The 115343-nt window shown below is 63.8% G+C and carries 89 protein-coding genes, 2 tRNA genes and 1 pseudogene (2 of these 92 running past the window's edge); 24 read left to right on the top strand and 68 right to left on the bottom strand.

Features of this window, described 5'->3' with window-relative positions:
* The 3 genes from pstS to BL8807_RS06000 form a co-directional block, all read right to left on the bottom strand.
* Window positions 1-510, bottom strand: partial view of a phosphate ABC transporter substrate-binding protein PstS gene (gene pstS / locus BL8807_RS06010; RefSeq protein WP_072724748.1) — the 5' end (the start) only. Its footprint begins 612 nt before the window's first position; only the first 510 of its 1122 coding nucleotides appear in the window; it begins with the start codon at window positions 508-510; the stop codon falls past the left edge of the window.
* Between the two features lie 103 nt (window positions 511-613).
* Window positions 614-1327 carry a response regulator transcription factor gene (locus tag BL8807_RS06005; protein WP_072724746.1) on the bottom strand — a complete coding sequence of 238 codons (714 nt, stop codon included), beginning with the start codon at window positions 1325-1327 and terminating at the stop codon, window positions 614-616.
* Window positions 1324-2787, bottom strand: coding sequence for a sensor histidine kinase (locus BL8807_RS06000; protein WP_072725082.1), 1464 nt, complete (start codon window positions 2785-2787; stop codon window positions 1324-1326). Before BL8807_RS06000 ends, BL8807_RS06005 begins: the two co-directional genes overlap by 4 nt.
* Before the next feature lie 213 nt (window positions 2788-3000).
* Here BL8807_RS06000 and BL8807_RS05995 point away from each other — a divergent pair, with 213 nt between their 5' ends.
* The 3 genes from BL8807_RS05995 to BL8807_RS05985 are packed head-to-tail and all read left to right on the top strand — an operon-like array spanning window position 3001 to window position 5405.
* Window positions 3001-3507 (top strand): hypothetical protein, encoded by a 507-nt coding sequence (locus tag BL8807_RS05995; RefSeq protein ID WP_143147966.1) that lies wholly within the window; start codon window positions 3001-3003, stop codon window positions 3505-3507.
* A gap of 39 nt (window positions 3508-3546) precedes the next feature.
* A complete protein-coding gene (locus tag BL8807_RS05990) occupies window positions 3547-4782 on the top strand; it encodes a sensor histidine kinase (RefSeq protein WP_072724742.1) in 1236 nt (411 codons plus the stop codon).
* Window positions 4783-4784: 2 nt separating this feature from the next.
* Window positions 4785-5405, top strand: coding sequence for a response regulator transcription factor (locus BL8807_RS05985; protein WP_072724739.1), 621 nt, complete (start codon window positions 4785-4787; stop codon window positions 5403-5405).
* 509 nt (window positions 5406-5914) lie between these two features.
* On the opposite strand, the gene mtnN is transcribed toward BL8807_RS05985, so the two are convergent.
* The 9 genes from mtnN to BL8807_RS05940 all read right to left on the bottom strand — a co-directional run bounded on the left by mtnN (window position 5915) and on the right by BL8807_RS05940 (window position 17472).
* Entirely contained in the window at window positions 5915-6622 is a 708-nt protein-coding gene (mtnN, locus tag BL8807_RS05980; protein WP_072724737.1) for a 5'-methylthioadenosine/S-adenosylhomocysteine nucleosidase, read from the bottom strand.
* 31 nt (window positions 6623-6653) lie between these two features.
* Window positions 6654-7847, bottom strand: a complete 1194-nt coding sequence (locus tag BL8807_RS05975) for a 3-deoxy-7-phosphoheptulonate synthase (RefSeq protein ID WP_072724735.1) — start codon at window positions 7845-7847, stop codon at window positions 6654-6656.
* A gap of 184 nt (window positions 7848-8031) precedes the next feature.
* Complete coding sequence (locus tag BL8807_RS05970) at window positions 8032-9162, bottom strand: 3-deoxy-7-phosphoheptulonate synthase (RefSeq protein ID WP_072724734.1); 1131 nt, start codon at window positions 9160-9162, stop codon at window positions 8032-8034.
* A gap of 624 nt (window positions 9163-9786) precedes the next feature.
* Window positions 9787-11124, bottom strand: a complete 1338-nt coding sequence (locus BL8807_RS05965; RefSeq protein ID WP_072724733.1) for a C1 family peptidase — start codon at window positions 11122-11124, stop codon at window positions 9787-9789.
* A gap of 143 nt (window positions 11125-11267) precedes the next feature.
* Entirely contained in the window at window positions 11268-12713 is a 1446-nt protein-coding gene (locus BL8807_RS05960; RefSeq protein ID WP_072724732.1) for a cell division protein, read from the bottom strand.
* 200 nt (window positions 12714-12913) lie between these two features.
* Window positions 12914-13588, bottom strand: a complete 675-nt coding sequence (locus BL8807_RS05955; RefSeq protein ID WP_072724731.1) for a pyroglutamyl-peptidase I — start codon at window positions 13586-13588, stop codon at window positions 12914-12916.
* A gap of 36 nt (window positions 13589-13624) precedes the next feature.
* On the bottom strand, window positions 13625-14464 hold the full coding sequence (locus BL8807_RS05950) for an IspD/TarI family cytidylyltransferase (RefSeq protein WP_072724730.1): 840 nt from the start codon (window positions 14462-14464) through the stop codon (window positions 13625-13627).
* A 70-nt stretch (window positions 14465-14534) separates the two neighbouring features.
* Window positions 14535-15518 carry a purine nucleoside phosphorylase YfiH/LACC1 family protein gene (locus BL8807_RS05945; protein ID WP_072724729.1) on the bottom strand — a complete coding sequence of 328 codons (984 nt, stop codon included), beginning with the start codon at window positions 15516-15518 and terminating at the stop codon, window positions 14535-14537.
* 178 nt (window positions 15519-15696) lie between these two features.
* Window positions 15697-17472: a peptidase U32 family protein gene (locus BL8807_RS05940; RefSeq protein WP_072725080.1), complete on the bottom strand. Its 1776-nt coding sequence runs from the start codon at window positions 17470-17472 to the stop codon at window positions 15697-15699.
* Between the two features lie 49 nt (window positions 17473-17521).
* Here BL8807_RS05940 and BL8807_RS05935 point away from each other — a divergent pair, with 49 nt between their 5' ends.
* Window positions 17522-18589 carry a tRNA (guanine(37)-N(1))-methyltransferase gene (locus BL8807_RS05935; protein ID WP_072724721.1) on the top strand — a complete coding sequence of 356 codons (1068 nt, stop codon included), beginning with the start codon at window positions 17522-17524 and terminating at the stop codon, window positions 18587-18589.
* Window positions 18590-18693: 104 nt separating this feature from the next.
* On the opposite strand, the gene rsmD is transcribed toward BL8807_RS05935, so the two are convergent.
* From rsmD to rpmB, 3 genes are all read right to left on the bottom strand, one after another.
* The gene (rsmD, locus tag BL8807_RS05930; RefSeq protein ID WP_072724719.1) at window positions 18694-19269 is read right to left on the bottom strand and encodes a 16S rRNA (guanine(966)-N(2))-methyltransferase RsmD; all 576 of its coding nucleotides are present in this window, start codon (window positions 19267-19269) and stop codon (window positions 18694-18696) included.
* A 196-nt stretch (window positions 19270-19465) separates the two neighbouring features.
* Window positions 19466-22198 carry an ATP-dependent DNA helicase RecG gene (locus tag BL8807_RS05925; RefSeq protein WP_072724717.1) on the bottom strand — a complete coding sequence of 911 codons (2733 nt, stop codon included), beginning with the start codon at window positions 22196-22198 and terminating at the stop codon, window positions 19466-19468.
* Window positions 22199-22466: 268 nt separating this feature from the next.
* Window positions 22467-22661 (bottom strand): 50S ribosomal protein L28, encoded by a 195-nt coding sequence (gene rpmB, locus BL8807_RS05920; protein ID WP_072724715.1) that lies wholly within the window; start codon window positions 22659-22661, stop codon window positions 22467-22469.
* 554 nt (window positions 22662-23215) lie between these two features.
* Here rpmB and BL8807_RS05915 point away from each other — a divergent pair.
* Both BL8807_RS05915 and BL8807_RS05910 read left to right on the top strand, forming a co-directional pair.
* Window positions 23216-24529, top strand: coding sequence for a PfkB family carbohydrate kinase (locus BL8807_RS05915; RefSeq protein ID WP_226847277.1), 1314 nt, complete (start codon window positions 23216-23218; stop codon window positions 24527-24529).
* A gap of 371 nt (window positions 24530-24900) precedes the next feature.
* Window positions 24901-26166, top strand: a complete 1266-nt coding sequence (locus BL8807_RS05910) for an MFS transporter (protein WP_072725076.1) — start codon at window positions 24901-24903, stop codon at window positions 26164-26166.
* A 143-nt stretch (window positions 26167-26309) separates the two neighbouring features.
* Here BL8807_RS05910 and BL8807_RS05905 read toward each other — a convergent pair whose 3' ends face one another.
* Entirely contained in the window at window positions 26310-27923 is a 1614-nt protein-coding gene (locus BL8807_RS05905; RefSeq protein WP_162493609.1) for an MFS transporter, read from the bottom strand.
* Window positions 27924-28533: 610 nt separating this feature from the next.
* Between BL8807_RS05905 and BL8807_RS05900 the strand changes: the two genes are divergently transcribed.
* From BL8807_RS05900 to BL8807_RS05885, 4 genes are all read left to right on the top strand, one after another.
* The gene (locus BL8807_RS05900) at window positions 28534-30006 is read left to right on the top strand and encodes an MFS transporter (protein WP_226847275.1); all 1473 of its coding nucleotides are present in this window, start codon (window positions 28534-28536) and stop codon (window positions 30004-30006) included.
* A 141-nt stretch (window positions 30007-30147) separates the two neighbouring features.
* Entirely contained in the window at window positions 30148-31353 is a 1206-nt protein-coding gene (locus BL8807_RS05895) for a DUF2974 domain-containing protein (protein WP_072724713.1), read from the top strand.
* A gap of 92 nt (window positions 31354-31445) precedes the next feature.
* A complete protein-coding gene (locus BL8807_RS05890; RefSeq protein WP_072724712.1) occupies window positions 31446-32120 on the top strand; it encodes a TetR/AcrR family transcriptional regulator in 675 nt (224 codons plus the stop codon).
* A 31-nt stretch (window positions 32121-32151) separates the two neighbouring features.
* Window positions 32152-32925, top strand: coding sequence for a mechanosensitive ion channel family protein (locus BL8807_RS05885; protein WP_083570146.1), 774 nt, complete (start codon window positions 32152-32154; stop codon window positions 32923-32925).
* A gap of 29 nt (window positions 32926-32954) precedes the next feature.
* On the opposite strand, the gene BL8807_RS05880 is transcribed toward BL8807_RS05885, so the two are convergent.
* The 12 genes from BL8807_RS05880 to BL8807_RS05825 form a co-directional block, all read right to left on the bottom strand.
* On the bottom strand, window positions 32955-33950 hold the full coding sequence (locus BL8807_RS05880) for a CPBP family intramembrane glutamic endopeptidase (RefSeq protein ID WP_226847273.1): 996 nt from the start codon (window positions 33948-33950) through the stop codon (window positions 32955-32957).
* Between the two features lie 198 nt (window positions 33951-34148).
* Complete coding sequence (locus BL8807_RS05875) at window positions 34149-35342, bottom strand: ABC transporter ATP-binding protein (protein WP_072724710.1); 1194 nt, start codon at window positions 35340-35342, stop codon at window positions 34149-34151.
* An 18-nt stretch (window positions 35343-35360) separates the two neighbouring features.
* On the bottom strand, window positions 35361-36299 hold the full coding sequence (locus BL8807_RS05870) for an ABC transporter permease (RefSeq protein WP_226847271.1): 939 nt from the start codon (window positions 36297-36299) through the stop codon (window positions 35361-35363).
* The gene (locus BL8807_RS05865) at window positions 36290-37231 is read right to left on the bottom strand and encodes an ABC transporter permease (RefSeq protein ID WP_083570145.1); all 942 of its coding nucleotides are present in this window, start codon (window positions 37229-37231) and stop codon (window positions 36290-36292) included. Before BL8807_RS05865 ends, BL8807_RS05870 begins: the two co-directional genes overlap by 10 nt.
* Before the next feature lie 364 nt (window positions 37232-37595).
* Window positions 37596-38744 (bottom strand): ABC transporter substrate-binding protein, encoded by a 1149-nt coding sequence (locus BL8807_RS05860; RefSeq protein ID WP_072724709.1) that lies wholly within the window; start codon window positions 38742-38744, stop codon window positions 37596-37598.
* Window positions 38745-39052: 308 nt separating this feature from the next.
* Window positions 39053-40141: a D-alanine--D-alanine ligase family protein gene (locus BL8807_RS05855; RefSeq protein WP_072724708.1), complete on the bottom strand. Its 1089-nt coding sequence runs from the start codon at window positions 40139-40141 to the stop codon at window positions 39053-39055.
* A 200-nt stretch (window positions 40142-40341) separates the two neighbouring features.
* Window positions 40342-41340, bottom strand: coding sequence for an NAD(P)H-dependent glycerol-3-phosphate dehydrogenase (locus BL8807_RS05850; protein ID WP_072724706.1), 999 nt, complete (start codon window positions 41338-41340; stop codon window positions 40342-40344).
* Between the two features lie 320 nt (window positions 41341-41660).
* Window positions 41661-42542: a lysophospholipid acyltransferase family protein gene (locus BL8807_RS05845; protein WP_072724704.1), complete on the bottom strand. Its 882-nt coding sequence runs from the start codon at window positions 42540-42542 to the stop codon at window positions 41661-41663.
* 119 nt (window positions 42543-42661) lie between these two features.
* Window positions 42662-43051 (bottom strand): Rid family detoxifying hydrolase, encoded by a 390-nt coding sequence (locus BL8807_RS05840; RefSeq protein WP_072724702.1) that lies wholly within the window; start codon window positions 43049-43051, stop codon window positions 42662-42664.
* 115 nt (window positions 43052-43166) lie between these two features.
* Window positions 43167-43823: an ECF transporter S component gene (locus BL8807_RS05835; protein WP_072724701.1), complete on the bottom strand. Its 657-nt coding sequence runs from the start codon at window positions 43821-43823 to the stop codon at window positions 43167-43169.
* A gap of 292 nt (window positions 43824-44115) precedes the next feature.
* The gene (locus tag BL8807_RS05830) at window positions 44116-44547 is read right to left on the bottom strand and encodes a hypothetical protein (RefSeq protein ID WP_226847269.1); all 432 of its coding nucleotides are present in this window, start codon (window positions 44545-44547) and stop codon (window positions 44116-44118) included.
* 196 nt (window positions 44548-44743) lie between these two features.
* Window positions 44744-44819 (bottom strand) — tRNA-Arg (locus tag BL8807_RS05825).
* Window positions 44820-45061: 242 nt separating this feature from the next.
* Here BL8807_RS05825 and BL8807_RS05820 point away from each other — a divergent pair.
* Entirely contained in the window at window positions 45062-45688 is a 627-nt protein-coding gene (locus BL8807_RS05820; RefSeq protein ID WP_072724699.1) for a CYTH domain-containing protein, read from the top strand.
* Between the two features lie 155 nt (window positions 45689-45843).
* Here BL8807_RS05820 and BL8807_RS05815 read toward each other — a convergent pair whose 3' ends face one another.
* The 3 genes from BL8807_RS05815 to BL8807_RS05805 form a co-directional block, all read right to left on the bottom strand.
* Window positions 45844-46815: a tetratricopeptide repeat protein gene (locus tag BL8807_RS05815; RefSeq protein ID WP_072724698.1), complete on the bottom strand. Its 972-nt coding sequence runs from the start codon at window positions 46813-46815 to the stop codon at window positions 45844-45846.
* A gap of 75 nt (window positions 46816-46890) precedes the next feature.
* Window positions 46891-47844, bottom strand: coding sequence for a DUF8094 domain-containing protein (locus BL8807_RS05810; RefSeq protein WP_072725063.1), 954 nt, complete (start codon window positions 47842-47844; stop codon window positions 46891-46893).
* A gap of 50 nt (window positions 47845-47894) precedes the next feature.
* On the bottom strand, window positions 47895-49067 hold the full coding sequence (locus BL8807_RS05805) for a hypothetical protein (RefSeq protein WP_072724697.1): 1173 nt from the start codon (window positions 49065-49067) through the stop codon (window positions 47895-47897).
* Between the two features lie 81 nt (window positions 49068-49148).
* Between BL8807_RS05805 and BL8807_RS05800 the strand changes: the two genes are divergently transcribed.
* On the top strand, window positions 49149-50117 hold the full coding sequence (locus BL8807_RS05800) for an FKBP-type peptidyl-prolyl cis-trans isomerase (RefSeq protein ID WP_072724696.1): 969 nt from the start codon (window positions 49149-49151) through the stop codon (window positions 50115-50117).
* A gap of 99 nt (window positions 50118-50216) precedes the next feature.
* Here BL8807_RS05800 and nucS read toward each other — a convergent pair whose 3' ends face one another.
* The 10 genes from nucS to BL8807_RS05750 form a co-directional block, all read right to left on the bottom strand.
* Window positions 50217-50921, bottom strand: a complete 705-nt coding sequence (gene nucS / locus BL8807_RS05795; RefSeq protein WP_072725062.1) for an endonuclease NucS — start codon at window positions 50919-50921, stop codon at window positions 50217-50219.
* Between the two features lie 113 nt (window positions 50922-51034).
* Window positions 51035-51346, bottom strand: coding sequence for a F0F1 ATP synthase subunit epsilon (locus BL8807_RS05790; RefSeq protein ID WP_072724695.1), 312 nt, complete (start codon window positions 51344-51346; stop codon window positions 51035-51037).
* Entirely contained in the window at window positions 51346-52827 is a 1482-nt protein-coding gene (gene atpD / locus BL8807_RS05785; RefSeq protein ID WP_072724694.1) for a F0F1 ATP synthase subunit beta, read from the bottom strand. The genes BL8807_RS05790 and atpD overlap by 1 nt, the downstream gene beginning before the upstream one ends.
* Window positions 52828-52835: 8 nt before the next feature.
* Window positions 52836-53756, bottom strand: coding sequence for a F0F1 ATP synthase subunit gamma (locus BL8807_RS05780; protein WP_072724692.1), 921 nt, complete (start codon window positions 53754-53756; stop codon window positions 52836-52838).
* A 3-nt stretch (window positions 53757-53759) separates the two neighbouring features.
* A complete protein-coding gene (gene atpA / locus BL8807_RS05775; protein ID WP_072724690.1) occupies window positions 53760-55388 on the bottom strand; it encodes a F0F1 ATP synthase subunit alpha in 1629 nt (542 codons plus the stop codon).
* Window positions 55389-55436: 48 nt separating this feature from the next.
* Window positions 55437-56258, bottom strand: coding sequence for a F0F1 ATP synthase subunit delta (locus tag BL8807_RS05770; RefSeq protein ID WP_072724689.1), 822 nt, complete (start codon window positions 56256-56258; stop codon window positions 55437-55439).
* A gap of 41 nt (window positions 56259-56299) precedes the next feature.
* Window positions 56300-56818 carry a F0F1 ATP synthase subunit B gene (locus BL8807_RS05765; RefSeq protein ID WP_072724688.1) on the bottom strand — a complete coding sequence of 173 codons (519 nt, stop codon included), beginning with the start codon at window positions 56816-56818 and terminating at the stop codon, window positions 56300-56302.
* 89 nt (window positions 56819-56907) lie between these two features.
* Complete coding sequence (gene atpE / locus BL8807_RS05760; RefSeq protein WP_072724687.1) at window positions 56908-57138, bottom strand: ATP synthase F0 subunit C; 231 nt, start codon at window positions 57136-57138, stop codon at window positions 56908-56910.
* Between the two features lie 70 nt (window positions 57139-57208).
* On the bottom strand, window positions 57209-58018 hold the full coding sequence (gene atpB, locus BL8807_RS05755) for a F0F1 ATP synthase subunit A (RefSeq protein ID WP_072724686.1): 810 nt from the start codon (window positions 58016-58018) through the stop codon (window positions 57209-57211).
* Between the two features lie 642 nt (window positions 58019-58660).
* Window positions 58661-59704, bottom strand: a complete 1044-nt coding sequence (locus BL8807_RS05750) for a homoserine O-succinyltransferase (protein WP_072724685.1) — start codon at window positions 59702-59704, stop codon at window positions 58661-58663.
* A gap of 232 nt (window positions 59705-59936) precedes the next feature.
* Between BL8807_RS05750 and BL8807_RS05745 the strand changes: the two genes are divergently transcribed.
* A tRNA-Met gene (locus BL8807_RS05745) sits at window positions 59937-60010 on the top strand.
* A gap of 207 nt (window positions 60011-60217) precedes the next feature.
* Here BL8807_RS05745 and BL8807_RS12150 read toward each other — a convergent pair.
* The 3 genes from BL8807_RS12150 to BL8807_RS05730 all read right to left on the bottom strand — a co-directional run bounded on the left by BL8807_RS12150 (window position 60218) and on the right by BL8807_RS05730 (window position 70657).
* On the bottom strand, window positions 60218-61474 hold the full coding sequence (locus BL8807_RS12150) for a sortase (protein WP_072724683.1): 1257 nt from the start codon (window positions 61472-61474) through the stop codon (window positions 60218-60220).
* A complete protein-coding gene (locus tag BL8807_RS05735; RefSeq protein ID WP_072724681.1) occupies window positions 61471-68583 on the bottom strand; it encodes an SdrD B-like domain-containing protein in 7113 nt (2370 codons plus the stop codon). The genes BL8807_RS12150 and BL8807_RS05735 overlap by 4 nt, the downstream gene beginning before the upstream one ends.
* Window positions 68584-68737: 154 nt before the next feature.
* Window positions 68738-70657, bottom strand: a complete 1920-nt coding sequence (locus BL8807_RS05730; RefSeq protein ID WP_072724680.1) for a hypothetical protein — start codon at window positions 70655-70657, stop codon at window positions 68738-68740.
* A 268-nt stretch (window positions 70658-70925) separates the two neighbouring features.
* Here BL8807_RS05730 and BL8807_RS05725 point away from each other — a divergent pair, with 268 nt between their 5' ends.
* From BL8807_RS05725 to BL8807_RS05715, 3 genes are all read left to right on the top strand, one after another.
* On the top strand, window positions 70926-73169 hold the full coding sequence (locus tag BL8807_RS05725) for an alpha-1,4-glucan--maltose-1-phosphate maltosyltransferase (protein ID WP_072724678.1): 2244 nt from the start codon (window positions 70926-70928) through the stop codon (window positions 73167-73169).
* An 853-nt stretch (window positions 73170-74022) separates the two neighbouring features.
* Window positions 74023-75471, top strand: a complete 1449-nt coding sequence (locus BL8807_RS05720; RefSeq protein ID WP_072724676.1) for an ATP-binding protein — start codon at window positions 74023-74025, stop codon at window positions 75469-75471.
* 280 nt (window positions 75472-75751) lie between these two features.
* The gene (locus BL8807_RS05715; RefSeq protein WP_072724674.1) at window positions 75752-76246 is read left to right on the top strand and encodes an inorganic diphosphatase; all 495 of its coding nucleotides are present in this window, start codon (window positions 75752-75754) and stop codon (window positions 76244-76246) included.
* A 237-nt stretch (window positions 76247-76483) separates the two neighbouring features.
* Here BL8807_RS05715 and BL8807_RS05710 read toward each other — a convergent pair whose 3' ends face one another.
* Window positions 76484-77074 (bottom strand): sugar O-acetyltransferase, encoded by a 591-nt coding sequence (locus BL8807_RS05710; RefSeq protein ID WP_072724672.1) that lies wholly within the window; start codon window positions 77072-77074, stop codon window positions 76484-76486.
* Window positions 77075-77093: 19 nt separating this feature from the next.
* Window positions 77094-77552, bottom strand: a complete 459-nt coding sequence (locus tag BL8807_RS05705; RefSeq protein WP_083570144.1) for a MerR family transcriptional regulator — start codon at window positions 77550-77552, stop codon at window positions 77094-77096.
* Between the two features lie 307 nt (window positions 77553-77859).
* Between BL8807_RS05705 and BL8807_RS05700 the strand changes: the two genes are divergently transcribed.
* Entirely contained in the window at window positions 77860-78426 is a 567-nt protein-coding gene (locus BL8807_RS05700; protein WP_072724670.1) for a manganese efflux pump MntP, read from the top strand.
* A gap of 226 nt (window positions 78427-78652) precedes the next feature.
* Here the strand turns inward: BL8807_RS05700 and BL8807_RS05695 are convergent, their stop codons facing one another.
* A complete protein-coding gene (locus tag BL8807_RS05695) occupies window positions 78653-79369 on the bottom strand; it encodes a hypothetical protein (protein WP_072724668.1) in 717 nt (238 codons plus the stop codon).
* Between the two features lie 299 nt (window positions 79370-79668).
* Here BL8807_RS05695 and BL8807_RS05690 point away from each other — a divergent pair, with 299 nt between their 5' ends.
* The 4 genes from BL8807_RS05690 to valS all read left to right on the top strand — a co-directional run bounded on the left by BL8807_RS05690 (window position 79669) and on the right by valS (window position 85612).
* On the top strand, window positions 79669-80403 hold the full coding sequence (locus tag BL8807_RS05690; RefSeq protein WP_072725060.1) for a winged helix-turn-helix transcriptional regulator: 735 nt from the start codon (window positions 79669-79671) through the stop codon (window positions 80401-80403).
* 141 nt (window positions 80404-80544) lie between these two features.
* Entirely contained in the window at window positions 80545-81168 is a 624-nt protein-coding gene (nth, locus tag BL8807_RS05685; RefSeq protein WP_072725058.1) for an endonuclease III, read from the top strand.
* Between the two features lie 74 nt (window positions 81169-81242).
* Window positions 81243-82778 (top strand): ABC transporter substrate-binding protein, encoded by a 1536-nt coding sequence (locus tag BL8807_RS05680; protein ID WP_072724665.1) that lies wholly within the window; start codon window positions 81243-81245, stop codon window positions 82776-82778.
* A gap of 62 nt (window positions 82779-82840) precedes the next feature.
* Complete coding sequence (valS, locus tag BL8807_RS05675) at window positions 82841-85612, top strand: valine--tRNA ligase (protein ID WP_072724662.1); 2772 nt, start codon at window positions 82841-82843, stop codon at window positions 85610-85612.
* Window positions 85613-86015: 403 nt separating this feature from the next.
* On the opposite strand, the gene BL8807_RS05670 is transcribed toward valS, so the two are convergent.
* The 8 genes from BL8807_RS05670 to BL8807_RS05635 form a co-directional block, all read right to left on the bottom strand.
* Window positions 86016-86981 (bottom strand): class C sortase, encoded by a 966-nt coding sequence (locus tag BL8807_RS05670; protein ID WP_072724660.1) that lies wholly within the window; start codon window positions 86979-86981, stop codon window positions 86016-86018.
* A complete protein-coding gene (locus tag BL8807_RS05665; protein ID WP_143249031.1) occupies window positions 86978-87445 on the bottom strand; it encodes an HTH domain-containing protein in 468 nt (155 codons plus the stop codon). Before BL8807_RS05665 ends, BL8807_RS05670 begins: the two co-directional genes overlap by 4 nt.
* 85 nt (window positions 87446-87530) lie before the next feature.
* The gene (locus BL8807_RS05660; protein WP_072724654.1) at window positions 87531-89354 is read right to left on the bottom strand and encodes an isopeptide-forming domain-containing fimbrial protein; all 1824 of its coding nucleotides are present in this window, start codon (window positions 89352-89354) and stop codon (window positions 87531-87533) included.
* A 152-nt stretch (window positions 89355-89506) separates the two neighbouring features.
* Complete coding sequence (locus tag BL8807_RS05655; protein ID WP_193057459.1) at window positions 89507-93397, bottom strand: Spy0128 family protein; 3891 nt, start codon at window positions 93395-93397, stop codon at window positions 89507-89509.
* Between the two features lie 397 nt (window positions 93398-93794).
* Entirely contained in the window at window positions 93795-94184 is a 390-nt protein-coding gene (locus tag BL8807_RS05650) for a chorismate mutase (RefSeq protein WP_072724650.1), read from the bottom strand.
* A gap of 118 nt (window positions 94185-94302) precedes the next feature.
* Window positions 94303-95310 (bottom strand): LacI family DNA-binding transcriptional regulator, encoded by a 1008-nt coding sequence (locus BL8807_RS05645; protein ID WP_235815981.1) that lies wholly within the window; start codon window positions 95308-95310, stop codon window positions 94303-94305.
* Between the two features lie 82 nt (window positions 95311-95392).
* Window positions 95393-96658 (bottom strand): MFS transporter, encoded by a 1266-nt coding sequence (locus BL8807_RS05640; protein WP_072724646.1) that lies wholly within the window; start codon window positions 96656-96658, stop codon window positions 95393-95395.
* A gap of 86 nt (window positions 96659-96744) precedes the next feature.
* Window positions 96745-98166 (bottom strand): glycoside hydrolase family protein, encoded by a 1422-nt coding sequence (locus BL8807_RS05635; protein ID WP_072724645.1) that lies wholly within the window; start codon window positions 98164-98166, stop codon window positions 96745-96747.
* Window positions 98167-98333: 167 nt separating this feature from the next.
* On the opposite strand from BL8807_RS05635, the gene BL8807_RS05630 reads away from it, so the two are divergent.
* Together BL8807_RS05630 and BL8807_RS05625 are read left to right on the top strand one after the other, a co-directional pair.
* Complete coding sequence (locus tag BL8807_RS05630; RefSeq protein WP_306345540.1) at window positions 98334-98549, top strand: type II toxin-antitoxin system RelE/ParE family toxin; 216 nt, start codon at window positions 98334-98336, stop codon at window positions 98547-98549.
* A 1-nt stretch (window position 98550) separates the two neighbouring features.
* A complete protein-coding gene (locus BL8807_RS05625) occupies window positions 98551-98859 on the top strand; it encodes a helix-turn-helix domain-containing protein (protein ID WP_072724643.1) in 309 nt (102 codons plus the stop codon).
* Window positions 98860-99235: 376 nt separating this feature from the next.
* Here BL8807_RS05625 and rho read toward each other — a convergent pair whose 3' ends face one another.
* The 10 genes and pseudogenes from rho to BL8807_RS05575 form a co-directional block, all read right to left on the bottom strand.
* On the bottom strand, window positions 99236-101263 hold the full coding sequence (rho, locus tag BL8807_RS05620) for a transcription termination factor Rho (RefSeq protein ID WP_072724641.1): 2028 nt from the start codon (window positions 101261-101263) through the stop codon (window positions 99236-99238).
* A 312-nt stretch (window positions 101264-101575) separates the two neighbouring features.
* Window positions 101576-103186 carry an NAD(P)/FAD-dependent oxidoreductase gene (locus BL8807_RS05615; RefSeq protein WP_072724639.1) on the bottom strand — a complete coding sequence of 537 codons (1611 nt, stop codon included), beginning with the start codon at window positions 103184-103186 and terminating at the stop codon, window positions 101576-101578.
* Window positions 103187-103375: 189 nt separating this feature from the next.
* Window positions 103376-103690, bottom strand: a complete 315-nt coding sequence (locus BL8807_RS05610) for a DUF2469 domain-containing protein (RefSeq protein ID WP_003828150.1) — start codon at window positions 103688-103690, stop codon at window positions 103376-103378.
* Window positions 103691-103700: 10 nt separating this feature from the next.
* Window positions 103701-104765, bottom strand: coding sequence for a GNAT family N-acetyltransferase (locus BL8807_RS05605; RefSeq protein WP_072724637.1), 1065 nt, complete (start codon window positions 104763-104765; stop codon window positions 103701-103703).
* A gap of 353 nt (window positions 104766-105118) precedes the next feature.
* The gene (gene gatB / locus BL8807_RS05600; protein ID WP_072724635.1) at window positions 105119-106615 is read right to left on the bottom strand and encodes an Asp-tRNA(Asn)/Glu-tRNA(Gln) amidotransferase subunit GatB; all 1497 of its coding nucleotides are present in this window, start codon (window positions 106613-106615) and stop codon (window positions 105119-105121) included.
* A gap of 35 nt (window positions 106616-106650) precedes the next feature.
* A complete protein-coding gene (gene gatA / locus BL8807_RS05595) occupies window positions 106651-108183 on the bottom strand; it encodes an Asp-tRNA(Asn)/Glu-tRNA(Gln) amidotransferase subunit GatA (protein ID WP_072724633.1) in 1533 nt (510 codons plus the stop codon).
* 1 nt (window position 108184) lies between these two features.
* Entirely contained in the window at window positions 108185-108481 is a 297-nt protein-coding gene (gene gatC, locus BL8807_RS05590) for an Asp-tRNA(Asn)/Glu-tRNA(Gln) amidotransferase subunit GatC (protein ID WP_072724631.1), read from the bottom strand.
* Between the two features lie 54 nt (window positions 108482-108535).
* On the bottom strand, window positions 108536-109468 hold the full coding sequence (locus BL8807_RS05585) for a permease of ABC transporter system (protein ID WP_143147964.1): 933 nt from the start codon (window positions 109466-109468) through the stop codon (window positions 108536-108538).
* Window positions 109469-109710: 242 nt separating this feature from the next.
* Window positions 109711-110661, bottom strand: a pseudogene (locus BL8807_RS05580) (ATP-binding cassette domain-containing protein); the annotation flags it as partial.
* A 116-nt stretch (window positions 110662-110777) separates the two neighbouring features.
* Window positions 110778-111071: a hypothetical protein gene (locus tag BL8807_RS05575; RefSeq protein WP_143249042.1), complete on the bottom strand. Its 294-nt coding sequence runs from the start codon at window positions 111069-111071 to the stop codon at window positions 110778-110780.
* 129 nt (window positions 111072-111200) lie between these two features.
* On the opposite strand from BL8807_RS05575, the gene BL8807_RS05570 reads away from it, so the two are divergent.
* Entirely contained in the window at window positions 111201-112475 is a 1275-nt protein-coding gene (locus BL8807_RS05570; protein WP_072724627.1) for an ATP-binding protein, read from the top strand.
* Between the two features lie 73 nt (window positions 112476-112548).
* On the opposite strand, the gene BL8807_RS05565 is transcribed toward BL8807_RS05570, so the two are convergent.
* The 3 genes from BL8807_RS05565 to BL8807_RS05555 form a co-directional block, all read right to left on the bottom strand.
* A complete protein-coding gene (locus BL8807_RS05565) occupies window positions 112549-113400 on the bottom strand; it encodes a TrmH family RNA methyltransferase (RefSeq protein ID WP_072724625.1) in 852 nt (283 codons plus the stop codon).
* 194 nt (window positions 113401-113594) lie between these two features.
* The gene (locus BL8807_RS05560; RefSeq protein WP_072724623.1) at window positions 113595-114266 is read right to left on the bottom strand and encodes a type I phosphoribosyltransferase; all 672 of its coding nucleotides are present in this window, start codon (window positions 114264-114266) and stop codon (window positions 113595-113597) included.
* A gap of 140 nt (window positions 114267-114406) precedes the next feature.
* Window positions 114407-115343, bottom strand: partial view of a DNA recombination protein RmuC gene (locus BL8807_RS05555; protein ID WP_072724622.1) — the 3' portion only. The gene runs 455 nt beyond the window's last position; only the last 937 of its 1392 coding nucleotides appear in the window; the start codon falls outside the window, past its right edge — the gene reads right to left on this strand; it ends in the stop codon at window positions 114407-114409.

Below are 115343 nucleotides of genomic sequence, written 5' to 3'. Positions count from 1 at the left end.
GATGGCCGGATCGTTCCAGCTGGTGATCTTGCCGTCGAAGATCTTGGCGATGGTGGAGGCGTCCATGTTGATGTGCTCGCCCTCGTCGGAGACGCCCTTCAAGTTGAACACCACGGCGATCGGGGAGATGTAGACGGGCACGTCGAAGGCGGTGGTGCCGTCGGCGCAGGCCGCGTCCTTGGACTGTTCGACCTCGTCGTCGGAGAGGGCCTTGTCGGAGCCGGCCCAGGCGATCGCGCCGGTCAGGAAGGAGCTCACGCCGGCGCCGGATCCGGTCGGATTGTAGGCGACGGTCACGCCGGAGTGGGCGGAGGTGAAGCCGGAGATCCACGCGTCGACGGCGGCCTGCTGGGAGGAGGCGCCGGCGCCGGCGAATTCGCCGGACAGGGTGGAGGAGCCGGAATTCGAGCCGTCGTCGATGGCGACGTTGTCGCCGCAGGCGGCGACGGAGGCGAGCATGGCGATGCCGGACAGCGCGGCAAGGGAGCGCACGAGAGCATTCTTACGCATGATTTCTTATTTCCCTCTATCAATGTTTTTCGCGGCCTGGGCCGCCGTGTCATTGCTTGACACATACCAGCCTATGGGATTTCGGCGAGGGTCCGCGCCGAAATCAGTGAACGGAAGATGAACAATCATCAATCTTATATCCCAAACCGCGCACGGTGGTCAGATATTGCGGATGCGCGGGATCCTCCTCGATTTTGGCGCGCACGCGTTTGACGTGCACGTCGAGGGTTTTAGTGTCGCCCACATAGTCCGAGCCCCAGATGCGGTCGATGAGCTGGTGCCGGGTGAGCACGCGTCCCTTGTGCTGCATCAGATATTCGAGCAGTTCGAACTCCTTGAGCGGGAAGAACACGTTCTCGCCGCGCACGGTGACCTCATGCTGCCCGACCTGCATGGCGATGTCGCCGCACACGAGCGGCAGGTCGGCGTCCGCGCCGCCCGAGGCTTGCGCGACGTCCTGGTTGCGGCGCAGCACGGCCCGGATGCGCGCGAGCAGCTCGCGGAAGGAGTACGGCTTGGTCACGTAATCATCCGCCCCGATCTCCAGCCCGACGACCTTGTCGATCTCCGCGCTTTTGGCGGTGAGCATGATGATCGGCACGCGGCTTTGCTCGCGGATGCGCCGGCACAGCGAGGTGCCGTCGATGCCCGGCAGCATCAGGTCGAGCAGCACCAGGTCGACGCCTCCTTGAGTGAACAGCTCCAGTCCCTCCTCGCCACTGGCCGCGGCGGAGACATCGTAGCCCTCGCGGGTGAGCTGGTAGACCAGCGGCTCGCGGTAGGATTCCTCATCCTCGACGATCAGAATGCGTGTCATTTCGCCCTTTCTTGAGTGTCTTGACTGCCCGCCGCCTCGGCTGACGGCAGTTCGATGGTGAATGTGGAGCCCTCGCCTTCGCGCGACCACACGGTGATGGTGCCGCCGCAGTCCTGAACGCAATGCTTGACGATCGCCAGGCCCAGTCCGGTGCCGCCGGTGGCCCGCGAGCGCGCCGGGTCCACGCGGTAGAAGCGTTCGAAGATGCGGCCGAGCGAGGCCTGCGGGATGCCGATGCCCTGGTCGATGACGCGGATGGTCGCCGTGCCGCCTTGTTCGCTGACCGCCACGTTGACGGTGGTGTGTTCGGGCGAGTAGCGAATCGCGTTTTCGATGAGGTTCTTGACCGCGGTGGTGAGGGATTCCTCGTCCGCGTTCACCAGCACGTCCTGCGACGCGTCGGGAGCCGCCATGCCTTGCGCGAGGTCCGTGGAATCGCGCGCGATATCTGCGAGTTCCGCGCCATCCGTGGGTTCCGCGGCACCTGTGGGTTCCGCGCTCCGTAGGTCTTCGCCGGCGATTCCAGCGTCCGTGGACACCGGCTTGCCCGCGCAGGAGAGCCGCACGTCGATATGCTTGGCGGCGGCCTGCACGCGGTTCTCGGCGATGGCCTCGCGAGCCACGGCGAGCACCGACAACCGTTGGGCGGTGGGCAGGGCGGTGTCGTCCTGCGCTTTCTGCAGGTCGATCAGTCGGTGCACCAGTTCGGTGAGCCGTTCGGATTCCTTGGAGATACGGCCGGAGAAGTAGCGCACGGCGTCCGGATCGTCGGCCGCGTCGGCGATGGTTTCGGCGAGCAGGGCGATCGCGCCCGCCGGGGTTTTCAGCTCGTGGGAGACGTTGGTGACGAAGTCGCGGCGCATCGCCTCGAAGCGCCGCTGTTCGCTCATGTCACTTAAGAGAATCGCATAGCGCGCGGGGGCGATCGCACCCACGCGCACGTTGAGATAGCGCGTATGCGAGGGGGCGGATTGTCCGGCCTTCACGCCGCGTCCGCTGCTGGGTTCGGCGGATTCGACGGCGGCATGGTCGATGGGCATGCGCACCTCGCGTTCGCGGGTTTCGCCGTCGCTCACGACTTGGGCGAGGATATCCCCCACCTCCGGCGAGACGAGACGGGACGCCTCGACCAGGCCGAGCGGCATCGCGTCGGCGCTGGCGTAGTGGACGAAGCCGTGGGCGTCCGCGATGATCACGGCGTCCGTCATCACCTGGATGAAGCCCTCTTCGGCGGCGCGCACGGGCAGGTCGCCCCCAAACAGCGATGCGTCGGCGTTCTGCGACGAGCCGGCACCGGTCGAGCCAATCGGCCTAATCAAGCCGGCCGCTCCCCCGCCGGCGTATCGGGAGCGGGCGTCGCGTTCGCCCGCGTCACGACCGCGCATATAGGCGAGCGCGACCGCCACCGCCAATACGGCCACGGCGGCCAGCGCCGGCAATGCGATCTGCCACCATTGCATCATGCGGTCCTTTCGTCCATTCGCCTTCCCAGACTATCGCCGGTCACCCAAAACATGGCCATTGGACCGCAGAAGTTCAACTGGAATTCACTTTGGCGGCGGATACGCAAGGGCCAATGGGCCTGCTCTTCCAAGCGACGGACCCTCACGAAGTTCTATCCGTTCGTATGAGTTCCATCGACATGCGGAATACCTCATCGATGGACAATGAACGTGTCAATCATTCAATTCGTTTCCCTGAAGAAAGGACACATAATGGGAAGGAGCCGTCATCCAGCAAAACACAGAATCTATATAGCGGGTTTTTCCGTCGTCCTGATAGCGATGTTGGCGTTATATGCTGCGGGGAATGTGTTTTTCTCCCCGATTTCCAACATGTCCCGCAACTGGAACGTTACGTTCCCTCATGGAGCGTATGTTACTTTCCACAAAGAAGACATCGGATTCCAAGGCGATGGAACACGCTTCACCACCATCACATTACTGCGGTTTTCCAATGTTGAGAACACTGTTTTAGATACCGATGATTACTCTGCTCCCTCGGAAGAGGATTTCGATACCATCAATTCAGTGGAGAAAGAGCTCCAAATTCCTTCTTCTTTGAATATGGATGCCAGTCATCACTATCAAGCAAAAAGAATCTACAACCACGGCGGAACACTGCTGATCATCGGCGACAGCAACCAGCGTCAATTTTACTGCTACGAATTTTTACAATGAGGTGGAAATGAAGAGGCACAACGTGGTCAGGGTACAGTTATGGTTGTGAGAAACAGCATCCTGTTCAAGGAACGTACTCTATATTGCGCAATCTCATGGCTTTTCGCCATAGGAATCATTGCCGACTGGGCAAACACGCTGGGAGCCACTCCGCTGCTCCATGCAGAGAATCTCGTTGTGGTAATGCTGCTTCTGTTTCTACCGCTGCGTCCGGTCATCTTCGCTTCGATCATCGTAGTCGTTTGTTTTGTTCTCGCATTTGCGCCATTCCCGTCGGCCGGAGTCTACTGGTTGCAGGCATCTCCTGTTTGGCTGGCATCTGCGGTGCTCGGCAAGCATATCGCCAATGTCATTATTCCCTCATGCGCATTCGTTCTGTTTCAATCGCTCATCATCGTTGGCTCAGCCACGCAGTTATGGTGGGTTTCAAGTTTTGCCGCCACCATGCAACCTGTTATCGTCGCTTGGGGCATCGGCGCGCTTATAGGTCAGATGACACGCAACGAGCGAGAACGAGCCGCTGCCGAAATTCAAAATCAACAGCGGGCGCACCAACTTGAGATGCTCCACGTATTGCATGATTCCGTGGCCAATAATCTGGTGTACGCTCTGGCTCGGCTACGTTCTTTTCAGTCGAATACGCCAGCCGGCAATAATCTGAAAGACGTTGGGGAGATAGCGGATGTTCTGGCGCTCAGCCTGCACGAGTTGCGCCAACAAGTCATCATACCAACTCGGCGCAAACTCGATCTCACCGATGCCCGACCGATTTCATCTGTTCAAAGCCCCGGTCCAACTCCGGAGTCCACGGAGCATACGCTGCTTCAAACGATACAAAGCGCCGCACATCGTCTTCACGAACAAGGTTTTATCGGAATGCCACAAGTCATCGGACAGGTTGCGCATCTCGCTCCTTCACGGATTGAGCTGATATCGCATTGCGTGCGGGAGGTCGGCGGCAACATCATCAAGTACGGCATGCCTGGGCCGTATGCTTTGGCTATCGACACGGATGAACAGACCATATCCATACTCTCGTCAAATCGTTGTTCTACGCCACACCCACATGAACAAAGTTCGAAATTCACTGATATCGACGCTGGAACCAGCACCGGCCTCCGTTTAATCACCGAGGAGATCAGTCGCGCCGGAGGAACGGTTTCAACCAGTCAGGAGTCCGGGGAATGGACCATCTTCATTTCGATTCCCTCTGGCTCGCATCCTCCAGTCCCCTCCGAGTCCTTTAATTCCTCCGATAACGGAAGCGAGGCATAACCATGTGCACCGAATCGTTAACCGTAGGTATTGTGGACAATGACCCACTGGTCTCTCAGGCGCTTGTATCGATGTTCGACGATCAACCCTCACCGCTGCACGTATTATGGAATGTTCGCAATGGTCACGATGCGCTGGCCTTGTGCGAGTACACCACCACACAGCCGAACGTCGTGCTCACGGATCTACGAATGCCTGGAATGGACGGCAAACAGCTGGCGACGCACATCACCCGAAAGTACCCGCAGATCACCGTCATCGGTATCACAGCCTTCCCCGTCGAGAACACCGATGAGGAATTGCGCGAGGCAGGGATACATGCCGTGTTATTCAAAGAGGCGGCCATACAAGACTATGTGCATACCATCGGACACACCACCGGCAAAACCTCGCTCATCACTTGGCAACAGCAATCATTGGCATTCCAACGGCTACTGCTTACCGACACGGAAATCTCAGTATTGAGGGAATATCTGAAAGGCCGGACCACCATCGCAGTAGCGTATACCATGCATATGAGCGAGGGAACCGTAAAAACGCATATGAATAACGCTTACAAAAAGCTCGGCGTACATAGCCGAGCCGAAGCGATACGCGTGTGCGTGCGCGAACATATCGTGTAGGAGGGCCTCGCTCAAGCCGGATAGAGACCACAGACGTTTGACGATGGACAGCTAGCGGGCGGCAGTGTCGACTATCGGAAGAGGGCTTCGCATGGCGTGCGGCTTGGCACCCGTTCGAAAGCCCGCCCATAACGCATCGAAGCCATTCGCTTCAGTCTATCTGCGTTACCGGTAGTGGATTCGGCCTCCTGCGGATATCGATCTGCATTACCGGTAGTGCCCTAGAGCCCGCACGCCACTTACGTTCGTTGAAATATGGGGCATATTAGCGGAAGTGAAGCCAAAAGGACACTACCCGTAACGCAGATCGATGTCTGCAGATACGAAAATCCACTACCCGTAACGCAGATAGCCCCGCGCCATGACCGTTATCGGATCATAACGCGGGGCCAACAAGCTCGTTGATGTCACAACGTGTGGTCGTTGTCCTTATTCTCCTTGACCAGAAACAGAGGGAGCAGCGCGATCGGCCATCACGGCATATAACCAACCCATGCCGGCCGCGCCCGCTACAGGCGCTTGACGATGTCGATGGCGAGGCGGGCGGCGGTGTCGGCGTATTCGGAGATGTCGAACTCCTTGAACACCTCGTAGTCGGTGTCGGCGTTGTCGCTCATGGCGCGGATCACCAGCGCGGGAACGTCGTTGCGGTCGGCAACATGGGCCACGGCCGCGCCCTCCATCTCCACGGCGTCGGCGCCGGTGGCGTTCACCACCTCCATCACCTTGGCGGGGCTGTCGACGAAATAGTTGCCGGAGGCGATGATGCCGATGATATGTGTGGTGCCGGCGGCGGTGAGCGCCTCGTCGGCCACGCGCAGCAGCCGCTCGTCGGAATGGAATTCCTCGACCGGCTCGGTGGCGGTGCCGGGCTTCCACTGGCCGACCAGACGCATGTCGGTGTCGAGGTAGCGCAGGGTGCCGCCGAGCACCACGTCGTTGATGTGCAGGTCGCGGTTGAGGTTGCCGGCGATGCCGGTGAAGATCAGCGCGTCCGGACGGTAGACGTCGATGAGATGCTGTGTGGTGGCGGCAGCGTTCACCAGGCCCATGCCGCCGACGGTGGCCGCCACGGCGACGGTTTCGCCCGCGTTCGTGGTTATGGTGCCGCGGGAGACGGTCAGGCTCGCGGCCTTGTCGTATTCGACGTTATCCAGCGCGCCGGCGATCAGCGCCACTTCCTCATCCATCGCGCCGATGATCGCGATCGTCTTCATCTTGTGTGCTCCTTCTATGTAATTGTGTAAATCAGCTCCAGCGGCGGGTGGCGACGGCTTCGGCGAGTTCGCGCAGCAGGCTGGCCGTGTCGGGCCAGCTGATGCATTTGTCGGTGATCGACTTGCCGTATACCAGCTCCTTCAATGGCGCGGCGGGTTGGTTGCCGCCTTCGAGGAAGCTTTCCATCATAATGCCGGTGATGCCGCGCTCCCCGGCTGCGATACGCCCGGCGATGTCGCGCACCACCTCGGCCTGACGATGTTCGTCCTTGCCGGAGTTGCCGTGCGAGCAGTCCACGATCACGCCATGCGAGGCGGCGCAGTCGGCCGGCATCATCGCGCGGATGTCGTCCATCGCGGCGGCCACGGACGCGGCGTCGTAGTTGGGCCCGTGGATGGAGCCGCGCAGCACCACATGGCAGTCGGGGTTGCCGAGCGTCTGGATCGAGCAGGCGCGTCCCTTATGGTCGATGCCGAAGAACGCGTGCCGTTGGGCGGCGCTATAGCAGCCGTTGACCGCGGCCTTGACCGAACCGTCGGTCGCGTTTTTGAATCCCACCGGCATCGACAGGCCGGAGGCGAGCTGGCGATGGATCTGGCTTTCCGTATTACGCGCGCCGATCGCGCCCCAGCTGACCGCGTCGGCGATGAACTGCGGCGAGGTGGGTTCGAGGAATTCCGTGGCGGCGGCCAGTCCGCAGCCGAGCACGTCGAGCAGGATGCGCCGGGCCAAGAGCAGGCCTTTGCGGATGTTGTGGCTGCCGTCGATGTCGGGATCGTTGATCAGGCCCTTCCAGCCGACCGTGGTGCGCGGTTTCTCGAAATACACGCGCATGACGATGAGCAGATGCTCGTCGAGTTCGTCTTTGAGTTTGGCCAGACGACGGGCATAGTCGAGCGCGGCGGCCGGGTCGTGCACGGAGCAGGGGCCGACGATCACCAGCAGACGGTCGTCCATGCCGGTCAGGCAGGCGCGGATCTCGTCACGCGAATACGAGACGATCTGCTGCGCGTGCTCGTCAAGCGGCATGTCGGTGAGCACCTGCGCGGGCGTGGGCAGCGGCTCGAGTTCGATGACGCGGCGGTTGATGATGCGGTTGACGCCTACCATATCCTCCCAGCGGGGCACGTCGGTGGCGACCAGCGGATTCTTGCCCTCGTCCATCGCCTGCTTGATGACGCGAAGGTCCTCGGCGATGTCGCGGGGCTTGTCGTTCGGCTGCATAGTCTGCACTCTCCTTGGTTCTCACCCCAAGAATAACCGACCCCGTTCCGCGCGGGAAACGGGGTCGGTTCATAGCGTTCACGCCGGGCCGCGAATCACCATCCGCAGGCCGGCATAAGGCACAGCGTAGGGCGCGGCGGATGTGTCGGGGCGCTTCCGGCGGAGAGCACGCACGCCATCACAATCAGCGGACGCGGCGGGCGTCGACGGCGTCGGCCAGCTTGCGCAGCAGTTCGGCCGTGCGGTCCCACGGCACGCAGGAATCGGTGACGGACTGGCCGTACACCAGTTGGTCGAGCGGCGCGGGCTTCTGATTGCCGGCGACCAGGAAGCTTTCCATCATCACGCCGAGAACGCCCCGCTCACCGGCGGCGACGCGTTCGGCGATCTCCTCGACCACCTCGGCCTCACGCACCTCGTCCTTGCCGCAGTTGCCGTGCGCGGCGTCGATCACCAAGCCATGCTCGCTGGGGCCGGAAGCCTTCGAAGCCTTAAGAGACTCCAACGCCTCCGCCACGGACGCGGCGTCGTAGTTGGGGCCGTGGCTGGAGCCGCGCAGCACCAAATGGCAGTCGGGATTGCCCTTGGTTTCGGCGGAGATCACACGGCCGTCGAGGTTGATCGACAGGAAATGGTGTTCGAACGCGGCGGCGAAGCAGGAGTCGGCGGCCGCTTTGATGGAGCCGTCGGTGGAGTTCTTGAAGCCCACCGGCATCGACAGGCCGGAGGCGAGCTCGCGGTGCACCTGGCTTTCGGTGTTGCGCGCGCCAATCGCGCCCCAGCTGATCAGATCGCAGATGTACTGCGGGGTGATCGGGTCGAGCCATTCGGTGGCGGTGGGAAGTCCCAGGCTGAGCACGTCGGTGAGCACCTTGCGCGCCATCCACATGCCTTTGCGGATATTGAAGCGGCCGTCGAGGTCGGGATCGTTGATCAGGCCCTTCCAGCCGATGGTGGTGCGCGGCTTCTCGAAATACACGCGCATCACGATGACCAGACGGTCCTCGAGCTCGCGTTTGACGGCGGCGAGCTTCTCGGCGTATTCGTGCGCCGCCTTGGGGTCGTGGATCGAACAGGGGCCGACGATCACCAGAAGACGGTCGTCGCGGCTGTGCAGCACGTCGCGGATCTCCTGGCGCGAATGCAGCACCAGCTCGCTCATCTCGTCGGTGAGCGGCAGCTCCTTCAGAAACGCGCGGGGCGCGGGAATCGGGTCGAGCTGGCGGATGTTGACGTCGACCGTCTCCGGAAAGACGGCCTGCTCCCCCAAGCGACGATCGTCTTCGGAACTGTCCGGACCGCGCAATGCTGCCATGCCGACTCTCCTCTCTGCGTGCGAATGTATGAATATACACGGGCGTTACGAACACCCCACCTTAACGGATGGGGTGCGATACGCGAAACCGGATGACCGTTACGTGGAACGGCCCCAAGCCGCACGCGGCGTCAGGCGGCTTTCTTCCGGCACATCAACAGGTGGTCGGCCACCATCACGGTCTCCCCGCGCTGGTTGATGATGGCGAACCAGCGTACGCGACGAGTTGGCACCCGAAGCCTCCAGTTGGCACCCGGATATTGCGGCCTCGAATCGCGAATGGCGGAATAGCGCCACGACGCGCATGGAGACGACGGAGACGGGTGCCAACTGGAGCCATCAAGTGCCAACTCGATGGCAAGACACCTTGCGATACGCGAAGCCGGATGCACGTTACATGAATATGGATACGTGACGGGCATCCGGCTTTATCAACATGAGTGGCAGGGTTGGGTTGTATGGAGTTCCGCTTGGGACAGCCCACAGGGCTGTTCTCCATACGGCTTGTCCGCTCAGGTGCGCTGGTCTTTCAGGTTGGGTTGTATGGAGCTACATGGAATCGGCCCACCGGGCCGATTCCATTATGCCGCCTCCGCGCTTGTTTTGTAATTGCGCTTTGCGCAATTACGCAAGCGCGCCCATTGGATCCCAGGCGGGGAGCATGGTCGCGGGCTCGTCGAGGGCGGCCTGGTATTCGGCGGGGAGCATGGACTTGGGGACGGCCACCTCGTAGACGTATTCGGTGAACCAGTCGTCGCTCATGGTGAAGTAGCCCTTGTCGGCGATCTTCGCGCCCCAGGAGTTCTCCACGCGCCAACGGCGGGTGGAGGTGCCGTCCTCGGCCACATCCACGCCGGCGAACGCCATCGCATGGTTCATGGCGGAGTCGGCGAAGCGCACGCGCTGCTCCTTGTCCAAGTCGAAGTCCACGTCGTAGACCTTGCCGTATTCGAACAGGTCGGTGGCCCACGCGCCGTTCTCGCGGTCCATGAACGGGTGGCAGTCGGCGCCGAACCACACCGGAATGCCCTGTTCCACAAGGATCCTGCGCACGCAGTCCTTCATGAACTGGTTGGGCACGTTGAGGTATTCGGTCGGGTCGCCGCCGGCCACGTTGCCCAGATGCTCGATGCCGATCTTCTTGCCCTTGGCGTGCTCGGCGCGCGGATCATCCACCAGGCACACGTAGTCCTCAAGGCCGGCGGAACCCACGTACTTGTTCCAGAACTCGACCGGCGTGATCTCGCCGTCGCGGTGGAACTCGCCGTCCTTGTCGGTCCATTCCCAGTCGAAGGAGACGGGCGGCTCACCCAGGTGGATGGTGAGGATGCGGTGGCCGGCGGCGCGGGCGTCGGCGATCGTCTCGTCGATCGCATCCCGATCGGCGTACATGTGGGCCACGGCGGTGTGCAGCAGGCGGCGCAGCTGCGTGTTCATCTCACCGGTGTTGATCGAGGAGGCGGTCTCCGGGTAGAGGTCCTTCGGCACGGCGCCGTACTTCTTGTAGACGTTCATGGCCATGGTCCACTGGCCGCCGTCGCCCATCACGTCGGCGAGCAGATGCTGGATCAGGCGGGAGTCGGCGGGCTCGCCGGCGCGCACGAGGGCGGCCACATCCTGCAGGAAGTAGTTGACGCGCTCGAGCTTGTCGTAGTACATCGCGTAGTTCTGCGAGAACTCGAACTCCTTGAGCCCCATGTTCTTCTTGGCCACGAAGCGGGCCACATTCAGCGAGCTGAACAGCCAGCAGCGGCCGGAACGGTCCTGATGGGTGGCCTCGCCGTTGTCCACCGTGGTCGAGAAGCGACGCTGCAGCAGGCGGGCGCGATCATAGTTGCGGGCCACCTTGTCGATGCCGGCGGCGGTGACGGCGTTCATCGCCAGACGGTTCGTGCCGTCGGCCTGGAACTCGTCGCGCAGCGCGCCCAGCGCCTCGCCGGTCAATGGCGTCAATTCGCTCATATCTACTCCTTTGTTGTTTTCGTGCGCTTGTGGCGCAAACATACGGACGGCATCTGGATGGCTTCATCCAGATGCCGCGCGTTCACCGTTGTGCAAGTCTAATACACTTCCGCCCGCCGGTCGACCGGGCGAAGACCGGCCGACTACTGTTGGGAGGATTCGTTGCCGTCGCCTTCGGAGTCGCCATCCGAAACGAAATCCCATTCTTCGGAGTCGACGGATTCGTCGGACGCCGCTTCGGAAGGCTCGTTTTCAGCGGATTCGGAAGTCTCATCCACCGCGTTCATCACCGGCAGGCCGTCGGCCGGAGCTCCTTCGCCTTCGCCGCCGAACGCGAATCCACTGAACGCGCTGGCGAACATGGCGCGAAGTTCGGAGACGCGCTGGGTGATGGCGGCCTCACGCTGCTGCAGGTCGGCGATATGGCTGGTCAGGCCGTCCAACTCGCCCTGAGCGGCCTGACGGCGCTCCTCGATCTGCAAATCGGCGTCCTCACCGGCCTTCTTGACGATGCTCGCGGCCTGCTCGTCCGCGGACCGACGACGCTCGGACGCATAGGAGTCGGCCTCCTCACGCACGGTTTTGGCCTGCGAGATCAGCTCGTCGGCCTCACGCTTGGCCGCCTCGCGGCGCTCCTCGAGGTTCGCCAGCAGCTCGTTGACCTTCTGCGTGGCACCATCCTGTTGGGCGGCGATGTCGCTGCGAATCTGCTCGACCTCGGCACTTACCTGGCTGACCGTGGACGTGCGGTTCACCTCGGCCTCATCAAGGATCTCCTGGGCCTTGGCTTTGGCAGCATCCACGATTTCGGAGGCCCTGCGCTGGGCGTCGGTGGTCATCTTCGCGACCTGCTCGCGCACGTCGGCGAGACGCCTGTTCGCCTCCGCGAGCGCGGCCTCGATCTGGTCGTTCGCCTCGCTTTTCAGGTCGGCGATCTCCTGATTGGCGGTTTTGCGCTGCTCGGCCACCTGTTGCGTGGCGTCGGCGCGCAGTTCGGACAGTTCACGCTCGTGCGCGGCGCGCTCGGAGGCAAGACGCTTGTCATGCTCCTCACGCAGATTACTCAGTTCCAATTCCACGGTCTGGCGCTGTTCGGTGACGTTCTTGTTGGTTTCCGAACGCAGCTGTTCCATCTCCTCGCGCACGTTGGAGGCGACCGTTTCGGCTTCGCTCTGCGCGGAATCGAGCAGGGTCGCGGCCTTGGCGTTCGCGTCGTCGATGATGTGCTGCGCGTCGAGGCGGGCGTTGTTGATCAGCGTCTCGGCCTGGGCCTGGGCGGCGGTGCGTGTGGCGGAGGCATCCTGCTTGGCGCGTTCGAGCAGTTCCGAACTGGTCTGTTCCGCGGAGGCGAGCATCTTCTGGGCATTGGCGCCAAGGGAGGTGAAGGAGCTGCCCTGCGGCTTGCGGTTCCGCTCCTCCTGCAACTGCGCCTGCAACTGCAGGATGCGGTCGTCCCCGGCCTTGATCTGCTCGCGCATGCGGGCCAACGTCTGCTGGGCCTGCTTGATGGATCCCTGCATCACATCAAAAGCGTCATCGACCTTATCCTTGTCATATCCCCTCAACACGACCGGAAAGCGATCCACCATTATTCGTCCTTTCGCACACGCACCCACGTCTATCGGTGCCACCGCAATGCACTGTAGCGCATGGAGATCGGCACACGCCCAACGAGTTATGAATCCTCACCATGCATGCAAAAGGCACTGTCCTCAAAGGGGTAAAAGGGACCAAAAGGAACACGAGGGTCGAGGAGGCGCAGGGGCGCGTCCGCGGCGCGGCCCCGCGGCTAATCGATGAGGATGTCCGATGAGGACGGCTTGAGATAGTAGCCGATCGTCTCGCGCACCACATCGCGGCCGGCATCGATCTGGCGTTCCAACGGCAGCCCGCGCCGCCCCACGCCGACCACTCCGGTTTCGCTCACCTGCGGGAAGCTGACGAAGCCGCTGAGCACGCGCTCCTGCCCACTGGTCCAGTTGAGCAGGTTATAGAACAGCGAGTTGCACACGAAAGTGCCCGCGTCCGAACTCAAGGTGGCGGGGATGCCGTCGCGGGCGAAATCGCGCATGATCGAACGCAGCGGCAAACGCGTCCAATACGCGGCCGGACCATCCGGGTCGATGGGCTCGCGGGTGGGCGTCATATTGTCGATGTCCGGCTTGGCGGCGTCCATCAGATTGGTGGCGCAACGTTCGAGCATCACCCCGCGGGCGGCGTGCTTCAGACCGGTGGCGATGATGATGTCCGCATGCACGGCCTCGATGGATTCCAACAGCAGGGGCCAGGCGTTGGCGAAACTCACCGGCAGACCCACCGTGTGAATCGCCACATTGACGTCGCCCAACGCGCCGATGTCGCCCAGACCTTGGTCGGCCAGCGCCTTGGGCACCTCATAGGAGGGGTTGACGCTCACGCCGTCGTAGTGGTCGAATCCGCAAATCACGACATTCAGCTGCTTCATAATCCTCCAGTCTAACCGTCGCGCCGGTGACGCCGCTCACTGCTGGTCCGTCAGCAACGCGTCGGCGAGCATCCGGCGCATGCGCGCGTGCGCCCGTTCCTTGGCATCGGCCGCCTCGGCCTGTTCGGCGATGCGTTCCGCCGTGGGCATGTCGGCCAAGGTGGTGATTTTGAGATTGGTTTCGGCACCCGCGACGATGGCCACCGGCTCGTCGGGCAGATAGTCGACCACCACACGCGTGTCGTCGGTGGGGTGGAAGTCCGGATCGGCGGCCGCCAGCTCGTAGGCGCGGCGGATGGTCGCATAGCGGAAGGATTGCGGGGTCTGCGCGCGGAACGTGTCGGGACGGTCGGGCACGTTGCGCACCACCTTGCACCCGTCCAGGTCAGCGGTGAGCAGCACGGTGTCGGTGGAGGGTATCGCCACGGTGGCGGCCGTGAAGCGGTCGAGCGCGTCGATCGAACCGTCGATGGCGGACTGTTCCACGAACGGACGCACCGCATCGTGGATGAGGATCTTCGCCTCGCCGGGAACGCCGGCCCGCGCCAATGTGTCCAAGGCGGCGGCGGTGCTGTCCGCGCGTTCGGCGCCGCCGTCGATCACCATACGCACCTTGCCGTAGCCGGACCGCCCGATCAGCTGCTCCACCGTGGCACGCACCTGCGGATTGACCACCACGATGATGTCGCTGATCCTGCGGTTGCGGTCGAAGGCCTCGATGCTCCAGCAGATGATCGGCTTGCCGCCGACCGACACCAATTGTTTGGGATTGGCCGGGTCGAAGCGCGTGCCGAAGCCCGCCGCCAGCACCACCGCCACCACCGGCGGCTGCGTCCGCGCCGCCGGCGCGTCATGGATCTCATCATTCTCGCTCATAGTTCCCCACCGTAGGTCGTGGCGCGCGCCGCATGGCCGCGGACGCGCGCATTCTGCACGGAATCGCCGCTCACTCCTGCACGATCAACGCGAGCATGCGCCCCTCGTGGCGTTTGTTCGCCAACGAGGCGCGGCGGTGCGAATACCACAGCGGATTCTCCAACGTGCACATGCTGTGGCGGATATTCTTCAGTCGGGCGGGCAGATCGTCGCCCTCGCCGTCACCCGCGCACAATGCGGCCAGTTCCGCGTCCTCGGACAGATATTGGGTCGCGGCGGCGACGCGCGGACGCGAGGCGATCACGCCGTCGCGCGGCACGCCGGCCTTCTCCAGTTCGGCCAACGCGGCGGCGCTTATGTCGATGCCGGGCTTGCCGAAGCGGCTGAGCGTGAAGGTGCCGGGGAATTGCGCGTCGAATTCGTCGGCCGCCTCATCGCCCACCTCATAGCAGTCGCCGCAGATGGCGGGGCCGAGCGTGGCGACGACGCGGCTTGGATCGGCGCCTTTGGCCCGCATCAGGTCGATGGTCGAGCCGATCACGCCCTGCTGCAATCCACGGCGGCCGCAATGGGCAGCGCCGATCACACCGGCCACCGGGTCGGCGAGCAGCACGGGCAGGCAGTCGGCGGCGAACACACCCAAGGCGACGCCGGTGCGGCTGGTCACCTGGGCGTCGGCTTCGATCACCGTGGGATGCAGGTCGGCGCCGCGCGTGCCCGAAGCGTCGAAACCGAACGGCGCGTTGTCCGCGAAGGCCTCGTCGATATCGACCGCACTGCCGGAATGCACCTGGCTGACCAGCGAGAGGCGGGCGCCCAACGATTCGGCGAGCGCGACGCGGTTGGCGAGCACATGGGCCGGGGAGTCCTCGGATTTACCGCCGAGATTGCAGTTGCCGAACCCGCCCGCGCTGACGCCGCCGAGACGGGTGGTGTACACGGCCGTGACGCCGGGTGCGAGGGCGACCGGGATGGTCACGGGGATGGGTTGGCCCTGCTTGTCCACGGGACTGAGGGCCATGCTGTCGAGAATCGCGTCGTCGTATTTCACCATGGCACCCAGTGTAGTGGGTGCCTCGCGGCGCTCCGGCATCCCGCGAGGCGGCACGGCGGGCAGTCGGACAAGACGGGCGGCTCTGGGTGGGCGCGCGCAGGACGGGCAGAACAGGCAGGACGCACGAGAGCAGGGCGGAACGGGCGGGACAGGCGCGGCATCACCCGTCCCGACCATTTCAGGCGGCTTTGAGCGTGGGCTTTTTGGTGCGCGAACGGATGGCCGCGTTCACCGGCACCTCGTGCGGGCAGGGCAGCGAGAACACGTGGGCCGGATTGTTGACGGCCGGCACGGGATCGCCGTTCTCGTCGCGCAGTCCGCTTTCGGGCACGGTGTAGGCCAGCGGCGGCGCGCCGGGCAGCACGAATTCAACCAGTTGGCCGGGTTCGATTTTGTTGCGGCTCATGATGGTCACACGCCCGCCTTCGCTCGCGCTCCACGACAGCACTTCGCCGACGACCAGCCATGCGCGGAAGTATGCGGAACGGTCGGTGTTCTGGGTGACCTTCTGGTCGGGGTAGTAGAAGCCGGTCGAATAATCGCGGTGGGCCACCTTGTCCGGCTCTTCGAGCAGCCAGTCGGGCAGAACCACGGGCGGGGCGGGCGCGGCCAGAGCGTGCCGCCAGCCGTCGGACGCCTCGGACAATCCCGCGATCTCACGCGCGTCGGCCGACGCGGCGTTGGCCTTGCGGCGGGTGCTGCGCGCGGCGGAGTCGGCGGGCCCGGCGATGCCGATGGTGCCGACGGGACCGACGGAATCGGCGGTTCCAGCGGAATCAACGGATCCGGCGGAGTCGGCCGTCCTGGCGGAATCAGCAGTGCCGACGGAATCAGCAGAGGAAGCCGAACCGGCGGAGTCGACGGAACAGGAGCAGGAGCCGGCACCATCGCCATCGCATCGGGCGGCGGCATCGGGCACCCCGGCGAACGCGGCGTCCGACTGGGCCATAATCGCGTCCGGCTCGGCGAGCATCGCGGCGAACCCGCGCTCATCCACGCCCTCGTCGACCAGCCAATCGGGCATCGGCGCGTCGGGGCGGATCACACGGTCGTGGAAGGGCTTGAGCACAGCGCCGTCCGCGTCCTCGAAACCCCGCTGGCGCATATACTCGTTGACGGCGGTTTTGTAGGCGTTGGTCATCGCGGCGATGTAATACGCGCTTTTGGAGCGGCCTTCGATCTTCAGACTGGTCGCGCCCGAATCGATCAGCGCGTCGATATGCGCGAGCATGTTCATATCCTGCGAATTGAACAGGTACGCGCCCTCCTCGGTCTGTTCGATCGGATAGTACTGGCCGGGGCGCTTCTCCTCGACGATCGAATACTTCCAACGGCATGGCTGCGCGCATTCGCCGTGGTTGCCGTCGCGGCCGGTCAGATAGTTGGAGAACAGGCACCGGCCGGAAAAGGCCATGCACATCGCGCCATGCACGAAGCATTCCACATCCATGTCGTCGGGGATGCGCGCGCGGATGTCGCGCACGGCCTGCAGGTCCATCTCGCGGGCGAGCACCACGCGGCGCGCGCCCAGCTCGTACAGGGCGTTGGCGGCCTGGTAGTTCGTCACACCGGCCTGGGTGGAGACGTGGAGTTCAAGATTCGGCGCGATCTGGCGGGCCATCATCAGCACGCCGATGTCGGAGACGATCAGCGCGTCCACGCCGGTGTCCTTGAGCTGGCCGAGATAGGCGCGCAAGGCCTCGACCTCGTCGTTGCGCGGCAGCACGTTGCAGGTCACGTACACGCGAGAGCCGCGTTCGTGGGCATAGCGCGCGCCCTCCTCGAAATCCGCGAGGCTGAGGTTCTTCGGGGCGGACCGCATGCCGAAGGCCTTGCCGCCGCAGTAGACGGCGTCCGCGCCGTAGTCCACCGCGGTTTTCAATCCTCTGAGATTGCCCGCGGGGGCGAGCACTTCGGGCTTGCGTCTCATATGCATGTTGACCGTCGAATTCATCACGCCCAACAGTGTATCGGTGGCAGTGGTCCCGCTACTGTAGTGCCTTATGAAGATCGATATCGTGAGCGTGTTCCCCGAATACTTCGAGGTGCTGAACCTGAGCCTGCTGGGCAAGGCGCAGGCCAAAGGGCTGGTGGAGGTCACGGCGCACAACCTGCGCGACTGGACCTATGACGTGCATCATTCCGTGGACGACACCCCGGTCGGCGGCGGCGCCGGCATGGTGATGAAGCCCGAGGTGTGGGCCGAATGCCTGGACGAACTGCTGGGGTTTGACCCGCAATCGCAGGGCGAGTCGGAGAATTCGGGCGACAGGTCCGGCCCTATTGAGCGGACCGACCAGGCTGACCAAACCGGCCCAACCAACCCGCTCAATCAGGATGGTCCGGCCAATCAGGCCAATCATGCCGACCCAACCAACCAAGGCGGGCCAATTAACCAGACTGATCAGCTCAATGAGAGTGGTCAAACCAATCAGACCGACCTGACCTCACCCGCCAACCAGACCGGCACAATCGAACAAGATGGTCAGACCGAACGGACCGGCCAAGGCGACGCGAGCCGCCCGGTGCTGATTCTGCCGAATCCCTCCGCGCCCCTGTTCACCCAACGCGACGCGACCGAGCTGAGCCATGCGGGGCATCTGCTGTTCGGCTGCGGACGATACGAGGGCTATGACGCGCGCATCCCCGCCTATTATCGCGGGCGGGGCGTGGATGTGCGCGAGTATTCGATTGGCGACTATGTGCTCAACGGCGGCGAAGTGGCGGTGTCGGTGATGCTGGAGGCGATCACCCGCCTGCTGCCCGGATTCATGGGCAATCCCCAATCCATCGTGACGGAGTCGTACACCGGTCAGGACGCGTTGTTGGAGCATCGGCAGTACACCAAGCCGGCGGTGTGGCGCAGCATGGCGGTTCCTGACGTGTTGCTGTCGGGCGACCACGCCAAAGTCGACCGGTTCCGCCGCGACGAGGCGCTGGCGCGTACCAGCGAAATCCGCCCGGATCTGATTGAGGCGTTGGATTGCTCGGCGTTGAGCAAGGCCGACCGCAAAACGTTGATGGCGCTCGGCTGGGAGGTCTCCGGCGAGCGTCCGCGTCGCTTGGCATAGGGCTTGCAACGCTTTAACCATTTGCGTCCCTGTTCGGCCGACAAACCGCGAAATGGCGGTGGCGCGATGCGCTTGGTGGTTAAAGCGTTGTAGTTGACGTGTTGTCAACCAACCCGCTCGATATAGAACACGGCGGTTTCGCCATAATCACGACGTTCGGTGACCTCCCAGCCTTCAGGGGCCGTAGGCTCATCGGAACGGGTGGAGCGCTCAAGCATGATCAGCGCGCCATCGGCGGCGAAGCCATTCGTCGCCAGATCGGCCAGTAAGCGGTCGCAGTCTTCGGTGGCGAAGGCGTACGGCGGGTCGATCATAATCACATCGAACGGCGCGGCGGTTGGAACGGCGGCATATCGCTCCGCCTTGGCCTTGACCACTTTGGCGGCCATGCCGGCATCCCATGAACGGTTGCGTTTCAATTCGCCCAAGGTTTTGGCGATCAGCGCGGCCGCGGGCGCGGCGGCCTCGACCGCCACCAATTCCCGCGCTCCACGGCTGAGCGCTTCGATGCCCAGCGCGCCGGTTCCGGCGAACAGGTCGAGCACACGGGCATCATCGAGCACGCCCCACGCGTCGAGACGGGAGAATATCGCCTCTTTGGTTCGGTCGGTGGTCGGCCTGGTGCCCGGCTTCGGAGTGGCCAGCGCCACACCCTTGAATCGTCCTGAAATCACACGCATATCGACCCACTGTAGGCCATGCGCCGCCTAAAGCACTCCATCCAGTTGGCACTTGACCCCTCCAGTTGGCACCCCGTTTCCGGCACCAGCTCCGACGGAACACCACGAATCACTGGTTTTCCAACGTTTTTGAAATAGCGACATCAGCAGACGGCCAGATCTGGGTGCCAACTGGAGGAGTCAAGTGCCAACTCGTTCACGAACTGGTCAGGAAGGTCTCGTTGCCGCGGGTGAAATCAAGCACCGCGCCGGCCAGCTGCACTTCGCCGGCCAGTTCCGGATCCTCGGCGAGCAGCCGCTCGGCACGGGCGCGCGCGTCGGTGATCAGATCCACGTCCTTGACCACACGCAGCAGCTTCAATCCTGATTTGCCGCCGGATTGCGCGTCTCCCAGCACGTCGCCGGCCCCGCGGAATTCCAGGTCGGCCTGCGCGATTTCGGCACCATCCAAAGTTCCGTGAATGACTTCGAGCCGCTGTTCGGCGGGAGAGGCGGCTTCGGCGCGCGAGATCAGGAACGCCCAGCTCGGTGTGCCGCCACGCCCCACACGGCCTCGCAGCTGGTGCAGCTGGGACAGTCCGTACCGGTCGGCGTCGAAGATCACGATGCAGCTGGCCTGTTTCACATCCACGCCGACCTCGATCACGGTGGTGGCCACCAGCACCGGCGTCGTACCGTCCGCGAACTGGCTCATCACCTGGGTTTTGGTCTCGTCTTTGTCTCGCCCGGTGAGCGTGGCGAAGGAGATTCCTTGGAATTGCGGCAGTTTCGACAGACGGTCGGCGATTTCGGCAACGGTATGCAGCGGCGGCCGGACGGGCGCGTCTTCGGCTTGCGCATCGGGAACGTCATAGGGATCGATCTCCGCGAACGCCTGCCGTTGCGCACGAGCGTCATCGGCGGCGGCGTGCGCTCGCGCACGAGTGCCGCCTGTCGTGGAATCCGATCCGACCGCGCCCGGATCATCGTCCTCCCCATTGTCATCGATGCGCGCGCAGACAACATAGGCCCGTTCCCCCGCATCAAGCCGCGTCCGAATATGCGCGAACATCCGGCCCATGGTGTTCGCGTCGTCCTCGTTGACCACGACGGTGCGAATCGGCTTGCGCCCGCCGGGCAGTTCGGTGAGCCATGAGATGTCGAGGTCGCCGAACCAGGTCATCGCCGCGGTGCGTGGAATCGGCGTGGCCGTCATCACCAGCAGATGCGGTGCCAGATCGGCTTTGGCGTTCAGGCTTTCGCGCTGTTCCACGCCGAATCGATGCTGTTCATCGATCACCACCAACGCCAGATTCGGCGCTTGGAAGGTTTTGGAGAAGGCGGCGTGCGTGGCCACCACGATGCACGGCTCGCCGCTGGCCGTCTGGGCGAGAGCCTTGCGCCGCGCGGCGAGTTTCATTCCGCCGGTGAGCAACGTCACCGGCACACCAAGCCCGTCCACCATGCGTGCGATGGAGTCAGCATGCTGTTCGGCCAACACCTGTGTGGGCGCGACCATCACCGCCTGATATCCGGCACCGACGGCCTGCAACATGGCGGCGAGCGCCACCACTGTTTTGCCGGAGCCCACCTCGCCCTGCAGGAGGCGTTGCATGGGCCAGTCGCGCGTCATATCCTCCGCGATGTCGTCGATCACCTGACGCTGGCCGCCGGTGAGCGTGAACGGCAGCGAGGCGATGAAGCGGTCCCGCAATGGGACTTCCGCATCCGTGGCGTTCCGCGCGACATGCGGCTGCGATGACGACACGTCGTCTGCATGATCGTCTGCGTCCCCTTCCGCGACGAGGGCTTTCGATGGAGGCTGCGCGCTCTGCGGGGCAAACGCGCCTCCCGGAGTCAACGGGCAGGGATGCGCGGCCGATTTGCGGGCGTGGGCGCGCGCTTGCAGCAACGAGGTCTGCGCGACGAAGGCTTCTTCGTACCGCAGTGTGTCGATGCCGGCGCGGAAGGCTTTGGTGGAGTCGGGGTTGTGGATGGCGAGGAAGGCTTCGGCCCGACGCAGCAGCCCGCGTTCGACGCGAATCGCGTCGGGCAGGATGTCGGGAATGGCGTCGGCGAGACGGTCGAGGGAGATGCCCGGCCGCGTCTCGGACGGATCGGCGGCCCCGTCCACGCCACCGGGTCCGACGGAGCCGGTCGCTTCGACGGGCTCGGCCGATTCCGCGCCTCCCCTCGAGCCCGCAGCGCCAACGGCGTCCGGGCCCGCGACTGCGGCGTTCGTGGCGTCGCCTGACTCGGCCAGCATGCGCAGCAGTCCCAGAATCGTCTCATGGATATGCTCGGAGGAGATGCGCGAGCTGGCATGATAGACGGGCCTCGGCCGGGTCAGACGAGGCATCGCCTCGGCGACCGTGGCCGCATCGTATTGCAGGGCGGAGGGTGACGCCGAGGGAAGCGGCGCGGAGAACGCGTCGCCGGCGGTCGACGTCGGAAGCCCATCGCCGGAGGCGGCGCCAAAGGCATCACGGTTCGGCTGGGGCATGACGGTGAGGATTTCGGGATGGGTGAATTGGGCTTGTCCCATATATTCGGTTGGTGCGCCGGCGATCACCAGCGTCTCCCCCGCGCGCAGCCGCATGCCCAGCCAATCCACATAGGATTTCCTATAGGAGAAAAAGGTGAGCCGAGCCACCGAGCCTGCGGCGTTGCGCGTACGCGCGAAGTCGGAATCGTCGACCAACGCCTCCAGACGGTAGCCACGGCGGGTGTTCATCGGCACCACGCGCAACGACCGCACCATAACGGCGCAGGCCATCGGCTGACCGGGAGCTCCTTCGCGGATGGCGCGTTGGGGCACGGGTTCGGTGACGCGGAACGGGTAGTAGGTCAGCGCGTCGCCCACGGTGGTCACACCCAACGATTTGAGCGCGGACACGCGACGCTTGTTCGTCAGCAACGACGAGAGTGCGGTGTCCAAGGTGATGCTCATAACGCTCCATTGTATGGCGTGGCCGTCCGAACGATCCCGCCGACCCGTCCCAACGGCACATACTCTCGTCATTCTGGGCGGAGCCCGAGGGGCGAGGCGCAAGAATCTCACGACCCGGCCGTCAGGATGGGATCCTTGCGCCTCGCTGCGCTCCGCTCAGGATGACGAGAAGGAGGGCGGAAGACGCTCCGCTTGGAATGACAGAGGAAAACGCAAGAAGCCCCGTCGAGCGAACTCGATGGGGCTTCCTTTAAGCGTTATTCGCGACTCAGGCGACCACGCGCTGAACCTTGCCGGCCTTGAGGCACTTGCCGCACACGCGAACGCGGGTGTTCTCGCCGTCGATCGTGGTGCGCACAGGCTGCAGGTTCGGGCGGAAGGTACGCTTGGTACGACGGTGCGAATGGGAAACGGTGAAACCGGTCTGCGGTCCCTTGCCGCACACTGCGCAACGAGCTGCCATGATGAACTCCCTTAAACCTTTGTGTTTTCAAGTCTTCCTGTATCCAGGGCACTGTCCTGAACACACAACTTCCCGAATATACCGCGAAATGCCGACATATGCAACATCAGCGTGTATCATAGCCGCCCATCTTGGAGGATTTCGGCGGCAAACCACCGAAACCGGCGTCTTGCACCGAGCCGGCCGCAGGCGCGGGAAGCATGCCGATCATACCATCCGCACCCGGCCATGCGACACCCGTCACATGTCCGCCCCATCACGCCGGACCGCCGAACCGACGGGGCGGAGCGGCGGACCTTGCGTCCGCACCAGCCACAGCACGCCCTCCTCCAGCACACCGACCACGCAACATCCGTCGCACGACCGGCCGCCACACCGAATCGACGGGCGGATCAGATGGCCTCGCGGCCGCGCAGGATCGCGGCATGTTCGCCGCCAGCTTACCGCCCCGAGAACGACATAATCATCCCCGATGACTATTGCGTCTCCCAGCTGACGTTCATAAACTCGCGGTAAGACTACAACGAAGGGATGTAAGTCAAGGAGGACACAGCATGCTTGGATTGGATATCCCGGAAAACACCTGGCTCGGCAGCCTGCTGACGAAACGCCGCAAGAAGGCCGCCGACACCGCGCAGGAGACGCAGACGACGAATGGCGCGACAACGGACGCAACCGGCGCCGCAAACTCCGGAGGCGGCGCGGGAGCGTCGGCCGACCGCATGGCGCGCCATGACGCCCGGGTGGTAGGCACGGCGGAAACGGAGAACGCCACGGCCAAGGCAGACGCCGCATCCGCCGCCGACAACGCCCACGTTCCTTCCGTGATCTCACTCGGACAGGTCTGGGTCGACATCATGATGGACGTCGACACATTGCCGACCTCCGGTGGGTTCACCGTCGCCGGCGACACCACGCCCACGGTCGGCGGCAGCTATCGCGTGCTACAGGCGGTCGGCGCGATGGGCGTCCCCGCCGCACACGCCGGCATCATCGGCAGCGGAGTCTGGGCCACGACCGTACGGCGCGCCTTCGAGGAGGCCGGCATCCGCCATATCGGCCCGGACCGACTCGACGCCGATTCGGGTTTCCGTCTCGTGTTCCATGACGGCACGGACCGCAAAACCTTCGTCGCCCGCTACGGCGCGGAGGCTCAGGGCAACGAGGCGACCTTCGCCGCGCTCGACCCGGCCGCGGGCGATGTGGTGCACATCAGCGGCAATACGCTGCTCGACCACACCGCCGCCGGCATCGACGAATTCGTCCATCGCGCCGGCACCGACCCGAAGCAACGCCGATACCAGTTGGTGATCAACCCGACCAAAACACTGAGTCTGGTCAACGACCATCTGCTGGAGGACCTCGTGCTCGCCCGCCCCATCTGGTCATGCAACCGTCAGGAGGCGCAGACTTTGGCCGACCGGCTCGGCGTGTTCGTGGACGATTCCGCCACGTTGACCGTCGGCGGCGGATTCGACAAGTCGATGGAGGCGCTGTGCGAGGCGCTTGGTGAGACGCTGCGCGCACCGCTGGTGGTCCGGGCCGGATCACGTGGCGCGTGGGTGCGCGAGCCGGGCGGCGCGACCCGCCACATCGAGGGGTTCCCCACCAAGGCCGTGCACACACGTTCCGCGGGCGGATGCCACACCGGAACGATGTGCGCCATGCTGTCCAGAGGATGGGGACTTGAGGATGCGACCCGCATCGCGAACGCGGCGGCGGCGCTCGCCATCCAGCGCAGCGTCAACGGCGTGCCCGTGGCCCCAGGCTATGATGAGGCGCTCGCGTTGGCCGACGGGAATGAAAACGAGAACGGAAACGGAAACGGGAGCGCCGCTGGGCGGACGACGGGTGTGCCCGCCGAATAGCTCCGCAGATCGGATCAGCCGGAGCAACCGGATTAACCGGGCCGACCAGGCCGACCAGGCCGACCAGGCCGACCGGACCAACCAGACCGACCGGACCAACCGGGCCGACCGGGTTAATCGGGCCGATCTGGCCGTTCCGCCGGCGAGACCCCTCTCCGTCGACCCACCGCGCTGGCCGGCCGTGAAGGTCCACGCGGCGCACATGCCGGTCCGCACTTGTTCATCCGATATTCACCTGCATGCGTCCGCAGCGCTCCGCGGCATCTTCTACGATGGAACCATTGCATAAGGCAGGAGTATCGATGGCCGAACAGACGAACGACGCCGCATCCACCACGGCGGACACCATTGCGGGAACCACGGCGGACACGATGGACGACGCACCGACCGCAGGCATGGGACTGACCGCCCGCGAAAGAAAATGGATCGCCTACGACGTGGGCAATTCCGCGTTCGTGCTGCTGTCCACCGCGGTGGTGCCGATCTACGCGAACTCGCTGCTTGAGGCCGCCGGTCAGAACGACATCGTGTCCACCTGGGGGTACGCGCAGACGGTCGCCTCGCTGGTGATCGCGGTGCTGATGCCGTTGCTCGGCTCGATCGCCGACGTGCAGGGCATGAAGGTGCGGTTCTTCTGCGGCTTCTTCGGCACGGGTGTGGTGACCTGCTGCGCGATGGCGCTGCCGTTGAGCTGGCTGCCGTTTCTCGTGTTCTATGTGCTGGCGACCATCGGTTTGAACGGTTCGCTCACGTTCTACGATTCCATGCTGATCGACACCACCACGAACGAGCGCATGGACCGCGTCTCCTCGCACGGCTACGGCTGGGGCTATGTCGGTTCGACGGTGCCGTTCCTCGTGTGCATCGCCTTGATTTTCGGCGGACCCGCGCTGCTCGGATTGGACACCGCATTCTGCACGCGCATATCGTTCCTCATCACGGCCGTATGGTGGGCGGTGTTCACGATTCCGCTGCTGACCAGCTATCGGCAGAAGCACTACCGCGCCACACGGGACCAGCTCGGCGCGGCGGTGCGCGGCACGTTCCATGAGTTGGGCTCCACCTTCGGCAAAATCGTGAAGAACAAGCCGTTGTGGATGTTCATGCTCGCGTTCTTCTTCTATATCGACGCGGTGAATACGGTGATCACGATGAGCACCTCCTACGGCACGCAGCTGGGACTCGACTCCACGCAACTGGTGATCGCGCTGCTCGTCACGCAGTTCGTCGCCTTCCCCTGCGCGATCCTGTATGGCCGTCTGGCCGGACGATTCGGTGCGAAACCGATGATCGTCATCGCCGTGGTGGCGTATATGTGCATCGTGTTCTTCGCCGCGTTCTTCCTGCGCTCCGAAGTGCAGTTCTGGATTCTGGCGATTCTCGTCGGCATGTTCCAGGGCGGAATCCAGGCGCTGTCGCGTTCCTATTACGGCAAGCTGGTTCCGAAAACCCATGCGAACGAGTATTACGGCTTCTACGATATCTTCGGCAAAACGGCTTCGATCATCGGCACCTTCCTGGTGGCCACCACCACGACGATCACCGGCGACGCCTCGATCGGCGTGCTCTCCATCGCCATCCTGCTGGCGTTGGCGCTCGTGTTCCTGCTGCTGCAGAAGGATCCGACGCGGCGCTGACAGGTCTTCATTTCCTTCGCTTTCACCCTCGCAAGCGTGGACGAAATGATGCCTACCGTTCGTCCACGCTGAGAATCATCCGAACCTGGGCGAACCGATAGTTACTGCCAATTCATCCACGCTGGGCCACTGCGGCATCACTGCTAATGCCGTACGAGCCGATGGCCGCGGCGATAAAGGAAGGCGCGCACCAGCGAACAGGCGACGATCACGACCACGGCGAGCAATACGAGGAACGCGTGGTGCGCGCCCTCGACCGTCGCGGCGCGATAGCCGGCCGAACCGATCTCGCCGACATTCGCCCCCGACTGCGCGATGGCCAGGATCACCGACATCGTGGTGGTTCCGGCGGCGCCGGCGAGCTGCTGGAACGTGCTGAACAGCGCGTTGCCGTCGGCGGTGAGCTCGTCGGGCAAATCGCTCAGACCACTGGTCATGATGTTGGAGAACGCCATCGGGAAGCCCAACATATACACCACGTAGAACACGGCGAGCTGCGGCAGGCTGGACGATCCGTCGACCAGCGTGGCCATCAACGCCACGCCGAGCAACGCCACCGCGGTCGCAACGCAGATCGGCCGTGCGGGCCCGAAGCGGTCGAGCATGGCACCGCCGACCGGAGCGAGAAGCGCGCCGATCAACGCGCCGGGCAGAATCACCAGACCCGCGGCCATCACCGTGGAACCGAAGCCGAGCTGCGCCAGATTCGGCAGCAGATAGCCGAAGCTGATGGTGGTGCCTTGGAACAGCATATAGGCGAGCAGATGCCAGCGGAACGAGACGCTGCGCAGCACTCCAAGCCGGATCATAGGCGAGAACGAACGGCGCGACATCAGCGCGAACGCCACCAGCGCCGCCGCACCCACAACCACCAGCACGATGGCGAGCGCCAGCGAACCGGCCGCGCCCGAACCATCCGCGCCACCGGCCCCATCAGCACCGGACGCGAGCGCCGTGACGGCCGCCCCTCCCCGGTCGAGCGCGATGATCAGCGAAACGAAACCGACCACGATGCACAGCATATGCAGCGGATTGAGATGCGCGTCCTCCAACGGCGCGGACTGGCGGATGCTGACCAATCCGACGACCAGCGAAAGCGCCAGCAGAGGCAGCACGATGACGAACACATAGCGCCATGACAGGAACGTGCTCACGAATCCGCCGAATGTGGGTCCCAGAGCCGGCGCGGTGCCGATCAGAACATTACCCACGCCCATCAGCACGCCGACGCGCGATCTCGGGGACTGTTCGACGATGATGTTGATCATCAGCGGCATGGCCACGCCGGTGCCGATGCCTTGCAGCAGGCGCGCGGCGAGCAGCATCGGGAAGTTCACGGCGAGCAGGGCCACCGCCGCGCCGGCGATGCACAGCACGGACGCGGCGACGAACTGCGAGCGAAGCGTGCATTTGCGTTTGAGATACGAGGACAGCGGCACGGTGAGCGCCACCATCAGCAGATAGCCGGTGGTGAGCCATTGCACGGTGCTGGTGCCGACGTGGAATTCCGCCATGAGTTCGGGGAACAGCACGTTCATCACCGTTTCGGTGAGGATGCCGATGAAGGTGAGCAGTCCTGTGGCGATGATGGAGCCGACCAGTCTCGGTGTGATCGTTTCGGGTCGGGAGAATCCGCCGGACGTTCCGGCGGCCACGGCCGCGTTGGTTGTTTCAGTCGCGTCGGCCGCGTCGGCCATGGCGCGCGCGGCGTTATCGGAAGATACGAGTTGCTCTTTCGTGGTGAGAGTATGTGACATTACCCATAATGCGCCGTCCCCGGCAATACCTTTCCGTGTCCTGTTCGGATCCGCGCGGCATACGAGAATCGACCCGAATCCCCTTCGGGTCGTGTGCGCGGTGAATCGTGCGGAAACAGGCATCCGCACTGGGCCATGGTAGGTCGGATGCCAGACAGACGTCCGCGCATGTCCGCCATACGTACGGCCACGCGCCCGCGCACACGTGCACCTGCGCCCCGCGCAGCCATGCCCGCGCACACGCACCAGCACAGCCGTATTCCCGAGCGGCCGTGTCATCCGTGCCATCCGCGCCGAAACCCCATGCCCGTGCCATCTCCCGTCCATTCCCACGGTGATTACGTCCACACGCGCACCGCCCCATCTTTCGCATTCCTTCTCCCGCAACGCGGCACGCCGACTTACGAAGATGCGAAAAACCGTGTACGGTGAACGCTGTTTCGAAAACCGCATGACTTAGTCGTATCCCCTTGGGAAGCAGGTCATGCGGTTTTTCTTTGCCCCGCACGGCGGCCATACGCCGCGCATTTCGTCTCGCGGGCACAAGTGTGAGGTAACGAATCGGGAGAAGGGCTCCCGCAACGCAAATATATGAGAGAGGTACCACAACGTGACTTCGTCTGAAACCACGTCAATCAACCATGCCGTCAATGGCACCGACACCGTCGGCACCGCCGACGCCACGAACGCCGCCACCGTCGCCTATCCGAAGCATCCGCACCGCGTGATGCTGGGCCTGTACATCGGCGCGTTCCTCGGCATGCTGTCCGAAACGTCCATGAACATCGCCCTGCCCGACCTGATGGATTCCTTCGGGGTCTCCGCCGGCACCGCGCAGTGGATGGTCGTGGGTTATATGCTCGCCATCGGCATCGTGCTGCCGTTCGTCGGTCTGATGCTCAAATGGGTCAACACCCGCACGCTGGCGATTTTCGCGCTCGCCTGCTTCTTCGTGGGCGCGCTGGTCTCCACCTTCGCCGTGAGCTTCCCGATGCTGCTCACCGGCCGCATCATCCAAGGCGTGTGCACGGGCATCGCCCTGCCGACCATGTACGCCGTGATCATGCGCGTGTTCCCGATGAGCCAGATCGGCGCCGCGAACGGCGTGGCCGGTCTGGTCATCATGTTCGCCCCGGTGATCGGCCCGACCGTCGCCGGCATGCTGATCGGCGCGTTCTCGTGGCGCGCGATTTTCGCCATGTTCGCCATCGTCGCCGCGGTCGCGCTGGTCTGCGCCGCAGCCACGCTGACCAATCCGATCGAGGTGACCCGTCCGAAGATCGATCTGCCGTCCGTCCTCTCCTCCGTGATCGGCTTCGGCGGCCTGGTCGCCGGCGTCTCTATGATCAGCGACATGGGATTCTCCCCCACGGTGATCGTGCTGCTGGTCGTCGGCGTCGTTGTGCTCGCGTTCTACGTCTGGCGCCAGCTGCATATGGAGTCCCCGATCCTCGACCTGCGCGCGCTGGGCATCGCCGCGTTCCGCACCCCGGCCATCATGGTCACGCTGTCGTTCACCTGCACGCTGGCGCTGATGTATCTGGTGCCGCAGGAGCTGCAGCGCGGTCTTGGCTTGAGCTCCACGGTCGCGGGTCTGCTGATGCTGCCCGGCGGCATCGTCAACGCCGCCTGCTCGCTGATGGCCGGCCGTCTCTACGACCGTAAGGGCGCGTCCATGCTGGTGCGCGTCGGTGCGGTGGTCGCGATTATCGGCGATGCCCTGCTGCTGGCGATGGGCGTGAACACCTCGACCGCGTTCTTCGTGCTGGCCCATGTGGTGCTGATGATCGGCATCCCGCTGATGCAGCAGCCCGCCCAGTCCGCCGCGCTCAAGGGTCTGCCGCGCGAGCTGGCGACCGACGGCAGCGCGATCCTCAACACGATGCAGCAGGTCGTAGCCGCCATCGGCACCGCCGTCGCCACCTGCCTGCTCGGCTTGGGCGAGTCCAACTACACGGCCGCCGGCGGCACCAACGCCGCTCAGGGCTTCGTGGACGGCTCCCGCTACGGCTACGTGTTCGGCCTCGCGCTGGTCGTGATCGTGCTGGTCATGTCGTTCTTCCTGCGCGAACGCAAAAACTAGTTCGTTCTTCGCGCGATTCCTCTAAAAGCGGCGCTGTCGTCTTGTCAGCGCCGCTTTTTACATGAACGTTTCCACTGCCGGACTCTTATCGAGACTAGGATGGTGGCGAGGCCATTCGAGACGACTGACGGGAGGCGCGCGATGGGCAATATCTGCGACTACGTGCGCGACGAGACGCGCGGATTCGACGAGCTGCCGTTCAATGCGGTGGACGCGCTTGTGCTGTCGCAGCTCTCCTACGAGAGCATCCCCTCACTGGTGCCGCGACTGATCGACGAGGTCGAATGCTTCGGCACATTCGCGCGCCGGGCTCGCAGGTTCTCTTGGAAGAACCCCGCGCAATCCATTCGCGCGCTGGTGCGGGCGCCGTTCTCGCCGGTCACGCTCGAGCAGGTGAACACGGTGCTGCACGGCGACGTCGACGATGTCTGCACGCATCCGGTGCATCTGACCGGCATCGCGGACACCAAGCAGGTGCATGAATTCGTACGCGCCACGGCCGCGAACCCCCGTTTCTCAAGCCTGCCGATGGGCGCTTTCGCCGAACAGTTCGACCGCCGCGAGCAGACGCAGTTCGCGGCCGTGACCTTCCGCCTGCCCGATGGCACGCTGGTGCTGACGTTTCGGGGCACCGACGATTCGCTGGTCGGGTGGAAGGAGGACTTCAACATGGCCTTCCAATACCCCGTTCCGGCGCAGGAGGCCGCCGCCGAGTATCTGCTTGTGGTGGCGGGCATGTGGAAGGGACCGATCATCCTGGCGGGCCATTCGAAGGGCGGGAATGTGGCGGTGTACGCGGCGATGAACGCGCCCGCCAACATCCAGAGCCGCATCACCGCGGTGTATTCGCTGGACGGCCCCGGCTTTCCGAGGGATGTCGTCCAAGGCGACGCCTATGCGAGCATCATGGGCAAGATCCGCAAAATCGTGCCCGACTCGTCGATTATCGGCATGGTGCTGGAGACTCCTGAGCCCTGCACGGTGGTCAAGTCGGATGTGGAGGGCGTGATGCAGCATTTCGCCTTCTCCTGGCAGGTGGAGGGCGACCGTTTCGTCGAGGTCGATGATATGGCCGCCAGCTCGCACACCTTCAACGAGTCGTTCAACCAGTGGATGACCGGCCTGACGCCCGAGGAACGGAAGCATGCGGTGGACGCGCTGTTCCAGGTGTTGCACGCAAGCGGGTCGACCACATTCTCCGGACTGCTGTCGGCCATGCCGATGGCTCTGCCGGGCATGATCGGCACGATCGTGGGGCTCACACCGGACGAACGCAAGCATATCCACGAGGCGATGAAGATGCTGTTCACGGCCGCCATGGCGCGCAACACCGCCGTCACGCGCTAAGCGAAACGGTCTCTTTATTGGTCAGTTTGCCCAATATTTTATTGTACACTGGCCACAATTCGTTCCAGTCGGAGCCATATCAGGGAGGCCGCATGTCACGACCACGACGAGATTCCGAGATCCTGCCGGCCACGACGCGTATGGAAAACGCCTTCTGGGAGCTGTTGCGCGCCCAGGAATACCGCCGGATCACCGTCACCGACATCGTGCGCGAAGCCGGTGTGAACCGCAACTCCTTCTACTACCACTATTCCGGTCTGCCCGAACTGGCCGACGCCGCGATCCTCCACGAGGTGGAGCGCACGCCGCTCGTCGAGGTCCCCGCGCCCCATCAGGAGAACCTCAAACACCAGTGGGGCGCCCGCGCCAAAGAGCTGATCTGCGCCCCCGAGCAGCGCCAGCGCCTCGACCGGCTGGCTCTGGTCGCGGGATCGCACAGCTCGCCGGAACTCTTGGATTCGCTATGCGATTTCGGCCGAATGACGATCAGCTCCATGCTGCAGCTCGACACCGAGCATCTCGACCTCAAAACCGACCTCATGCTCGACTTCGCCGTCGGAGGCCTGCTCTCCGTGCTGCGACGCTGGCCCACGCTGAGTGAGACCATCGCCGTCGAGGATCTGCTCAACGAGGACATCGCCGTGCTGGCCATGGGCATGTACCTGAGCATGTCGAAGGCGGATATGCTCGACTACTGGAACCAGGTGTTCTCCAACACCGTGCTCGCCCAGCATCCGGATTCCGACGATTCGAACGCGGTACGATAGCCTCACCCGAATAGTCGACATAAGGAGCGTCATGAACGATGCGATGACCGCGGTGGGACTCTGGTTCGCCGCCAACGCCGGCAAACTGATCTGGTTGGCGATCGTGGTCGCGGCCGGAGCGGTGTCCACCAGGATCCTCAGCCGTCTGATGCGTCACGCGCTCGACAAAACCGACATTCCCAGCGCCTCGATCTTCATCAATCTCATGCGCGTGCTCATCTGGGTTCTCGCCGCCGCCATGGTGCTGCAACCTGTGTTCGGTATCAACCCCACAACAATCGTCACCGCGCTTGGCGTCGGCGGCGTGGCGCTTTCGCTTGGCCTGAAAGACACCATCGCGAACATCATCGGCGGCTTCGGTCTGATGTTCGGCAAGGTGATCCAACCGGGCGACCTGGTCTCCATCTCCGGCACCACCGGCACGGTCAAGGACATCACCTGGCGTCAGACCGTAATCGCGGAGCGCGGCGGCAACGAGATGGTGATTCCGAACTCCGTGCTCAACACCGCCCAATTGGAACGTCTGACCGAATCCAGCGAAGGCCTCGCGCGCGTGCCGTTCACCGCCAAAGCCGACGTGGACGTCGCCGAGGTGGAACGCGATATCCTCACGCGACTGCAGGGCGTCATCGACGACTGCACATTGCCCGACAATCCGCCGCTGGTCAAATTCTCCGGATTCTCGCCGTACGGCGTCTCCGGCGAGGTGCTGCTTTTCGCCGACGCGGACACGCTTCCCTCCACCGTGGCCGACCGCGCCTCGCGCGCGCTGGCCGGCGCCGACTGGATGGCGACGGCCTTCTGATCCGCCAGACCCATTGCGAGCGGACGGAATCAGACAAGCGCCATTTGCCAGACGGTGAGAACCAAGGCGAAGAGGATGTAGACCACCATGCCGGGGTTGCCGAACGCCGTGCGCGCGCCCAATCCGTCGGGAAGCTGCTCGGGGGTCGTATAGAACTCAAGCTTCCTGCGGTTGGTGACCATCAGCGCCACGCCGACGATCAACAGCGCGAACAGCGCCAGACCATACAGGCCGACGATAAGCAGTCCGGACGACGGGTCGGCGGCCACACGCATCATATCGGCCTCGCTGAGCTCGCCGGTCAGCAGACGCGAATCCACCTGCGAAAGCACCCACGGGCCCAGAATCGAACCGTTGAAATTGACGACCGCATGCATGATCATCGAGTAGCGCACGCGGCTGGTGCGCATGTAGACATACCCGAACACCAGCCCCAGACCGAAGGCGTAAAAGAACTGGTAGAGGTTCAGATGGAACAGCGCGAAGGTCAGCGCGGACAGCAGGATGGCGGTTTTTTCGCCATAGCGGCGTGTGCGGTCGATGATCTGCTTACGGAACAGCCACTCCTCGCAGATCGGCGCCAGCACCACGTAGAACACGAACACGGACACGGGGTCGCTGTCCAGAATCACCTCGGCCACCCGGTTGGTGGACTGTCCGCCGAAGATCAGGTCGGACAGTACGGTGCCGATGATATTGCCCAGATATATCACGGGCAGGCAGATGACCAGCAGCGTGAAGAAGCGCTTCGCGCCGAGGTTGAACCGTTTGGTCTCCAAAGCCGGCACATTGCCCATGGCCAGCACGGCCAGCGGCATCGCGACCGCATACAGCGGGCCCGACGAGGCCAGCAGACTCACCCACGCCGGATAGTCGCCGCTTGGGAACAGCGACACCACGATTCCACCGCACACGATGTTGAGGCCGACCCAGAAGGCGAGCATGACGCACAACGCGACGCCCACCGTCGAAAAGCGCTTGTGCGCGACGAACCATGGATTGATTTGCGGCTGATATTCGCTCATGAGGGCCATTGTAATGTGTGGGGTCGCACGAACGGCCCTGCCCCACCCGTCCGTGCGACCCTATTTTCTCCCCCAACCGCACATTGATTCGTTAAAACGGTGCGATTCCGCCGTTTGTCGCGATGTGAGATTGTGCGTTCGTGTGAGGAAAAGTCGCACGGGCGGATACGGAGGCGAGCTCCGTGCGACCCCAGCCCCTCAGACCGCCAACGCCGCCACCGGCCGCGGCGCGACCACCACCTCGGAGCCGACCGCCAGTCCCGCGGGCAGGTCGTTGGCCGGCAGCTGCACCGTGGCGCGCAGCTGCTCGCCGTCGTTCCACCGCTGGTACTCGCCCGAGGTGATCACCACATCGACGCGGGCCAGCGCCCCGAGGAAATGCACCGCCTCCACACGGCCGCGCTCCCCCACATGCGATCGGCCGCTCAGCGTCAACGATTCGGGGCGCACGAGCACGGTGACGCTGCCACCCTTGCGGGAACCTTCGATCAACGGCACGCGCTGCCCGAACACCACCGCCTCGCCACCGTTCGACACGCCGGGCAGGCGGTTGGTCAAGCCGATGAATGTCGCCACATATTCGGTTTCCGGACGCTGGTACAGCGTTTTCGGCGCGGCGATCTGCTCGATGCGACCATGGTTCATCACGCCGATGCGGTCGGCCACGGCCAGCGCCTCCTCCTGGTCATGGGTCACGAACACGGTGGTGGTGCCGGTTTCGAGTTGGATGCGGCGAATCTCGTCGCGCAGCTGCACGCGCACCTTCGCGTCCAGCGCGCTCAGCGGCTCGTCAAGCAGCAGCACGCGTGGATGGACGGCGAGCGCGCGGGCCAGCGCCACTCGCTGCTGCTGTCCGCCGGACATCTGCTGCGTGTATTTGTTCGCCTGATCGGACAGACCCACCAGTTCCAGCTTCTCGCCGGCGATGCGTCGGCGTTCGGCCTTGGGCACGCCGCGCACCTCAAGCCCGAATTCGACGTTCTGCAGGGCGGTCATATGGGGGAACAGCGAGTAGGACTGGAACACCATGGCCATCTCGCGCTTGTTCACCGGCGTGGCGGTCACATCCTGTCCGCCGACCAGAATGCGACCGGCCTGGATGTCCTCGAGCCCGGCCAGCGAGCGCAGCGCGGTGGATTTGCCGCAGCCGGACCCGCCGAGCAGCACGACCATCTCGCCGGGTTTGATGTCGAGGTTGAACCCGTCGAGCGCTTTGACCGAGGACCCGGGGTAGATTTTGTCGACGTTCATCATCTGGATGCCGCCGCCGCGTTCGCTGGATTCCTTGAGCACGGCTTTGGCGGCTTTGGTCACGATGTCGCCGTCGGCCACGGCCGGCTCGAACACGTCGGCGGTGTGCGCGACGACGGCTTTCTGTTCTGCGAGAGACATGGGTTTACCCTTCATTGTTCATTGTTCTTTGGAACGGCGCATCGCCCCGGAGATAAGGTCGAGCGCCACGAGCAGGATCACGCCGAACACCAGGGCCAGCAACGACATGGCGGTGGAGATCTGCGAGTTGGATTGGCCGAGCTGGTAGAGCGCGACCTGCAGGTTCATGCGTCCGAGCAGCGAGGCGACGGTGTATTCGCCCAGCACGACGGCGATGGAGATGAACGAGGCGGAAAGGATGGACTGCCACAGGTTCGGGATGAGCACGCGCAGGAACACGCGCGGCCATGAGGCGCCGAGCGAGCGTGAGGCTTCGACCAGCGTCTTCACGTCGATGGAGTTGAGTCCCACGGCGAGCGCGCGGAAGGCGAACGGCATGACCAGAATCACGTAGGCGAAGCACAGCCAGATCGGTTTGGTGCTCAACAGGTCCGCGGACAACCAGCGGTAGATGGGGCCGAGTCCGACGACCAGCACGATGGCGGGGATGGTCAGCGGCAGGGTGGCGACCCATTCGATGGCGCGTTCCAGCCGGCGCGAGCGGATATGCACGATGACCATCGTCGGCACCATCAGCGCCAGCATAAGCGCCACGGTCACGGCGCACAGTCCCAGCGATGAGCCGAGTCCCTGCCACAGCACGGTCAGGTCGGCGCCGAGCGAGGAGCCGTCGCCGGTGAAGATCGCGCGCCATGCGTCGAGACTCCACCGCCCGGAGAGCGGGTGGCGTACGGTGAACAGAAACATGGCCGCCAGTGGGATGAACAGGAACAGCATGGTCAGGCTGAGCACGACCGTTTTGATGATGTTCTGCCGGCGGATGCGCGCGGCACGCAGCTGCGGCGGTTTCGGCGCGGCCTGCGCCGTCGCGCTCGTCGAACCGATCACGGCCGCCCCGTCCGCCCCGGAAGATTCGTTCCGCTTGGGCATCGCGGATGATGCGTGCGTCACTGCCATCGTCCGGCCCTCCTTTCCACGGCATGGCTGAGCAGCATCGCGAGGGCCACGACCACGACCATCGCGAACGCCAGCACTTGGGCGAAACCCTGCTGGTTCACGTCCATCTCATTGCGCATCGCGCCTTGGATCATCAGCGGCACGAGGATCGAACGCTGCGAGAACAGCGCGGCCGCGGTCGCATAGGCGGAGAACGCGTTGGCGAACAGCAGCAGGAAGGAGGAGACGAAGCGGGGCGCCAGAATCGGCCCGGCCACGCGCGTCCAATACTGCCAAGTGTCGCCGCCCAACGATTCGGCCGCCTCTCGCCACTGGGGCAGCATGGAATCGACGGCCGGCAGGAAGATGATGATCATCAGCGGAATCTGGAAGTAGCTGTAGATCGTCACCAGCCCGGGCATCGAGCTCAGCCAATTGGGGTTCACGGTCAGGCCGAACAGCTGCTGCAACAGCATGGTGCCCACGCCGTTGATGCCGAGGGTGGCGATGAACGCGAAGGCGAGCATCACGCCGCCGAACTGCGCGAGCACGGATGAGATCGCGCCGATCAGCCGACGCGCCAGTCCGTTCGGCCGCGAGCCGATCACCAACGCGTAGGAGGCGAGCGCGCCCACCATCGAGCCGATCAGGGCGGAGAGCACGGAGACGAGCACCGACGTGCCGAAGGCGGCGAGGGTGTTGGGCTCGGCCAGCCGACGGAAGTTGGCGAGCGTGAAGCCGCCGTCCGCGGACGAGAATGCGCCGAATACGACGATCAGCGTGGGCGCGAGGAGGAAGCAGGCCGTGTAGGCGAAGAACGGAACCGTCACGCCCAGGGTGCCGAGCTCCTTGCGGTGGCGCGACACCACGGCAGGCAGGGCCGACGGCGGTGGGATGGGCGTGCGGCGCGCGACGGCCGCGCCCTGTGTGGAAAATGCGTTGCTACTACTCATATCTGTCCTATCGTTGGGTTCCGTCAAGCGGTCTTTCGGCGGACCGGACCGCCCGTCATCAGGCAAAACAGACCAAACCGTCCGCCATCAGACAAGACGGACCAAACCATCCGCCATCAGGCAAAACGGACCGGACCGTCCATCATCTGGCAAAACGGACCGTCCGCCGCTCCACCGGATGGGCGGTCGTCCGCCGTCCGACGGCGGCGCGACGGTGCTCCGGGCTTCGTCAGGAGCGGGATGTCCTCTGCAAGACCCGCGTCTCGCATCGGACGAAGGTGGAGCCGGACCGTGGGCGGGGCCGAGCGTTCCCGCTCCGGCCCCGTCTTGCGGCGGACGTCGGAGCTTGGGGATGTGTCGCGGCTCAGTTGCCGATGGTGGAGTCCCAGTTGTTCTGCAGCCATTCGGTGATGGTGGAGGCCTGATCGTTGGTGTAGGAGATCGGGTCGCCTTCGACGGTGGTGGAGGAGGCGAGCGCGTCCTGGTCGACCGTGCCGTCCTCCTGCATCTTGTCGATCAGGATCGGGCTGGCGCCGCCGGCGAGCCATTCGTTCTGGGCTTCGGCGGTGTACAGGTATTCCATCCACAGGCGGGCGGCGGCCGGATGCGGCGCGTCTTTGTTGATGGCCTGATTGTAGTAGCTCACGACCTGGGCCTCGGGGAAGGTCTTGTACTCCCAGGTCACGCCCTTCTCCTTGAGGTCGGACTGGTAGGAGGCCTGGTTGTAGGTCCAGTCGAAGACGACGCCGGTCTGGCCGGAGTCGATGGTGCCGTTGGTCACGTCCACTTGGGTGAGGTTGCCGGCGTCCTTGAGCTTCTTGAAGAAGTCGAGGCCGGGCTGGGTGTCGTCGAGGTCGCCGCCGGAAAGGGCGTTGACCATCAGGAAGCCGTTGAACGCGGCACCGGCCTCGGCGGGCTTGCCGTTGAGGGCCACGGTGCCGGCGAACTTCGGGTCGAGCAGGTCGTCGAGGCTGTCGATGTCGCCGTACTTGTCTTTGTTCCAGCCGATCGACATGATGCCGGTGTAGTCGGCGTAGTACAGGCCGTCGGCGTCCTTGGCGGAGTCGGGGATCGAATCCCATGCCTGCACCTTGTAGGCGGCGAAGTTGTCGGTGCTGGTGGCGGCGACGGACTGGCCGAGGTCGAACACATCGGGGGCGGCGTCCGTGCCCTTATTGGTGGTGGCGGCGTCGATCTCCTCCTTGGAGGAGGCGTTCGGGTTGAGCTCGGTGACGGTGATGTTCGGATACTTCTTCTTGAAGTTCTCGATGATGTTGCCGTAGTTGGCCCAGTCGTGCGGCAGGGCGATGACGTTGAGCGCGCCTTCCTCTTCGGCGGCCTTCTCGAGGTCCTCCATCGTGCCGAAGTCGGCGAGCGAGGTGGCGGAGGCGTACTGTTCGTTCACGTTTGCGGTGTTGGCCTCACCGCCGGCGGCGGCCGATCCGCAGGCGCCCATGGCGACGGCGAGCATGGCGGCAAGGGAGCCGACGGCGATCTTACGCAGGGAATTCATTGCTATTCCTATCTCTATCGATTCGGGACCGGCGGCGGATTGCCGCCACGGTCCGCGATAGAGACTAGGGGCGCAGGTTAACGTCACGATGGCGTCATGGTGAATGGAAGGCGGACGTTGATGGAATTCCGGTCGCACGGACGACAACCCGGATGCCGTCCGTGCGACCCTCTAATCGCGCCGAATCGGCGCGAATCGCACATGAAAACGCGCGAAAGACCGTCATTGCGCCAATCCGACCAATGTGCGGGTGTGCGGTTCATGTGCGGAAAAGTCGCACGGAGAGCCGGGGCCGGCGGCTCCGTGCGTCAGCGCGCCACGCCCTCGATCAGCGTGGTGATCAGGTCGGCGTACTTCAGACCGTTCGCCTCCCAGGCCTTGGGATACAGCGAGATCGGCGTGAATCCGGGCAGCGTGTTGATCTCGTTGACCATCACCTCGCCATCGGGGGTCACGAAGGTGTCCACACGGCTCAATCCCGCTGCGTCGACGGCGAGGAACGCCTTGGCCGCCACCTCGCGCACCCGCCGCAGCATGTCCTCGGGCAGATTGGCCGGCACTTCGACGTGGCTCGCGGTGTTGTCCATGTATTTGGAATCGAAATCGTAGAACTGGTCGTTTCCTTCACGGTCGAGCACGATCTCGCCCGGCCAGGAGGTCATCGGCTCGTCGCCCGGCTTGGGGCACAGCACCGCGCATTCGATCTCGCGCGCGTCGATTCCCTGCTCCACCAGCACCTTCCAGTCATGCCGGCCGGCCTCGGCCACGGCGGCGGCCATCGCTTCGGCGTCCGCGGATTCCACCTTGGTCACCCCGAAACTCGAACCCGCACGCGAGGGTTTGACGAACACCGGATAGCGCAGTCCGGCCTCCTCGACCCGGGCGAGCAGCGCGTCGGCATTGGACTCGTCATAGGCGCGGGCGTCCACGGTGATGCCGGGCGCGACGGGAATGCCGGCCGCGGCGAGCAGGATCTTGGTGTAATGCTTGTCCATGCAGGCGGCCGAGGCGAACACGCCGCAACCCACATACGGCACGTCCATCATCTCCAGCAGCCCCTGCAACGTGCCGTCCTCGCCGTACGGACCATGCAGCACGGGGAACACGACATCGACATGTCCGATCGGCATGAAGCCGTCCCGTCCACGCGTCACGTCAAGCGTCACCGGCCGGCAGTCGGGCGTCACCTCGACGGTCGGCAAAACACCGCCGCTCAAATCCCAACCGCGTGGATCCTCGCCGCCGACGATCCACTGCCCGGACTTGGTGATGCCCACCGCGATCGGCTCGAAACGCTCGGTGTCGATCGCCTTCAGCACTCCGGAGGCGGAGATGCAGGAGATCGAATGCTCGTCGGACCTGCCGCCGTACAACACCATCACGCGCTTCTTGGCCATATCGTTTCCCTCGTTTCTACCGGACCATTGTCGACCAGTCTTTATTATGCACATCGTCATGTCCATGGGATTTCCCGCGCGCGGATGCGCACAGAAAAACCGCCGGAACCTTCCTCTCGCGGCGGTTCCGCCCATATGCGACCGCCCCGGCCCAGGCTGGATCACCGTGGGTCGGGGCGGTTGGCGACGCGCGCGGGTGGTTATTCCTCGGTGATGTCGCGTCCGAACAGCAGGGTGAGCATCTGGGAGCAGGAGATGCCCTCGTCCAGCACGCGGCTCATCGCGTAGGCGAGCGGCGTGGGTACGCCAAGCTCCTTGCCCAAGGCGACGACCGCGTCCGTGGTGGGCACGCCCTCGGCCACGCCGTTGCTGGCTTCGGTCGCCTCCTGAACGCTCATCCCCTTGCCGAGGTTCGCGCCGAAGGTGTAGTTGCGGCTGAGCGGGGAGCCGCAGGTGGCGATGAGGTCTCCCACGCCGGCGAGTCCAGCGAAGGTTTTCGGATCGGCGCCGGCCGCCTGGCCCAAAGCGGTCAGTTCGGCGAGCCCTCGCGTCTCGATCATCGCGGCGGTGTTCTCGCCGTAGCCCGCGCCGCGCGCCATGCCGACGGCGAGCGCGATCACGTTCTTCAGGGAGCCGCACATCTCCAAACCGATCACGTCGGTGGTGACGAAGGCCTTGAAATAGTCGGTGGTGCAGGCCTCGGCGACCTTCCTCGCATTGTCGAGGCTCTCGCAGGCCACGACGGTGGCGGCGGGATGCCGCTGCGCGATCTCCTTGCTCAGGTTCGGGCCGGAGACGGCGGCGAAACGGTCGGCGGGCAGGTCGAGCGTCTCGCGCACGACCTCGTCCATGCGCTTGTTGGTGCCGCGTTCGATGCCTTTCATCAGGCTGACGACGATGGCGTCGGCCGGAATGAGTCCTTTGAATTCGGTGAGCGCCACACGCGCGAACTGGGCGGCGATGGCGACGATGATGATCTGCGCGTCGGCCACGGCTTCGGCGCGGTCGCCTGTGGCGGTCATATTGGCGGGCAGCTGCTCGACGACGGGCAGACGCGCCTCGTTACGGCGGCGATCGCGGATGTCCTCCACGATGTCGGGTTCGATGGCCCACATGGTCACGTCATTGCCGGCGTCGGCCAGCACCTGGCCGAAGGAGGTACCCCATGCTCCGGCGCCCAATACCGTAATTTTGCTCATCGCGCCACCTCCGCATGGGGTACTGCCACATTGCCTCGCGACTGCCGCCGCTCAGCGTCGCCTACGGACAGCCCACCGGGCTGTCCGCCCAACGGCGCCGCCCATGCCCCGGCGTCCAATACCGTAATGTTCATATTGCCTCATCGCTCCTTCATAAGACTTCGACTGTCAATGGTGGTGAGATGCTTCGACTTCGCTCAGCATGACGAAGGGAAAACCACCCGTCGCGAGGAAAGCCTCTGCCACCCGTCATCCTGAGCGGAGGGCGAAGCCCGGAGTCGAAGGATCTCCGTCACGCCCTCCATGCCAAAGCATGGCGCCTACTCCTTGATTCGGCTCATCGTGCGGTAGTCCCAGACGCCGTCGGGGGGCTGCTCGCCGCGGATTTCGGCCATGATCTCGGTCATGCGCACGCGGATGCGGCGCGTGAGTTCGTCGGCGAGCTCGACCGGCGGCTCCTCGCCCCAGCCGTCCATGCCTTCCAGCAGATCGGCGTAGTCAAGCGCCGCGTCATAGCACATCACCACGTTCTTGCGGGGCCACGGCCACCAATGGTTGATGCTGGCCGCACCCCACGTCACCGCGCAGAACAGCGGCACCTGATACCCCAGCCGACGCGACGATTCGAGCGCGATCATACCCACGCCGTTCTTCATGCTCATCGGCCATTTCTGTGGATCCCTCGTCACCGTGCCCTCGGGCCATACGGTCAACGGACGGCCCGAAGTGACGATGTCGATCGAGGTGTCGACGATATCCTTGGCCTTGCCGCTGCGCCGCTGCACCGGCTGCATGCCCACAAGCTGGAACCATTTGCCGATCAGCGGCCACTTCGCCATCTCGGCCTTGGCCATATAGCGAGGACGGCGACCTTGGTGGAACAGGCTCATCATCGGCACGAACACGTCGAACATGGTCACATGTGTGGCCGCGGTGATGAACGTGCCAGTTTCGGGCACATGCTCCAGACCCCAGGCCTTGGTTTTGCAGCTCGCGCGGAACACCAGGGAGACGCCCGCCAGCAGGCGTTTGGTGGCTTTGGGATTCTGCGCGTTGATCTCCGCCTCGTTGGGCGTGCGCGGGCCGGTCGGATAGTACGCGGTGGGATCCACCAGACGATGGCTGGCGGCGAGCTTCGCGACCTGGGCGTCGGGAAGCGGCTTCACGGCCGAACGCGGCGACGGTTTTCCTTTCGATACCATGCCCTCCATTGTGCCCTATCCCACCGCCAATCGGGCGGATCCGCACCACGATATGGTTGCGCCGCGGCCAAACGGCATGACGTTCGGCCGCGGCGCGAAACCTCCGTGGGCGTGGACGGTCACAACACGGCGATGGCGTCGATCTCCACAAGCGCGCCTTTGGGGATGTCGTTGCCGCCGAAAGCGCAGCGGGCCGGCTTCACGGAACCGATGAACACCTCGGCGTAGCGGGCGTCCACCTCCTTGAAGTCCTCCACGTTCTTCAAGTAGATGGTGGCGCGGCACACATGCTCGATGCCGGTGCCGGCCGCGTCGAGGATATGCTTGATGTTCTTCAGGGCCTGCGCGGCCTGCTCGCCCGCGGTCTCGCCCGCCAGTTCGCCGGTGGCCGGGTCGATGCCCAGCTGGCCGGACACGAACACGAAGCCGTTCGCCTTGACCGCCTGGCTGTACGCGCCCAGTGCCGCCGGGGCCTCGGAGGTCGCCACCGCTTCCATCTTCTCGCTCATTGATCGCTCCTTAATCTTCCGCCGATTCGTCGGTTTGCCCGCGCGCGAACGCGCCGATTACTGGCGATGATAACGAGCGCATGTCATGCCCGCCCAATCGCTGCCCGCATTGCGGTCAGTCGCGCATGCCGCGGACCGCGCGGCCGGAGGCGAAACGGTCGAGCGCGCCGGTGCGGGCGATGGCGAGGTACAGGAACCAGCTCATCGCGCCGGCGACCACCACGCCGCCGATCATCTCGCAGATGAGGTGCGTGATGCCGCGCGGACTGACGATCGCCACGCCCTGGTAGCGGAAGAACAGCAGGTAGAAGCCGTACTCGACCGCCACCAGCAGGCCGGAGATCAACGAGATGGGCAGGTTGAACACACGGTAGCGCGTCACCGCGAACGGAATCTCCGCGAACAGGCCCTGCAGAATGGCCGAAGCGAACACGAAGCCCATCGAGAACTGGTTGCCGATCAGCATCTCCGCCGCGGAACCGACCACATTGACGAACATCGCCGCGCCGGGCTTGCGGATGATCAGCAGTCCCAAAGGGCCGGAGAAATACCAGAAGGCGTGCAGCAGGCTGGCGACGCCGGGCAGGATCGCTCCCAGGAACGGGGATATGGCCGCATAGGCGAAATTGAAGCCCCAGAACACGATGCCGCAGGCGACGCCGAGCGCCGCGGCGACGGCGATGTCGGCGGGGGTCCAGCGCAGGGGGCGCGTGGATCGAGAAAGATTGGTCTGATTGGTCTGATTGGCCTGATTTGAGGCATGGTTGCCCATGGGAAGCTCCTTATCCCGTTCGGACTGCGCACAGTGTCGGACATGCCGCTGCCGGCACGGGCGTTCCTTGACCTGCGCAGCTCGGGCGGAAACGCCGTTATGCACTTTAGCAGTTGCGCACGGTCCTCATCCGCTTTGCCCACGCATAGGACTTAGACTGCCCGACATGGAATCGGGCACGCCATGCCCACGCGCAGGGCGCAGGACTTTAGGAATCTTGCCCACATACGAAAAGTCCGCCGACATCGTGGGATGTCGGCGGACTGGAAAATCACGCGATGCGGGTCGTGCCTTACTTCAACGAGGCGTTCACCGCGTCGACGGCCTCCTGCAGGCTGTCCAGATGGGACTCGTACCAAGCGGTCGCCTCGTTCAGCGTCTCCGTCACGGCCTCATAGCCGGCGGCGTCGTCGGCGGCGCAGCTCACGTACGTGGGGGTTTCGGCGGAGAGCGCCTCATTGAGGGCATCCAGCGTGGAGGCGTCGGTCACATCGTCTTCGGTGTATTCGGCCGCGGTGGAGGCGTCGCCGTTCACCAGGCCGTTGTACTTGTTCGTCGCCACACGGGCCGCATCGGAAGCCTCCATGCAGGCGGCCTTGGCGCTTTCGACCGAGCCGCCGGACATCGCACGCCACACGAACACGCCGGCCACCGCCAGCACCACCACCACGACGACCGCGATCACCGGGACCAGCCACTTATTGGACTTCTTCTCTTCAGCCATGACACACTCCTGTTTCTTCGTCATCGGGGCCGCAGGTCATCCTATCGGAAAGCCGGGCAAACGCAAATCGTCTCATAATCGCGTCCATATTTGTCAGTCCTCATAACAAATATTGTCCTTCGACACCGGCGCACGGCGGGCGGGATCCGCGGCCCGGGAAAAACAAAAAGGCTGGAATCGTTGAGATTCCAGCCATTGGTGGGCTTGATGGGATTCGAACCCACGGCCTTTTGCTCCGGAGGCAAACGCTCTATCCACTGAGCTACAAGCCCGAGACTTCATCACTGTACACCACGCGACGGTCAAAACGTGCCCATCGACGGCGCACGGCACGAAATCCCAATCGGCCCGTGCGCCCCTTTCCCAACCTCAAAACGAACAAGATGTTCTCGGATTCGGCGATATTCCGCGGATATGACGAATGTGCGATTGTCGCTTTGATGTTCGGAAAGGTCGCACGGGGAAAAGTGGGACGAAGCTTCGTGCGACCCCGCTCCGGCAGTAGACTAGGGTTATGTCCGAGCCTGTCAACGATTTTGAATACGAGCGCCGCTTCTTCTGCCGCGAGTTCCCCGCCGAGATGGATGACGGGGACGCGCCCACGCTGATCGTGCAAAGCTATTACGTGCACGACGGCAACTACGCCCTGCGCGTGCGGCTCCAAGCGCATGGGATCCGTCTCGACATGACGCCCGACCTCAATCCGACGGCCATCGTCGACCAGTACCGCAATCGTTTCTCCGAGGCGTTCGTCACCGTCAAAGGCCCGTCCGTAGGCGGCACCCGCTATGAGGCCGAACGCGAGATCGACACGCGCATCGCCGCCGAGCTCATCAAGCGCGGAGGCGAGGTGATCGCCAAGAACCGTTTCTCCGTCTGGATCGCGGAGGACGGTTGGAGCGTGGACGTGTTCGGCGGGGCCAACGCGCCGCTGATCATCGCGGAGGCGGAACGTTCCGGCCCGGTCACCAATCTGACCATTCCGAAGTTCTGCACCACCGAGATCACCGATCAGGCGCGGTTCAGCAACGACGGCCTGGCCGCGTGGCCGTTCTCCGTCTGGGCGGATGAATTCGAGGCGGAACTCGCGCAGAACGGCCCGCAGTTCCAGCAATTGTTCGGCAAGAACCGCATGGAGTAATCGTCGGGCCGCCGCGCCTTCGGGCGCGGATCGCCGACGGACTCGCCCGCACAACATAAGCCGCCGGCTACGCGTCATCATGCCTTCAACGGACAGAAGCGGCGGGCCAGCCCCGCCGCCCACCACGGACGCAGGCCAGCAGGGACCGACGGGCGTTAGTACATCAGCGTGGCGAGACGGCGGCGAGCCGCGGCAAGACGCGGGTCGTCCGGCTCGGGAATGGCGAAATACTCCAGCAGACGCCGACGCACCGGCTCGATGTCGGCCTTATGCCCATCGGCCAGAAAGTCCAGCAGACGATCGAAGGCATCCTGGATCTGCCCACCAATCATATCGATGTCGGCGACGGCAAGCTGCGTCTCGACATCGTCGGGAGCGGCGGCCGCGGCGGCGCGAACCTCACGCACGTTCGCCGAACCGGAACGCATCAGCAGCAGCGCCTTCGCACGTTCGCGCGCGGCCAGCGAGTCCTTCGGATCGGCTTCCAGCACGCGGGCGTAGGCGTCGGCCGCACCGGCATAGTCGCCCTCGCAGGCCAGACGATACGCCTCCATATGCTCGGGCGGAACGGCGGCGTCCGAGCCTCCGGCGGCGGAATCGACGGAAGCGGCGTCCGCATCGGGATCGCCGGAGTACGGCGCGGTGCCGTCCACACCGGACTGGTGCGCCGCCTGGATGATCTTCGGCACCACCTGCTCGCACAACTGCGCGAGCTCGTCGGCGCTCGGCAACCCCTGCAGCAGCGGCATGGGCCGCCCGCCGATCAGCGCGAACAGCGCGGGCGCGCCCTGCACCTGCAGGGCCTGCGCGATGGAGGGATTGGCGGCGATGTCGATACGGGACAGCTGAATCAGACCGTTCTGCGCGTTCACCGCGTCGCCGAGGGCACGGGCCATGTCGAACAGACGGTCGTCGGTCGGCACCCACAGCAGCAGCAGGATGGGGAAGGTGGCCGAAGTGGTCACCATCGCCTGGAAGGTGTTCTCGGTGGTGTCGATCACGTAGCCGCCCGCCGCCGGCGCGCCTCCCGCCTGCCCCGGCTCGGCTTTGACCTGATGCTTGAGCGCCTCCAAATCGACCGCTCCCGCCAACGACACTCCCGGATTGAATCCCGGCTGACCCGCCATAACACTCACCTTCCACACAAAAACGATGCTGGAACCATCATAGTTCCAGCATCGTATTGTGCGTTGAGCGTATGCCTACAGCGCCTCGACCTTCACGGGGTAGCGCTCGGCACCCACCGCGGTGATCTGCTGGCCGGAGTCCTCACTTGGCACGTACAACGCCACGACGTTCACATACGTCACCTTCATGGTGCTGGTGGCCGTGCCGTCGCCGAACAGCGCGCGCTCCTCGTCGGAGGCCGGCTGGGATTCGCGCCCCTCGCCCGCCTGCCGCGTCCATTCGGAGGCGATGGTCGCCACCACCAGATCGCCGCCCTCGGTGGACCGCATGATCCACATCTGCTGCGGATCGGCGGTGAAGGTCTGCGTTTGGGTGCCGTTGTTGCGCTCCATACCCTCCTGCACGGTGGTCGTCAGCTGGGCGAGCTGCTCGCGGAAGTAGTCGTCCGCGAATTCGGAGGCGTATTCGCTGTTCGAACCGTTCTGCAGCACGTCGGCGTAGCGTTCCACCGCTTCGGTGGGCGTGGCCACGAGGTTCTCGTCCTCCGGGTCGCCCATCTGCGAGCCGATTTCGGCGATGGCGAATTTCGGCAGTTGCGCGCCGGAGAACAGTCGCGCCACCGCGGTGAGCTTGTAGTTCTCCCGCGCGGAGTTCTGGGTCAGCACCAGCAGACGCATGGACTGCTGGTCCTCGGTGGTGGTGGTGATGGTGAACACGGAGCGCGGCCAGCCGTCGTTCGTGGGGATCACGGTCTGGGAGATGTCCGTGGGGATGGTGGCCTCCTTGCGCAGACTGCCGGTTGTCTGCGCGACGAGGATTTCGCTGGTGCGGATCTGCAGTTCAGGCCCGGAAAGGATCTGGTCGAGTCCGTCGGTGCTTCTCGCCTCGTTGGCGGCCTCCAGCGTCTCAAGGATCCGCGTGCGGATCTCCTGCTCCTGCGATTCAGTCAGGTCCGGGGAGACGCTGTCGGAGGATGGGGCGCTGACCGTGGGCACACGGCCTTCGCACGCGCATAACGACGCCGTCATGGCCACGACGATCGTCGCCGCGGCGCATACCTTACTCAATCGTGTTGCGTTCACTGTTCCTCCTGAGATTCGGTGGCGTCCGATTCGCCCGGGAGCGGTTCGGAGATTCCCTCGGCACCGCCCACCTCCTGGGCAAGGCGGGCGAAGTAGTCCTGCAGCTCGTCCGCGCTGATCACCGATGTGGCGGCGTCGTCCGCGGCGATGCTCCCGCCGTCGGACGGCGTCGCGCCTTCGACGGACGGCTCGACGCCGTTCTGCTGGTCGGCGACCAGATTGCGGGCCGAGGGATCGACGATGGTCGGTGCGGCCGGCGTTTCGGTCGCGGCGACGTCGCGGCCACGTCGGGCATGCCGACGGCGGCTTTTCTTTCCGCTGAACATTTTCGATACCGACGCGGCGGATGTGGAAAGGGTTCCCGCGACGGCCGCGCCGATGGTCACTTCCTCGGCCGTCGCAGCGGCGGCCTGGGCGACGGCGTCCTGAGCCGCGTCCACCGCGCCGGAGACGGCGCCGTCGGCGGTTTCGGCGGTCTTCCCCTTCTTACGCCTCTTGCTCGGATCCATCGCGAACACCGAGGCGGAAAGCACGGCGAATATCACGCACAGACCGCCCACGAAATAGAACGGCATGGCGAAGTCGGGCACATTCCGACGGGTCCAGTCCAGCGACACCGTCGCGCTGGACTCCTCGCCCAGATCGACGATGGCGACCTGCGTTTCGGTGGCGTCGCTCGCACGCACGCTCACCGATCCCGTATCGCATGAGACATCGGTCCACATGTCCGAGTCCTCGAAAGCGACGGACGAGTCGGATTCGACGTCCGCGTCCCCCTGGGCCTCGGCCTTCTGCGTCGACAGCTCGGTCCAATCCTCCAGCCCGGTCACCCGCACGTAATCGTTGCCTGAGACCCAGCCGACGACGTCTTTGGCGGATCCCAACGCCACGCATATCTCCTGCGAAGAGTCCGACGTTTCGACGCTCACCCGCGCATCGGAATCCACCAGCGGCAGCACACCCGGGTCGGTGACGATGTATCGGGCGCCCGAAACCCGAGTGGTGGCCTCGATTTGGGTACTCGGCTTCCATGCGGTGGCGTTCATCACTCCCAACGCCACGGCCGCTATCGCAAGCAGACCGAAGATGGGAGTCACCACACCCCGCATGATCATGGCATGACGCGTGGGACGCTTGACGTCCGCGTTTTCTTGTTCTTCAACACTCATAACGGCACCATTCTACAATCTTCACCTGTTGATTACCTAGACGCGGGGCAAAATCAGGGTTTGAGGCTACTGTGGAGGATTATGCGCAATTCTATATTTCGTGGCGCGGCCAAGACGATGGCCGCCATTGCCTCCCTGGCCCTGTGCCTGACCGTGTCCGCATGCTCCGGCAGCTCGGATTCCGACGATTCCAACGATTCCGCCTCATCATCCGAAGCGAACCAGCTCGCGGGCATCACCGCCACCGGCGAACTCGGCGAGAAGCCGACCATCAAGCTGCACACCCCCATGACCGTGGAGAACGGCGCGTACGCCGTACTGCAAAAGGGTAATGGCGAAACCATCGAAGACGGCGATCGCGTCTGCGCCCAAGGCGTGGCCATCAACGTCGAGGACGGTTCCGAACTGATGAGCACCTGGGAGGACGACACCCCGGACTGCTCGATCCTCGTCGATTCCGACTACCTCTCCTCCACCTACTACGACGTGATCAAGGGACAGACGCTCAACACCACCGTGGCGTTCGGCATCAACGACGAATCGTCCAGCTCCTCGAGCTCCACCGTCTCCTCGTACATCATGGCGATGACGCTGGTCTCCAAGTCGCGCGACCTCGAGAAGGCCACCGGCGAGGAAGTCACCGACCTGCCCGCCGATCTGCCGAAGGTGACGCGCGACGAGGACGGCAAGCCCTCCATCGATATGAACGGACAGGGCACGGTCGACGAGCTCATCGCGCAGACGCTGATCAAGGGCGACGGCGAAACCCTGACCGACTCCAGCGTCGCCGTGGTCAAGTACACCGGCTGGCTGACCGACGGCACGCAGTTCGATTCCTCCTGGGACCGCGGCACCAGCTTCAGCGCCGACCTCTCATCCTCCGGCTCGATCATCCAGGGCTGGAAGGACGGCCTGATCGGCCAGACCGTCGGCTCGCAGGTGCTGCTGGTCATCCCCGCCGATCTGGCGTATGGCGACAGCGGCAGCGGCGACACCATCCCCGGCGGCGCCACGATCGTGTTCGTGGTCGATATCGTCGCGGCGTACTGATCCACCCCGCTCCATTCACGCACGAAGGCCCGGTCATCGGCGGTTCATCACCGCTCGGTGGCCGGGCCTTCGTCGTAGTCGGATCCGTTCGGTCTGGTCTCAGAACAGGCGCAGGGAATCGTCCTCGACGCCCTTCATCTCGTCATAGTCGAGCAGCAGGCAGGTGAAGCCGCGGTCTTTGGCCAGCACCTGCGCCTGCGGGGTGATGGTCTGCGCGGCGAAGATGCCGCGCACGGGCGCCAGCAGCGGGTCGCGGTTGAGCAGCTCGCAGTAGCGGGTGAGCTGCTCCACGCCGTCGATGCCGCCGTTGCGTTTGATCTCGATGGCCACATGCTCGCCGTTCGCGTCGATGGCCATGATGTCGACCGGTCCGATCGCGGTGGGATATTCACGGCGCACCAGCCGCGCGCCTTCGCCGATGCGTTCGATCTGCTCGGCCAGATAACGCTGCAGATGGTCCTCCACGCCATCCTTGATCAGGCCGGGATCCTCGCCCAGATCATAGGTCTCGTCGGAATAGATATGCTGCAGGGTCACCTCGAGCACATCGCTGGATTTGTCGGCGCAGACGCGCAGCACCTTCTCGGGGACGGGCGTGTCCACGTCGGCATCGGCGTTGTCCGGCGTGATGTCCTTCAAGGTGCAGGGGGCGCTCATCCAGTTCAGCGGCTTGTAGGAGCCCAATTCGGAGAAGATCAGCAGGCTGTTGTCGGCCTTGATCAATAGAACGCGGCGCGCCAAAGGCAGAGAGGCGTTCAGTCGGCCGGTGTATTCCGCGCAGCAGTCAGCAACAAGTATTCGCACGGCCAACCACTGTACCGCATCCCCTGCCGCACTGCGCGCAAACCGTGAGAAAATACGAAAGCGGGGCCCACTCGGTATGGAGTGAGGCCCCGCTCGGGAGATGAAACGCGGCGCTACTGCTGCTCGGTGGTGGTGTACACCACGTCGTGCCCGCGCTCGACGGCCACGGTGAGTTTGTTCGAGTCGAAGGAGATGAATCCGTCGTTCACATCGAACATATGCAGGTCGTCATCGGGTTCGACCACGGTGACCCGTCCCTGCTTGATCAGCGTCAGTATCGGCTCGTGGTTCGGCAGGATGCCCATGCCGCCCTCGGAGGCGGGAATGGTCACGCTCACCGCCTCGCCGCACCACACGGGATGGTCGGCGGCGACGATGTTCACCCGCATCGTGGTCTTGCCTGCGCTCTGATCCGAACCCGTCATCACGCACCCAGTTCCTTCTGCATGTCATGCCACTTGCGCTCGAGATCCTCGATGCCGCCGATGCCGGAGAAGGCCTGCTCCGGAACGGAGTCGTACACGCCGTCGCAGATGCGAGTGAAGGCCTCGATGGTCTCGTCGGCAGGCACGTAGGAGCCCGGGCGGCCGGTGAACTTCTCGGCCACGTAGAAGTTCTGGCCGAGGAACTGCTCGATGCGGCGGGCGCGGGCGACGGTGGTCTTGTCCTCCTCGCTCAGCTCGTCGATGCCGATCAGGGCGATGATGTCCTGCAGCTCCTTGTTGCGCTGCAGAATCGCCTTGACACGGTTCGCGCAGTCGTAGTGCGCCTGGCCCACGTAGCGCGGGTCGAGGATTCGCGAGGTGGAGCTCAGCGGGTCCACGGCCGGGTAGATGCCCTTGGACGCGATGTCGCGGGACAGCTCGGTGGTGGCGTCGAGGTGGGCGAAGGTCGTGGCCGGGGCCGGATCGGTGTAATCGTCGGCGGGCACGTAGATGGCCTGCAGCGAGGTGATCGAGTGGCCGCGGGTCGAGGTGATGCGCTCCTGCAGGGCGCCCATCTCGTCGGCCAGGGTCGGCTGGTAGCCCACGGCGGAGGGCATGCGGCCCAGCAGCGTGGACACCTCGGAACCGGCCTGCGTGAAGCGGAAGATGTTGTCGATGAACAACAGCACGTCCTGGTTCTGCACGTCGCGGAAGTACTCGGCCATGGTCAGAGCGGTCAGCGGCACGCGCAGACGGGTGCCCGGCTGCTCGTCCATCTGGCCGAAGACCAGGGCGGTCTTCTCCAGAACGCCGGCCTCCTCCATCTCGCCGATCAGGTCGTTGCCCTCACGGGTGCGCTCGCCCACGCCGGCGAACACGGAGACGCCGCCGTGGTTCTGGGCCACGCGCTGGATCATCTCCTGGATCAGCACGGTCTTGCCGACGCCCGCGCCGCCGAACAGGCCGATTTTGCCGCCCTGCACGTACGGGGTCAACAGATCGATCACCTTGATGCCGGTTTCGAACATCTGGGTTTTGGATTCCAGCTGGTCGAAGGCCGGCGGGTTGCGGTGGATGGACCAACGCTCGGTGACGGTGATGGTCTCGCCGTCCTTCTTGTTGAGGATGTTGCCCGCCACGTCGAACACGTGGCCCTTGGTCACGTCGCCGACCGGCACCTGAATCGGGCCGCCGGTGTCGGTGACGACCGCGCCGCGCACCAGGCCGTCGGTGGGCTTCAGGGCGACGGCGCGCACGGTGGAGTCGCCGAGGTGCTGCTCGACCTCAAGGGTGATGCGCGCGGGCGCTTCGCCCTCCTCGCGAACGCCGGTATCGCCGAGCTCCACCGTCAGAGCGTTGTAGATGTCAGGCAGGTGGCCCACGGGGAACTCGACGTCGATCACCGAGCCCTGGACGCGGGTCACGCGGCCGGCGATGGCGACTTCGTTCTCCTGAGGCGCAGTGGTGAGATTCTCAGCCATATGCGTTCCTACTCTTCCTTTGTGTTCAGCGCGTCAGCGCTGCCGATGATTTCGGTAAGTTCCTGGGTGATCGAGGCCTGACGCGAGGCGTTGAGCTTGCGGGTCAGATCGTCGATCAGGTTGCGGGCGTTCTCCGTGGCCGTATGCATGGCGTTCTGCCGGCTCGCGGTCTCGGATGCGGCCGCGGTGAGCAGACATTCGTGGATGCGCGACTGGATGTACTTCGGCAGAATCGCGTCCAGCACCTCGTCGATGCTCGGCTCGAAGGCGTACAGAGGGGAGGCGTTCTCGGCGTCGTCCTCGGTCATGGGGCCGTTGTCCGGCTGGTCGGGACGAATCAGCTCCACCGGCAGCATGCGCAGCACGCGCACCTTCTGCACCACCATGTTGATGAACTCGGTGTAGACGATGTAGAGTTCGGAGACTCCGCCCTGACTCGCCGGCTTCATATACGCTTCCATCAGCGCTTTGGAGATCGTCTCGGCGATTTCCACGCCGGGCTGGTCGGTGTTGCCCTCCCACGTGTCGGCGATCGCGCGGTTGCGGTACTTGTAGTACGTCGATCCGCGGCGACCGTACACGTACAGCTCCGGCTGCTTGCCCTGCTCGTCAAGGCGGGCAAGCAGCGATTCCGTCTCACGGATGATCGAGGAGGTGTACGGGCCGGCCATGCCGCGATCCGAGGTGAGGGCGAGGACGGCGACCCGGGGGTTGTCCTCCTCCTTCTTCACGATCGGATGCGACACATGGGTGTGGGCCACCAGAGCCTGCACGGCATCGAAAATCGCATCGGTGTACGGCTTCGCGTTCAGCGCCACGTCGCGGGCGCGGGCGATATGCGAAGACGCGATCATCTCCTGCGCGTTGAAGATCTTCTCCAACGACGACGTGGAGGCAATGCGGGATTTCAATGCGAGTTGCGAGCCCATAGGTTACTTCTCCCCCGCCACGATCGTCTCCTGGTCGACCGGAGTGTCCTGCCTGACCTCGGGCTTCTTGTCCACCAGCGGCTTGCCGGCGGTGGAGACGAAGGTCTCGCGGTAGGCGTCCACGGCCTTGGCCAGCGCCGCTTCGGTCTCCGCGGTGAAGGCCTCGGTTTCGCGGATGGTCTTGAGGATGTCGGTGTTGTGCTCCAGATAGTCGAGCAGTCCCTGCTCGAAGGGCAGCACGTCGGCCAGATCAAGGTCGTCGAGCTTGCCGTTCGTGCCGGTCCACACCGAAACCACTTCCTGCTCCATGGAGTACGGGCTGAACTGCGGCTGCTTGAGCAGCTCGGTCAGATGCGCGCCACGGGTCAGCTGCGCCTTCGAAGCCGCGTCCAGATCGGAGGCGAACATGGCGAAGGATTCCAGCGAGCGGTACTGCGCCAGCGAGATCTTCAGCGTGCCGGAGACCTTCTTGAGCGCCTTGGTCTGCGCGGCGCCGCCGACTCGGGACACGGAGATGCCCACGTCCACGGCCGGACGCTGGTTCGCGTTGAACAGGTCGGACTGCAGGAAGATCTGGCCGTCGGTGATGGAGATCACGTTGGTCGGGATGTAGGCGGACACGTCGTTCGCCTTGGTCTCGACGATCGGCAGACCGGTCATCGAACCGCCGCCGAGATCGTCGGAGACTTTCGCGCAGCGTTCGAGCAGACGGGAGTGCAGGTAGAACACATCGCCCGGGTAGGCCTCGCGCCCCGGCGGGCGGCGCAGCAGCAGCGAGATCGAACGGTAGGCTTCGGCCTGCTTCGACAGATCGTCGAAGACGATGAGCACGTGCTTGCCGTTGTACATCCAGTGCTGGCCGATGGCCGAGCCGGTGTAGGGGGCGATGTACTTGAAGCCGGCGGAATCGGAGGCTGGGGAGGCCACGATCGTGGTGTATTCCATGGCGCCGGAGTCGATCAGGCTCTGCTTGACCGAGGCGATGGTGGAGCCCTTCTGGCCGACCGCCACGTAGATGCAGCGCACCTGCTTCTTCGGATCGCCGGATTCCCAGTTGGCCTTCTGGTTGATGATGGTGTCGATCGCGATGGCGGTTTTGCCGGTCTGGCGGTCGCCGATGATGAGCTGGCGCTGTCCGCGGCCGATCGGGGTCATCGCGTCGATGGCCTTCAGACCGGTCGACAGCGGCTCGTCCACCGGATGACGGTGCATCACGTCCGGGGCCTGGGCCTCGAGGATGCGGCGGCCCTCGCTTTGGATCTCGCCCAGTCCGTCGATCGGGTTGCCCAGCGGGTCAACGACGCGGCCCAGATAGCCGTCGCCGACGGGCACGGAAAGCACTTCGCCGGTGCGGCGCACTTCCTGGCCCTCTTCGATGCCCGCGTAATCGCCGAGGATAACCACGCCGATCTCACGAGCGTCCAGGTTGAACGCCAGACCAAGCGTGCCGTCCTCGAAGGTCAGCAGCTCGTTGGCCATGCAACCAGGCAGACCCGTCACGTGCGCAATGCCGTCGCCTGCCGTGGCGACATAGCCCACCTCCTGGGTGGGGGTGTCGCTCGGCTTGTACGACTCGACGAACTCGTCGAGCGCCTTGCGTATCGAGGCGGGATCGATGGTCAGTTCTGCCATGATCACTCCTTCTGATTGTTCGTTTCGTAAGTAAGTCTTTGGTTCCGGTCAGGCCGCCACGACCCTGTGCAGGTGCTGCAGCTGCGCGACCACGGTGTTGTCCGTGACCTCGTCGCCCACCTGGACGCGCATGCCGCCGATCACCGTGGGATCCACCACCGAGTTGATGTGCACCGGGTGGCCGGTTTTCTCGGAATAGACGTCGGTCAGCCGCTGGATCTGCTCCTCGTTCAAGGCGACGGCCGTGGTCACGGTGACCATGGACTCGCCCATATGGCGCGAGAACTTGTTGATCAGCCACTGGATCGTCTCCAGATAACGGCGGTTTCGCAGATTGCAGGTGGCATGCTCGGCCAGCCGCATCGTGACCTTGCTGAATCCCTGATCGCCGATCAGGGAGAGCAGCAGCTTGATGCGCGCTTCGGCGGGCACGCTCGCGTCATAGAGCTTGGAACGCACCACGGGCAGGTTGAGCAGCGCCGAATGCAGCTGCGCCAATTCGACCGACACCTGCAAGGTGGCGCCGGTGGCGTCGGCGTAGTACATCATGCCGTCCACGGCGAAATCCTCCACCGCGTTGGCGATGTCGGAGACGCGGCTCCACTTGCGGGCGACCAGATCGTTCATGATCGTCATCGTCATCTCGTGCGCCTGATCGCCCAGAATCGTCCTGAGCACGGCCTCCTTGTCGGCGACCGGCCGGGACGGATCGGTGAGCGCGCGTTCGAGATGGATGTCATGGTCCAGCACGTTCGTGATGGTGAAAAGCTCGTTGCCAATGCGCCACGCGTCCTCACGGGTGTCGCGGAGACGCGGGGCCAGCGAGTCACGCGACTCGCGATCGGCGATACGTGATGCCTCTCCTCGCATGTCTCACCTCCCTTTCTTTGCGTTTGACTTGCGAGCCACTGTCACTTCTTGCTCATGCCGTCGATCATCGAGTCGATCATCGAGCTCTGCACGGCATCGTCCTCCAGCTTGGCGCCGAGGATCTTGCCGGCCAAAGCCGTGGCCAGCACGCCGACCTCGCCTTTGAGCGAGACCAGGGCCTGCTGCTGCTGCGATTCGATGGAGCGCTGGGCGTTGGCCATGATCTGCGCCGCGTCGGTTTCGGCGCGGGCGCGGGCGTCGGCGATGATGTGCGAGGCTTCGGCGCGGGCGTCGTCGCGGATCTTCGAAGCTTCGACGCGAGCGGTGCTCAGCTTGTTCTCGTACTGCTCCTTGGCGGCGTTGGCTTCGATCTGGGCCTGTTCGGCCTTCTCGATGCCGCCCTGGATCTTCTCGGCGCGTTCATCGAACACGGCCTGGAACTTCGGCATGAAGAACTTGTAGAAGAACACCGCGATGATCACCAGAATGATCAGCGACCACACGATGTCGTAGACCTTGGGGATGAACAGCGCGATGCCGCTCTCTTCCGCAATAGTCATGTCGTTCTCCTTTCGTTGGCTTGAAATCTTCCTTGAGCGCGCCGCATGCCGCCCACAACGTGTGGGGACTCACGCACGCGGCGAAAATCTCACTGGAAGATGAAGCCAGCGACCAGACCGAGCAGGGCCAGCACCTCGACGAAGGCGAGGCCGAGGAACATCAGCGTCTGCAGACGGCCGCCGACCTCGGGCTGGCGGGCGGTGCTCTCGATGGTCTTGCCGATGAGGATGCCAAGGCCGATGCCGGGGCCAAGAGTGGCCAGACCGTAGCCGATGACGTTGATGTTACCAGCGACCTCCGCGAGGGTGATGATATCCATGGTTTGTCCTTTCTGGTTTTTCTTCGGTTACGAAGGAAATCTTGATGGTTGTTGTCGGTCCCGCGAAGCGTCACTCGTCTTCGGGGAAGCTCATATTGATGTAGGCGGTGGTCAGCATCGAGAAGATGAAGGCCTGCAGCGCGGCGACCAGCATCTCGAAAAGGGTCATCGCGAAGCCCGCCGCGAAGGTGCCGACGCCGAGGAAGGCGAGCGCCTTGTCGGGCGATTCGATCAGGAACCATTGGGTCGCCGCGAGGCACAGCGCCACGATGATGTGGCCGGAGACCATGTTCGCGAACAGTCGGATGGTCAGCGAGAACGGACGGATGATCAGCAGCTCAAGCAGCTGGATCGGGGCGAGCAGCACGTAGATCGGCGCGGGAACGCCCTTAGGGAACATCTCATCGCGTAGGAAGCGCAGCAGGCCCTTCTCGCGGGCGGCGGCGATCCAGTACTGCACGAAGCACCAGCCGGCGAACACCAGCGGCATGGTGATGGTGGCGGTGGCGGCGATATTCGCGCCGGGGATGATGCCGCACAGGTTGAACACGAGAATCGAGAGGAACATGGCGGTGATCATCGGCACATAGCGCTTGCCGCGTTCCTCGCCCATCACCTGATAGACGATGTTGTAGCGCACGAAATCCAGCACCCACTCGACGGCGGCCTGCCAGCGGCCGGGGATGAGCTTGACCCGCGACGCGGTGATGCCGAGCACCACCAGCAGCAGCACGGTGGCGATGACGCGCACCATGATGATGCGGTCCATGGCGAACGGTGTGCCCTCGAACAGAATCTCCGGCAGCAGGAAATCGCCGATGCCGGGAAGCTCCATCTCCTCCGCGGCCAGAGTGACCCCGGACCCCAAGGTTTCGATCATGCTCACGCCTCCTACTTCACAACCGATGTCAGTTTAGCCCACTTCATGACGCGTATGTGACCCTTTGGTTACAAACCATCCACTTCGGTGAGCCCATGTTCCGGTGCCACTCGGCAAGGGCCGAAGTCCCCACGTGCGCCCCACCGGCGAATGACTGCGGTGTTATTGTTATCCCGTCTCTCGACATCGTTCGCACCGTCGCCCGCCTCCTTACTGCCAAGCGGCCCGCACGGCGTTTCGCTTTGGACTCGCGCCGTTCACAGCCGTTCATCGTTATTGGTCGCATACGCTTCGTTGTGTATGGTTTGCGTCCGGCTCGCATCGCTCACCGATGAGGGATGGTCCGCACAAAACCACAGGATACGGGCTAATCCGACGCGACACAAGCCGCGTCCCAGGCCCGCACGAGTCCCATGGCATCCCGTTATTCCATGTCTCGATATGTGGAACCCGTCTCTCTTATGATGCGGACCGTGGGCATATCCCACGGAACCGTCCGCGGGCGAGGCGGGTCACACGGACGCCGGCCCGCGGGAGCGAACATATGGGAGAGACCGCGCCGCATCCACCTCGCCGTCCGCGTGCGCTGGGAGGCATGGAACACCGGTCGCGCCCACCGTGGACACGGAACGGGAAGGACGGCTATGCCCTCGAATCCGCGACCACGCCGTAGCCGTCGCGTAGGAAGGGCGTGAAACCATCCTTTCGGGGACTTCCCGGCTCATGGCGGATGGAGCGGTCGGTGCCCAGCCGCTTTTCGGCGCGCAGGCCCGGCACTTCGGTCAGATCGTACGGCGTGGTCTGGTAGACCCAGTTCAGCCAGTTGCGCCACAGCAGATTGCCGTGCGCGCGCCACGAGAACAGCGGCTCCAACGTGGGATCGTCGTGTGGGAAGTAGTTTTGGGGGAACGGCACGTTGGTCATGCCCTTGGCCATATCGCGCTCGTATTCCTCGGCGAGCGTGGTTTTGCCGTATTCCCAGTGCCCCAGCGCGAACACCTCGGAAAAGTCGCGCGTGGCGACGAGGCCCGGACCGGACTCGGGACCCCAGGTCAGCACCTGCAGGTCGGGATGGGCGGCGATATCGGCCTCGTCCACGCCGGCGAGACGGGAATGCGGCTGCAGCGCAATCTCGTCGAAGCCGTTGGTCAGGAAGCAGTACTCGTCCTGCAGATATTGCGGGAACACGCCGAACAGCTTCTGAGGCAGGTCGATCTTGCCCACGTTATAGCGATAATGCAGCGCGCCCATCGCGCCCCAGCACAGATACATGGTGGAGAACACGTGGGTCGCGGCCCAATCGAGAATCGTCTCGAACTCGCGCCAATAGTCCACCTCCTCGAAGGCGAGGTGCTCCACCGGCGCTCCGGTGACCACGAAACCGTCGTAATAGTTGTTCTGGAAACGGTCCAGCGTCTCGTAGAAGGTGACGAGATGGTCGGCGGAGACATGGGTGCCCTCATGCGTGGAGGTTTTCATGAAGTCGATCTCGACCTGCAGAGGCGATTTGGAGATCAGACGCAACAGCTGCGTCTCGGTTTCGATCTTCTTGGGCATGAGATTCAGAATCACCAGCTTGAGCGGGCGGACGCGTTGGCGCTCCGCCTCGGGCTTCTCAAGCGCGAAGATGCGCTCCGAGTCGAGAATGTCTCGGGCCGGCAGGCCGCTGGGGATTTTGATAGGCATGCCTCCCATTATGACCCAGCATGGGATATTCGCGATTCCGCAGCGCGACGGCGTCACCGGCCGGGCGGCGAGCAGGCATCCGGGTGACACCCTATGGAGTCAGGCTTTGGGGACCTGTATCCGCCCGGCCTGTCGCAGGCGGCGTCGGGCGGCGGCGCGCGAATGCGACACGCTGGATTGACGGATCGAAAAAACTGAGTAAAGTAGATAGAGTTGCCAAACGGCAAGCCGACGCGGGGTGGAGCAGCTCGGTAGCTCGCTGGGCTCATAACCCAGAGGTCGCAAGTTCAAATCTTGTCCCCGCTACTAGCCCGAAAGCCAGGAACCACGGTTCCTGGCTTTTCTCGTTTTCGCGGATCGCGCCGGGCAACACGACTCCCATCGTGCGGCACATGGTGCGGTGGTGCCCATCGTGCGGCGACCCCATGGTGCGGTGGGTTGGAATTTCAACGTTTTCAAGGCACCGCACCATGGAAAGTACAACACCATGGGCACACCGCACCATGTACCGCATCATGGACCGCGCGGTGCGGCGTGTGGAAGGACGCGCGCGTGGCGGGCGGCGAGCGCGCGGAGCAGTCGGTGTTCTTCGAGGCTGACGACGACCATCGCGGCGCAAAGCGCCAGCCACGCCATGCCGCCGAGCGTGAGGAACACGATGCTGCTAAGACGCGGCATGCCGTCCGCCGCCGATTCCGGCTCCTCTTCGCCGTGGGATGTCTCGCCGCCTTCGGATCGCGCCACACGCGAACCGGACACCACCAGGCGTTTCGTATTGCCCAATCCGACACAGGTGAGCAGGCTGACGCGGTCTTCTCCGGATTCCAATCCGAACAGGTCGGTGCGATTCGGCTCGACCACCGCGATGCCGTCGATGCGGTAGCGCATGGTTTCGCCCGCCACATGCAGGGAGAACTCCTGTCCATAGGTCAGCGTGTCCAGACGGGAGAACATCGTCGCGTCGGCCAATCCGGTGTGCGCACTGAGCACCACATGGCTGCCCGCGCACGCGTCGCCCGCGTCATCCACTGGGCCCGAATCATCCGCGTCATCCGCAACACCCACGTCATCCGCAACACCCGGCTCATCCGCAACACCTGGCTCATCCGCAACGCCCGCGTTATCCGCAGCGTCTGGTTCATCCGATGCGTCCGCGCCACCCTCTGCGTAAGGTCCGCCCGCATCGTCCGCGGGGCACGCGGATCCGACCGGCAGGCTGGAACCATACAGATGGCCAACGCCGCGAAGCAACGTGGCCGAACCCGTCCCGTGATAGATGGGCAGCCGCACGCCGATCGCCCGGATGACGATCGACCCGATGTATCCGGTGCCGTCCATGTCGAGCGCGTTGCGGTACGTGCGGTCCGACACGCTGCGCGCGCTGTCGTCGCCTTGCAGGGGATCGACCGCTTCGGCGCGCATCACCGTGCCGAAGGTCTCCACCGACTGGTTGTACGTTCGGGCCAGCGCGATCTGCTCACGCACCAAGGCATCACCGCGCGTTTCGATATCCGCGTCCGCCGCCCGCACCACCTCGTGCAGACGCGCGCCCTCGCCGACCCGCCACATCAGGGGAACGCCGATCGCCAGCAGGCCCAGCAGCACGGCCGTCAATCCCAGGAACCGCGCCGTCCACGCGCGCGACATGCGCGCGCGCAGACGTCTGCGGGACTCAAGGCCGGCCGCATGGCCGTCGACGGCCGCGCCGCCATCCACGGATCCCGGATCGTCCGCGAGGAATCCATCCCATGCGGCCCGCCCTCTCATCATCGACCGCCGACCTTGCGCGACATGCAGAGGGTCAACGCGCCGCCGCCCGTGATCAGCAGAACCGCGACGACCGACATGATGGTCAGCATGGTGCTGCCCGTCATCGGCAGCTGGGTCATCGATGTGAGATTCACGACATTGACCTGCCTGGTGTTCACGGAATCGATGGAGGCGAGGCCGTCGCCGTCGCGCTTGGTCATGGTCAGGGTGACGCCTTTCGCGCCGGTGGTCACCGACACCCGGAACGTCGGCTTGAACGCGGAGAGATAGCCTTGCGGCGCGCTCGCCTCGACGACCTCGTATTCCCCATCCATACCGTTCAGCGTGGCCTTGCCGGCCGGAATGTCGCTGACCAGACCGGAGCCCTGCTGGTCGGCCGCCAACGTGTATGCGCCCGAACCGGTGTTCGAGAACTTAAGCGCGTTTCCGGAACGCGTGCCGTTCTCCACCTTATATATGTGGAATCGGGCACCCAACGAAGCGTCGATGGCGGCGCCCTGCCCATCGATTTTGTTCAGACTGAACGCCCCGGTGTATGCGGTGACGGTGTTGCCCGGCACCTCGCGCATCACGCCCTTGTCGCGTTGGTCGGCGGTATGGCTGAGTTTGACGCTGTTCGGATTGCCCGCGCCCGCGATCACGCCTTGCGCATTGATGCTCGCGCGGTAGTCGATCTGGATGCTCGCTCCCGGCGCGAACACCGTGCGCAGCGCCTGCGTGGCGAGGATATCGTCGCCCGCACCGCCCATCGTCCATGTGGCGGTCCGTCCCGAAAGCTTCTCCAGGAACTGGTCGGACTGCAGCGCCTTGCCGTTCACCTTGATGCCGACCAGTTCTCCATAGGTCAGCCCCTCGCCCAAGCTGTCCACCACATGCAGCCGATAGCCGTCATAGCCGGTCCAATTCGGCACCTGCTGGGTGATGCGGTAGGTGATGGATTCGCCGATGGCGGCATGCGTCGCGTCCACGGTTTTGGTGGAGTTTCCGTCGGATTCCAGAATCTTCTTCACCGGCGGCGCGACGGCGGAGAGCTTGATCCGCGCCGTGCCCAACGTCATCGTCGCGAAGCTTTTCCCGCCGGCCTTGGTGCTTACGATCATCGGCAGGGACGCAGGCGTGCCCGCGGCGGTGGAGTCGAGGATCAGATACACGCCGGGAGTGAGACCCGAGAATGTGGCCGTGGCGCCGTTTACCGTCGCCTTGCTCGTCGCGGCGGCCGTGACCGTGGCGTCCCGCGCGAGCAGACCGGCCAATTCGCGCAGCTGGCCGGACCATTGCGGCGTCGCGTTCTCGCGCAGATTCGTCGACACCCATTTCATGGGATTCTTCGCATCATAGGCGGGTTTCTGCACACCGGCTTTGGCGGAGTCGGTGTCGATCTGATCCAGCGCGGAGGCGACGGCCGATGTGAGTTTGCCGTTGGTGCTCATATCCACGCCGGTGAGCACGGTGCCGTCGGTTTGGGCGGCAATGTATTCGGCCAGGTTCGCGGCGGTGAAGCTGTGTCCGGCGAGAGCTCCGGTGGAGCTGATGGTGATGCTCTCCTTGCTGGCGAGATCCACGGCGGAATCGGCGGCGAAAGCGCCGGGGGCGACGCCTGCGACGGCGAGTATCGCGATGGCCGCCGCGGCGGCGAGGGAGGCGATGGTGGAGGTGCGGGTCATGATGGTGTCCTTTCCGATAGTGGTGATGGGGTTGCGCCTCGCGCCTACGACGGCAAGGCCGCCGATCAGCGTGAGGAACAGGAGGGGCGCGGCCATGGCGCTGCCGCCCGCGAAGGGCAGCAGGCCGATGGTCGGGCTGGTGACGACCGCGCCGGCGTCGACGTGGTCGTGGGATGAGGAGGCGGCGCGTAACGTCAGCACGCCGGTGCCGCCATAGTCGACGGCGCGGTCGCTGGCATCGGAATCATTGACGCCATTGCCTTGGCCTGGTGCGGTGAAGCCGTATCGCGCGTCTCCCAAAGCGAACCAAATACGGTAATCGCCCATGGCGAGCCGGTCGAAGACGTACCGTCCGTTCTCATCGGTGACGGTTTCGTCGATTTTGGTTTCGCCGCCGGAAGCGTCCAACGACCACAAGGAGACGGTCACCGCCCCGCCGAGCATGCGTTCGCCGGCGTCGCGCAATCCGTTCGCGTTGCCGTCCAGCCAGGCGAGGCCGCCGATCGACCCGGGCACGGGCGCGGTGGAGCCGGCGGGGACCATCGCGCCCACTTGGTCGCAGGAGTCTTCGTTGCCCGCGGCGAAGGAATGTTCAAGTCCGGCCGACGCGTAGTCGCCGCCGCTGCGGCATGTGGCATTGCCCACGACGTCGTGGGTGGCGGCGTTCAGCCGTACGGCGTCGGGAGGTTCCGGTTCGTCCACGCCCGCCGAACGCGCATGGGGAACGCCCGCGTATGGCGTGTCCGGGGAGTCGAACCACGCTTGGTTGACGATGGGCCGACGTTGTTCGGAGCGCGTCACCGAGCCGCTGAAATGGAACACCATCCGTTCGCCGGGCGCGATGGCGGCCGGCAGACGATAGACGCGTTCAACGAGGTCGCCCGTCTGCCCCACGCTGACGGGCGTGACCGGAACGGCGGTGGAATCCGACAGTTCGCCGGCTTCGCGCATATCGACCAACGTGGGGACGGTCACGGCGGTGACGTTTGGACCGAGGCCTAAAGCGCCGCGTTTGCCCACGCCGGTGCTTCTGATGCGGCCATCCACGTCCAGAGCAAGGGTGGCCATGCCGTTCGATATCGCGATATGCGCGCGGTCGTCTCGCACCAGTCGGGGCGTGACGCTGGCGCTGGTGGTTCCGTCGCCGTAGACGCCGTGGGCGTTCGATCCCCACATCCAGATGTGTCCTTGCGCGTCGATGGCGGCTTTCACGTCGCCTCCGGCGATGGCGGTCCATGTCCGCCCCGTCATGATGGCGGTGGGGGTGGCCGCGGACCGCGCGTCGATGCCGAGGTTCCATAATGTCCGTTGCGCCGCGTTTTGCCCCCAGACCCAAAGCTTGCCGGAGGTGTCCAAGGCGAGCACGGTGCAATTGGTGACGCTGCCGGAGACGACCACGTCGCGCCACGTGCGGTTGGACATCACTTTGGCCGGGGAGGTGCGCCCGCCGGTGGTGCCGTCGCCCAACGCGCCGCAGCTGCCTTGCGATCCGAACCGGCAGTCGTCTCCCCAGCTCCACAGACGCCCTTGCGTGTCGATGGCGAACGCCGCGCTGCTGCCGGCCTGCGCCGTGGAGAAGGTCTGGTCGAGGGACAGGCGGGTGGCTTCGATCCATGAGGACGCCACGGATGAGGTGGCGGCGCGTCCCACGCCGAGGCCGTCGCTGAGCGCGCCCCAGCTCCACAGACGCCCTTGGGAGTCGATGGCGAGGGTCAGTCCGTCGGACACGCTCACGCTCGCCCATGCGCGCTCCGGCATCACCGCATGCAGGGTGGAGAAGCCGGTTTTGTCGTTCCAGGCGTAGTTGGCGGCGCTGTCGGCGTCGCCCAGCACATTGCGCTGGTTCTGCCCGGCCGCCCACAGACGCCCTTGCGTGTCAAGGGCGAGCATGCCGTTGGTGGTCGTTTCGACCGTCGCGAACGTGCGGTCGGTAGGCACCATGGTGGGCGCGTGCCGGTCCGTGGTGTCGCCAAGCGCCAACTGCCCGTAGTCGTTGCGGCCCCAGCTCCACAGGTGGCCTTGCGTGTCGATGGCGTAGGCGAAGGTGCCGCCGGAATGCACGGAGGAGAACACGACCTCGCTGTCGGGCGTGTGGGCGATGGTGCCGGCCGTGGCGGCGAGCGCGGTGACGTCGTCGCTGGTGCGGTCCGTCAGCATGCCGTCGGCGTCGACGCTCTGGTCTCCCACATTGTCGACGATCACATCCCAGGCGACCGTGCACGCCTCGGCCGCGTCGTCGGGGCATTCGAGTCTGGTCTGGGTTTTGTCGACGGTGATTTTGGGATCCGGCGCGTCGTATCCGAAGTTCACATGCGCGAGCGTCTCGCCGACGCCCAGCGCGATGCGGTCGCTGACGTCCGTTGCCTGGGTGCCGAAGCGCGCGTTCCATGTGGCGGTGTTGCGCACCGTGTGCGCCCGCCCGTAGTAGTCGTCGCGCTGGCGGGGCACGCCGTATTCGCCGTCGCGGGCGACGGTGACGAGGTAGTCGCCGTGCCGTAGCCGATCGAAACGGTAGCCGCCATCCGCCGCGGTGCGTGTGGTGGCGAGCGCGGTGCCGACGGCCGCTCCTTGCCCGTCCGCCCGCCATAGGCTGACGGTGACGGAGGCGATGCCGGATTCCGCGGCGTCCACACGCCCGTCGCCGTTCTCGTCCCACCACAGACGCCCTGCGATGGAGGCGTCGGATACGCGGATGCGGTCGGGCCAGGGCATGGTGGCGGTTATGGCGCCGGCGCTGAAACGGCTGCGGCCGATCCATAGATGGTAGAGGTCGTCGGTCTGGCTGCCGTCCGCGGTCAGGGTGACCACTCCCTGCGCGCAGGCCATGCGCGTGGAGGTGCGGGTGAACGGTGAGATGATGCGGATGGCGGTGATGCGAGCCCGTTCGCTTTGGGAGAGGTCGTCCCACGCGCGCCACTGGTAGTAGCGGGGATCGTCGGAGTATCTCCCGTCGGTCGCATAGGCCACGGAGGTGCCTTCGCTGGTGTTCTCCCCATCCAATTCCACGGGTCCGGCGAGGGCGGGACGGCCGTGGAAGGCCGACGATCCGAGAGTGTATTCCTTCCATGTGCCGTCGAGGCCGGTGTTGTTCGCGCCGGTCATGGCGGAGTCCTGATTGGAGGGCAGGCGCAGCACCGTGGTGACCGTTCCCTCGCGTGCGACGCCGCGGTCGACGATGTTGAAACGCCAACGCAGCTTGTCCCCCGCCTCCACGCGTTCGTCGAGCGCCGTCACGCGCGCGGCGTGCATATCCGCCCGGCTGACGGCCACCTGCGTGCTGGCGGTGTTCGAGACGGCGGCGGCGCCTGCGGCGAGCGCCCGCATGCCGCAGGCCGAGGCGAGCGTGCCCTGCGCGAGGTTGGAGACGGTGGCGCTCCATCGGATGGCGGGCAGGGAGGCGTCGCCGTCCGCGTCATACGGTGGCGTATGCCCGGCGAGGGTGAAGGTCAACGTGCGTCCGTCGCGGCGCATCGTCCATTGGGGCGTGAGATTCTCCACAGTGGTCAGCCCTTCGGGCAGGCCGGCCGTCACGGTGGCGGTGAGCGGGGTGGACGAGTCGGCGATATTGGCGATATGCGGCGTGATGGTGTAGGTGACGACATCCGATGGGCGCAGATCGAGCGGGTCGGCCTTCAATCCGTCGCTGGACGTGGCTTGCGCGTCCGCCTTCAACGTCGCTTCCGGATTCCCCGGCGCCACCACCCAATAGCCGGAGGCGAGGGGTTTGCTGGTGAGCCGGTCGCCCATGCGCATCCGCGTCTCGCCTTCCACCCGCACGTTGCCGCGGGCCGGATCGGCGATGGCGCGGCTGACGAAACGCATCTCCAGCGTGCCGCCGTCCGACGCGCCGCCGTATCCGATGTCGTCGCGCAGGCGCAGCCGTATGGCCCGGGCCGTGGCGTCCGGGGTTCCCGTATGCCATACGCCGTCATCGCCGGACGCGTCGGGAAGTATGTCCGCGCTCCATTCCACCCACCACAGGCGACTGTCCAACGGCTGCCCGTCGAGCAGCACCCGCAGGTCGCCGTTGTAGCGTTCCTGCGCGCGGTCCCACTGGTAGGAGAGCCGCGCATCGCAGTTTCGCTCGCAATCCGGCATATTGCCGGGCCAGAGCACCAGACGATGCAGCACTTGCGTGTCGCGCGCCACGCCTTGATCGCCGACGGCGCGCGTGGCACCGGATGCGGCGAATTCGCGCCCTTCGCGGTCGAATCGCGTCGATCCGGAGGGAATCGCCGGTGCCAGCGGATCGTATCGGCCGAACATATGGTCGCCTTCGCTTTGCCATCTGGCGGGCCGTTCGATGATCGCGCGGCTGTAGTCGTTGTTGGCGTACGGATAGCCGGCGATCGCCCCGGTGCGCTCGTCTCGGGTGGATTCGTCGCGCGCCATGCCGTCGCCCGGCTGTCCGCCGTCGCCGTTGTTGGCCAGGGCCGTCTCTCCCCGCGCTTGGAAACCGCCCTTGTCGGGCGCGACGTGGATGTCCAGGTCGATGACGCCGCCTTCGGCCATGCCTCGGATCGTCGGATCGACGGCGGGAATCGACCATTCGAGGCGCTGTTCGCCTTTCGCGCGTTCGATACGCAGCCGGCCGTTCGAGGCCGCGACCGGCGTTCCGCCCACCGTCCATGTGGTGGAGGCGGGGAACGCGGAGACGTCGACGGTGGCGCTCCATTCGCCCGCGCCGCTGGCGCCATGGGTGGTCGTATGCCCCGGGTAGGTCAGATGGCGGATGCGCAGGTCGAACCATCCGCTCACCTGGCCGGATTGCGTCCATGCGCTGACACGTTCCGTTTTGTCGCCCGCGTCGCCGAGACCGCCGTTGTCGACCACCAGGTCGGCGCGGGGCGCGCTGACGATGGTCAACGCTTCCGGCCGAACGGTATAGCCGCGCCCTCCCTGCCGGGAGAAGGAGACGGTCGGCCGCACACCGTCGACCGCCACGCCACCGGTGTCCCGCGCGGTCAAGGTGACGACTCGTTCCAGGGATTCGACGGCGCCGGCCGGCACATGGTACAGGCACGCCGATTCGCCGTCTGCCGTCGCCGTGACGATGCGGCCCGCATAGCAGCCGATGTCCAGGGCGGACAGTTGTTCCGGCAGATCCCACTCCACGCGGACGTCCCGCTGCCCCGCCGCGGTGAACCGCAGCCGCAGCAGATAGGCGACGGTGTCCGCGGAGGCGACCACGCCGTCGTCGGCGGACTCGTCGCCCGGGAGGAATCCGTTGGACGAGTTGATGAAGGTCTGCGCGGCCGTGCCGTGGCCCGTGCCGTCCGCCAGCTTTTCGATGGAGACGCTCGCATAGGGTTCCGCCGCGGCCGGTTCCTGAGCCATGACCGGCATCACGCACGCCATGGCGGCCAACACGGTCAGCACGGTCATGGCGGCCAGCGCGATCGCGACCAGCGCTCTGGCACCATCGCCGATTATGTTCCGTACCATCGTCGTACTCCTTCGTTCCTTGCCATGCCTGTTATCGTCATGCCGTTATGACGCTTCGCCTCCGACCGCACCCTCGTGCCCTATGACGAATCGCCGGTCGCGGGCGCGGGTGGGCGAGCACGCCGTTCCCGATGCTCGACCCATACGGGTCGCGCTACAGACTGCGCCGTTTGATGATGGCGAACATCGTCACGCCGACCACGGCCGCGGCGGCCATGACTCCGATGGCGACGGCGACCATCTCACCCACGCCGGTGATGGGCAGTCGCTCTTCGGGCGTCTGCGGCGGCTCCTGCGGCTTTTCAGGCTCCTCAGGCACCCATGGCTCGCCGACCCGCACCGTCTCCCAAGCGTCGTCGTAGCGGCTGGTGTGGGGCATCACCCGGTCGTCGCCGTCGAAACTCCAGACGAACACGTACCAACCATGGTTTTCCGCGGTGATATGCACCGCCTCGCCATGGGCGTCCGGCGCGCCCGCGCCGACTTTGAACGTGCCGTTGACCGCCCGGTACTCCCATGTGCCGATCAGTCGATGATGCTCGTCCTCGACGGGAGGCTCCTTCGAGGATGGGCGGTGGTCGTCGTCCTTCGAGGGATCGTCCATATCGCCCGACCACCACACGCTCACCCGCGCGTATTGACGGTCCGCGCCGATTCCGAGCTCCTCGTCGCCGGCGAACGTGCCGTGATCGTCGGGAAAACCGCTGACGGTGATGGTGTCGCTTAACGAGGCGCCCACATCCGCCGAATGTTCGGTCACGGTGGAGTCGACGGCGACTTTTGCGCGGTTGCTGTTCGTCTCCGAAGCGTCGCCGAACGCGCTGGTCCAATCCTTGAGCACATATTCCTGGGCCTCGAGACTTTGGTCGTCGCGTTCGAACGCCCATACCCATGTGCCGAAACCGCCCGATTCATCGGTCAGATACGGCTCTTTTCCTCCCGGTTCGGTGACGGCCTGCGCGTCGACGCTCTGACCTGAATCGGTGAACGCGGCGGTGCCGTACGCCACGGGTTTCAGGCCGTTCGCGGCCAGTCGCGACAGGAACGCCGCCGTGCCTTCGCCCGCCTTGGGCTCGAACCGCATGTCGAGACGCGCGCTCGACAGTCCCGCGAAATAATAGCCCCGCGCCCGCAGTTCCAATCCCGGAACCCAAACGCTGTCCTCGCCGCTCACCGCGGAGGTCACCCGGTCGACCACCTTCTCGCCGGCGTCCACCACCTTGCGGGATGTGACCGTGGACAGCGCGGGAGTGAAATCCTTGCGCACCGTGAACGTCACCGCTTCGCCTCCGACGTTGTCGGAGAGGCCGTAGGTAAGGAAGTCCTGCTTGCTGTCCATGCGGGTGAGCGTGTGGCGCTGGTATGTGGTGCGCACCGACACCGGACCCGCTCCCGTGGCCCGCCACGCATGCGAGGTCTCCCGCGTTCCGGAGACGCCGGAGACGCTGGACTTGCCGTTGGCGAAGCGCGCGGGCCCCTCCAACGTCACGGTGTAGGGCACTCCCGCGATCGACTTCCCCGAGGAGTTGGCCACGCGGACGCGCACGTTGCCGCCGCGCAGCGCCACCGCGTCCGTACGCTCCACCTTCAGCGAGGCGGGCGCATGCTCGGACGATTCCCTCCACAACGCTTCCGCCCGGGTCACCGCGCCGGGATACTTGGCTTTCACGGCCTCCAAATGACGTTGCCAGTCCTGCGGCTGGGTGCCGAACAGGTTCTGCGTCAATATGCCGAGCGCCGCATGCGTCTGCGTGTCGGCATTGCGGTAGGTGTCGTACAGCCATGCCAGACGCCTCGCGTTGTCGTCGTCGGAAACCTGCGATGTGGGACCGATCTGGTAGTCGGCGAGCATCCCCGCCTGAATGCAGTAATAGTTGTTGCCCGCGGCGTCACGCGCGGCGACGCCCACCGCGCGCTGCCCCTCGGCGACATCGATGAGATAGTAGGTGTCCTCCGGCGCGGGATCGAGCAGTTGCGCCGCCCACGCCGCCGGCGCCGCGCCGACGATCATCGCCAGTCCCACAAGCGCCGACAGCGCCCGTGCCGCCATTCGTTGCCATGCGGTTGCCATCATGACTGCCTCCTTAGGTAGGTCCGAATAAGCCAACGGTTCGCGCGACATCCACGCGATTGGCATGAGCATCGCATAATCGCGCCGGCGAGCGCGGAGTTTTCGACCTATGTGGTTCCAGCCCCATACCCGTCGGCGAGTTGTGGATAACTGCGCGGCGAAGTTATCCACATTCCGGGGTTTTCGGCAGGTCGCGCGTCAAGTTATCCACCATCCCGCCTAGTGGGCCGCATCGGCGTTGCGCCACGATGCCCTCGTACAATAGGGCCTTATGGCAGTAGAAGAGAGCGCGGCACCGCGCAACAACGAAGTAAAGAAGTCCACCGCGTCGAAAGCGGGCAAGACGGCAAAGAAGCCGGCCGCCCGCAAGACCACGACCACGGCGAAGCGTGCCGCGGCATCCCGCGCCGCCGCCCCCGCCAGGAGCATCGCAGGCGATGCCCCGGCCCCGTCCATCGCGATCAACGAGCCGTACGAGTTCGGCCGCGTCAACGTGATGGACATCACCCCCAACGCGGAGCAGGGCGTCTACCCCGCCCGCGTGGAGCTCGGCGAACCCTTCGAAGTCACCGCCCAGGTGTTCATCGAAGGCCGCACCAAAGTGGGCGCCACCGCGGTGGTGCGCAACCCGCGCGGCAAGGAGACCCTGCGCGTGCCCATGACCTGCGTCAACGCCGGTCTGGACCGTTGGGTCGCGACCCTCATGTGCGGCGAGCACAGCGACGCCAAGCCGTGGGAGAAGGAATACGCCGCCGTCAAGCGCCAGCTGGGCGAGTGGACCGTCGTGATCGAAGGCTGGGAGGACGCCTACGTCTCCTGGCTGCATGACGCGCGCATCAAGGTGCAGGTGGGCGACGACGTGGAGAACGCGCTCGCCGCCGGCGCCGCGCTGCTGGAACGTTGGGCCGCAAGCGCCGACGCCAAGCTGGCCGCCCGTGATCGCAAGACGCTCACCCAGGCCGCCGCGGTCATCGCCGACGTCTCGCTCGCGCCCGAGCAGCGTCTGGCCGCCGCCGACAACGCCGACATCGCCGAGCTGCACGCCACGAACCCGTTGCGCGACGGCGTCTCCCCCTCACGCCCGCAGCGGTTCAAGGTGGAGCGTCCGAAGTCGAGCTTCGCCGCATGGTACCAGTTCTTCCCGCGTTCGGAAGGCGCCTATTGGGACGCCGAAACCGGCAAGATCGTGCAGGGCACGCTGAAGACCTCGCTCACAGGTCTGGAGCGTGCGGCCGCGCAGGGATTCGACATCGTCTACCTGCCGCCGATCTTCCCCATCGGCGTGACCAACCGCAAGGGCCGCAACAACGCGCTGGTCGCCGGCCCCGACGATCCGGGTTCGCCCTTCGGCATCGGCTCCGAGCTGGGCGGCCACGACACGGTCGATCCGCTGCTGGGCGATATGGACGATTTCAAGGCGCTCACCGCCCGCGCCCACGAGCTGGGACTGGAGATCGCGCTCGACTTCGCGCTGCAGTGCTCCCCCGACCATCCGTGGGTCAAGCAGCATCCGGAATGGTTCAAGCACAAGGCGGACGGCACCATCGCCTTCGCGGAGAACCCGCCGAAGAAGTATCAGGACATCTACCCGATCGATTTCAACGCCGACATGCCCGGCATCGAGAAGGAGGTCGAGCGCATCCTCAACCTGTGGATCGAAGCGGGCGTGACGATCTTCCGCATCGACAACCCGCACACCAAGCCCGTGCGCTTCTGGCAGGACGTGATCGCCTCCGTCACCAAGAAACATCCCGAAGTGCTGTTCCTGGCCGAGGCGTTCACCCGCCCGGGCATGATGCGCGCGCTGAGCTATGTGGGCTTCACCCAGTCGCACTGCTACTTCCCGTGGCGCAACACCAAGGAGGAGCTGGAGGAGTACCTGCTCACCACCAACGGCGACGCCGGCTACTACCAGCACAACACCTTCTGGCCCACCACGCCGGACATCCTCACCGCCTACGTGCGAGACAACGGCATCGCCGGCCACGCCGTGCGCGCGGTGCTCGCCGCGATGGGCTCGCCCAGCTGGGGCATCTACAACGGCTACGAGCTGATCGAGAACCGCCAGCGCCCCGGCTTCGAGGAGCAGATCGACAACGAGAAGTACGAGGTCAAGATCCGCGATTGGAGCCGTGCCGACGACTTCGGCATCGGCGCGCTGCTCGGCTCGCTCAACCGCATCCGCCGCGAGCATGCGGAGGCGTTCGGCTACCACAACGTGCGTCTGCTGGAGACGAGCGACCCGAACATCCTCGCCTTCGCCCGCCACACGCCCGCCGCGCTCACCTCGACCGGCAAGCCGGAGACGCTGGTCGTGGTGGTCAACCTCGACGGACACAACGCGCATCAGGCCATGGTGCATTTCGAGATGCCCGAGTTCGAAGTCGATCCGCAGTGGGGCGCGCATATGCGCGACGAGCTGACCGGACGCGACTTCGCGTGGAGCTGGGACAACTTCGTCTCGCTGGCTCCGTGGGCCGACGTGGCGCACATCTTCCACGTCGTGCATAACTGACCGGTCGGCGCTCTCGGCGCGCTCGAGAGCACCCTCATCAGGCAACGTCCATGCAGTGGGGCGTGCGGATTACGTATCCGCACGCCCCACTGGCGTTTGGAGGCTCGGGTGCCACCACCAACGGCATCGACCTGAACGACCGCATCAGCCTCTATGGCCTTATTCTCCAACCATCCGGGTGACCCGGTCGGATCTCGACAGTATGGGCTGGCCTTCGGGCGGTTCATCCGGTTCTCGGGCGGTTCCTGGCCCCTCGGGCGGTTTCTGAGGTGTTCGGGCGGTTTCTGGTGTTCGGGCGGTTCCCTGATCCTTCGGGCGGTTTTTCGACCGCTTGGGCGGTTGCCTATATCGGTGGCGTAATACAAGAACATTGAAATTCCAACGTTCTTAGGATGGGTGAACTGTGGAATGACGATGACGCGACCGCCCGAACAGTTTGGGAACCGCCCGAAGGGGCCAGAAAACCGCCCAAGCGATCCGGCAACCACCCGAAGGATCAGAACCACCCGGGGAGCAGGTAACCGCCCGAAGATCACGACGGCCCCAATCAGCCAACATCTCCCTGTGCGCACAGCCATCCACCGATTCTCAGGTTCCACGGACTCCATGTATCGAGCCTCCCCTGTGCATACAGTCATCCGTGGCACCCATATCATCCACCCCAGCGCCTTGTTTTCTTTTGCCCGCCATTTGCCTCATGGCGTGTTTTCTTTTGCCTCGCAAGCGTTTTCGTCCAGCACAATCCCTTCAAAACGGCTTGATTCCAACGAAAAGTTCTTTTGCCTGCCATTTGCCTCTCTTTTGCTTTTAAAATCAAAAGAACCTATGATGACATCATCGTCGAGGAGGAATCATGCCAGAGGATCTTATCGCCCTCATCACCGCATTGGCCGGCCGCTCCAGCGAAAGCGAGTGCCTGGAGTTCAAACGAGGCAACGCAGATCCGGAACGCATCGGCCGTGATATCTGCGCCATGTCCAATTCGGCGGCGCTGCTTGGCCACACCTACGCCTATAAAATCTGGGGTATCGACGACGATTCCCATGAAGTCGCCGGCACCGACTTCGACCCCGGAACCACAACCATCGGACGTCAGGGCTTGGAGATCTGGCTGCGTCAGCATCTCTCCGATAACGTCGAGTTCCAATTCGAAACCGTCGAAATGAACGGCAAACATCTTGTGCTGCTTCGCATCTGGCCAGCGCAATACCGCCCAGCCCTATGGAACGGACTCGCATACATTCGCTCCGGCTCTTCGACTCAGGAGCTCAAACATGGCTCGCGGCGCGAGGAGGAACTGTGGATCCGCACACGCTCCGAGATCTTCGAGCTGCAACTCGCGGCCACAGAACTCACCACGGACGAGGTGTTCAACCTCATCGACGTCGACTGGTATCGACAGGAGTTCGGCATTCCGCCAACCACTTCGCCTCAACAACTCCTGCATATGCTTGCCAGCGAACAACTCATCGTCACGCAGGATTCGGGCCGCCACGCCATCACCAATCTCGGCGCGTTGATGTTCGCACGCAATCTTGAGACTTTCCCCACGGTTTCACGTAAGGCGCTTCGCGTCATCCGCTACGAGGGGACCTCATCGATCGCCCCGTCGCGCAGTCGCACCTTCTCGTCCGGATATTCCCGGCTCGACGACATGCTCGACTACATTGAGACGCTGCTGCCCGAGCGGGAGGTCATCACTGGAGCGCGCCGCACGACGATACGCGCGTTCCCGCACACGGCACTACGCGAACTCACCGCCAACATGCTCATCCACCAGGATCTGTCCATCACCGGAGCCGGCCCGATGGTCTGCATTTTCGATGGACGCATCGAATTCACCAACCCTGGGCGTTCCCTTGTGGACGTCGCACGATTGCTGAACGACCCGCCTCATTCGCGCAACGAGAAGATGGCGGCGCTCTGCCGACGCATGAACCTGTGCGAAGAGGCAGGGTCGGGCTGGGACAAAATCGTCCTGGATTGCGAATCGAACCATATGCCGGCACCCAGCATCGAAGAGCCAGGCGACAACCTGCGGGTGACGCTACTGCAGGCGACGCCGTTCCGCGATCTGACCATGCAGCAGCGCATTGATTCCGCCTACTGGCATGCCTGCATGCAGTACGCGCAGCGTCAACCGATGACCAACGCCAGTCTGCGCGAACGGTTCGATCTGCCAAGCAGCGCGGCCTCGCAGATCTCGCGACTGCTGAAAGTCTGCCTCGATGGCAACATCCTCAAAGTGGCCGATCCCGAAGCGGGCAAGCGATATGTACGATACCTGCCCAGTTGGGCCTAACATCGCCCTCCGCCATGACCCATGTTTTCTTTTGCCCGCCATTTGCCTCACGGGGTGTTTTCTTTTGCCTCGCAAGCGTTTTCGTCCAGCACAATCCCTTCAAAACGGCTTGATTCCAACGAAAAGTTCTTTTGCCTGCCATTTGCTTCTCTTTTGCTTTTAAAATCAAAAGAGAAAACCGCCGCGAGACGAGGAACGATGCCGCGCCGTGGCACCGCCCCCTCGCAAACGCGGTATTGTGGTGTTCGACAACGCAACTGTCGACCTTCAAGGAGATAACATGGCAGAGACCTTCAACGTCGTGGTGGAGATTCCGCGCGGTTCCAAGAACAAGTACGAAGTGGACCACGAGACCGGCCGCGTGTTCCTGGACCGCACGCTGTTCACCTCGATGGGATATCCGGACGACTACGGCTACATCGACGGCACCCTGGGCGAGGACGGCGATCCGCTGGACGCCTTGATCATGCTGCCGAACTCCGTGTTCCCGGGCTGCATCGTGGAATGCCGCGCCGTGGGCCTGTACCACATGGTCGACGAGGCCGGCGGAGACGACAAGGTTCTGTGCGTGCCCGCCGACGTGCGTTTCGACGACATCAAGGACATCGACGACGTCTCTGAGTTCCACAAGGCCGAGATCAAGCACTTCTTCGAGCAGTACAAGGCTCTGGAGCCCGGCAAGGAAGTCATGCCCGGCGATTATTGGACCAACGCTGCCAAGGCCGAGGAAGAAATCGTCGCCGCCAAGGAGCGTCTCGCCAACGAAGGCAAGTGACGAAATCCCCAAGAACGCAAGTGGCCCGCCCTCGACATTCATATCGGGGGCGGGCCACTTTTGTTTATGAGGTAATAACGAGTTTGGTGTGTCGAATTTGCCGTATGGGGCCGATTCACACACCAAACCCGAAAATCAATCGTTTGACGTGAGTAAATCCCAAAGCCCCGACACACCAAACCCACATGCCCGGTTGAGGATCTCTCGGGAGAACGAAAAGCGGTCGGCAGCCGTCCGTTATTCGCGCTGGTCGGCGGGGTCGAGATATCGGATGACCTTAGCCGGAACACCGGCGACGACGGCATAATCGGGCACATCCTTGGTCACGACGGCACCGGCACCGACGACGGCGCACTCGCCGATCGTCACGCTTGGGCAAATGGTCACGTTCATGCCGATCCACGCATTACGTCCAATGGTGACCTTGCCATACGTGTACATAGTGTGCCGCTCGTTCATATCATGGTTGATCGTGGCGATGCGTACGCCCGGAGCGACCATCACGCCGTCGCCGAATTCGATGCCGCCCGACGCCGACAGAATAGCGGAATGGTTGATGAACACGTTCCGACCGAACGTCACGCGGTTGCCGAAATCACAGATGAACGGGGTCAGGATGCGAACGTCATCAAGCTCTCGACCGAACAGTTCCTCAAGATGGCGAATATATGAAGGGTCGTCCGGCAGCATCGCATTCGCTTTGGCGCACAGCGTCCGGGCACGCATCATCTCTTTCGCAGCCTCGGCGAAGTACGGTTCGCGCACATCCGTGGGCCCTCCCTGGTCCATCAGCTCATATACGTATCCTTTGTTGCATTCCGTTGTCATCGCGTGATTCACCTTTCCATCAATCATTGGATTCGTCGGGATCGCTTTGCCCGTCATTGTCTTGGCTTCGCCGTTCCCGCCCGCCATTCTCCGGACTTGCGTCATCCCATACCAAGCGTCCGGTCCGCAAGGCCTGTTCGTAACGGTCGATTTTGTAGGCGAGCCGCTCCATCGTGTCTTCGATGTTCGCCAACTGCGCCCGCAGAACCTCCATCTGCTCGTTCAGCAGACTCAATCTCGCGGGGATGGTCTCGTCGCCCATGCGGAACAGCCGCACGTATTCAATCATCGCCTCCACGGGCATGCCGGCGTTGCGTGTGCAGATGGCCAGCTCCACCCATCTGAGGTCCTCGTCCCCGTAGTCCCGGATACCTCCGGAAGTCCGTGTGACCGGCGGAATCATGCCCACGCGTTCGTAGTAGCGCAACGTGTCCTGACTCACGTGGTACCGTTCCGCCACCTCTTTGATGCTCGCCATACGTCCTCCTTTCGCGGTGAATCCACCATACGATTTGGAGTTGGCTCCAAGTCAAGCCGCGACACGCCAATCGTCGACCCACCGTGCCAGCTACGCCCCACCGCGCCCGAACCACCAGCCCTGCGCCGTGTTACAATCGGTCTGGTAATTCGCGTTGGCTGCTCGAACAGCATTCAACTGGATTCAAAGCCGTGCAACCCGGCAGTTTGAATGTCGACGCTCCCCGAGGCGTAGGCGGGTGGTTAAGGGCACCCGTCGAGGCCCATCCCGAGGGGAGCTTCTCGTCGGGATGAACCCTTGAACCGACATGTTACAGACACTGATCATCGCTATTTCCGTTTCCATGGACGCTTTCGCCGTCGCAGTCGGCAAAGGTCTGACCGTGCGCAGGCTCCGCGCCCAAGACGCGCTGAAAACCGCGCTGTGGTTCGGCGGATTCCAAGCGCTGTTTCCGATTCTGGGCTTTTTCGCCGCATCCACGTTCAGCTCGTATGTGGAGGCCTTCGACCATTGGATCATCTTCGCGCTGCTGCTGCTGATCGGCGGCAATATGGTGCGCGAAGCCTTCGGCGAAGATGAGGGCAACGAGACCGAGACCCCCGATTTCGATTGGCGTCATATGCTGCCGTTGGCCGTGGCCACCTCGATTGACGCCTTCGCCGTGGGGGTGAGCTTCGCCTTCATGGAGGTGAACATCTGGCTGTCCGTCGCCCTCATCGGCGTGACCACAGGCCTGTTCTCAGCCGGCGGACTGTGCATCGGCCGCTTGTTCGGCGCCCGCTGGCAGAAGCCCGCGCAGATCGCCGGCGGCGTCGTGCTGATTGTGATCGGCTTCAAAGTGCTGCTGGAGCATATGGGCATACTCGTCCTGTAAACACACCCTCGCCCGCTTCCTGAGGCGGGACCGTCTTAGGAAGCGGGCCGATCGGGTGGCGCGCCATCCAAAGCCCGGACGTGGCGCACCGCCGCCCGTGACGGCCCGCCACCCAGATGATGATTGCCGATCAGATCCCAGGCGTGACGCGCCACCGACCGTGGAGACCATCCACCCTGCGACCGTGGCGACCGCCGCCCGGCGACCCCGGGGAACCGCCGTGGAACTACAGGCGCGTCAGCACCAGTGTGGCGAGCGCGACGGTCACGCCCATCAGCATCACCGGCAGCATGCCGACGCCGACCCACGGATGGCGGGCGGCGGGATCGGGATCGACCTCACGCAGCCAATACACGGAGGCGAAGGCGAGCGCGAGGGCGAAGACCACGATCACCACAAGCGCGACGACCGCCTCCGTGCTCTCGGGAACGGCGGCCAGCAGCGTGGGCAGGAAGGCCCATCCACCCACGGAGATGGCCGCGGTGCCGGAAGTCACGGAATGCGAAAGCGAGCGGATCAGATGCGAGCGCTCCTCACGCGCCATCTGCCGCCCGAAGGCGAACACCACCAGCAGCACCAGCAGTCCGCCCGCGCCCAACGCCCACGCGTCGCATTGCGCGAATTTCGCGGACCTCTCCAGCAAGCCCATCGTCCACACCAGAGGGGTGACGGCGAACACCACGGACATCACGCCGAAGACCACGGAGGCCACACGATCGGCGAAGGTGGCGCGCAACGGCCAACAGGCCACGAATACCAGCAACACCGCGGCGATGGCGACAAGGCTTGGAATCCGGGCCCACACGCCCGACTCGCCGCCGTCCGTCCAACCGGCGGCGACCGACAGCATGGCGGCCAGCGCCAACAGCAGGTATGCGGTGGCCTGCGCCAGCAGCATGGGCGCGACCTTGCTTCGCGTGCGTTCCTCGGGGGTGCGGGTCATCTCTTGCCTCCTGCCTACCGAAACATTCTCGTCACCATCCTACGACCCGCCTTGGGAAAACCGCACCGACGGCGTGGAGAAACGGCGGTTTTCCACGCCTTTCCATCATGTCGCGCACGTTAACGGCGTGTGAACGGACGATGCGCGATGGTGTCCATGATGGGCGCGTACAATGTGAACAGCCGCGTAAGACGGCTTAAACCCGTGCCCGCGGCCATGTCACACGAGATTCCCGCAGGCGCGACGGCATGGAACGAACCCAACAAGTGGAGGGAGTCATCGTGACGGATCTGACGCTGATGACGTTCGCCAGCGATCCCGCCACTGTGCTGCCGTCGTTGGCCCTGCTCTCCCACCGCGTGCGCGTGCTGCCCATGGACGCGGACAGCCTGATCAAAATGCCGGAGAACACGATTCTGTTTCTCGACGCGCGCGACGATCTGGCCACCGCCAAAACGCTTTGCCGACTGATCCACGCCTCCGGCCTGTCCACGCCGATCGTGCTGGTACTGACCGAGGGTGGATTCACCGTGGTCAACTCCCAGTGGGGCATCGCCGACGTGGTGGTGTCCACCGCCTCCCCGGCCGAGGTCGAGGGACGCTTGCGCCTGGTGTCGGAACGCGGCAACGCTCCCGCCGGCGCGATGACGGGCGGGGTCGGCGAGACGAACACGGCCGTCGAGGACGGCCAACTGCGTTCCGGCGATCTGATCGTGGATACCAACGGATACACCGCCTCCCTGCACGGCCGGCCCATCGATCTGGCCTATAAGGAATTCGAACTGCTCAAATACCTGGTGCAGCATCCCGGCCGCGTGTTCACGCGCGCGCAGCTGCTGCAGGAGGTGTGGGGCTACGACTATTACGGCGGCACCCGCACGGTCGACGTGCATATCCGCCGTCTGCGAGCCAAGCTCGGCGGCGAATACGAGCATCTCATCGGCACCGTGCGCAATGTGGGGTACCGTTTCGACCCTCCCGACGACGAGCAGGAGGACGACGCCGCGAAGGCCGCGGCCGCGCACAACAAGTAGTGGCGGCGGTCGCGCGCCGATGCGGCCATACCGCAACCATCATGAACGACGGCGAGGTGCGCCATGGATACCGAAGAAAACCAACGGCGGGAATCCGCGCGTCCCACCGGCCGCGAAAGCGCCGCCGCGCGTCGGGCCCGCATGCACGAGGAGTACGCCGTGCTGTGCGAGGTGATCCCGGAGCCGCGCTGCGCGTTGGATTTCAACTCCCCGCTGCAGCTGCTCATCGCCACGGTGCTCAGCGCGCAGACCACCGACAAACGCGTCAACACCGTCACCCCGGCCCTGTTCGCCGCCTACCCCACCGCCGCCGCGTTGGCCGCCGCGAATCCGCAGGAAGTGGAGGACATCATCCACCCGCTGGGCTTCTACCGTGCGAAAACCAAGCATCTGCTGGGATTGGCCGCCGCATTGGACGAACGCTTCGACGGCGAGGTGCCGCGCACGATGGAGGAGCTGACCAGTCTGCCGGGCGTGGGCCGCAAAACCGCGAACGTCGTGCTGGGCAACGCGTTCGGTGTGCCCGGCTTCCCCGTGGACACGCATGTGCTGAGGGTGACCGGACGTCTGCGTTGGCGCGCCGACTGGAGACAGACGCAGCCCGACCCGGTGAAGGTCGAGCGGGAGATCACCGCATGCTTCGACCCGTCCGATTGGACGGATCTGAGCCACAGACTGATTCTGTTCGGCCGCGCCACCTGCCACGCGCGCAGGCCCGATTGCGCCGACTGCCCGCTGAACGACACCTGTCCCAGCGCGCCCTGAGACGTGGGCGGAGGCCACGGCGGGCACCGGTCCGTACGAAGCCCAGACGATGGCCATGGCTAGACTGGGGTTCCATGCATAAGCAACGAGACAACGCGTTGATACGTTGGGGAATTTTCGTGGGCGTCGCCGCCGGACTGTTCGCGCTGCTGTGGATCGGATGGTCGCTGGTCACACGTCATTACGAAGGCAGGGGCGATTCCATCCGTTCGGACACGTCGGTCGCGGTCGGGCTGCGCGGCGCGGCCACCTCGCTGGACCTGTTCGACGAGGACTCCGACGCAGCCGAGGCGGCCGGACGCGCGCTGATCGGCAATGTGTACGAGACCCTGGTGACATGCGACCAGAGCAACACGCTGCAGGCCGGACTGGCCAGCGATTGGACCGTCTCGGACGACGGTCTGACCTACACCTTCACCATTCGTTCCGGCGTGGAATTCTCGAACGGGCATACGTTGGACTCCGCGGACGTCGTCTACTCGCTGCAGCGCGCGGTCAACAGCGGGGCAAGCGACGTGGACGAGCTGGGCGCGCTTTCCTCGGTAGAAGCCCCCGACGCCTCCACCGTCGTCATCACGCTATCCTCGCCCAACCCCACGCTGCCGCGCACGCTGTCCGGACGATTGGGCGTGGTGTTCGACGAGCAGGCCTCCATCGATTATGCGGACGAGGCGGTCGGATCCGGCCCCTTCACCGTCGGCCGTTTCCGCGAAGGCGAATCCATCACGCTCGAGCGCAACGAATCCTACTGGGCAGACGCCTCCGTGCCGGCTTCGGTGACGCTCACCTACTATGATGACGACACGTCGATGATCAACGCGCTTCAGGACGGCACCATCGAACTGGCCATCCCCTCCACCGCCTCCGCCGCCGACGCGGTGGCCGCGGATCCCACCATCACCGTCGCCACGGGGGCGAGCACCTCGTCGGTGGTTCTGGTGTTCAACAACAGCACCGATGCGATCACCTCGGACGAGCAGGTGCGCAAAGCCGCCCGCCACGCGCTCGACCTCGACGCCATCGTCGAATCGCAACCGGACGCGGCGCAGGCCTTGGGAGGCCCGCTCACCCCTCTGGAGCCCGGCTATGAGGATCTGACCGGACTCTACCCCTACGATCCGGCGCAAACGCAATCCATGCTCTCGTATTTCGCCTACGGATACCTGGGCACGGTCCATCTGGTGGCGTCGCACGACTATCAGGAGCTGGCGGACACCATCGTCCAACAGCTGCAGGCGGGCGGATTCGACGTGCGGTTGGAGGTGCTGGCCGACGGCGAGGTGAACGACCGCATCGCCGCCGACGACTACGACATGGTCATCATCGAAACCGCCGGAGGCGACAACGCCCGCGGGTTCTCCAGCTCGCAATCCCCCTACCACTATGAGGACGAAGCCGCGCAGCAGGCCTACGCGCAGGCGATGGCCGCCACGAACGACACCGACTTCCAGGAGGGCATGCGCGCCTACGCCCGTGTGCTCGGCGAGGACGCGGCCAGTGGATGGCTGTACGCGCGCCAGTGCACGGTGGTCGCGAAATCCACGGTTTCGGGCTACCCGACCGCCATGGTCGACCGGCGTCTGCCACTCGCCTCGGTGACGACGCAATAGCGCGGCGGCGGCACGGCACCGGCCACGCGGCTATGTCATGCAACGCGCATAAACTCAGGCCTATGACTGAAGGCACTACTATCAACGCGCACCTCACCCCCCTGCCCGACAAAGTCGGCGTGGACGGGCTCGAGGACAAATGGCGCGCCGTCTGGGACGAGGACGGCACCTACCAGTTCCGCAACACCCGCGACCGCAAGGCCGTCTATTCGATCGACACCCCGCCGCCCACCGTCTCCGGTTCGCTGCATGTGGGCCATGTGTTCAGCTACACGCACACGGACGTGATCGCCCGTTTCAAGCGCATGCAGGGCTACGACGTGTTCTACCCGATGGGTTGGGACGACAACGGCCTGCCCACCGAACGCCGCGTGCAGAACTACTACGGCGTGCGCGTGGACACCTCCATGCCCTACGATCCCGATTTCGAGCCGCCGTTCGAAGGCACGGACGGCAAGAAGATCGACGCCAAGGACCAGGTGCCGGTGAGCCGCCAGAACTTCATCGAACTGTGCGAGAAGCTTACCGCGCAGGATGAGAAGCTGTTCGAGGCGCTGTGGCGCCGTCTGGGCCTGTCGGTCGACTGGTCGCAGACCTACCACACCATCGGCGAGCATCCGCGCCGCGTGGCCCAGAAGGCGTTCCTGCGCAATCTCGCGCGTGGCGAGGCCTACCAGCAGGACGCGCCGGGCCTGTGGGACGTGACCTTCCAGACCGCCGTGGCCCAGGCCGAGCTCGAAAGCCGCGAATACCCCGGCTTCTATCACAAGGTGGCCTTCCGTTTCGAGGATGGCACTCCGATCTACATCGAAACCACCCGCCCCGAACTGCTCGCGGCCTGCACCTCGCTGATCGCCCACCCGGACGACGAGCGCTACAAGCCGTACTTCGGACAGGAGGTCTACTCCCCGCTGTTCCGCGTGAAGGTGCCGATCCTCGCGCATCCGGCCGCGGAGATGGACAAGGGCGCAGGCATCGCCATGTGCTGCACCTTCGGCGACGTGACCGACGTGCAGTGGTGGCGCGAGCTGAAGCTGCCCACCCGCTCCATCATCCAGCGCAACGGCCGCATCGTGATGGACATCCCGGAATGGATCGAGAGCGAGGCCGGACGGGCCGTGTTCGCCGAAACCGCCGGCAAGACCACGTTCTCCGCCCGTAAGATCATCGTCGACAAGCTGCGCGAGTCCGGCGACCTGGATGGCGAGCCGACGCCCACCAAGCGTATGACGAACTTCTACGAGAAGGGCGACAAGCCGCTCGAGATCGTCACCTCGCGCCAGTGGTATCTGAAGAACGGCGGCACCGACAAGACGCTGAACGCCGAGCTGATCGCGCGCGGCAAGGAGCTGGAGTTCCACCCCGACTTCATGCGCGTGCGCTACGAGAACTGGGTGAACGGCCTCAACGGCGACTGGCTGATCTCGCGCCAGCGCTTCTTCGGTGTGCCGTTCCCGCTGTGGTATCCGCTGGATGAGGCGGGCGAGCCGGACTACGCGAACCCGATCGTCCCGTCCGAGGATCTGCTGCCCATCGACCCGACCATCGACGTGCCGGCCGGCTACACCGCCGAGCAGCGCGACGTGCCCGGCGGCTTCACCGCCGAGAACGACATCATGGACACGTGGGCCACCTCCTCGCTCACCCCGCAGATCGTGACCCACTGGGCCGAGCCTGACGAGGAGTCGCAGGCGCTGTTCAACGCCACCTTCCCAATGGATCTGCGCCCGCAGGGACAGGACATCATCCGCACCTGGCTGTTCTCGACCGTGGACCGCGCGCATCTGGAGAACGGCTGCCTGCCGTGGGCGCACGCCGCGCTGTCGGGCTGGATTCTGGACCCCGACCATAAGAAGATGTCGAAGTCCAAGGGCAACGTCGTGGTGCCGAACGAGCCGATCGAGAAGTTCGGCGCGGACGCCGTGCGATACTGGTCCGCCAACGCGCGCCTCGGCCTCGACGCCACCTACGACGAGGGCCAGATGAAGATCGGCCGCCGTTTGGCGATCAAGCTGCTCAACGCCACCAAGTTCGCGCTGGCGATTGGCCGCGAGGACGAGAATCATCATGTGGGCGAGTCGGCCGTGGCCTCGTGGAATCCGGCCGATGTGACCGAGCCGCTGGACCGCGCCGCGATGGCCAAGCTGGCGCTTGTGGTCACGCAGGCCACCGAGGCGCTGAACGCCTACGAGCATTCCAAGGCGCTTGAGGTGATTGAGAGCTTCTTCTGGCAGTTCTGCGACGATTACATCGAGCTGGTGAAGAACCGCGCCTACGGCACCGCCGACGAGCAGGGCAAGGCGCCGTCCGAGGCGGCCGTGAAGTCCGCGCGCACCGCGCTGGGACTGGGACTGGACGCCTTCGCGCGTCTGCTCGCCCCGTATCTGCCGTACGCCTCCGAAGAGGTGTGGAGCTGGATGCACGAGGGCGAGGGCTCCGTGCACCGCGCCGCCTGGCCGACCGCCGAACCGTACGCGCAGGCCGCCACGGGTGTCTCCCCCGAGGTGCTCGCGTGGGCCGGCAAGGCCGTGGAGCAGCTGCGCAAGATCAAGTCCGAGGCGAAGGTCTCCATGAAGACCCCGATCCTCTCCGTGGCGCTGTCCGCCGCCCGCGAGGGTGTGGATGCGATCAAGGCTTCGATGGGCGACATCGCCCAGGCCGGCCGTGTGGTCGGCAGGTTCGATCTGGTGGAGAAGCACGCCGAGGAGGCCGCCGCCGCTGATTCGGCCGCCGTGGCCGCCGATGCGGATGCCGCCGGTTCCGCCGCCGAAACGCTGGTCGCCATCGAATCCAGCGAGCTGGGCGAGCCGCCGGCCAAGAAGCCGAAGGCCTGATCGCAACCCCGCGAATCGATAGCGGCTGATTGCAATCGCCAAGTGCCGTGAGTCATGGAATCACCCATGCCTCACGGCACTTTTCATATGAGTCTTGCGAACGGCCGACAACAGCACTACCCACATTCGTTAACTGGCAAAGCTACTTTGCCAGTTTTGGAGAAATTGGCAGTTTTATTTTGCCAGTTGACAACAGGCACCTACGAAATACGGTGGTGGTACCCGAAGGTTTGACACTTTTCGGAATTTCAAACACCCTGTTTTTGACACTTTTCAGAATTTCAAACCCCTTGTTTCTGACACTTTTCGGAATTTCACTCTGCTTATGGGCTGGCGAGGACTCCAAATGCGTTACCCTATGGTGCTGGTTGAATCCGAGTCAGAAAGCCTGTTCGCGGCTATGTCAATCGGCCAGATGCCGGCATGCGCCGAGGGTGTTGCGCTTGGACCGGCGAATGTAGCCCACGATGCGCAGAGCACCCCATCCGACGGCGAGCACGGCCATGCCCACCCACAAAGCGATGGTGCGCGCGTCATACAGATCGGTCGGGTCGGGTGCGGGATTCGGGATGCTCACCCGATGGCCGGAGACCAACAGACGATGCGTGTTCACGCCGTACGGCGTGCACGTCATCAGGGTGAGCCGGTCCTCGCCCGGCACGATGGTCAGCTGTGAATCGTCATCCGGCTCGATCACCGTGATGCGGTCCACCTCGTATCCGAGCGTCTCCCCCATCACCTCGACGTAGATGAAATCCCCCTCGACGAGTTCGTCGATGCGCGTGAACATCAGCGCCTCCACCAGGCCGCGATGCCCGGTGATCACGCTATGCGTCGACTCGCCGCCCACAGGCAGCGACGTGCCATACAAATGCCCTGCGCCACGCGCCAGCACGCTTTCGCTGGTGCCGTGATAGATCGGCAGTTCTATGGAGACTTTGGGCACGCGGATCGTCCCCATCACCCCATCGCCGGCGTCAAGCTGCGACTGGTAGTCCTCGTCGCGCGCGGCCACGGAATCATCCTCATCGGAGGCCTGCGAGCCACCCGCCAGCGAGCTGAAGGGATCGCCCGCCTCGCCCAGAACCGACTGTCCGCGCTCGGCCAGACGCGCGTTGTAGTCGCGCGCGGCGGCCAGCGTCTCCTCGGCTTGGGGATACGGCCATCCCGCCACCTGCTGGGACGCCTGCGCCGACGCGGCGGCCAGCTCACGCGACGAATACCATTGCAATGCGAGCGGATATCCCGTCACGACGACGGCCGCGACCAGCAGCGTGGCGATGATGGCGCGCATCACCGCCACCTGCCGTCGCAGTCGCCGCCGTCGCGCCACGATATCGGCGACGTCCAAAGCCTCTTCGAAGGTCATACCATCGACTCGTGGACGGAACGCAGCCGGGAGATTTCCTGCTCCAACTCATGGATGTGCAGCGACTGCTGGTAGATGATCAGGTCTCGCAGGTCGACTTTTTTGCCGTTCGAATTCGGCAGGGTGACGCGGGAGATATCGTACGGCGACACGCTCTCGTCGAGGCCTGGGTAGGTCGGTCCCGTGTCGTTGCTGATTCTGAGCTGCGCCTCTTCGACGAGGTCCGGGGATTGCTTCCAGCGGGCGAAGCATCGTTCGATGCGTTTGGCACCCACCAGCGACGGGTCGAGGCCGACCTTACGGAAGATGGCCGTCGGTGATTCTCCGGATAGATACGCGCGCAGACAGTCGACTTTGAAATCGTGGGTGTAGCTGATGCGGGAGTGGGTGACATGGCGGACCACCGGCAGCATGCCGAGGTACGCCATCTCCTCTGAAGTGAACATGCGGCGGTTGCGAGACACGACACATCCTTTCTGTTTGCCGCCTACGCATGTGCGGGATGAACGTGCACCATTCATCCCGCACATGTCGAGTTCGGATCGTCCGTCAGACGAGCAGAGCCTTCTTGGTGCTACGCATCTTGGCATACACCGTGAATGCCGCGCCCACCAGCAGCAGGCCGATCACGGAGAACAGAGCGATCCCCGCGCCACCGGTCAACGGCAGTTCGGTGATGTTCTTCACGTTGTCCACAGTCACAGTCGCGGCGTTGCCGCCGGAGACCAATCCCCAAGTATCGGAACCGACGCCGTCAGCGTCAATCGCATAGGTAGCGGAGGCGGTGGCCGACGAGGTATGGGGGTTCGTCACTGTAGCCTGGAGCGTGAAGTTGAAACTTACACCGGGGTTGAAGTATCCCGATGCCGGGGCAAGCTCAGTGATGGTGTACTTCTGTGAGGTCGTATCGCCAATATTGTCAGCCAACGCCAGGAAAGTGATCTCGCCATTAGTATCAGTGGTGAACACGCCGTTCTCCGTACCAGTAGCAGTGGCGGCCGGCGCATCGACTTCACTCCAACCGGAGCTAGGTTCGTAGGCAAGCACCTTACCTTCGGTACCATTCACCTTCTTGATAGTGAACTTCACGCCTGACAGCGGAGCCTGGGTGGTCTTGTCGCGCTTGACCAGCTTGTAGTCGAAGTTGAACACCTTCTCCGGATCGCCCGGAATCGTATCGGACTTAGTGTTATCGGACGGATCGTTCGGATACTTGATGCCAGGCGCGTTGGCCGCGCCAGCTGTACCAGTAGAGCCGGTCACCTTGGCGGAGTACTTGACGATGACCTGCTTACCAGCAAGAGCATCTTTATCGAACTTCGAATCATCTGCGACAGTCTGCCCTGTGAACGCTTGCGTCCTGATATAGGTGCTCATGTCAATGGTGAAGCTCTTCGAATTGGCAGCAAAGCCAGTGACGGTGTAGTCCAAGTCGGACGACAGCACATCCCAATCGTCATTGTCGTCTTCAGGCAGGTTGTCCTCATCCGCGTCGGCGGTCTTCGCAACGTACACCTTCAGAGTGCCCGCCACGTATTCCAACGGCGCATCGTCACCGAACTTATCGGACACGGTGAATTCGTAGCCATTCACGTAATGGCCGATGTAGTTCGGGATGTTGGTGTTGATCGTGTAGTTGGCGTTCTCACCAGCTGCCACGGTCTGATCCGTCACGACCTTCTTCACGGGAAGGATCTGATTCTTCACCGCTATCTCACCTATGGCATAGACCTTCTCTGTGCCAGTTCCAGCGTTGAGGGTAAGCGGGGTGCCCACAAGAATCGGCAACGACTTTGAGGAGGAATCATCCACGGCGTTCTGGTCAAGAATCAGCCACAGACCGGGAGTGTCGAAAGTGATGGTCTTCTTCAAGCCATCGCTGTTCGCAACATCATTCAGCGTGACATTTTGCAGACTATTAGTCAGCGTGGAATCATCACGCAGCGCATCAGCGAACGTACGGGTAGAACCATCACCATTGAAGGGGAAGGTGTCCGACTGATCCAACGTGGCACTATCCAACTGCTGGGCAGCGGCCAGCGGATCAGTCGCGGTCGCAGGAACCTCGTAGCCAGCGGCCTTGAGCGCCTTGGTCACGGCAGTCTTCACCGGGTCTGCCTCAGTGACTAAGGTCAGAGACTGATCCGGTGACGTGCCATACACATCATAGGACGCAATCTTCACCGCTTTGTAGGTATGGCTCGTAAACTGCTGGGCATCTTCAGCGTTCAACGTAACCGTACGATTCGCGGTGTTGGAAGGATCATCATCCGGTCCAACAATTACAGCATTAGCGGTGGTCGCGCCGACTGCGAGGCCGGCGAGCATCGTTGCTGCGGCGGCGATGCTCGCGAATAGTTTCCTCATCTTCATGGGAATCTCTCTTCCTGTTATTGTTTTCCTTTACGGACAGCGTGGAGGATTTCACACTCGAGTTCGAGCCAGGCTCGGTGCGGAACAAACATCGTTCGAGCGCCGAGCGCCTCTGCATATCCGAAATCTTCTGTTATGGGGATTGTGTGGCGTCACACAATCGTGTTGGACAAACCGTTGCGACGACGCCACTCGCGATAAGCCAGCCACGCCAGCACCGAAATGCCGATTAGACTCAAACCCAAAGCCAACCACTGACGGGCGGTTGTCCCACCCGTGAGAGGCAGAGACAAACCCGAATGCCCGAAGGAGTTCGTGAACGTGGCGCTGGGCGTCACATGGTCGGCATCTTCGCTGCCGTACCCCCATGTGGAGGTGTTCACGGTCAAGCCGCTTGCGGAACCGTTATCCGCGGTGTCGCGCGTCATCGTCACATCGGCTTTCAAAGCGTTGCCGCTTGTTACGAGTCGTGACACCGTCACGGAGAGCGTGTAGATGGCCTTCGAATAGGTCATCCCCTCGATCGCATTATCGGCCGATGGCGTGATCTCGCTGATTGTGTAGGTGAAGGTCAACGAATCGGTGCTCCATGCCACACCGGACGGGGAGAACATCCGCAATGTGTAGGTGAGATCGCCGAGCGACACGGTGTTCGTGTTGCCCGATTCCGGTTTCGACACTGTCACCGTGCAGCTCCCGGCCTGCGAGTCGCACACCACACCATCACCCACAGGCAGGGGCACCTCGACTTTCGAGTGAGGACTCTCCCCCGCCTCCAGTTTGAACGTGAACGTCGCGCCTTCCGGCCAGTCGTCACCGGCAACGGTCTTCACCGCCTCAAGCGGCACCGATACGTTCTGATTGTTCGGCCAGTTCCTTATCTGAATGGCAGTAGTACCGGAGAATAGATTGTCCAGATCAAGATCGACGAGATCCTGCTTGAGGTCACTCGAAACGTTGTCGCTATAGTTCTGCGTGATCCTCAGGTTCGACCAGCCAACGTCGACCATCAGCGACACATCCTCGAACGAGGCCCCCGGTCTACCCGCCTCAACGCCGGTTAATCCATACTGCAGCACCGCACCGCCCGAACCATAGGTCAGATTATGCGACTGAACGGGATCGGAATCACTCCAAGTGTACCGCCAACCCAGAGACTGGTCGTACGTGGGCTCCGGGCCCGTCTGCAATGTGGCTGTGATGTCCCGCAACGTGTTGTCGAACTTGTCATCGGACGCGAACTCCGCCAGAGTGCGCACCAACGAGCCCACGCCCTTCCATACGCGCACGTCATCATCGCTCTTGCCGGCGTCAGCGTAGACACCGTCCGATGTCACCACCACCTTGGTGACTTGACTGGTCACCTTGTAACCGTATAGTTCGGACGCACTTGCCGCACCCGTCTCTACAAGGTAATACACGCCCTCCTTGAGCACCTTGTCGCCCGTGGGGAACATCGCGGCGCTATGCATTAGCATCTTGCCGGTGTCGATGCCCGCGTCGCTGGTGAGCAACTCCGGCTCGGTAATCGCCTGATCGTAATAGTCGTCAGGTTCAATCGGCTTATTCTTCTCGACATCGAACTGATCCGCGGAGTACAGCGTGAACTTTACCGTCAGTTTCTCGTCGATGTCGGTCAACGGATTCCACTTCTCATCCGTCTTCTGCACCAACAGCCGGTTCTTGATGTTCGGCACTTTCAGGTTCACGGAAAACTGACGCTGCCACGTCGTGTTCGCGTCTTTGCCCGCGATGTACAGACGGGTGGTGTTGTCGCCGGTCGCATTCTTCAGAGAACTCGCCTTCGTATGATAGTACGCCACCGTGTATTTGAGGTTCTTATAGGCGTCCATATTGTTCGTCGAAGGAGCGCCGTACTTGGATTCGATCAGGTTGAAGTACGTGCTGATGTCGCCCGGAAGTTCATCGATAGTGGCTTGAAGTCCGCCCTTCACCTGCATGACGAAGCGATGTGCGGATTCGGGATGCTGGGCTGCCACTTCGGCAATCTGCTTAATGGTATCCGCATCATAGTACGTGTAGCCGTTCAGAGAATCGCCCACCACGACCTTCCAATTGCCCTGCTCGGACAGATCCGACGGCTCGGTCGGTTCATCACCCTGATACATCAGCACCACGGCGAACAGGCTACCGGAGTACGGGTCGATTGACGCTCCCGCTTCATTAGGATTCTCGGGGTTCTTCAGCGCATGGATTTCATTTGGTGCTTGAATCAGCACGCCCGCGCTTGCGTACGCGCCCGTCTCCCACATGCTCTCCGTATTCGAGGTAACATAGCCGCTGAACTGTTGTGTGTCGCCGTTCGTAGGCTGATGATAGTCCAGTTTCACGTCTCCGGATATTCGGTATCCTTCGGGAGCTTTGACCTCATGCAACACATAATGCTCGTAACCGCCGTTCTGGCCCGGACCGCGGGCGTATATCTCATCGAAGGAGATGGGTTCACCACTTTGGGGATTGGTGAGCACCAGCTGGCCCGCGCTATCGGTGGTGCCTTCGGCGACCAGAGACTTGTCCCCGTAACTGTAATCTTTATCCGCACCGTACAGCTGGAAAACCACGCCGGCGACAGGATTGCCGGACTGGTCGACCTTGACGATCGAGCTCTCCGGGATGTTCACCAGGTTGAAGCTCAGTCGCAGGTTGGACGCCTGGTTGCCGCGTTCCAGATAGAACATCTTGATGGTGTGGTTGCCATCATTCGCGAAGATATTGGTGGTGCCGTCGGCCGACTTTATCCAGTCGACGGTCCCCTCCTTGCCGGCCGCCTTAAACGCCTCATAGATGGTGGTGCTGTATGCGATTTCGGCCAGAGAGCCGTCCTCGTTCATGCTACCGAACGTGATCTTGCCGGTCGCGAAGTTAATCTTCGTGCCGACCGGGTCGTGGATGCCGCCCAGATCGGCCACCAGCACGTCGTCGATGTAGATCCACACGTCGTCGTCACCGGCGAAGTTGTATTCCATATCGTGCTCTTGGCCGTCGTAGCCGGTCACCTTGCCGTTGTTCTGCGTGGTGAAGCGCGTGGACATCGTCAGGCCAAAATAATGGTTCAGCGTGAGCTGCTGGCCCGCTTGAATGCCGTTCGGTTTCAGCGTGCTGTCTTTATCCAGCTCGTTGGCGTCGAACACCTCCTCCGCGGTGTTGAACGGGAAGAACTGCGTGCCGCTGTTCGTCGACGACGTGGTGCCGCCGCCATTGACCGCACCGCTGTCATACAACGTGAATTTTCTGTTCATACTGTCGTAGGAGGCGAAGTTCTTGCTACTGTCGTAGTAGTAATAACCGTTGTCGTCAATCTGCAGCAGATTGCCCACCGCGGCATACGACTCCTTGCCGTCATGGCTCACTGTCGGATCGAATAGATACTGCAACGACTCGGTGAAATCGTCATGGGTGGAACCATCGTACTTCTGTTTGAACATGTTGGGATGCTCGTCGGTATTGCCTGCAAGCTTCGGATAACCGCTCTCGTCCAACGTGTTCTGCACGATGCCGGTACGACGAAGATCCTTCTCACCTCCGGAACTGCTTCGAGCGCCCGTCCAGAAGTTCGCCTCACCACGGTCCTGAATGTTGCAGCTCGCAGCATCGGCACATTTCGCATAGTCGGCGGGATTCGAGTGGGACAGGAACTTCAGTGCATGACCCTTGTTGATCAAGGTCTCATAGCTGTTGCCCTCATTGAGCGGATTGGTCGAATTCACCCAGTAATCGAACAGATTGATTGTGGTATTGCTCGGGGTCACACCTGCGACGGTATGCTCGGAGAAGTCGACCGTGCCCTCCGAATTCGTATCAGCCTGCCCGTCGATGGAGTCGGACTCATCAGATTCATCCGTGCCATCATCACCAGAAACGGCAGTGGCGTCGTCACTGGTGCCGGCATCGGAGGAATCGTTCTCGGTGCTGTCACCGTCAGTCGTGGAGGTGCCGGACTGATCGGTGTCGTCAGTCTGTTCCGGCGACCCGATGATGGTCTGCGTCTGCGCGTCACCACCATCTCCGTCGGGATTATCCAAGGCCACCGCAACGCTTGAACAAAGCGACATGGCGACTACGGCGGCTGCCAGTGCCGTCAAGGCTCGATTACGGAAGCCCCCCCCCCGTGACTGACTCCGTCGTTGACCGTGCTTCATCACGATCCTCCCACCACTTGCTTGCCTTTAGATACGAATACCCCCTACTCTACCCGTTGGCAGCCCACTTGTATCACCCTAAATAATGTATAAAACCCCCGAATTACCATTTCAACCATAATAAAACCTGAGTTTTCCCCGATTACACGCGCCCCCGCCTGTCGGGTGTTTTTCTCAGAAGGGGTTCAACCCCGTACTCCGACCATACCCACCGACTCGTCAGATACCCTCAATCCACAGAATCGCCCCATCGCGGCCGACAGACGGCGCTGCGATGCGATCAGGCGAAGACGTCGAGCACGCCGGGGTCGCCACCGGCGGCGGCGATGCGCGCATGACGCTTCTTGGCTTCGGTGACCACGAATTCGCGGTACATCTCCGCGATATCCGGATCCAATCCCGCATCGACGGCGATGCGGTGCAGACGTTCGATCTGATAATCCTCGCGCTTCATATCCTCGGGGGCGAACCCGGCCTGCGCCTTGAGCACACCCACACGCGACGTGGCCTTGAAACGCTCCGCCAGCAGCGAGATGATCGCGGAATCCACATTATCGATGGTCTGTCGCAACGCGGTGATCGCCGCCACGGCCGTCGCGGTTTCGGGATGCTCCACCGCCTGCGTCTCGTCGATGGTGGAGTTCTGCCAGTCGCTGCTCGTTTCGCTCATGCCCACCAGCCTACTACCAGCCCGTCCCGCGATAACGCATCCCCGTCATGCCGAGCGCAGTCGAGGCATCCCCCACACGCCATCGCACCGCACACTGCAACACGCGACATGCGGAACATCACAGCGTTCGGACCGAGTCCCTACGCACCGTGGGACATTCCACCAAGGTCCTCAACTGGTCGGCTCCTTCTTCGGATGGAATCTCATCCATGGCGAGCAACCGACGCACGCCCAGCACGCCCAGTTCGTAATGCGGCAATCCAACCGTGGTCAACGCGGGATGCAGATGGGCGGAAATCACCTCTTGGTTATCGAACCCGACCACCGACACGTCATCGGGAATCGATACGCCGCGCTCCTTCAAACCGTCGTACAATCCCATCGCCACACGGTCGTTATGGCAGAACACCGCTTCGACACCGCTTTTCACCACCGTCCGCGCGGCTGCATATCCGCCGTCCTGGTCAGGACGCACCGGTACCACCAACGCCTCATCGAACGCGACGCCCCATTCGTCCAGAGCCCGGCGATACCCCTTCAAACGGTCAGTCCGAGCCGGAGAGGGCGAAACGGTGTTCAGGAACATCACACGGCGGTGCCCTGCTTTCAGCAACTCGGAGGTGGCCGCGTAGCCTCCCTGCTCTTCATCGGGAACCACAACCGCATGGCTGTTGTCATCGTCGAAACAATTGACCAGCACCGTGGGTATCCCCTCCAGTCCTTTGGGGAACGCGACCGAGCGATGGTACCACGTCGAATAAATCACCCCCTGCACCTGATGTTCACGCAGCAACGCCAGCGCGGACTCCTCCAGCGCGGTCTCCCCATTGGTGTTGACCACCAATAGCAGCTTGCCATGCGCCCACGCCTCCTCCTGCGCGCCTGCGATCATCTGACCGGCGAACGGGGTGGTCGCCACACCATCCGCGACGAAACCAATCAAGGATGAGGCACCCTGCGCCAACCCCTTGGCCAGCGCGTTAGGACGATACCCCAGGCGATCGGCCACCTTACGCACTTTGACGCGAGTCGCTTCGGGAATACGGACCTTCTTATTGTCATTGATCGCCCACGACGCCGTGGCGATGGACACGCCCGCCGCCTGTGCGACGTCACTCAAAGTCACCTTACCCATTATCCCAACAATACTCCCCCCACACCGTGGTCCCCGAGCGAAGTTCGCCCGAGGACCACGAATAACACCCCCGCTACTTGACCCGCTTGATACCGATCACGGAAAGGGCAGCGACCACAGCGATGGCTATGGCGACCGGGAACACGGGGTTGTACGAGCCGGTCACCGTCACCAACGTGGAGGTGATACCCGAGCCGATGGCTTGACCCGCACAGCTGGCCACGTTCAGGAAACCGAGATCCTTGCCGGCGTTCTTCTTATCCGGGAGCACATCCACATTCAGCGCCTGGTCCACCGCCATGTACATGCCATAGCCGAATCCCGCAATGCCGGCGAACAGATACATGCCCAACGTGTTGGGGATCAGCCAAGGCATTGCGATGCCGATAGCATAGAGTCCGCAGGCGAAAATCACCGGAGGCTTGCGGCGGCCGATAAGGTCCGAGATCGGACCTGAGGTGACCGAGGCGACGAACGCCACCACCATCGTGATGATGGACATCGTGGAGATCACACCGGCGGCCTGCGTTTTGCTTTGGCCCAGATGGTTCTGCAGGATGTACAGCTGATAGGAGGCTATCATCTGATAGGCCACAATCAGGCAGGTGCGGCAGACGAAGGCCTTCCAGAAATCGCCCGCGCCCTTGATCGGCGGGGTGAACGCGCGGACGATAATCTTCCACAGACTCTCCTGCTGTTGCGGCTTGGGGTCGAGGTCGTTGCGGGGTTCGCGCGGCATCAGCAGGAAAGCCATGGCTCCGGCGAAGATGTACATGGCACCGGCGCACACGAAGCCGATGTGGGTCTGCGAGATGAACAGCGAGGCGAGGAAGGTGCCCATGGCCTGGCCCACGGTGATGCCTCCGCCATACGCGGCGGAGATCGTGCCGCGGTTCTTCTCAGGGACGCGGTCGGAGAGCGTGGCCACGATGGGTGCGGTCATCATATTCTGGCCGACGTTGGCGAAGCAGTAGGCCAACAGCACTCCGGTGCCCGTGGTGGGCACGCCGATGGCATAGAACGAGACCGCCGCGATGACGGCGCCGGCGAGATACCAAGGGGTGCGGCGGCCCAGACGGCTGCGCGTGCGGTCCGACATGGCGCCCACGAACACGTTGACGAATAGGGAGATCATGGCGCCCGCACCGTTGATCACGCCGAGCAGCGCATCGGGATTGTCGATGCCGATATCCTTGAGTCGCTGCGGCATGAGCACCGCGGCGATCATATAGAAACCCATGTTCTGCAGGATCGCGTAGATCCCGAATCCAGAGAGGAAACGATAACCGCTGACGCCGAGCTTGGTCTTACCTGTTGGTTGATTGTCTGTCGTTGACATATGCATTCCTTACGATCATATCGTCGCCCACGGCGCGGGCCCGTCACCTAGGCCACGCGCCGCGACGACTTGCGCACCATCATGGCTTATCGAGTGCGCGCTTCCAGCGAGACGATGGCGGCAGCTCCATCGCTCACGAAATATCCCACACGTCCGTCGAGTTTGTCGTACATACGTGTGCTGAGGGAGACCTGACCATCAAGGACGACCACGGCAATGGAGTCCTCCATGATGATTTCCAACGTGTGTTCGCCGGCTGGCAGGTCACAGGGACGCTCCAATTCCACATAGAACGGCACGTCGCCGGAAATTTGCCACTGCTCGCCGCCAGTGGTCTTGCGCGGCCAGCGGTCGAACACCATGCGGGAGCGGTGCGGTTCCAGACGGATCGCATACGACGAATCGCCGTCCTCGGAGGATCGCAGCAACAGTCCGCACTCATGCGTGCCCGGCGCGATGTCGAGCGTGGCCTTGATGTAGGTGGACTCATGCGGGGCATCCTGGTTGGAGACGCTGCACACATAGCTGTCGGGAGCGCTCAACGACGCTTCGGGGATGTCCAGCTCCACGGGATTGACGAAGTCGCCCACCAACGCTTCGGGGAAGCGGAAGCCGAGGGTGCCGTCCTCGTTCTGCACGGCTTCGAGCGTGGACATGGTGCCGGCCCATTGCCATTCGCCGTCGTCGACCTCGCCCTTCTTGGTGGAGATCCAACCGGTGAAATAGCGCTTGCCATTGAGGAAGGCGCTTTTGGCGGCATAGAAGGCGCGACCGTCGATGGTGTCCTTGTCGGGAGCGATCCAGGGGCCTTCCAAGCTCTTGGCCATGCGATATTTGGTGGTGAACGCGTCGGTGAACTCGGAGTAGACGAAGTACCACCAATCGCCCCACTGGAACACCTCGGGGCATTCCATCGCCACGAAACGATTCGGGGCCCAGAACGGATCGGTGGGAGTCCAGTGGTACAGGTCCTCGGAGACGTACTGCATGGTCACACCGCGGCGACGGTCGGCGCCATGGTCCGCCCGCGCGGCGAAGAGCATGCGCCAGATGCCCTTCTCCTCATCGCGGAACACGAAGGGGTCACGCCAATCGTAAGCCTCATAGCCTTCGCAGGGACCGAACGACAGTTCGTCGTGGCGATCCCAGGTGCGCATGCCGTCGTCGCTGGTGGCGTGCATGACCAGCTGGATGGAGCGGCCGGATTCATCGGTGGTTTTGGGATTGTTGCCTGTGTAGAAGAGGTGGTGGCGGCCGTCGGCGTCCTTGAGCACGCTGCCGGTGTAGCAGTTGAAGTCCTTGGCATCCTCGCCGCCCGAAGCGAGAGCCACGCCATGATCCTCATAGTGGGCGTAATCCTTGGTGGTCACCAACGCCCACGGCATGCCGGGCTTCGGCTCGGTGCGCTCGTCAAGTAGGAAGAACAGGTATGCGGTACCGTTCTCCACAAAGGGGATGGCGTCGCCGACGTAAGCGTTCTTGGGACGGTAGAAAACAGGGGTGTTCATTATGCCTCCTTGCATGGCAGACGTTCTGCCCGTTTTGCTTAAACGCTTAAACATTTAAGCGTTTAAGCACTGAGTATAGGGAGGATTCGAATGGCTGTCAACACAGCGACACGCCGAGGAATCCCACGAGAAGAGACACTCCAGCCTCATCGGCTCCGAGGCGGTATATACGAAACGGACACCTCATGAAAGAATTACGTCCCGGCTCTGTAGGTCGGAGCGAGATACGCATTCTATTCGTCTTCGACCCCAAACGACAGGCAATCATGCTGGTCGGCGGCGACAAACAACGCAGATGGAACAAATGGTACAAAACAGCCATCGAGCAGGCTGAGGCACGTTATCTGGCATGGCTTGAAGAACAATACAGCAAGGAGAATTGACATGACCTACACCATCGAGGATTTTGCTCGAGACCACAACACCGACCCCACTAAAGTAGAGGCCGCAAAAGCACGGATGCTCGAAGAGATGCGCATATACGAACTCAAGGAGGCTCGCAAAGCGCAGGCGCTGACGCAGAAGCAGCTCGCAAAGCAGATGGGCGTGAGCCAGAAGCGCGTCAGCATCATCGAATCCGGTGATGTGGATCACGTTATGGTCAGCACACTGAAGAAGTATCTCAACGGCATCGGCGGTTCACTGAGCATCACCGCCAAACTTCCCAGCGGCGAAACCCTAGAATTGGCGTGATGTGTGTTGCGCTGCCGGAATGCCCTCCGACAACGCAACACACATGACCATATGCCGCATCCTCACCGCGCCGGCCACACCCATGCATCCTCATCGCGCCGAGCGCATACCATACCCTCGTCATGCCGAGCGTATTCGAGGCATCTCCCATACAAGCAGTTGGCACTTGACGCTTCCAGTTGGCATCCGACCTGAACGCATACGGAAACGGCCGGTTGAGAAAACCCCGTGTTTCCAAGGTTTTCCCAACCGGCCGTAATAGCGGTCTCCTTCAGACAGTGCCAACTGGAGGCCTCAGGTGCCAACTCGGTGCCCCACCGGGCTAATCAGGGCTCGTTCACACCCTGACCAATAGTCCGAGAGCACCGTTTGTCAATCAGTTGCCGTTGACGGCGCCGCCGCCTTGCTGCTGCACGATGGCGGCGAGGAAGTCGCGGTTGCTGGCGGTCTTCTTCAGGCGCGGAACCAGAGTCTGGTAGGCCTGTTCCGGCTCCATGCCGCCCATCAGGCGACGAAGACGGTAGACGACCGGCAGCTCGTCCGGCGCGGTGATGAGCTCCTCGCGGCGGGTGCCGGAGGCGTTGATATCGATGGCCGGGAACAGGCGCTTGTCGGCCAGTTCGCGGCTCAGACGCAGCTCCATATTGCCGGTGCCCTTGAACTCCTCGAAGATCACCTCGTCCATCTTCGAGCCGGTCTCCACCAGCGCGGACGAGATGATGGTCAGCGAGCCGCCGTTTTCGATGTTGCGGGCCGCGCCGAAGAACTTCTTCGGCGGATACAGCGCCTGCGCGTCCACACCGCCGGACAGGATGCGTCCGGAGGCGGGCGCGGCGATGTTGTAGGCGCGGGCCAGACGGGTCATCGAGTCGAGCAGCACCACCACGTCCTGGCCAAGCTCCACCAGTCGCTTCGCGCGCTCGATGGCGAGTTCGGCGACCGTGGTGTGGTCGGAGGCGGGGCGGTCGAAGGTCGAGGAGATGACCTCTCCTGCCACGGTGCGCTCCATGTCGGTGACCTCTTCGGGGCGTTCGTCCACCAGCACCACCATCAGATGCACTTCGGGGTTGTTGGCGGTGATCGCGTTGGCGATGTTCTGCAGGGTGATCGTCTTGCCGGCCTTCGGCGGGGAGACGATCAGGCCGCGCTGGCCCTTGCCGATCGGCGAGACGATGTCCATGATGCGGCCGGTGAGCTTGTTGGCCGTGGTCTCCTGCTTGAGGCGCTCCTGCGGGTAGAGCGGGGTGAGCTTGGCGAACTGCGGACGGTTCGCCGCCTCCTCGACGCTCATGCCGTTGATCGAGTCGATGGCCTGCAGCGGCACGAACTTCTGGCGCTGGTTGCGACGGTCGCCCTCACGCGGGGCGCGGATCGTGCCGTGCACGGCGTCGCCCTTGCGCAAACCGTACTTCTTGACCTGACCCATGGAGACGTACACGTCGTTGGGGCCGGGCAGGTATCCGGAGGTGCGCACGAAGGCGTAGGAGTCGAGCACGTCGACGATGCCGGCCACGGGAACCATGTCCTCGGCCGGTTCCTCGCGACGACGGTCCTCGCGCGCCACGCGCTCCTCACCGCGCTGGTCCTCCATGTCGCGGTCACGGCCGCGCAGACGGCGTCCACGACGATCGTTGCCACGGTCGGCGTTGCGGTCGTTACGATCGGCACGCTCTCCACGCTCGACGCGATCGCCACGCTCTCCGCGTTCGGCATGGTCGTCGGCGTTGCGGTCGCGACGGGCGCGGCGCGGACGCTCGACCTCGTCGCGGCCCTCATGCTTCTGCGTGGGCAGGGTGGCGAGGATGTCGTCGAGATCGCGCACTCCCTCTTCGGGTTCGGGAGCGAGGGCGGGTTCGGGGCGACGGCGACGGCGCACATTGGCCACGATCACCTCGTCGCCGTTCTCGTCAAGCTGCGGGGCGCGGTCGCGCTTCTTGGCGTCGCGGGCGGTACGCGGCTCGTCCTGGGCGATGGGCGCGTCGATGCCCAGCTCGTCAAACAGGTTGGCGGCTTCGGCCGGCACGTCCTGATGGGTTTCCTTGGCGCGATTGGCGGTGCGGTTGGTACGGCTGGTACGACGGGCGCCGTTGTCCCGCGCCGGCTTCTTCGGCCGGTCGTCGGTGTCCGGCTTCGTCTCTTGGTCGGCGGACTTCGAAGCCTGTGGGGCGGCCGGTTCAGAGACCGGTGCGGCGACCGTCTCAACGGCCGACGCGGCGGCCTGCGGAGCGGTCTTGGGCGCGCGCACGGTCACGCCGGCCGGCGCCTCGCCTCCGGAGCGGGCGGCCTGCAGGGTGGCAAGCAGATCGGGCTTGCGCATGGTGGAAGTGCCACGAAGACCCATCTGCTTGGCGAGCTCCTTGAGCTCGGAGAGCTTCATATCTTCAAGATTCTGGCTTGTTGCCACTGGTAGTGCCTTTCCTTGGCCCAATCGGCACGGCCGAGCAGGGCTCATAAGAATGATTTGCGGATAATCCGCTATCGAACGTCCGCGGCGATTCCGTAGCTCGCGAACTGCATCCAACCTTACAACGCCCGCGAGACCAACGCAAAACGCCCGGCGACTCCCGCCATTCGTCGCCTTCCCAAGCGAGGCGCAAGGATTCCACCTTGCCGTCAGCCAACGCGAAGGCCGACCCTCCTCAAGAGGATCGGCCTTCATGACGCGATGCGATGCGCCCCACTCACCGCCCGAGCGCCAGGCCCGGCGGCGGGAACGCTACTTCTGCTCGTGGTAGGACTTGTCGGTGTTCACGCTCCACACGTTGCGCTTCGAGGTTTTGCCGGATTTGATGTTGCCGACGGCCTCGATGGCGGTGGCCATGGAATGGTCCATGTTGTTGTAGCGGTGCTGGCCGTTGCGGCCCACGCAGTAGAGGTTGCCGAAGCCGTCGAGGTATTCGACGAGTTCGGACATGCGGTCGTAGGTGTCGAAATAGGCGGGGTACGCCTTCTTGACGCGTTCGCGGTGGGAGTCGAGCACGTCCTGCGGGCCGTTGATCACGCGCATGCGGGTGAGCTCGGAGACGGCGAACTTGACGACGTCCTCCTCGCTCATGGACCAGAAGGAGTCGCCCTCCTCGCAGAAGTATTCGAGGCCGACCCACACGGTGTCGTCCACATCCGCCACCAGATACGGGCTCCAGTTGTTGAAGATCTGCAGGCGGCCCAGCTTGTAGCCGGGATCCTGCACGTAGATCCAGCAGTCGGGCACGATCGGCGGATTGCCGAGGGTGGGGGTGTCGGTGGTGTTCTTCAGGCGCAGATGCTTGACGAGCAGACCGACGGTGACGAAGTCGCGGTAGGGCAGGCCGTTGGCAACCTCCACCATGTCGGCGGGCGCGGGCTTGGCGTGCTCCTCGCCATTGGCCGCGGGCGCGGCGATGGCGTTGACCAGATCCTTCACCGGCATCGAGGAGATGAACTGGTCGGCGGCGAGCTCGGTGCGGTTGCCTTCGGAATCCTCGTACACCACGGCGGCGATGGCGCCGTCCACCTGCTTGAGCTCCACCACCTTGGCGTCGGTGAGCACCGTGACGCCGGCGGCGGCGCAGTTCTCCTCGACGGTCTCCCACAGCTGGCCGGGGCCGTACTTGGGATACCAGAACTCTTCGATCAGCGAGGTCTCGACCTCGGAATTGTCGCGCTTCTTGGGGCTCAGCTTGGCGAAGGCGTTCTTCAGCACGCCCATGATGCTCAGTCCCTTGACGCGCTGCGCGCCCCAGTCGGCGGAGATCTGCGAGGGATGGCGTCCCCACAGCTTCTCGGTGTAGCCCTCGAAGAACATGGAGTAGAGCTTGCGGCCGAAGCGGTTGATGTAGAAGTTCTCCAGATTGTCCTCGGGCAGCTTGTGCACCATGGAGGCGAGATAGGAGAAGCCCGCCTGCATGGTCAGTTTGAAGCCCATCGCGCGGAAGGTGTTGGCGCTCAGCGAGATCGGATAGTCGAAGAATCGGCGGTTCCAGAAGATGCGGGAGACGCGGTGGCGCTTGAGCATCACCTTGTCTTCGACCTCGGGATCGGGGCCGCCCGGTTCCATATCGTGTTCGCGGCCGAGCTTGCGGTCGTCGTATGATGGCGCGCCCTGCAGGGGAAGCGTGTCCTTCCACCACTGCATGATGCGCTCGTCCTTCGAGAAGAAGCGATGTCCGCCGATGTCCATGCGGTTGCCGTTATGGCGCACGGTGCGCGAGATGCCGCCGAACTCTCGGGTCTCCTCAAGCACGGTCACGTCATACGATTCGGCGCCGCCGTCCTTGATCAGTTCCCAGGCGGCGGTCAGACCGGCGGGGCCGCCGCCGATGATCACCACAGATTGCTTTTCGGTCACGATGTCTCCTTGCTCATCAAAATCAGGGACAGTCTACCCGACCCCGTGGCAAACGCACGCTCCTCATGTGCGAATGCACACAGAATCATTCCCAGCATAGCCCGCAAAAGCCCGTCATTTCGCCTGTTATCGTTCACACTGCCCCTCAAACGAGGTGGATGAGGGGCGGACAGCGCGAAGGCCGCTTGATCAGTGGATGTCGTCGGGGATGTCGATATCGGTTTTCTGCACTTCCTCGACGTTCACATCCTTGAAGGTCACGATGCGCACGGATTTGACGAAACGGCTGGAACGGTAGACGTCCCACACCCACGCGTCGGTCAGCTGCACGTCGAAATAGACGTCCTGACCCGCGGAACGCACGTTGAAATCCACTTTGTTCGCCAGATAGAACCGACGTTCGGTCTCCACCACGTAGGTGAACAGTTTGATGACGTCGCGGTACTCCCGGTACAGGGCGAGTTCGGCGTCGGTTTCGTAATTGTCGAGATCCTCAGCGCTCATAGCTGTTCGTTCACTTACCTTCCGTGTCGCGTTTGCGGCCACGCCCCAGCGTGCGCCACCACGCGTCCTTCGATGTCTTGCGTTCGGACTGCCCGTAAGGCCAGTTGCTTTCCGATTCCGACTCGCCCGGTGCGCCGGCGTTGGTCCGGTGCGGCATGACGTCGGATTCGCCGGCCACCGGTTCGGCCTCGTTCATATGATCCTCGCGTCGCGACTCGCCCACAGGCGTTTCGCCGAATCGTTCGGATTCGCCCACGGCGGTTTCGCCATCGCCCAAATCGACCGTCTGCTGAATGGCGAGGGAATGCTCGCGCGCGCTCAAGGCCTCCTTGACGCCGGGATTGTCCTCGAACACATGCATGCCGAAGGCATCGAGGGAGCGGATCGGATCGTATTCGTCGACCAACGTGTCCATCACGATCAGATCCTGATACTTGTTGTTCTCCGTATCCCACAGGGCGTCACGCGAGACGCCGGAAGGCACGAAGCCCAACGAACGGTAGACGGAGTTCGATCGGGAGTTCTTTTCGGGCACGCCCACCCAGATGCGGTGCATGCCCAGGCCGACGGGCTGCGGCGCGAATCCGAAGGTCATCACACGGGGCATCGCGTCTCGCGAGTAGCCACGGCCGCGGTAGTCGCGTCCAAGAATCACCTGGATGCGCGCGGAACGCGACCACGCGTCCACGTCGATCAGAAAGATCATGCCGATCACATTGTCGGTCGCGGGGGCATCGGTTTCGCCGTCGTCGTCATGGTCGGCGTCGGTGAGGATGGCCCAGGCCACGGTGCGGCGGGATTCGGGATCGCCCACGCCGGATTCGACCGGCTGCTGCCCGTTCATCCAAGCCACGGAACGTCGAACCCACGCGTGCACCAGCGCGCGCTCGGCGGCCGCGTCCTTGCCGGTGATCTTGGACGCGCCATAGAAGGCATCCAGCTCGTCGAGCCTGAGCAGGTCCTCCACGGTGGCGGGCCTCAGATGCACCATCTCGCCACGAATCGGCGGAATGACGATGCGTGCAGGCAGCTCGCGGGACGACTCCCCTGTTTTCTGAGCGGTGTTCTCGATCATGGTTCCTAACATTTCCTCATGATTGGTCAACAATCAATGCCGAACATATCTTACTCGGCTGTATGAACGCTGGAAGAAGCTCGGACGTGATATGCCCCACACCTCCCCAGCCGCACGGCGTGTTCCATTCTCCGTTTCGTCGCCTCCCGAGGGGGGGCGGCTCTCTTTCCGACTCGTCATCCTAAGCGGAGGGCGTGGCCCGGAGTCGAAGGATCTCTTGGAAACACCGGTTGGGGATTCTTCGACTCCGCTACGCTCCGCTCAGAATGACGAGGGAACAAGGTGTCCCGCCCGACAAGACGAAGGGCCTCTCCGCGCATAGCACGGAGAGGCCCTCATAGCCGGGAGAAAGGCTACTTGATCTTGCCCATCACGACCTTGGTGACGGCCTTCGCATCGGCCTGGCCGCGCGTGGCCTTCATCACCGCGCCGATGATCACGCCCATCGGCTTCATGTTGCCGCTCTTGAGCTTCTCGGCGACGTCCGGGTTGGCGGCGAGCGCCTCGTCCACGGCCTTGTCGATCAGGCCGTCGTCGGAGACGATCTTATAGCCGTGCTTCTCGACGACCTCGGCGGGCGTGCCCTCGCCGGCGAGCACGCCGACGACGGTCTGCTTGGCGAGCTTGTCGTTGAGCTTGCCCTCGGCGATGAGCTTCTCGACCTCGGCCACGTCGGCCGCGGTGATCGGCAGCTCCTCCAGCGAGACGCCCTTGGCGTTGGCCTCGCGGCTGAGCTCGCCAAGCCACCACTTGCGCGCGCCAGCCGCGGTGGCACCGGCGGCGACGGTGGCCTCGATCAGATCGAGCGCGTCCGCGTTGAGCACGTCGCGCATCTGCAGGTCGCTCAGACCCCATTCTGCCTTGAGCCGGTTGCGGCGCTCGCGCGGCATCTCCGGCATCTCGGCCTCGATGCGGGCGATGTGCTCCTTGGTGATGTGCAGCATCACCAGATCGGGGTCGGGGAAGTAGCGGTAATCGTCGGCGTCGGACTTGACGCGGCCGCCGGCGGTGGACTGCGAGGACTCATCCCAATGGCGGGTCTCCTGCAGGATCTCACCGCCCTCGGAGAGAATCTGCGCCTGACGGCGGATCTCGTACTGCACGGTCTTCTCGATGGCACGGAACGAGTTCACGTTCTTCGTCTCGGAACGGGTGCCGAAGGGGTCGGAGGCCGAACGGCGCAGCGACACGTTCACATCGGCGCGCATATTGCCCTGCTCCATGCGGGCGTGGCTGATGTTCAGCGCGCGCACGATGTCGCGGATGGCGCGCATGTACGCGGCCGCGATCTCCGGCGCGCGTTCGCCCGCGCCCTCGATGGGCTTGGTGACGATCTCGATCAGCGGCACGCCGGCGCGGTTGTAGTCGACCAGCGAGTGGTCGGCGCCTTCGATGCGGCCGTCGGAACCGCCCACGTGGGTGTTCTTGCCGGCGTCGTCCTCGATGTGGGCGCGCTCGATCGGCACGCGGAAGACGGTGCCGTCCTCCAGCTCCACGTCCAGATAGCCGTTGCCGTTGGTGGGCTTGTCGTACTGCGAAATCTGGTAGTCGCGCGGCATATCCGGGTAGAAGTAGTTCTTGCGGGAGAACTGGCTCCATTCGGCGATCTCGCAGTGCAGGGCCAGGCCCAGCTTGATCGCGTAGTCCACGGCGGTGGCGTTCAGCACCGGCAGCGAACCGGGCAGGCCGAGCGAGACCGGGGTGAGCTGGCTGTTCGGCTCGCCGCCGAAGGCGACCTCCGCCGGGCAGAACAGCTTGGTGGTGGTGCTGAGCTCCACGTGGGTTTCCAGACCGAGGACCGGGTCGAACTGCTTGACGGCCTCGGAGTACTTCATCAGTTTGTCAGCCATGATGCTTCCTTAGTTCCTTTCCGATTCCGCGCGTCTCACTCGCCCAGCCAGGGGGTGTTGAGGGACTGCCAGATCGGGCCGCCCCACTGCTCTTCCAGCGCGGCCTCAAGCGCCGCGGCCGGCTTGTACATCACCTCGTCGCGCTGCTGGGGCGCGATGAGCTGGAAGCCGACCGGCAGACCGTCGTCGGACAGGCCCGCGGGGATCGACATGGCGGGCATGCCGGCGAGGTTCGCGGGGATGGTGGCGATGTCGTTCATATACATGGCCAGCGGATCGTCCATCTTCTCGCCGAACTTGAACGCGGTGGAGGGGCTCGTCGGGGAGACGAGCACGTCGCACTGTTCGAAGGCCTTGTTGAAGTCGTCGATGATCAACGTGCGCACCTTCTGGGCCGAGCCGTACCAGGCGTCGTAGTAGCCGGCGGAGAGCGCGTAGGTGCCCAGGATGATGCGGCGCTTGACCTCGTCGCCGAAGCCGGCCTCACGGGTGTAGGCCATCATGTTGGCGGCGGTGGAGGGCACGCCGGCCGGTGGCATCACGCGCAGGCCGTAGCGCATGCCATCGTAGCGGGCGAGGTTCGAACTCACCTCGGAAGGCATGATGATGTAGTAGGCGCCCAGCGCGTACGGGAAGTGCGGGCAGCTCACCTCGGTGACCTGAGCGCCCATGGATTCGAGCAGGGCGACGGCCTCGTTGAAGCGGGCTTCGACGCCGGGCTGGAAGCCTTCGCCGCCGAGTTCCTTGACCAGGCCGACCTTGAGGCCCTTCAGGTCGCGCTTCATGCCCTCGCGGGCGGCCGCGGCCATCGGGCGCGGGCCTTCGGGGATGGAGGTGGAATCGCGCTTGTCATGGCCGCCGATGATCTCCTGCAGCAGCGCGGAATCCAGCACCGTGCGGGTGACGGGGCCGATCTGGTCGAGCGAGGAGGCCATGGCGATTGCGCCGAAACGGCTCACGCCGCCGTAGGTGGGCTTGACGCCGACGGTGCCGGTCAGGGCGCCGGGCTGGCGGATCGAGCCGCCGGTGTCGGTGCCGAGGGCCAGCGGCGCCTCGAACGCGGCCACCGCGGAGGCGGAGCCGCCGCCGGAGCCGCCGGGCACGCGCTCGGTATCCCACGGATTGTGGGTGGGGCCATAGGCGGAATGTTCGGTGGACGAGCCCTGCGCGAACTCGTCGAGGTTGGTTTTGCCCAGGATCGGCATGCCGGCGGCCTTGAGCTTCTCGATCACGGTGGCGTCGTACGGCGGCACCCAGCCTTCGAGGATCTTCGAGGCGGCGGTGGTTTCGATGCCCTTGGTGACGATCATGTCTTTGATCGCGATCGGCACGCCGGCCAGCTCGGGCAGCGCAGCCTTCTCGTCGGCGGATTTCGCGTCGAAGGCGTCGGCCTGCTCGCGGGCCACGTCGGCGGAGACCTTGAGGAAGGCGTTGACGCTCGGCTCGGCGGCCTCGATCACCTCGAGATGGGCGTCGACCAGCTCGCGGCTGGACACTTCGCCGGACTTGACCTTGGCGGCCATCTCAACGGCGGACAGTTTGACGATGTCGTTGGTGTTCACGGTCATCTCACTCCTCCCCCAGAATGCGCGGCGCGACGAACATGCCGGCCTCGGTCTTCGGACCACCGGCGATGGCTTCCTCCTGCGTGAGCGGGGTCTCGGGCACGTCGGGGCGCAGATAGGCCTCGAGCGGCACGGGGTTCGCGGTGGGGGCCACGTCCGCGGACGCGACCTCCTGCACCTTGTTGATGGAGTCGGCGATGACGTTCAGCTCGCCTTGCAGACGGGTGATCTCCTCATCGGTGAGCGCGATGCGGGCGAGATCGCCCAAGTGCTCGATTTCTTCACGTGTGAATGTAGGCATGCGCCCTACTATACGTGCGGTTTGTGACACGCGCGAGAGAACGTCCGCTTCCGCTTATTTGACGTCCGCGCGCCTGGTGACGAGCAGCCCGGCGCCCCAAGCCACCACGGTCCAGGCAAGCAGGATCAGACCGGACTGCCACCATTGCGGGACCCAATAGTCCTGCGGGATGGCGGCGCTCACGGAGTCCCGGATGCCGGCGGTCAGAAAGTTGTTCAGCGCTGAATCGGGCAGACAGTAGGCCACCGAGCCGAGCCAGGAGAAGCGGCTGGAGGCCAGCGAGACGATGGAGACCACGGAGGAGAGGATCATCAGCAATCCCACCACCGCGCACACGCCGCCCACGGTGGAGCGGGTCAGTCCGCCGAGACCTTGGGCCAGCAACGCGACCAGCATCATCGCCACGGGGAATCCGACCAGCACGACCGGCACGATGCGGCGTTCGTCGCCGGCAAGCGCGGTGACCTCGTATCCGCCGGTCATCGCCGTCATCACACCCCAGGCGAGCAGGATGCCCACCACGGAGGCGAGCAGGGTGAACAGCGCCACGGCCAGCGATTTGGAGGTGTAGAACATGCCGCGGCGCGGATTGGCCACCAGCGACGACTGCACGCTGGAGGTGGTGTATTCGCTGGTGATGGCCATCACGCCGAAGATGGCGACGACCAGTGCGGACGCGGAGCCGGACGCGGCGAGCATCGACCACATGTCGGAGGCGGCGAGCGGCTGGGGCTCGGCCGCCACTTCGGCGGTGGTGGGGTCTATGGAGGCGAGCAGGGTCACGGCCCACACGCTCAGCGCGGCCATCGACACCGTGACCGCGATGGTGATGCCGAGCAGCCATTTGGTGGAGTTCAACGACCAGAGTTTGATCAGTTCGGCTTTGAGGCTGCCGCCGAAGGTGAGACGGGCGTGGCGGTTCACGCTGCGGCTGGCGGCATAGGTGTTGCGCTGGTTCATCGCGCTTGTCGTGTTCATTGTGTTCATCGCGCGGCCTCCGAATCCGTTGCGGTTATTGGGGTTGCGGGGTCGACACCCTGTGTGGATCCTTGCGGAGCATTCCGTGAAACATCCTGTGAAACACCGTGTGAAACAGCTTGTGAAACATTTTGCGGACCACTTTGAAGACCACTTTGCAAAGCGCTTTGCGAATCACTCTGTGGCCCACTCTGCTGTCCATTTTGCAACCCACTCTGCAGGCCACTTTGCGGACCGGCGACGCCGACTGGAGCGCCCGCGACGCCGGGCACATCCGCGGTGAGGTATTCCGCGTGGCTGTGGGTCAGCGCCATATAGGCGTCCTCAAGAGACGCGCGCTCCTCGACCAGTTCGTAGGTCACCAGCTGCGCCTGCGCGAAGGTGCGGGCCGCGGTTTTCAGGTCGGCGCCGACGATGCGGAACACCTCGCCCTCTTCGGGATCGCTGGAAAGGCGGACGGCGGGCGCGAGCCGCACTTCGGGAGCCTGCGCGAAGATGGCGTGCAGTCTGGCCGGATCGGGTGTGCACACGCGGATGGCACGGCGCGAATGCTCGGCCACGAAACGCGCGACCGTGGTGGTTTCCAGAATGCGTCCCTGACCGATGATCACCAGATTGTCGGCCGTAAGCGCCACCTCGCTCATCAGATGCGAGCTGAGCAGCACGGCACGGCCTTCGGAGGCGTAATAGCGGCATAGATCGCGCACCCATTTGACGCCTTCGGGGTCGAGGCCGTTGATCGGCTCGTCAAGCACGAGGTTCTTCGGGTCGCCGAGCAGCGCGGCCGCGATGGACAGCCGCTGGCTCATGCCCAGCGAAAACTGCCCGGCCTTACGCTTTTTCACGGCGGTGATGCCGGTCATGTCGATCACCTCGTCGACGCGGCGCTTGGGAATGCCGTTGGTCGCGGCGAGCGCGCGCAGATGGTCATAGGCGGAGCGCGAACGGTGGGCGGATTTGGCGTCGAGCACCGCGCCGACCTCGCGCAGGGGCGCGGACGACTTGGCGAACGGATGGCCGTCGATGAGCGCGCGTCCCGCATCCGGCGCGATCAGCCCCAGCGCAGCACGCATGGCGGTGGATTTGCCCGCGCCGTTGGGTCCGAGAAATCCTGTGACGACGCCGTCTTCGGCGATGAAGCTCACATCGTTCAACGCCTGCTTGGAACCGAACCGTTTGGAAAGCCCTGTTATCTCAATCATGGCTCCAACCTAGCCGACTTTCGTCCAACCGCATATCTTTCGACGTTCCCGGTCATCACATGTGTACCGGCACAAGACGATCACCTGGCTGACATTCACGTCCAATTCGCCGGTTATCACATGCGCACCGAAACAAGACCGAATCGGCCGTTATCAGGAGGATGGGTCGAAAATCTCAGGAAGATACCATGAAACGCCATCATGTCCGGAAGGATGGCGCTGTTTACTGATATCAGCTGCAATAAGCCGGAAACCCCAACAGGTTTCTGATAACTGAACCCTTTCTCCTCTTCTTCTCTCTCCGGCCCGGAGGCCTTCCAGCCTCCGGGTTTTTCCTTGCCCGAGCACAGGCCGAATGCATGCCGACGACGCATCGGTATCACTGCTGACAACGATTCAACCGCGTGCACAAACAGTCAACTGCACTGATAAAAAATGGCCAGCTACCGTAGTAAAAAACAGCCAACTACCGTAGTAAAATATAGCCAACTACCGTAGTAAACCTCGATAAAGCTTGAAATTTCAAGGAATGAGTGGTTATGACAAAACGTTATATGAAGCGCATTTACGATCAAGTGCTCAAAGATCGTCTGGAAGCCAAAGGCGCGGTGCTTGTCGAGGGACCGAAATGGTGCGGCAAGACGTCCACGGCGGAGCAAATCGCATCCAGCGCCATATATCTGCAAAATCCCAGCTCGCGCGTCCAGAATCTGCGCATGGCTGAGATGGATCCGGCTAGATTGCTGAGGGGAGATGTCCCGCGGCTGATTGACGAGTGGCAGGATGCGCCCAATCTGTGGGATGCGGTGCGTTTCGAAGTCGATCATCGCGATGATTTCGGCCAATTCATTCTGACTGGATCCAGCGTGCCCACCGATCTCAACGCGCTGCATCACACGGGTACGGGCCGTATCGCCCGCATGAAGATGCGCACGATGTCGCTGCTCGAATCAGGGGATTCAACCGGTGAAGCGTCGTTATCCGCACTGTTTCAAGGCGGGCAAACAACAGCGCAGGGACGACAGACGGATATACGCGATTTGGCCTTTCTGCTATGTCGAGGTGGTTGGCCGAGGGCGGTTGGCACGTCAGAAAAAGTGGCGCTGCGCCAGGTAGTGGATTATCTCGATGCGGTATGCGAGATTGACATCTCCCGTGTGGATGAGGTGCGGCGGAACCCAGCCCATGCGCGAATGCTGCTGCGCTCCTACGCGCGCATGATTTCGTCGCAGGGGACGCTCTCCGCCATGCAAATGGATTTGCGTTCGACGGGAATCGAAATGTCCGAATCGACGTTTTTGGAATATGTGGAGGCGCTGCGCAAGCTCTTCGTCATCGACGATCTTTCGGCTTGGAATCCAAATCTTCGTTCGAAAGTCGCCATCCGCACTTCGCCGACGCGGCATCTGTGCGACCCATCGATCGCCGCCGCCGCTCTGGAGACCGGCCCCGACGAACTGGTGGATGATCTCGAGACGTTCGGGCTTCTGTTCGAAAGCATGTGCGTCCGCGACCTGCGCGTATACGCCGACGCGTTGGACGGAACGGTTTTCCACTACCGCGACAAACTGGGCTTGGAATGTGATGCCGTCGTGCATCTACGCGACGGCCGATACGGGCTGATTGAAATCAAACTGGGCGGAGAGAGCCTGATCGCTCAGGGCGCGTCCACGTTGCAGGCCCTCGCCCGGAAAATCGACACGACCAAAATGCGCGCCCCCTCGTTCCTGATGGTGCTCACTGGGACCGGTGATTTCGCCTACGCGCGGGAAGACGGCGTCTGGGTAGTCCCCATCTGCGCCCTAGGCGCATGACTCTCACATAACATGCTGGCTACAGCGTGGCCACCTCGCTGGAGGCGTGGCGTGGGCGCAGGAGAGCAATCCGTCACACGGCGTGCTGGGCGATCCAGCCGTGCATGGCGACGGCGGCGGCGGCACCGGCGTTGATGGAGCGCACCGAACCGAATTGTGAGATGTACACCACATCGTCGGCCAGCTCGAGGGCTTTTTCGCTCAGGCCAGGGCCTTCCGCGCCGAAGAGCAGCAGGCAGCGCTTGGGGAAGCGATAGGTCTCCAACGGCACCGCGCCGGGGATGATGTCCATGGCGATGACGCGGGCCGCCTCCAACTCGCGGATGCGCGCGTCCGCGGCGGCGATACGCGCGGTGGTCTCGTCGAGCCGCGCGACCGAATCATCCGCATACGAACCGGAGGCGATGTCGTGCGCGCGCAACGCCGCGGCGGCGGCCTGCGAGCGCGCGAAGGCGATTTCGCCGGCGATGCGGTTGCGCCAGCATTCCACGAGTTCGGCGATGGAGGGATGATGTTCGACATGCTGGTACAGCTCGGTCATCAACGCACCTTTGCGGTTCCACTTATGCGGGCCGACGATATGCACGCGCCGCGCCTGGAAGGCGTTGGCGGTGCGCACCATGGAGCCGATGTTGAAGTCGTGCGTCCAGTTCTCCACCGCGACTTCGAAATCATGGCGGCCGCGCGCGTCAAGATCGGCTTTGATGGCGGTCACCGTCCAGTATCGGTAGCGGTCGAGCACGTTGCGGCGATCGCCCTCGTCAAGCAGGGCAGTGTCATAGCGCGCGTCGAACGCGGGAGATGCCGGATCGTCGGGGCGCGGCTCGCCGGGGTGGGTTTCGGCCCATGGACCGAGCCCGATTTCGCGGAAGGTCGGTTCGCCGGAGGCTTTGGCTGCTGCGGAGATGGCGTTAGGAGCGTGCATAGGCGTGTGGTGTTCTTCCCGGATGCGGAGTATCGAGCGAATGTTGGCGATAGGTCATCGCGATGGTCGGAATGGTCGAACGACCGGTTGACCGGAGCCGAGTGGTTAGATGGCCGAGTGGCAAAGTGGCCGACGGGACGAGACTACGCCGCGTCATAATGCGTCTCCGTCATGCGTTGGCATCCATGCGTTGGCTATGCGTTGAGTTCGGATTCGTCGAACACGGGCACGAACGGCAGGGAGCGCTGTTCGTCGGTGGCGGGGTTGATCACTTCGATCACGGCATTGCCGCTCGCCGAGCCCGCCGATTCTCCGGTTTCGCCCACGCCACCGACCAACGAGGTGATGGCCACGACTTGGGCGCCTTGGGCTTCGACCACGCCGAAGTCGAGACTGAGCTCGTTGCCGTTGCGCAGGGTGACCAGCGAACTGGTCTGCACATAGGATTTCTCGGACAGCCAGGCATCCACCAACACCACACGACGGCCTTCGATCGAGGGGCCTTTGATGGAGGGGTAGACGAAATCCATCACGAAACCGTCGAGGTCCTCGCCTCGGGAAGCGGCCGCCTGAATCATGGCGGACACCAGCGGCACGGCGGCGGCGGTGAGCGCGCCGACGGCGTCGAAGTCGTCCACCGAATATCCGGCATCCTCCAATGTGTCCAGCATCACGTGGCCCATCACGGCGGCGGCGCGATGGTCGAAGGTGACGGCGTTCAATTCGCTGAACGGCTTGCCCACCACATGGTCGCGCAGCATCACACGCAGTTGCTCGCGCGGGTCAAGCATGGCGAAATCGACGGCGTCGACGCGCTGGTCGGGCGTGCCGGTGGGACGGAATCCTGTGGTCTGCTTCTCGGTCATAGCGCCCACCTTAGCGTCAGATATGGTCGGGCTTGGGAACTCGGCACTATCGACAGGCGTCATCAGCCAGCATCATCAACCGACGTTGTCGGCGGGCGCCATCAGCCGACGCTATCGGCCGACACCATCAGTCGGCACCATCAGTCGGATTCGTCTTCCGCGGGGGATTCGGTGACCTCGGGCGCGGACAGCTCGCGGATGTTGCTTTTCTCCGGGTCAAGCAGCGGCACCTCGCCGATCACTTTGGACGAGTCGATTTTCTGCAGCTTGCGCGCCGTGGGCAGCACGCGCCCCTCCAGGCTGGAAACGAACTGGTTGTATGCGGTGACGGTTTTAGTGATCTGGCCGCCCAGCTTGACGGCGTGCTCGCCCAGCACGGCGAAGCGGTCGTAGAGTTCGCGCGACAGGTCGAACAGCACCTTGGCGTCGTCGGTCAGACTCTGCTGGTGCCAGGCGTAGGCCACGGACTTGAGCACGGCCCACAGCGTGACCGGCGAGGTCAGCGCCACCTTCTTGGCGAAGGCGTCGTCCATCAGCGTGGGGTCGGCCTCCAACGCGGCCTGCAGCAACGCCTCGTTGGGAATGAACGCCACCACGAAATCCGGCACCGTGGGGAACGCGTTCCAATAGGCCCGCTCCCCCAGCGTGCGCACATGCTCGCGCAACGCCTTCGCATGGGCGCGCAGCAGGTCGGAGCGTCGAGCGAGTTCCTCGGCGCTGGCGGTCTGGGGAATCTCACAGGCGCGCTGATAGTCGGAGTAGGGCACTTTGGCGTCGATCGGAATGGTTTTGCCGCCGGGCAGATGCACGATCATATCCGGACGCTGGGTGCGGCCGTCCGCGCCGGTGACCACCACCTGGGTGTCGAAGTCGACATGTTCCAGCAGTCCCGCGGATTCCACGATATTGCGCAATTGGGCCTCGCCCCACGCGCCGCGCACCTTGTTGTCGCGCAATGCCGCCGACAGCGAGCTGGTCTCCTTGTCGAGACGAGCCTGCTGTTCGCCGAGTCCTTTGAGTTGCTCGCCCAACGCGCCCATCTCGCGCTTGCGGCCCTCTTCGATCTGCGTGACCTTG

This window comes from Bifidobacterium lemurum (genome assembly GCF_014898175.1).
Classification (GTDB): Bacteria; Actinomycetota; Actinomycetes; order Actinomycetales; family Bifidobacteriaceae; genus Bifidobacterium; species Bifidobacterium lemurum.
The sequence above is the reverse complement of the archived record's forward strand: the minus strand, read 5'-3'. Positions and strand labels throughout refer to the sequence as shown.

Bases quoted from the DNA above. Each gene is read 5' to 3' on its own strand.
- BL8807_RS06005 (WP_072724746.1), bottom strand. From the start codon at position 1,327: ATGACACGCATTCTGATCGTCGAGGATGAGGAATCCTACCGCGAGCCG.
- BL8807_RS06000 (WP_072725082.1), bottom strand. From the start codon at position 2,787: ATGCAATGGTGGCAGATCGCATTGCCGGCGCTGGCCGCCGTGGCCGTA.
- BL8807_RS05990 (WP_072724742.1), top strand. From the start codon at position 3,547: ATGGTTGTGAGAAACAGCATCCTGTTCAAGGAACGTACTCTATATTGC.
- BL8807_RS05985 (WP_072724739.1), top strand. From the start codon at position 4,785: ATGTGCACCGAATCGTTAACCGTAGGTATTGTGGACAATGACCCACTG.
- mtnN (WP_072724737.1), bottom strand. From the start codon at position 6,622: ATGAAGACGATCGCGATCATCGGCGCGATGGATGAGGAAGTGGCGCTG.
- BL8807_RS05975 (WP_072724735.1), bottom strand. From the start codon at position 7,847: ATGCAGCCGAACGACAAGCCCCGCGACATCGCCGAGGACCTTCGCGTC.
- BL8807_RS05970 (WP_072724734.1), bottom strand. From the start codon at position 9,162: ATGGCAGCATTGCGCGGTCCGGACAGTTCCGAAGACGATCGTCGCTTG.
- BL8807_RS05965 (WP_072724733.1), bottom strand. From the start codon at position 11,124: ATGAGCGAATTGACGCCATTGACCGGCGAGGCGCTGGGCGCGCTGCGC.
- BL8807_RS05960 (WP_072724732.1), bottom strand. From the start codon at position 12,713: ATGGTGGATCGCTTTCCGGTCGTGTTGAGGGGATATGACAAGGATAAG.
- BL8807_RS05955 (WP_072724731.1), bottom strand. From the start codon at position 13,588: ATGAAGCAGCTGAATGTCGTGATTTGCGGATTCGACCACTACGACGGC.
- BL8807_RS05950 (WP_072724730.1), bottom strand. From the start codon at position 14,464: ATGAGCGAGAATGATGAGATCCATGACGCGCCGGCGGCGCGGACGCAG.
- BL8807_RS05945 (WP_072724729.1), bottom strand. From the start codon at position 15,518: ATGGTGAAATACGACGACGCGATTCTCGACAGCATGGCCCTCAGTCCC.
- BL8807_RS05940 (WP_072725080.1), bottom strand. From the start codon at position 17,472: ATGAATTCGACGGTCAACATGCATATGAGACGCAAGCCCGAAGTGCTC.
- BL8807_RS05935 (WP_072724721.1), top strand. From the start codon at position 17,522: ATGAAGATCGATATCGTGAGCGTGTTCCCCGAATACTTCGAGGTGCTG.
- rsmD (WP_072724719.1), bottom strand. From the start codon at position 19,269: ATGCGTGTGATTTCAGGACGATTCAAGGGTGTGGCGCTGGCCACTCCG.
- BL8807_RS05925 (WP_072724717.1), bottom strand. From the start codon at position 22,198: ATGAGCATCACCTTGGACACCGCACTCTCGTCGTTGCTGACGAACAAG.
- rpmB (WP_072724715.1), bottom strand. From the start codon at position 22,661: ATGGCAGCTCGTTGCGCAGTGTGCGGCAAGGGACCGCAGACCGGTTTC.
- BL8807_RS05915 (WP_226847277.1), top strand. From the start codon at position 23,216: ATGCTTGGATTGGATATCCCGGAAAACACCTGGCTCGGCAGCCTGCTG.
- BL8807_RS05910 (WP_072725076.1), top strand. From the start codon at position 24,901: ATGGACGACGCACCGACCGCAGGCATGGGACTGACCGCCCGCGAAAGA.
- BL8807_RS05905 (WP_162493609.1), bottom strand. From the start codon at position 27,923: ATGTCACATACTCTCACCACGAAAGAGCAACTCGTATCTTCCGATAAC.
- BL8807_RS05895 (WP_072724713.1), top strand. From the start codon at position 30,148: ATGGGCAATATCTGCGACTACGTGCGCGACGAGACGCGCGGATTCGAC.
- BL8807_RS05890 (WP_072724712.1), top strand. From the start codon at position 31,446: ATGTCACGACCACGACGAGATTCCGAGATCCTGCCGGCCACGACGCGT.
- BL8807_RS05885 (WP_083570146.1), top strand. From the start codon at position 32,152: ATGAACGATGCGATGACCGCGGTGGGACTCTGGTTCGCCGCCAACGCC.
- BL8807_RS05880 (WP_226847273.1), bottom strand. From the start codon at position 33,950: ATGAGCGAATATCAGCCGCAAATCAATCCATGGTTCGTCGCGCACAAG.
- BL8807_RS05875 (WP_072724710.1), bottom strand. From the start codon at position 35,342: ATGTCTCTCGCAGAACAGAAAGCCGTCGTCGCGCACACCGCCGACGTG.
- BL8807_RS05870 (WP_226847271.1), bottom strand. From the start codon at position 36,299: ATGGCAGTGACGCACGCATCATCCGCGATGCCCAAGCGGAACGAATCT.
- BL8807_RS05865 (WP_083570145.1), bottom strand. From the start codon at position 37,231: ATGAGTAGTAGCAACGCATTTTCCACACAGGGCGCGGCCGTCGCGCGC.
- BL8807_RS05860 (WP_072724709.1), bottom strand. From the start codon at position 38,744: ATGAATTCCCTGCGTAAGATCGCCGTCGGCTCCCTTGCCGCCATGCTC.
- BL8807_RS05855 (WP_072724708.1), bottom strand. From the start codon at position 40,141: ATGGCCAAGAAGCGCGTGATGGTGTTGTACGGCGGCAGGTCCGACGAG.
- BL8807_RS05850 (WP_072724706.1), bottom strand. From the start codon at position 41,340: ATGAGCAAAATTACGGTATTGGGCGCCGGAGCATGGGGTACCTCCTTC.
- BL8807_RS05845 (WP_072724704.1), bottom strand. From the start codon at position 42,542: ATGGTATCGAAAGGAAAACCGTCGCCGCGTTCGGCCGTGAAGCCGCTT.
- BL8807_RS05840 (WP_072724702.1), bottom strand. From the start codon at position 43,051: ATGAGCGAGAAGATGGAAGCGGTGGCGACCTCCGAGGCCCCGGCGGCA.
- BL8807_RS05835 (WP_072724701.1), bottom strand. From the start codon at position 43,823: ATGGGCAACCATGCCTCAAATCAGGCCAATCAGACCAATCAGACCAAT.
- BL8807_RS05830 (WP_226847269.1), bottom strand. From the start codon at position 44,547: ATGGCTGAAGAGAAGAAGTCCAATAAGTGGCTGGTCCCGGTGATCGCG.
- BL8807_RS05820 (WP_072724699.1), top strand. From the start codon at position 45,062: ATGTCCGAGCCTGTCAACGATTTTGAATACGAGCGCCGCTTCTTCTGC.
- BL8807_RS05815 (WP_072724698.1), bottom strand. From the start codon at position 46,815: ATGGCGGGTCAGCCGGGATTCAATCCGGGAGTGTCGTTGGCGGGAGCG.
- BL8807_RS05810 (WP_072725063.1), bottom strand. From the start codon at position 47,844: ATGACGGCGTCGTTATGCGCGTGCGAAGGCCGTGTGCCCACGGTCAGC.
- BL8807_RS05805 (WP_072724697.1), bottom strand. From the start codon at position 49,067: ATGAGTGTTGAAGAACAAGAAAACGCGGACGTCAAGCGTCCCACGCGT.
- BL8807_RS05800 (WP_072724696.1), top strand. From the start codon at position 49,149: ATGCGCAATTCTATATTTCGTGGCGCGGCCAAGACGATGGCCGCCATT.
- BL8807_RS05790 (WP_072724695.1), bottom strand. From the start codon at position 51,346: ATGACGGGTTCGGATCAGAGCGCAGGCAAGACCACGATGCGGGTGAAC.
- atpD (WP_072724694.1), bottom strand. From the start codon at position 52,827: ATGGCTGAGAATCTCACCACTGCGCCTCAGGAGAACGAAGTCGCCATC.
- BL8807_RS05780 (WP_072724692.1), bottom strand. From the start codon at position 53,756: ATGGGCTCGCAACTCGCATTGAAATCCCGCATTGCCTCCACGTCGTCG.
- atpA (WP_072724690.1), bottom strand. From the start codon at position 55,388: ATGGCAGAACTGACCATCGATCCCGCCTCGATACGCAAGGCGCTCGAC.
- BL8807_RS05770 (WP_072724689.1), bottom strand. From the start codon at position 56,258: ATGCGAGGAGAGGCATCACGTATCGCCGATCGCGAGTCGCGTGACTCG.
- BL8807_RS05765 (WP_072724688.1), bottom strand. From the start codon at position 56,818: ATGACTATTGCGGAAGAGAGCGGCATCGCGCTGTTCATCCCCAAGGTC.
- atpE (WP_072724687.1), bottom strand. From the start codon at position 57,138: ATGGATATCATCACCCTCGCGGAGGTCGCTGGTAACATCAACGTCATC.
- atpB (WP_072724686.1), bottom strand. From the start codon at position 58,018: ATGATCGAAACCTTGGGGTCCGGGGTCACTCTGGCCGCGGAGGAGATG.
- BL8807_RS05750 (WP_072724685.1), bottom strand. From the start codon at position 59,704: ATGCCTATCAAAATCCCCAGCGGCCTGCCGGCCCGAGACATTCTCGAC.
- BL8807_RS12150 (WP_072724683.1), bottom strand. From the start codon at position 61,474: ATGATGAGAGGGCGGGCCGCATGGGATGGATTCCTCGCGGACGATCCG.
- BL8807_RS05735 (WP_072724681.1), bottom strand. From the start codon at position 68,583: ATGGTACGGAACATAATCGGCGATGGTGCCAGAGCGCTGGTCGCGATC.
- BL8807_RS05730 (WP_072724680.1), bottom strand. From the start codon at position 70,657: ATGATGGCAACCGCATGGCAACGAATGGCGGCACGGGCGCTGTCGGCG.
- BL8807_RS05725 (WP_072724678.1), top strand. From the start codon at position 70,926: ATGGCAGTAGAAGAGAGCGCGGCACCGCGCAACAACGAAGTAAAGAAG.
- BL8807_RS05720 (WP_072724676.1), top strand. From the start codon at position 74,023: ATGCCAGAGGATCTTATCGCCCTCATCACCGCATTGGCCGGCCGCTCC.
- BL8807_RS05715 (WP_072724674.1), top strand. From the start codon at position 75,752: ATGGCAGAGACCTTCAACGTCGTGGTGGAGATTCCGCGCGGTTCCAAG.
- BL8807_RS05710 (WP_072724672.1), bottom strand. From the start codon at position 77,074: ATGACAACGGAATGCAACAAAGGATACGTATATGAGCTGATGGACCAG.
- BL8807_RS05705 (WP_083570144.1), bottom strand. From the start codon at position 77,552: ATGGCGAGCATCAAAGAGGTGGCGGAACGGTACCACGTGAGTCAGGAC.
- BL8807_RS05700 (WP_072724670.1), top strand. From the start codon at position 77,860: ATGTTACAGACACTGATCATCGCTATTTCCGTTTCCATGGACGCTTTC.
- BL8807_RS05695 (WP_072724668.1), bottom strand. From the start codon at position 79,369: ATGACCCGCACCCCCGAGGAACGCACGCGAAGCAAGGTCGCGCCCATG.
- BL8807_RS05690 (WP_072725060.1), top strand. From the start codon at position 79,669: ATGACGTTCGCCAGCGATCCCGCCACTGTGCTGCCGTCGTTGGCCCTG.
- nth (WP_072725058.1), top strand. From the start codon at position 80,545: ATGCACGAGGAGTACGCCGTGCTGTGCGAGGTGATCCCGGAGCCGCGC.
- BL8807_RS05680 (WP_072724665.1), top strand. From the start codon at position 81,243: ATGCATAAGCAACGAGACAACGCGTTGATACGTTGGGGAATTTTCGTG.
- valS (WP_072724662.1), top strand. From the start codon at position 82,841: ATGACTGAAGGCACTACTATCAACGCGCACCTCACCCCCCTGCCCGAC.
- BL8807_RS05670 (WP_072724660.1), bottom strand. From the start codon at position 86,981: ATGACCTTCGAAGAGGCTTTGGACGTCGCCGATATCGTGGCGCGACGG.
- BL8807_RS05660 (WP_072724654.1), bottom strand. From the start codon at position 89,354: ATGAAGATGAGGAAACTATTCGCGAGCATCGCCGCCGCAGCAACGATG.
- BL8807_RS05650 (WP_072724650.1), bottom strand. From the start codon at position 94,184: ATGAGCGAAACGAGCAGCGACTGGCAGAACTCCACCATCGACGAGACG.
- BL8807_RS05640 (WP_072724646.1), bottom strand. From the start codon at position 96,658: ATGTCAACGACAGACAATCAACCAACAGGTAAGACCAAGCTCGGCGTC.
- BL8807_RS05635 (WP_072724645.1), bottom strand. From the start codon at position 98,166: ATGAACACCCCTGTTTTCTACCGTCCCAAGAACGCTTACGTCGGCGAC.
- BL8807_RS05625 (WP_072724643.1), top strand. From the start codon at position 98,551: ATGACCTACACCATCGAGGATTTTGCTCGAGACCACAACACCGACCCC.
- BL8807_RS05610 (WP_003828150.1), bottom strand. From the start codon at position 103,690: ATGAGCGCTGAGGATCTCGACAATTACGAAACCGACGCCGAACTCGCC.
- BL8807_RS05605 (WP_072724637.1), bottom strand. From the start codon at position 104,765: ATGATCGAGAACACCGCTCAGAAAACAGGGGAGTCGTCCCGCGAGCTG.
- gatB (WP_072724635.1), bottom strand. From the start codon at position 106,615: ATGGCTGACAAACTGATGAAGTACTCCGAGGCCGTCAAGCAGTTCGAC.
- gatA (WP_072724633.1), bottom strand. From the start codon at position 108,183: ATGACCGTGAACACCAACGACATCGTCAAACTGTCCGCCGTTGAGATG.
- gatC (WP_072724631.1), bottom strand. From the start codon at position 108,481: ATGCCTACATTCACACGTGAAGAAATCGAGCACTTGGGCGATCTCGCC.
- BL8807_RS05585 (WP_143147964.1), bottom strand. From the start codon at position 109,468: ATGAACACAATGAACACGACAAGCGCGATGAACCAGCGCAACACCTAT.
- BL8807_RS05570 (WP_072724627.1), top strand. From the start codon at position 111,201: ATGACAAAACGTTATATGAAGCGCATTTACGATCAAGTGCTCAAAGAT.
- BL8807_RS05565 (WP_072724625.1), bottom strand. From the start codon at position 113,400: ATGCACGCTCCTAACGCCATCTCCGCAGCAGCCAAAGCCTCCGGCGAA.
- BL8807_RS05560 (WP_072724623.1), bottom strand. From the start codon at position 114,266: ATGACCGAGAAGCAGACCACAGGATTCCGTCCCACCGGCACGCCCGAC.